Genomic DNA, 115,343 nt, shown 5'->3' on the forward strand with positions numbered 1-115,343 from the left:
TCCGCATCCTCAATGATTGTCTCCAGGGCACCGCCGAGGGCCTGGGCTTCATCCTGGGAGGAACGCCCGAGTTCCTCATGGACACCCGCAAGGGCCTCTACAGCTACGAGGCCCTCCAGTCGCGGCTGGCCCAGAACACCTTCGCCGTGGGCAACCTCGTCGACTACAGCTCTCCCGTGCTCAGGCTGGCCAACCTCACCCCCGAGGACCTCTACGTCCTGCTCACCAAGCTTCGGCACGTCTACTCCACGGGCGATACGTCCACGCAGCGCCTGCCCGATGAGGGGCTCCACAGCTTCATGACCCACTGCTCCGAGCGCATCGGCGAGGCGTACTTCCGCACGCCCCGGAGCACCGTGACAGCCTTCATCAACCTCCTGGCCGTCCTCGAACAGAATCCGACCGCGGACTGGAAGGAGCTGCTCGGAGGCGTGCAACTCGCCGTGGACGTCAACCCCGACCTCGCTCCCCTGACCGAGGCGGAGGCAGGAAGCCTGACGGCCGGAGCAGATGATGAGCTCGCATCCTTCAAGCTCTGACCCGAGCGGCTCCGCGTCAGGCTCCTTTCACCGGTTGCACCCCAAGGTGCAGCGCTGGGTGTGGACCCAAGGGTGGAAGGAGCTGCGCGGCATCCAGGAGGTCGCGATTGCGCCCATCATCGAGGGGACGCAAGACGTCATCCTCTCGGCGTCGACGGCCAGTGGAAAGACGGAGGCCGCCTTCCTGCCCATCTGCAGCCGGCTGGCGGAGGACTCCGGCGGCAGCGTACGCGCCATCTACATCGGCCCGCTCAAGGCGCTCATCAACGACCAGTTCGAGCGACTCGACGGACTCTGCGACGGGTTGGGGATTGCCGTGCATCGCTGGCACGGGGACGTGTCTCAGGGCCACAAGGCGCGGCTGCTCAAGTCCCCGGCGGGCATCCTCCTCATCACCCCCGAGTCGCTCGAAGCGCTCTTCATCCGCCAGGGCTCCGCTCTCGCCAGCCTGTTCTCCTCGTTGGAGCACATCGTCATCGACGAGCTGCATGCCTTCATCGGCACCGAGCGGGGATGCCAGCTCCAGTCGCTCCTGCACCGTGTCGAGCTGACCCTGCGCCGCAACGTGCCTCGCGTGGGCCTCAGCGCCACGCTGGGCGACATGACCCTGGCCGCGGAGTTCCTCCGCCCTGGCGCCGGGGAGAAGGTCCGCCTGTGCAACTCCGACTCCGGCGGCGGAGAGCTGCTCCTCCAGCTCAGGGGCTATCGCAAGCGAACTCCGGATGCCAGGCGGCTGGCCCCTGGAGAGGACGAGGAGTCCTCCGACGGGCTGCCCGAGGATGAGCACGACGTGGGAGCGCACCTCTTCAAGACGCTGAGAGGGACGCACAATCTCGTGTTCGCCAACAGCCGGGCGAACGTCGAGCTCTACGCGGACCTCCTGCGCCGCATGTGCGAACAGGCGCAATTGCCCAACGAGTTCTTCCCCCACCACGGCAACCTCTCCAAGGAGCTGCGCGAGGAGGCGGAGGCCGCGCTCAAGGCGAGGCAGCGGCCCGTCAACCTCGTATGCACCACCACACTAGAGATGGGCATCGACGTGGGCGCCGTGCAGAGCATCGCGCAGGTGGGCGTACCTCCCTCGGTGGCCAGCCTTCGTCAGCGCCTGGGACGCAGCGGACGTAAGGGTGGACCCGCCGTGCTCCGGTTGTATCTCCAGGAGGCGGAGCTGACGAAGACGAGTCCCCTGCCGGACCAACTCCGCATGCGCCTGGTTCAATCGGTCGCCATGCTCGAGCTGCTGCTGACGAACTGGTTCGAGCCTCCCGCCTCGGGCGCCTTCCACTTCTCCACGCTGGTCCAGCAGCTGCTCTCACTCATCGCTCAGCATGGCGGCGTCAAGGCGGGCGAGGCCTTCTCCGCGTTGTGCCAGGCGGGTCCTTTCGCGCGGGTGTCACGCGAGGACTTCGTGCACTTCCTGCGGGGATTGGGACAGCGTGAGCTGCTCTCACAGTCCTCGGATGGGACGCTGCTTCTGGGCCGGGTGGGCGAGCGGATCGTCAACCAGTACAGCTTCTATGCGGCCTTCGCCTCGGTGGAGGAGTTCCGGCTGGTGGCCTCGGGTCGCACGCTGGGCACGATGCCCATCGACCAGCCGCTCTTCGTCGGCACGTACCTCATCTTCGGCGGACGACGGTGGCGCGTGCTCGCCGTGCAGGGCGACGAAAAGGTCGTGGAGTTGGAGCCCGCCCCCGCTGGGCGCGTTCCCATGTTCGAGTCCACTGGTGTCGGCGGCGTGCATGACCGCGTCCGGGAACAGATGCGGGCCGTCTATGCCGGTGACGGCATTCCCCGCTACCTGGATGCGCGTGCGCAAGAGCTGCTGGCGGAGGCTCGGGCGACCTTCCAGCGATGGGGGCTCTCCGAGCGGTCCATCATCACCTCCGGCCGGGAGGTCCATGTCTTCCCGTGGGCCGGTGACGCGGTGGTACACACGCTGGCGCTGTCGCTCCAGGCGCGTGGACTGTCGGTGGAGCCGCTCGGTGCCGTCTTGAGCGTGGAGGCGATGCAGTCGGACGTGGAAGGCGCCCTGCGTGGACTCGTGGCGGAGGGGCCTCCTCGGGCAGAAGCCCTCACGACCCACGTGGCCAACATGGCGCTCGAGAAACATGACGGCTTCGTGCCGGAAGACCTGCTGGCGCGTGACTACGCGGCTCGGTACCTGGATGTCCAGGGTGCGTGGCGCGCGGCGCAGCGGGTGTTGCAATGAAGCCCTTCATGGAGAGGCCTTGTCACCCATGAGTCGTCCTTCCCACGAATCTCAGGCCGCCGACCCGGCTCTCCCTGTGGACGCCGCTGCCATCCAGCACGCCGCCACCCAGGCCTTCGCCACCTGGACGCGAAGCCTGCCCGTGGCGCCCTCCAATCCCACGGACTTCATCCGCTCCGTGGAGCCGAAGGTGCGGAGGGCCTGCCGGCTCTACACAACCATCACCGAGCGGAAGGTCGTGTGGAAAGACGGCCCCACTCGGGGCTCACCGCCTGTCACGGGTTTGAGGCGAAAGGCCGACAGCGTCGACCCCTGGTTGGAGACTCGGGAGAGCCTCCACGAGAGCAGCCTCTCCATCCTTCCCTGTTCAGCGTGCGGGGGCCCAGGCTCGATTCCCTGCTCCAGATGTGGCGGGAGTGGGGACGTCCGTTGCTCGAACTGTAACGGCACACGGAAGGCCTACGGCTACGCTTCGAATGGCTCGCGCCGACTCATGAACTGCAGGTCATGTGATGCGCGGGGCACCGTCTCCTGTAGCGGCTGCAATTCGGGGCGGGTGTCCTGCTCGCCGTGCCTGGGGCATGGTCGTGAGCAGCGCTGGCTCGAGTTCGTCGAGTCGGTCCGCTTCGACCTCCTGGTGATGACGGAGGACGAGACACTGCGTGGCTTGCCGTGGACAACGGTGGGAATGGAGAAAGACGCGAAGCTCCTGGGAGAAATCAGCGCGAACGGTGCGCTGTCACAGGATAAGGTCGCGCCTCATCTCCCCGAGGATTGGCTCCAGGAGCACTGGGGGAAGACCCGAATCGCGCTCAAACTCCAGGAGCGCATCACCAGCCAGCTCTTCCAGGTCTTCGAAGCGCCCGCCGCGCGGGTCTCCTACTCCATCGCGGATGCGCTCCCCACGACGGTTCAGTTCGAGGGGCAGCGGATGCTGGCACCACCCGTCTCCGCGGACCGACAGTTCGCGGCGCGGGCCCGGAAGGTCTTCGCGGCACGGCTGGTCCTCCTCGCGCTGGCGGTGGGGGTTCCGTTCCTCTACCTCATTCGAGGCTCCTACTTCTGGAACGGCTGGCTGGTAGCGCTGTGTGTCTCGCTCGGTGGGTTCGCGATTGTGGCCGAGCACCTGGTCCGGGACTGGACCCTGGGCAGGAAGCGGAAGACTCGCCGCCGGAGCATCGGCCTGGCTGTGTACGCGCTCGCGGCCGGTTTCGTGGCGCAGGCTTCGGAGCCAAGACTCGCTGATGCCCTGCGCCATATCTGGGCGGGACGCCTCGACGCCGCGAACAAGGAACTGCTCGCGCTGGGCAAACCCGAGGACCCCGCTCTTCAGCCAATCTGGTCCGAACTCCATCTCGCCCATGCGCTCCGCGCGGAGACCGTGAAAGAGGTCGTCGAGGATGCCGTTTTGTTGAAGTCAGGCTCTCCGCAGCGGGCGAAGGTCAACCAGCGCCTCCTTGAGCTCACTCGGCGGCAGGTCCTCCAATCCCTCGCACGCAAGGAGCCGGCCTCCGCCCTGGAGGTGCTCTCCATCGCCAGGCCCGCGCTCGAACAGGATTTCTCGAAGGACGTCGGCGTGCTGACCGCGAACATCCTCGAAACGGAGTACGAGGCCTGTTCGACGGAGGCTTGCCGGTGGAAGACCCTAGGCGCCGCGCTTCGCGCCGAGTCCACACCAGGCCGGGAGCAACGCCTCGGACAGGTGCGCGCGACACTCGTGGAGCAGTTGTCGCCAAAGCCGCGTCCCAAGGTGATGACCTTGGAGTGGCTCCTGCATCTCGACAAGACTCGCGCGCTTACCACCGAACTGGGTGAGACTCCGTCCGATGCGGATCTAGGGGAGCGCGCACGACAAGCCGCTACATGGACCCGGGAGGAACGGGAGCGGATTCCCCTCATCGGCGCCGAGCGCGCCGTGGCCATCTCTCTGCTTCAACTGACGACCGGTAGCGACACAAGCCTCCTGACGAAGACGACGGACTCCGTCGCCCTCTACTGCGCGCTGAAGGATGGACGCTGCGCCGGTGCGTACCTGGTGGGCGCGGACAAGAGTTCACGCGTGCTCAACAACTTGAAGCACACGGCGACCACGAAGGAGCTGCTCTCACGTGTCATGGGGCATCCTGTCGAGCTGCCCACGCCACCGCAGCTCCGAGGAGGCAAATCACCCACCCAGACCACCTGGAAGGACGGAGGGGTGACCATCGTGGCGCGGTGGAGCAGTACCTACTTGATGGAGCTGCGCATCGGAGAGGTGAAGCCATGAATCCGAAACCTCCACGGCTGCTCTCCGTCAGCGCGGCACTCATGGGACTGCTCGGCGGCGCGGCACCCTCGGGTCTGCTCGTTCCAGGTATCGAGGTCCAGGTCGCCCAGCCCACCTGGCGACGACGCGATGAAGAGGAAGCGCGTGACGAACTGCTCCTCGTCGTCCCACCCACCAGCGGGCAGATTCTCCTCGCGGGGCATCGCTCGCACCGCTCCCACTCCTCACATCGAAGCCACTACTCCGGGAGCCGAAGCCGGAGCTACGGCGGTGGCTACTCCGCTCCCGCCGCAGAGCCAGAGCCGCCGCCTCCACCGCCCAAGCCCGCGATGGTGTCCTTCGTTGTCTTTCCCGGGGGACGCATCTTCGTCGACGACAAGCCCGCGGGGCAGGACGTGACGTCTCTCATGCGACTGGCGGCGGGCAAACACGTGGTCCGCATCGAGAACCGCTTCCTTGGCACCACCACCGTCGAGGTGGACCTGGTCGCGGGGCAGATGGGCGATGTCACGATTGAGTGGTAGCGATGGGATTGGGAGCAGACACGTGACAACGAAGGAACCCGAAGCCCCGCCACCATTCATCTTCCGCGACGGTGCCATCCAGACCGTCCTCGACCTTCGGGTCTACCGGCTCACGGCGATACAGAAGTCCGCCTATCGCTTCGCGGAGCGATGCACCGCCGTGCTCGGCTCACCCGAGGCAGACAGGCTTCCCGTCCGCTTCGTCTTCGGACCGACCATCATCGAGCAGGATGCGCTGGAGACCGCGCGGCTGTTCTTCCAGGAGCTGCTGGACCAGGAGCTGCGCGAGCAGGTGGGCGACGAGACGCGCGCCCTCCGCGCGCTGATTATCGCCCAGGCCTTCTCGCGCACCGACCTGATTCGCCAGGATTGAGGGCTTCGCACCCCATGTTCCATGACCGCTCCAGGTACCAGTCCTCTCGGGGATACCAACTGGCGCCCTTCCGATTCAGCCCACTGGACGGCTCGCGCTACATCGCCACGAACGACGTGGGCGAATACGTGGTGCTGCCCCGCGAGGAGCTGGTCGAGTTCATCAGCCATGCGCTGCCACCGGACCGGGAGGCCTACAAGTCGCTCAAGTCCAGGCACTTCATGTTCGACGAGTACTCGCGCGTTGCGCTCGAGCTGCTCGCGCTGAAGTATCGGACCCGCGCGGAGCAGCTCGCGTCCTTCACCGGGCTGCACATCTTCGTCGTCACCCTGCGCTGCGACCACTCCTGCCCCTATTGTCAGGTGTCGCGGCAGGCCGAGGGACGCCTCGACTTCGACATGTCGCAAGAGCACGCCGACCAAGCGCTCAACTTCATGTTTCGCAGTCCGTCCCCAGCCCTCAAGATCGAGTTCCAGGGCGGCGAGCCGCTGCTCCACTTCGAGCGCATCCGCTACATCGTCGAGCGCGCCAAGGCTCTGAATCAGGTGCATGGCAGGGACCTCCAGTTCGTCATCGCGAGCAACCTCTCGCGGCTCACGGATGAGGTGCTGGCCTTCTGCCGGGAGCATGGTGTGCTGCTCTCCACGTCCCTGGATGGGCCCGAGGCCCTGCACAACGCCCAGCGACCGGTGCGTGGCGGGGACAGCCATCAACGGACCATCGATGCGATTCGACGGGCGAGGCAGACGCTCGGGCCAGACGCGGTCTCCGCCCTGATGACGACGACCCAGGCGAGCCTGGAGCGCGTCGAGGACATCATCGACGAGTACGTGCGCCAGGGCTTCCACGGCATCTTCCTGAGGAACGTCAGCCCGTATGGGTTCGCCGTCCGCCAACGCGCCTCGCGCCAGTACGGCGTCGAGGCCTGGGTCGAGTTCTACAAGCGAGGGCTCGCGCACATCCTTCGCATCAACGAGCAGGGGTACCCGCTCCAGGAGGAGTTCACCGCCATCCTGCTGCAGAAGCTCTTCTCACCGAGGGGCTCGACGTATGTCGACCTCCAGTCGCCCTCGGGCATCGGAATCGGGGCGCTCGTCTACAACTACGACGGCGCGGTGTATGCCTCCGACGAGGGGCGGATGCTCGCGGAGATGGGCGACTTCTCCTTCCGGCTCGGGCACCTCTCCCGCGACTCCTACGAGTCCATCATGACGTCTGAGACGCTCCTGACCCACTTGAGCGACACGATGCCGGAGGGCGCCCCCATGTGCGGTGACTGCGCGTTCCTCCCTTACTGTGGCGCGGACCCGGTCTTCCACCAGGCGACGCTGGGAGATGCCGTCGGCCATAAGGCGTTCAGCGCCTTCTGTAAGAAGCAGATGGGCGTGCTGCGTCACCTCATTGGGCTGCTCGAGGATGATTCCCGCGCCCGGGACATCCTCCTGGGGTGGCGCTGAGCCATGCCCGCCCTGGACCTCGCATCTACCGGGCTGAAGTCCCTTTCGGAGCGCTCACCCGAGCCATTCATCGGTCGCATCCGCGAGCAGCCAGACCTTCCGGAGTCCGAACGCGGACGGGAGATTCTCCTCGTCCGACGTCCGCTGGCGCACCTTCCTCCGGGCTTCCGGGGGTATCTCCTACTGGATGACGGCTCGGTGAGTCCGGGACTGCGGGACGTCTACGTCCTGGCCCCCGGGCTGCGCTACCTCGCCGAAGGGGACGTGGTCCGCATCCATCCCGAGCGAGGAGCCCTGGCGACGCTGTATCGCCGCGCGTCTCCGTCGAACACGTTCCTGGTGACGGAGCGCTGCGACAACAACTGCCTGATGTGCTCCCAGCCACCTCGCAAGCAGGATGACTCCTGGCTCGTCGATGAGCTGATGGCCACTCTCCCGCTCATCTCCCCGGAGACTCGCGAGCTTGGAATCACGGGCGGCGAGCCGAGCCTGCTCAAGGGACGTCTCCTCGAGCTCCTGGAGCGGATGAAGGGTTACCTGCCCCAGACCTCGGTCCATATCCTGACCAACGGACGCGGCTTCGCGGACGCCGAACTGGCACACGCGGTGGCGAAAGTTCAGCACCCCGACCTCATGCTGGGGATACCGCTCTACTCGGACCTGCCCGAGGAGCATGACTACGTCGTGCAGGCCTTGGGCGCGTTCGATGACACCCTCCGGGGTATCCTCCACCTCAAGCGCGCCCGCGTGCGCGTGGAGCTGCGTTGTGTCGTCCACGCGCAGACGTACTCGCGCCTGCCTCAACTCGCTGACTTCATCACGCGCAACTTGTTGTTCGTCGACCATGTCGCGCTGATGGGGCTGGAGCTGATGGGGTTCGCCAGGACGAACCTCGGAATGCTCTGGGTGGACCCGCTCGACTACCAGGCCCAGCTCACCGCCGCTGTCAGGACGCTGAGCCGCGCGGGGCTCAACACGTCCATCTACAACCACCAGCTCTGCACCTTGCCCGCCGAGCTTCATCCCTTCGCGAGAAAAAGCATCTCCGACTGGAAGAACGTCTACACCGAGGACTGCGAGGGCTGCGTGCGGCGGGATGCCTGCGGCGGGTTCTTCGCTTCAGGCGTCCTGAAGCGAAGCCGAGGCATCCAGCCCTTCCGAGACTGAGTCAGAACGCGGGCAGGTCCGACGCCAGGTGCGCCGACAGGCCGCCATCCATCACCACGGCACTGCCATTCACGTAGCCACTGAAGGGCCCGACGAGGAAGGACACCATCCCCGCCACCTCCTCCGGCGTCCCGAACCGCTTCACGGGGATTCGCTCCAGCAGTCGCGCGCGCACGGCCGGGTCCGCCTTCGCGAGCATCTCCGTGTCGATGTAGCCCGGGCAGAGCGCGTTGCAGGTGATGCCATACGCCCCCCACTCGGCGGCGATAGCCTTCGAGTAGCCCACCACCGCGTGCTTGGTCGCCGCATAGGTGGACGACTGCGCCCCACCAAAGAGCCCCATGATGGACGCGATGTTCACGATGCGCCCGTACCCCTGGGCCTTCATGCGCGGCAGGGCCCACTGACACAGGTTGCGCACGCCCTTCACATTCACGTCGAACAACTGCTCCCACTCGGCGGTGCTCACCTCGTCCACGCGGTGGAACGGCCCACCCACCCCCGCGTTGTTCACGAGCACTCGCGGCACCCCCAGCTTCGCCTCGAGCCGTGAGAGCGCCACCCCCACCGCGCCCTCGTCCGCCAAATCACAGGCCAACGGCCACACACGCCCCCCAGCCGCGGTCAGCCGCTCCTGGAGTCGCGTCAGCGCCGCCTCGTCCCGCGCCAGCAGGACCACCTCGAACCCCTGCCGCGCCAGCTCGGTGGCGATGGCCGCGCCAATCCCGCGACTGGCTCCAGTGACGACCGCGACAGGGGCCTGCTTCGACTGCGTCTCCATCAGAGGACACCTCGGGGAGGGACGAGGCGAACCTCGTCGACCCGTACGTTCAACGGCTTGGTGGAAATCTCCCAGATACACTGCGCCACGTCGTCCACCGAGAGCATGTCCGCGGGACTGAACTCCGGCCGGGACTTCCAGAAGGACGTGTAGACCGCCCCCAGGGACAGGAGCGTCGCCCGGATGCCGAGCGCCTTGCCCTCCTCGTTCAAGACCCCGGTCAGCGCTCGCACCCCGTGCTTGGACGCCGCATAGGCCCCATTCATCGGCAAGGTGAGGTGGTCGCTCACGGACCCGAGGTGGATGAGCCGCCCCCCACCCCGGGGCTTCATCCTCCGGAACGCCTCCCGCGCACACAGGAACGTCCCCGTCAGGTTCACCTCCAGACTCTTGCGCCAGTCCTCGAGCGTCAGCTCGTGGAGCGGAGCGAAGACGCCAAACCCCGAGCAGTTGACCAGCACCGAGATGGGACCGAGCCCCGCCTCCGCCTTGTCGAACATCGACACCACGGAGTCCTCACGCGTGACGTCCACGTGCACCGCGTCCTCGGTCTCCGTCGCCACGTCGTTCGCGGCGCAGAGGACCTTCAGGCCCTCCGCACGCAGCTTGTGCGTGACGGCCCGGCCGATGTCGCCCGTGCCTCCGACGACGATGACATTCCGACCACTCACGTGCCGTGCCCTCTCCTGGACTCACCCTCGCGAGGCGGGGAGTATGTCGGACCGGCACAAGAAAGGGGCCCCCGTGTCACTGCCCCCACGCGTGTCCACCCGCGGCGGGGAGTCAGGCCACCGGCCACACACGCCTTCGGACGAGGGCCCGGACCCGGGAGCCGCCCCTGAAGCGGGCCACTCCCGGGGACAGCCATCCCTCCAGCCCGCTCAGGCCGCGTTGCCGCGCTGGCTCAGCCGGGTGCCTTCTGGCGAGTTGTCGATGTCGACCCCCAGCTCGTCCCGGAACACGTCCAGCAAGTAGGGCAGCACGCCGATGGTGCCCGCTCGCATCCGGTGGTGCAGCGCGAGGTCCTTGTTGGTGAGCCGCCGCTCCGGATGAGGACGCTTCAGCAGCGCGTTGGTCTCACGCTGGACATTCTCCAGCGCGAGGAGCGCCGAGCGCTCCAGCGTCAGATACTCCGCGGTGGCATCCGCGATGGCATCCGCGAGCTCCATGCGCGGCCCCGAGGTGGCGCCCGAGCGCTCACGGACCAGGCCCCTGAGGTGCTCGCGGGTGGTCTCGTACACCGCGTCATGCACGGGCGTGAAGACATCCTGCAAGCGAACCAACGACTCTTCCCGGAAGGTGCTCACACCGCGCTGGGCACGGTCGAACATCTCGATGTAGCGAGCCTCCGCCCAGTTGCGCTGCGTCGCCGTGTGCAGGCGCGTGGGCCTCATCATCTCCCAGTCATGCACCATCCGCTCGCGCATCCGACCCCAGAACCCGTCGGACTCCCCTTCCACCTTGAGCACCGCCGCGCGGATGTGCTCGTAGGCGCGACACATGTAGCTCCACAGGTTGAACTGGAGAGAGTAGAGCTGGAGCCCCAGCTGCCCGTAGTCCACTCCCGGGACGATGTCGTTCGCCCATTCGAAGGGAGTCGGAGGCTCACCGGCCACGGGCCTGCCATCCATCAGCGTCTGGAAATACTCCTCCATCAGGTTCGGAGGCCCGGCGCACACCCCTCGGGTCGACAGGTAGTGGTTGTCGCGGTCCGACACGTAGAGCAGCTCGGCCGAGGAGATGGGCGTGTCGTACGTCATCGGCTCCTCCGGGAGGAAGAGCATGAAGGCCGCCACCATCCGCACGCCGTCCGTCACCCGGTAGATGTTCGACAGGACCGGGTCCAGCGTGCCGTTGGGCACCGGGTCGTTCGCGCGCATCAACATGAAGGAGGGCACCGCGAGCACGGCACACGCCACCGCGTGCAGGTCTCCCATCCGCCAGCGTCCGTCCGGAAGCACGGTGTCGTCGCGCAGGAACGCCCGACGCACCGCGAGCACCGCGTGCATCATCGGCTTCCAGTGCTTCATCATCGACTTGAGCGCCGTCACGTTCATCGGCGCGCTGTTCCGGTAGCGACTGCCCGCGAAGTGGCAGGCCTTGAACTCCGTCTCCACCTTCATGCGCATGGCTTCAGGGAAGACGTTGCTCTCCCCGATGTGCCGCCCCTCCGCGTCGATGGCGGGGTGCGCGATGCGATACACCGGGAGCATCGCCTCCAGGAAGCCCAGCTCCAGGGGGATTCCCGTGAGCTTCCGCATGACGTCGGACGCATCCGGGTTCCACCACATCGGCTCCGTGGGAGCCTCTCGCCGCGCCTCGAACGCCAGGTACTTCCGATGCGTCTCACTGTCGAAAGCGAGCGTCGGGGGCTCGCGCGACACGATGCCCTCGGCCAGCAGCGCCTCGAGCAGCTCCTTCACGCGCTCCCAGGGGTACGGCTCTCCCGGCGTCCACCGCGTGGCGGCCCCCGCCATGAAGGAGTCCTCGAGGCAGAGCTGCTCTCCAAAGGAGTGCAGGTCCAGCTCCTCGATGTAGATCTCCTTGGTGCCGTAATAGATGTGCAGCTCTCGCTGGCCCTCGGATGAGTTCAGGTACTCCTTGATGAAGCGACGCCGCATGGGCACGTACAGCGTCTCATGGGGGTCCAGCGACACCGCGTCCAGACTCACGTGGCAACTCCTCGAAGGCCCTGAATGAAACAGTCGCCAGCAGCCGGTATCCGGTCCGCTGGCGACTGAAGTCAGCTCATCGCTCAGAAGTCGAGAGGGGCAGCGACGATGATGCCGCCGCCACAGCCACGACCACCGATGACGGTGCCATCGTCAGCCTGCATCGGACCTGCACGAACGCGAGTCTTGATCTTCATGGACTGCTCCTTGTGCGTGTGTGAGGACTGGCTTTCCGATTCACGCGAGGAACAAACCTCGCGGACCCGGGATGTGAATTGAAGCCGGATTGTTACTTGCCGTCAAGTTGCACAAGCTTCGTGGATTTCAAATGCAACACGAGCAATGGGCAGGCCTCCCGCATCGTCGCGAGCTATCGAAAGCGAGGATGGCGCGATGCGCCACCTTCCACGTCCCTCATGCAAACAGTCGCCGGCGGGTGAGACACCACCCGCCGACGACTGAAGTCAGCTCACAGCGGTCAGATGTCGAGCGGCGCGGCGATGATGATGCCGCCGCCACAGCCACGGCCACCGGAGGTGGCGATAGGTCCAGCGCGAACGCGGGTCTTGATCTTCATGGACGGCTCCTTGATGTGAGTGAGGACTGGCTTTCCGATTCACGCGAGGGACAGTCCTCACGGACTCGGAGTATCAATTGAAACCGGTCGACAACTTGACGTCAAGTTGCAGCAGCCATTCGGGGGCTCCATGCAATGGCCATGACGAGATGCAGCGCAATCACTGCCTCATTACTGGAATTCCTGCATCATGGACCCAACTCTTGAGACCTGAAAAACAAGTTTATCCAGGCGGCGTCAAGATTGACGATGCCGCAATGCGGCACCTGCGAAACAAAAACAGTCGCCAACAGCCGACACGCGGCCTGCTGGCGACTGAAGTCAGCTCACCGAGGACGGACGACTCGATGGGGCGGCGATGACGATGCCACCACCACAGCCAAGGACAGGGTCGGCACGGACGCGGGTCTTGAGCCTCATGGACTGCATCTGGGTCAGAGAGGACTGACTTTCCGGCTCACGCGAGGAGCAGGCCTCACGGACTCGAAGCATCAATTGAAGCGGGATGATTCCGGGAGGTCAAGTCGCGGCGGTGCTTTGCAGCCCCCCGTCATGGCCTCGACTCCGAGGATGCCACCCATTGGGTGATATCGCGGCGGCGGCGAAACCCTCCGCAATGCCTCCCAAACAAGCGCCCGCCAGAACAGGCCCTCGCGAGGCTGCTTGTTCGCGGCGCGGTCAACGTCTCGCGGCGGGTCGAATGCCGTCGAAGAGGAGCGTGAGCATGCGCTGGCGGAAGGGTTCGCTCCATGCATCCGTGAGCGCTTCCTGGCAGAGCGCGGCGAGCAGGGCGACCAGCTCGGTGGGGAGCAGGTCTCCGCGGACGGTGCCCGCCTTCTGGGCGCGCTCGAGCAGTACGTCGATGGCGGGCCGGAGGCGCGTCAGGGCGTCGCCGACGCGGACCTGGACCCCGGTTTCGGCGAGCCGGGCGAACACGGCCCTGTTCCGGGCGCTGACGGCCATGACGCGGGCGCAGAACTCGAACAGGGCGGTGACCGCGCCCTGGTTTTCGACCATCGCGTCGACCTCCGTGATGAGGCGGTCCAGCAGGTTCATCACCACGGCTTGGAGCAGGTCGGGTTTGGTCGGGAAGTGCCGGAACACGGTGCCAATCGCGACGCCGGCGTGAGCGGCCACGGCCTCGGTCGAGGCGGACGCCCCCTGCTCGGCGAACACGGCCTCGGCCGCCTCCAGGATGCTCGCGCGATTACGGCGGGCGTCCGCACGAACGGCTTTGTCCCCACCACCACCACCGGAAGGCGGCACACCGCTCCGAGCCATCAGTCCTCCATCCTTCCTTGCGAAAATGAGTCGGACTCACTATTTATCCTGAGTCGCACTCATCTTTTAATCGGGAGGTTCGACCATGTCACCCTCGGCGGCCGGCACAGCAGGTCCACTCACCGTCTACCAGCGCATGCAGGAGGCACTCGTCGGGGACGGCGCCACACTCCTCCCCGCCGAGCTGCTGGCCGAGGATGTCGTGGTCGAGACGCCGTTCTCCCCTCCAGGCATGCGACGTCATGAGGGCCGCGAGGCGTGGCTGGCGTTCTACCGGGCCCGGAGCGCGGTCCTGCCGGTGCGGTTCGAGCAGTTCCGCGAGCTGGCCACTCACCAGACCCACGACCCCGAGGTCATCGTCGTCGAGTACGAGCTGGCGGGGACGGTCACCACCACCGGCCTGCGCGCCTCGGCGACCCTCATCGGAGTGCTGCGGGTCCGCGACGGACTGATTCAGCACTGGCGCGAGTACCAGGACATCCTGGCGATCAGCGAGGCGCTGAAACTCACGCCCCAGGACCTCGGCGGAGCTGGCACGCCTGCCCCGTAGCCCTCGGCGCGCGACGCTTCGCCCACGTCAAGCTCCTCGCGCGGCATGAGGCCCACCGCGACACGTGACGGGAACCGCTCCCCGGTCGAGCGCACGCGTGAAGACACCGTCGACTGGCAACGACGGAGCGCGGACCTGAAAACAGAACGGCGGACGGGCTCTCGGCCCGTCCGCCCATTCACGTCACCGTCAATCAGACGAAACGCCTACCAACACACGTACTCTTTCTCGCCATCGAAGTCGCCCAGCTCGATGCCGCACCCACCGGTACGCCACACGTTGGCGGGCTTCGGGGTCACCGGCACCTCGGTGACCGTCGTGGCCGTCGGCCAGAACTTGCGGCAGTAGTTGAGGTCATACACGTTCGCGCCCGTCGAGCAGTCCGAGTCGGTGAGCCAATCGCCGCCCGGGCTCTTGTGCAGATTGACCTTGCCCCACCAGGTGGAGATGCGGCCGAGCTCGGGGCCCGCCTGTCTGCACTGGCAAGCGGGACGGGACTCGGTGCGCGTGATGGCGAGGTCCACGTCGAGGATGTCTCGCACCGAGCCGCGACGGTTCTTGAAATGGAGGCGCACGGTCTTCAGTTCGTCGGCCTGCGCGCCGTTGGCGCATGAGAGCGTGAGCGGAAATTCAGTGTAGGCGAACTCGGGCCCGGAGAAGGCGTCGGCCTCCCTGCCACTGATTGACAGCGTCGTCTCCACGCGCCGCGCACAGGGAACGGTGACGTTCGCAAGCGTGCTGTACTGTGGCGGCGTCTCCCAGGTCGGTGCGCTGTGTTTGACGAGGAAGTTGCGCGACGCCTCCTTTCCGCCGATGCGGAATTTGAGGTCAAAGTTGCCGACGGCCCCCGAGACTTGACGCGCACGAAGCATCTTCACCGAGACCTGGCACGGCGTGACCGCGCCCTCCGTCGCTTCCACGTGCCCGAAGTTCAGGTTTGTCAGCGTGGTGCGCGTACCCAGGTCGACGACGTGCTTCGGATTGCTCGTGTTGCCACCGAACAGCTTCACCTCGGTCGTGGTGAAGAACGTGTCCTGCGTCGGCGGGCACGTGAGGTTGAGGCTGAACTGGCTGGTGCCTTTGTCATTGCGACCGATTCCGAAGAGGAAGTCGATCTCCTCGAGCCTGACGGGGATGGTCTGGCTCATCGTGCCGCCATACGGCACGTTGTAGGTCGCGATGGGACTGGTGTACCACTGGCGAAGGTCTTTCGAGGTTCCCTCGCGGATACCGAACGCATTGCTGAGTGTCGGCTTGGGGATGTCCACCACCGGGAACCCGGGGGGCGACACTTCGCCGAAGAATTGGCCTTTGCGATCAAACGCAGGCGAGTCGCGGTGGGTGAGGCTTTCGAGGAAGAGGTCGAACTTGCACGGAACGGTCGGCGTTCCGGCGGGCGGCGCGCAGGCCGGCGCGGTCCCGAGGTCGGTGGACGTCGCGCAGCGGTTGCCCACGCGGGCCTCGACGGTGAAGTCGGCCTCGTGCTTCACGCGGCCACGCCTGTTCTTGAACTGCATCTTCTGCGTCATCTTCACGGGCGCCCCGCCCGGACAATTGAGGGGCAGCGTAAAGGTGACCGAGCCCTTCTCATCAGGCCCCCAGCGGTCCTCCTCGGTCGCCGCCACGGTCACGTTCACGAACTTCGTCGAGCCGCACGGGACGGGCACGGTGGCGACCGTCTTGTTGATGCCCACCTCGTAGCCGACGGGGAGCTTCTCCGGTGCGATGTACTTGTCCACGAGTTCCACCTTCCCGGCGCCCGCGTCGACGGTGATGTTTCGGACCTCCATGCGGCGGTCAAAGGCAGATGCCGAGGTCGGCTTGAAGCTGATCAGTCGCAATTCGTAGGCACAGTCGGTCGTCCTCCCGTTGCCCGATGCGCATGCGCACGACGAGTTCGTTTCCACCGACGGGATGTCCGACGGCGCGAGGGAGATCACCTCCGGGGGAGTGAGCGGCGTCATGGTATTGGTACTGTCGTCCGCATCGCCCGGGTCGTCGGTCGCCGAGGCACAGTTCGTGCCGTTATCAAGGCAGGTGTAGACGTCGGACTCGGGCGTATCGCAGTCGTCCTGCTGGTCCCAAATACCCGTGGCGCTGGTGCAAAGGGTCGGCCCCTCGTAGCAATACGCATATTCGGTAGGGCACGGCATCGTCGTGCCGTTCGCCGAGGCGCACCTGGCGATGTCGCACTCGGTTGCGCAGTTCACCTCGACACCGCTCGCGGTGTAACAGCGGGCCGGAGGGCAGTTCTGCGACGCATTCGCGCTGCTGGCGCAGTGGACCGCGACGTTGTTGATGTCGCGGCAGGTGACCGCTCCACAGCCAGAGATGCAGTCGACCGCGGCGCCGGACGGGTTGTAGCAAGACACCGCGGGAAGCGTGGACGGAGTCACTGGGGGCGCGGGAGGAATGGTGCCGGTCGAGTTCCAGGCATTGGCGGGCTGATTGTTGATGGCCGCCCAGAAGCGGGTGTCCATCGGGACCACGCCGTTTGCCCACCAGTGCCAGCCACCCTGTCCGTCATGGAACTCGGCCATCCGGAAGCCGGCACCGAACCGCGACGCGCAGAGTGCGTCGGCGGTGGCCCGCGAGCCGAGCACCGACCCGGCGAGCGGCGCCGTCAGCTTCACCTCACCCGCGGCCCAGCCATTGTAGAAGTCCACGACGAGTCCCGCGGGCACGGGGCGACCGTCCTGGCGGAGGCAAAGCATGGGAAGGAGGGTGTCGATGGTGGTGTCACCTGAGTACACGTTGGTGATGTCATCTCCACCCACGAGCGTGAGGTTCGGCCGCTGCTCCAGGAGCCGCCACGTCATCGCGCGCCGATAGTTCGAGGAGAGGCCCTGGGCCTGGCTCCCGGATGTCTCTCCATCGCGCGGCTTGATGGATGACTCCTCCAGCGTGTCTCCACCACAGCCGGAGAGCCCCGCGGTAAGCCCCACGCCCAACAACGCCAGGATGAGTCCCATCCGCCTCGTGGACGAGACGGTTTGCTTCTGACCATTCATGAAGGTGTGTCCTCTGTGCCCGGGAGTCACACGCACTTCGCGGTGTTCTCGGATACTCTTGAAAATGCCCGAGGCTCGGGAGGTCGCGCGCTTTCTTCGCCGACCCTTGCGTTCAAGAGGCGTCCACGTCGCCGTGGCAGGCATCAGGCCGTCCGGCGGGCTATCATCACGCACCCACGTAAAAGCCCCGTGGCACCTTGCTGGCGCCACGGGGCTCGCGCTTCCTTGATGTTGCCGGGCGACTGACTAGCGCAGGGGCTCGATGACGTAGATGAGCGTCACCTTCGCCTGCACCGTCTGCTCTTCCGGCTGGATGGGCGTGGTCCCTCGGGCATCCGCGGACTCCGCCATCGCGAAGCGCGCCGGGTACATCTGCGGCGGCTCCGTCACCGTGCTCGCGTCCACCACCGCGCCCAGCTTCACGTTCAGCGCCGCCGCCAGCACCTCGGCGGACTTGCGCGCGCGCGCCACCGCCTGCCGCAGCGCCTCACCCTGGACCGCGTCCTGCTTCGCCAGCCCGAAGCGCACCTGGTCCACCCGGTTCGCCCCCGCCGCCAGCGCCTGGTCCAGCAAGCTCCCCACCCGCGAGAGCTCCGTGAGGTGCACGCTCACCAGGTTGCTCACCCGGTACCCCTTGAGCTTCGGCTCCGTCTCGTTCGGCGCCGGGGGCCCGTAGTCCGGGTACACCGAGTAGTTGCGCGTCTGGATTTCCTTCCGCGCGATGCCCGCCGACGTCAGCGCCGCAATCACCTTCTCCATCTTCTTCGCGTTCTGCTCCCCCGCAGCCTTCGCGGTGGCCGCCAGCGTCTCCACCGCCAGGTCGATGAAGGCCTCGTCCGGCTGCGCCTTCACCTCGCCCGTGCCCTCCACGCGCAGGGTGCGCACGGCCGGGTCCAACGGCGGGCGCGGCGCGGACAGCGGCTGAGGCTGAGCGGAGGCCCCCAGCGCGGTGAGCAGCATGGCGGTGAGCAACATGGAACGGATGGGTCGAGCGTGAAGCATGGCGCCTCCTGGGGCGGGATTCCGGTACGGCGGGTGTCGTGATGACGCTGCCTTACTCCTCAGGACGGGGCCTGCCACCCAACATTCACGCCCCTTCACGGCACCCGCCCTTCACGGGAGGGCGGAGCGCACCCCGCCCTCCCGCGAGCGCGGACCTCACGGACTCGCGGCGTCCCCTGCCTCGTACCCGGGGGCCGGGGGCTTCGGCGTCTTCTCGCCGCGCCCGGTGACTTCCCGCACCTTCGTCGTCGCCTTGCGGCGCGCGGCCCTCAGCGCGTCACGGCCAATGTCCATCACCGCCGACACCGCGCCCGCCACCAGATTGGCCGGCGGCGTGTCCGGAGCCATCGGGTGCGGCCGGGTGGGGGCCGCCTGCTTGGCGCTCTCCAGCAACCCACCGAGCTCCCGCAGCTCCTGCGGCCGGAAGGCCTTCTTCACCTCAGGGAAGAGCGTGCCCTCCTCCTCGAGCACGTGCGCGCGCACGTTCTCCATCAACACGTACACCTTCGCGTCGAAGCGCTCCGCCTCCGCGGGCAGCTCATCCAGCTCCGACAGCACCCACTTCACCACGTGGTGCTCCTCCAGCGAGCGCAGCACCTCCTCCTTCATCGACTCCGAGCGCGTGCGCACCGCCGGGTAGAACACCTGCTCCTCGATGGCGGCGTGCACCGACAGTTCGAGCACCATCTGCTCCACCAGCTTGCGCTTGAGCTTGTGGGCATTGGCGCCCGCCTTCTCGAACCTGCGGAAGAGCTGCTCCACCGTCTTGTGGTCCGTCTTCAGCAACGCGATGGCATCCATGCTTGATTGCCTCCCTGGGGTTCTGGGGGCCGCGCATCCCCTCCATGGAGCGCAAGGCTCCAGGCGCGACATGTCCTGGATGGTGGGGATGACGTCGTCCCGATGCCGAAGCGACGGGAGAATGGCCCGCTCCCCCGCGACCCCGACAGGCGACCCTGGAGACCGCTCCCCCTGAGAACCGGAGGGATACATCCGGGTTCGCGCGAGCCCACCCTGGAGGCCTCGCCCCCCTGACAGGGAAGCACCGTGCTCAACAAGGGAAACGGATGCTCCTGGGTGACCCTTGGCCAGGCTCCGGTGTCCTGGCGGCCGTCGGGGAGGCGACGTGCCGACCGCCCCCCGGTCCAATCCCACGCGGAACCACCTCTGCTCAATCTCCGTCTCGGCGCCAAGGGTGGTGGGCCCGCTGCATTCGCGGGACGGGAAGAGGGGAACGCAGTGAACACCGTGATGAATGATGCTCAGCGCGTGCGCGTAGCCCGGATTGCGACGGAGGCCGAGGACATCTTGTCGTACGAGCTGGTCCCGGAAGAAGGTGGCGAGCTGCCGGCTTTCGAGCCCGGCGCCCACCTGGACGTGCGCGTTCCCGGCAAGGACTCCGCGCTGCGCTCGTACTCACTCTGCAACGACGCGGAAGAGACGCACCGGTACGTCATCGCCGTGCAGAAGGATGCGCGGGGCCGCGGCGGCTCGCGCGCCATGCACGAGCGCGTGCGGGAAGGTGACGTCCTGGTGGTCAGCACGCCGCGCAATGACTTTCCCTTGATGTTCGCGCGCAGCTACCTGCTGGTGGCGGGTGGCATCGGCATCACCCCGCTGCTGTCCATGGCGCGACAGCTCCAGCGCACCGGGGCGAACTACGTCTTGTACTACTGCGTCCGCGCTCCCGAGCGCGCCGCGTTCCGCGAGCTCCTGTCCTCCGCGCCGTTCGCGGACCGGGTGCGCTTCCACTTCGACGGGGGAGACCCGAACAAGGGGCTCGACGTGTCGGGGCTGCTGTCCACGCGCGGGCCGGGCACGCGGCTGTACTGCTGCGGCCCCACGGGCTTGATGAAGGCCGTGCGCGAGGCCTCCACGCGCCACCGCTGGCCCTGGGAGAAGGTCCACTTCGAGTCCTTCGGCGCCGAAGGCAACAGCGTCGCCCAGGGCAAGGAGGACACCGACTTCGAGGTGACCATCCGCAGCACGGGTCAGGTGCTCAGCGTGCCCAAGGGCCAGTCGGTGCTCAACGTGCTGCGCCGCAATGGCCTGCGCGTGCCCAGCGACTGCGAGGCCGGCTCCTGTGGCACCTGCGTCACCCGCGTCTGCGAGGGACAGCCCGAGCACCGCGACACCTTCTTCCAGCAGGAGCCCGCCGGCGATGAGCGCATGCTCATCTGCGTGTCGCGCGCTCGCTCCAAGCGGCTGGTGCTGGATTTGTGACCAGGCGGGCTCGGGCCACCTCGGCCCGAACCAGCGCCCGCAGAGCCTCCGGGTCGAAGGGCTTCTCCACGCGCGGGTTCTCCACCCGCTCCAGGAAGGTGCGCGCCGTCGGAGTGAAGGCCCCTCCGGTGATGAACACCACCCGCTCCGCCACGGCTGGCGCCGTGCGCACGAGCGCCTCGTAGAGGTCCATCCCCGTCATCTCCGGCATCATCAGGTCACACAGCACCACGTCGTAGCGCTGGGGCTCGGGGGCCACCAGTCGCTCCAGCGCCTGCCGCGCGCTCACCACCACGTCCACGTCGTTCTCTCGCGCCAGCGTGCGACGGATGGCACCGCTCACCAGGGCGTCGTCGTCCACCACCAGCACCCGCCCCCGGACCGGCGGCGAGTTCTCGGCTCGGACGGGCTCCGTCGTCACCGATGGCGTCCCGACACGAGCACCAGCGTCGAGAGGAGGGCTCGTCGGCGCCCGGGCCAGCGACTCCGGGGCCGTGATGGGAGCACGTGCCTCGGGGCTCGCGCCACTCTCGGCGGAGAAGGGAGACACGGGGCCCGGGAGTCGTGCGGAGCCCGCGTCCATCACGAGGCCCGCCGCCGTGCCACGCGGAGCTGGAAAGCCCACGGGCTCGGACACCGGCGGGTAGCCCGTGGGTGAGGTATCGCGCTCCGTCGCCTGCCTGGCTCCGTGCGGTGACTCCCAGATGGTCGGGGAGCTCGTCGGTGAGGACGGGCGCTCCATCGCGGACCGCATGCCCTGCGATGACTCGGGCACCGTCGGGTAGCCCGTGGGCGAGGACGCGCGCTCCATCGCCGACCGCATGCCCTGTGACGACTCAGGCACCACCGGGTAGCCCGTGGGCGAGGCCGTGCGCTCCAGCGCCGACCGCATGCCCTGTGACGACTCGGGCACCACCGGATAGCCCGTGGGCGAGACCGTGCGCTCCAGCGCGGACCGCATGCCCTGCGATGACTCGGGCACCACCGGGTAGCCCGTGGGCGAGGCCGTGCGCTCCGTCGCGGACCGCATGCCCTGTGATGACTCGGGCACCACCGGGTAGCCCGTGGGCGAGGCCGTGCGCTCCGTCGCGGACCGCATGCCCTGTGATGACTCGGGCACCACCGGATAGCCCGTGGGTGAGGGCGTGCGCTCCAGCGCGGACAGCGTGTTCTGTGACGACTCGGGCACCACTGGATAGCCCGTGGGTGAGGACGTGCGCTCCCTCGTGGACCACGTGCCCTGTGCCGACTCGGACACCGTCGGATGGCCCTTGGGTGAGGGCTCGCGCTCCGTCACCGGCCTCGGCTCGGACACCGTGGCGTAGCCCGTGGGTGACGAGGGACGCTCCGTCACGGGACGCGCGAGCGGAGCGGACTCGGGGACTGTCGGGTGGCCCAGGGGAGACGAGGGACGCTCCGTCACGGACCGCGCCCCGGGCACCGTCGGGTAACCCGTGGGCGATGACGGACGCTCCCGCGCGGACCTCGACTCCGACTCCGCCGCGCGCTCACCCGAGCCTCGGACCGCGGCCCACCCGCTCCCCGACACCTGCCCTCGTGCATCCGACAACGAGTCCCGCGACCGCCCCCGCGCCTCCGAGCTCAAGGCCGCGCCCACTTCCCTCGCGCGACGCAACGTCACCCGGAACACCGAGCCGCGGCCGAGCTCACTCTCCACGGAGATGGTGCCGCCCATCGCCGTCACGTACGCATGGCACAACGACAACCCCAGCCCCGTGCCCACGCCCACCGGCTTCGTCGTGTAGAACGGGTCGAAGATGCGCCCGAGCGACTCCGGTGAAATCCCGCTCCCCGTGTCGCGCACCTCCGCCACCACCCACCCGTCCGGCCCACCGCGCGTCACCAGGCGCACCTCGTTCTCCTCCGCCCGGCCCTCCGGCAACGCCTGCGCCGAGTTGATGAGCAGGTTCAGGAACACCTGCGCCAACCGCGCCTCGTTCCCCTCCACCCACGTCACGTCCCCGTAGTCGCGCACCACCTTCGCGCGCGGGCGCAGCTCGCCCATCGCTATCTTCACCGCCGAGTCGAGCACCGCCCCCAGCTCCACCGGCCCCTGCTTCTCGTCGTCCGGCCGCGAGAAGGTCTTCAAGTCCCGGACGATGCGGCGCACCCGGTCCGCGCCATGCAACGCCTCGCGCAGCGCCTGCCCCACCTCGCGCAGTCGTGTCCCCGCGTCCCGCGCCTCTCCCAGCTCACGCGCGAGCGCGTCCGACTCCTCGCTCGCGTGCTCCAGGTTCGACACGATGTACGCCAGCGGGTTGTTGATTTCGTGCCCCACGCCCGCCGCGAGCTGCCCCACCGCCGCCATCCTCCCCGCCTGGACGAGCTGCGCCTGCGTCTGCCGCAGCGTGCGCACGTTCGCCTCCAGCTCCTCGTTCGCCCGCGCCAGCTCCCGCGTGCGCTCCTGCACGCGCGCCTCCAACCACCGCTCACGCGCCTTCAGCTGCCCCACTCGCAGCAGGTACACGCTGACGCCCAACATCCCCAGCCCCAGCACGAACAACACCCAGAAGTCCGTGCGCTGCCACAGGCTCGGCTCCAGCAGCACGTCCAGCGACACCGGCTCCGTCCAGCCCCCGTCCCGGCCCTCCGCCTGCACCTCGAAGCGATAACGCCCGGGCCGCAGCCCCGTGTACGTCGCCCGGCGAATCTCCGCGCGCACCCAGCCGTCGTCGTGCCCCACCAGCCGGTAGCGGAACGGCAACCGCACCGCGTCCCCGGGCGTGAAGGCCGTGAAGCGGATGTCCAGCCGCGAGCCATCCGGCCGCAGCTCCACCGGGCCCGTCACCGGCACCAGCTCGCCCTGCACGCGCACTTCCTCGATGCGCACCTCGGGAGGCTGCCGGCTCGCGCGCACCCGCACCGGGTCCACGACGATGGCGCCCTGGATGGTGGTGAACCACAGCCGCCCATCCTTGCCCCGCCACCCCGACGGCTGCGTGTTCCCGTTGCACTCCGCGGTGCGCATGCCGTCCGTCTGGTCGAACCCCATCACCGCCAGCCGCGAGCGGCGTCCCTCCGCCACCTCCTCCAGCTCACGCAGCGACACCCGGGACACGCCCTTGTTGCTGCTCATCCACAGGTGGCCATCTCCGTCCGGGACGATGCTGAACACCGCGTCGTCGTAGAGCCCGTGTTGCGACACCGAGTAGCGCGTCCACGCGCCCCCCTTCCACCGCCCCAGCCCCGTCTCCGTGCCCACCCACACCGTGCCGTCCGCGTCCGCCAGCAGCGCCAGCACCACCTCGCCGGGCAGCCCGTCCTTCAGCGTGAAGCGGTGCAGGCCCTTGCCCTCCTCGAAGCGCCACAGCCCTCCTTCGGAGCCCAGCCACACCGCGCCGGAGGCGTCCTCGGCCATGACGATGATGGGCTCCGTCGACAGCCCCTGCCGCTCGCCGAACACCGTGACGTCGCCGCCCCGCACCCGCGCCAGCCCCTCGCGCGTGCCGAACCACTGCGTCCCGCGCGAGTCCACCAGGATGGACGTCACCACGTGGTCCGGCAGCCCCTGCACGCGCGACGACTTCGCGAAGCGCTGCCCGTCGTAGCGGAACGCCCCCGCCTTGGAGCCCACCCACAGCGTGCCGTCCGGCGCCTCGTGCAGCGCGGTGATGACCGGGTCCGTGCCTCCCTCGAAGTCCTCCATGCGGTGGATGCGCCCGTCGCGCAGGTAGAACAACCCGCCGCCCACCGTGCCCAGCCACACCGTGCCCCGCTTGTCCTGCAGCACCGTGCTGACCGTCTCGTTGCTCAGGCCCTCCGGGGCGCCGTACGTGGCGAACGGGCCGTCGCGCAGGCGGAACAACCCCGAATAGGTGCCCACCCACAGCGCCCCGTCCCGGTCCTCGAGCAGCGACAGCACCTCCGCGTCCGCGAGCCCCGCGCCGTGCAGCGGTGAGCTGAAGCCGTCGACTTCGCGCCGCACCAGCCCGCCCCGCCGCGTGCCCACCCATAGGTTGCCCTGGCTGTCCGCCAGGAGCGCGGTGACAGTGGCCGGCAGCCCCTCCGTCGCCGTGAAGCGCGTGGCCACCACGCCATTCCACGAGACGAGCCCTGTCTCCGTCCCCATCCACAGCGTGCCGGCGACGTCCTGGAAGAGCGCCGTGACTTCCGGGCGCTCGTCGGGGCCCGGGACGGGAAAGGGCGTCTGCCGCACCTGCCCACCCTCCAGCAACGCCAGGCCCGCCTTGGTGCCCACCCACAGCCGGTTGTCACCACCCGCTCGCGCCAACGCGGTGACGAAGGAGCCCGGCAGACCGTCGGCTTCCGTGTACTGGCGCGCCACGCCCTCGCCCAGCGGCACCTGCCAGAGCCCACCGGAGGTGCCCACCCACAGGGCCCCCTCGCCCACCAGCAGCTCCTCCACCCGCACGCCCTCCAGCGGCGCGGAGGCACCGGGGGCGCGCTCGAAGCGGCCATCCACGTAGGCCACCAGCCCCTGGTCCGTGCCCACCCACAGCACGCCGGAGGCATCCTCCGCGAGCGCCTTGATGGTGTGGTTGCGCAGCTCCGGCGTGTTGCGCTTGTCGAAGACGACGAAGCGCGCGCCGTCGAAGCGCACCAGGCCTTCCCACGTGCCCAGCCACACGTAGCCGTCCCGCGTCTGCGCCAGCGCCAGCAGGCTGTTCTGGGGAAGCCCGTCGTCGCTGCGCCACGAGTCCTGGCTGTACTGGGAGACCCATCGCTGGGGATCCAAGGCGAGGCCCGGCCGCGCCAGGACGAACCCGGCCAGCAGGACGAACCCCACGAACCCGCGCCAGATTGCGCGGAGCCGATGCCTCGAAATGCCCATGACGGCCCCAGTGTCCGGCAGAATCGACCGGGAGGCCAAACCTCGGGCGTTCACCCACAGTGGAACGTTGGCCGTTAACGGCCTCGGCGACAGCGGCGGGGGACCACCTGCCCCCCCACGACATCCAAACTTCCCCCCGCCGCTGTCGCCTCGTACGCCACCACCGCCGGCACCCGAGAGCCGTGCTCCCGGATGACCGGGGTCATGGCCCAAGCGCTCCTCGCTTCGAGACCCCGGTGGTGGGTGGGGTCTCGCCGCATCGCGCTGAACCCAAGATGGGAGCCACCCCTGTCTCGCGCCACTGCGGGAAGAAGACAGCAGTCACGTCCCACGGTCGCCCCAGGGCACCCCCTGGGCGGTTGTCCTCCCGCCCGGCGCCGAGCCGTGAAACAACCCGAACCCGCCTGCTCTCGCGGTGGCTTTCCGGACGAAGTCCAGGTGGCGGACGAAGGTGCATGACACCCCGAGGTCGCCGAACGTCTATGCTCCGCGCGCCGAAGAGCGAGGGTGGATGAGCGACGGGGCGTTGTTCTCGACGGACACGGTGAGCACCGAGGCGCGGTACCAGTGGCACCTGTGGGCCGCGGACGTGCTGGATGTGGCGACGTCGGCCCTGGTCGGCTGGGCCGCCCTGCGCGCGATGGAGCACGAGCGGACGCCGGTGGCGATGGTGCTGGCCATGGTCCTCTCCTGGCTCGCGTGGTCCGCGGTGGGCGGTATCTGGGGGCGGACGCTGTGGCGGCAGCTCCTGGGCGTGCGGCTGGTGCGCAACGCGGGGGCGCCGGGCGCTCAACGCGGCCTGGTCCGGGCCTTCACCACGCCCGTCGACCTGTTGGTGGCGCCCGTGCTGCAACGCCGGCCCTTCGACACGATGCTCGGCCTCTACGCGGAGCCGGTGACGGCGGGTGCGGGGGCCCGGCTGAGGGGAATGGCCCCGCAGCTTCCCTGGCTGGCGCTGCTGGCGGGCGCGGTGTGGCTGCTCGTCACTCCCACGCGCGCGGAGATGCTCAAGTACCTGGGGAGCACGTTGACGGGCTGGCACTGCTGCCACAGCACGCGGGACGTGACGTGGGAGTGCCGCACGTCACTGAACCGCGCGGTGCGCGAGGCGAACTCCGGCCGCGAGGACGTGCGCGCCGTCGTGGCGGACTGTCCCGTGGCCTCGGAGCGACTCGCGAAGCCGTGAGCCGGAGCGACAGGGGTCAGCGCAGCGTGGTGATGAGCTGTCCCTCGTCGCAGAACACGCCCACCTTGCCGGGCTCGACGAAGTGCTCGGCGTGGGTGGCGAAGTTCTTCACGGCCCGCTCCTTGTTGGGGGGCAGGATGCCCAGCATGCCCCGCTGACGGCGGTCCTTCACCACGGAGCAGTTGGTCCAGACGAAGTCGTCGAGGTTGCGGACCGCCACGCCGCTTCCACCAAACGGGCCAATGCCGCCCGCCTTCCTCACCGCGCCCGTGAGGAGCTTGGGCGCGGCAATCATCGGGGGAGCGGGCTTCGACGGCTCGGCGGCGGCCTCGGGCTCGGCGGGGGTTTCGTCGGGGAAGGACTCCAGTTCGGCGCCGACCTCTGGCAGCGCGATGAAGCGCGGGCCCGTGGCCGCCCTGGCGGACTCGTCGAGGCTCAGCCGGACCATCCGCGCCTTGATGCGGTCCCTGGGGGTGGCGCCCGCCCATGACACCGTGGCGCGCCCGAGCAACACGCGCTGCATGTTCTTCGCGGGGCCCACGACATTGAACTTCTGGCGCATCCGCAGGGGAACAGCCTGGGGGCCCCTGACGGCATAGCCGCCGTTCTCCTCCACCACCGCGAGCGCCACCTCGGGCGAGACATAGGTGACGCCCTTCTCGGGCTTGGGAGCCACGGCGACGGGCTCGGGAGCCGGCTTGGGAGCAGTCGGCTTCGGCGTGGGCGTGCGCTTGGGTGGCAAGGGCTCCCGGGTCGCCACCACCTCTGGTTCCGGCCTCGGTGCCGGCTTGTCGACAGGAGGCGGGGTCGGACGCGTCTCGGCGGTGGTCGGCGGAGCGGGCTTCTTGTCCGAGGTGGGAGGCGGCGGTTTCGCGGCGACGGGCGGAGGAGGCGTGGGGGCGTCCGGGCCGCCCTGACCCTTGACGAAGTGGGCCGTCGTCACCGCGGTGCCGACCATCAACAGCAGCACCGTGAGCGCGATGACGAGCATCGTCCCCGTCTTCCGGGAGGACGCGGGCTTCGCGGCCACAGCGGTGTTGACGGATTGGGAAACGGACGCCGTCGACACCGGAGCCATGGGGCCCGACGAGGCCGCCTGGACCACCGGGCCCGACGACGGGGCGCCGCTCGCGGCCATCGCCACCCCACCCGCGACGCCTCCGGAGCCGGGACGCAGCGTGGTGGCATCGGTGCCCATCGCGTCCTCGGCGGAGGGAACATCCTGCCGGGCCATGCCGGCCACGCGACGCTCATTCGAGGGAGCGGGCGGCTCCGTCGGCGCGCGCATCATCGTCGGCTCGAAGCCCGACTGCGCGGTGTTCTCCGGAGTGCCCTGGGGCCCGGTGCCGAACGCTCCCGTGCCGGTGCCACCGGCCAGGACGGGCATCGGCGCGGGCGTGCGGTGGTGGCTCCCGGACGACGTCACCTTGGAGATGAGCTGTCGCTGCGCGGCGAAGGCCTCCGGACACAGCGCGCGGACGAAGTGGCCCACTTCCTCGGCGCCCACCGCGGCGCCCGAGCGCACCAGCTCCCCGTTGAGCGCCCGCGCCAGTTCGTCCGAGCGCGAGTAGCGTTCATCCGGACGGGCGGCCAGCGCGCGACGCACGACGGCTTCCAGCGCCTCGTCCACGTCCCCGCGCAGCCCCTTCATCGACGGCACGGTGGGCTGCGACATGGCCGCCATCATCTCGCCCACCGTCCCGTGGGGGATGAGCGAGCGGCCGGCCAGCATCTCCCACAGCACCACGCCGCACGAGTAGATGTCGCTGCGGTGGTCCAGCGCCTCCGCGCGCACCTGCTCCGGCGACATGTAGCCCAGCTTCCCCATCACCGTGGCGGGCAGGGTGTACTTGCTGCGCGCCGCGGACTTGGCCAGGCCGAAGTCGATGACCTTGACCTCACCCTCGTACGACACCATGACGTTGTGGGGTGACACGTCGCGGTGGACGATGCCCAGGGGCGAGCCATCCGGCCCCACCTTGCGGTGCGCGTAGCCCAGGCCCTCCGCCATGCGCTGGCCCAGGAACAGCGCCACCGGCACCGGCACCTGCGCGCCCTGCAACCGCGCCTGCTCCAGCAGGTACGCCAGGTCCACGCCGGCCACGTACTCCAGCGCCATGTAGTACGTCCCGTCCGCCTCCCCCATGTCGTACACCTGGGCGATGGACGAGTGGACCAGGTGCACCAGCACCTTGGCCTCGTGGTGGAAGCGGTCCAGGAACTGCCGGTCCTTCAGCAGCGTCGGGAGGATGGTCTTGACGATGCACGGCTTCTCGAAGCCGGCCGCGCCGCTGATCTTCGCCAGGAACACCTCGCCCATGCCGCCCTGGCCCAGGGGATGGACGAGCTCGTAGCGCCCGAGGAAACGGGAGGACTCTGTAGGTGCGGTGCTCATGGCTTCTCCTGGCAGCGAAGCACCCGGACACACACGGAATCAAGCTGTCGAGGGCCCTTCTCGCATCTGTCAGACACCGTACGCGCTCGGAACATCAACCCGCCTGCCCTGGCCGGGGTGTCAGACCGGTGAGGCACAACTGTCAGTGAACCTCCTGTCTTCCAGTACGTCCAGCGCCCGGCCGCGTTGAACCCGTGGACGAAGGACTCCCGCGTCCTCCTCCTCCGAGGTGGGCGGTGAGCGCGGGTTTCAGGACAACCGGCGCCTGGGGTGGCCCGGGCCGAAAGCCAGTTTGAGACAGGCGGGCCACACAGGATGTGAACCCGCGCACCTCCCGTCGCCGCGCCCCCGGTCGGGCCGTTGCCGCGACGCGAAGCGATGCGCTCCCTGGGAACAGGTGGGGCCGTCCGGCCGGAAGCCCTCCGGCCGGGCCTCGCAGTGTCGCCCGGGTGGTGACGAAAGGAAGTGCCTCATGACGCGCTGGGGATTCATCGGGTTCTTGGCGGTCGCGGGCTGTCTGCCGGACGAGTCATCTCACCGGGATGCCCAGCTGACCGCCTGTCCCGGCATCACCGCGGGCATGTTGCCGGGCGAACCTCACGGGAAGGCGACAGCGGGGCTCGACTCTGGCGACGAGGACGGCCGTGAGCGCGTCATCATCCGCTACCGGCGCGAGGACGGGGTGACGGCGGCCCAGGTGCACCAGCTCGTCGGGCAGGTGACGGCGACCTTCCGGAACGTGCCGGCCGTGGCCGCGCGCGTGACGCCCGAGGAGCGGCTGGCCCTGGCGTTGGACCCCCGCGTGGAGAGCATCGAACCGGACCAGAAGCTGTACGCCCTGGGGACCTCCGCGCCGACGGCCCTGGCGCTGGCGACCACCCTGGCTGGCACGCGGGAGTACGTCGGAGAGCTGCGCCGGGTGCAGGCGCTGGAGGTGTGGGACCAGGATGGGGACGGGCTGCCGGACCCCGGGGCGGTGACGGGCGCGGGCGTGAAGGTGTGCGTCATCGACAGCGGCCTGGATTTGGACCACCCGGAGCTGCGCGACGCGGTGGTGGCGGCGCGGGACTTCCTGGATGGGGACGACGCGCCCAGCGACCGGGACGAGGAGCGGTGGGGCTCCGGCCACGGCACGCACGTGGCGGGCATCATCGCGGCGCGGCCGGGGCTGGGGGGACGCGGCGGGCCGGTGCTGGACGAGCGCGGACTGATGGGCGTGGCGCCCGGTGCGCAGCTCATCATCGCCCGGGTGCTGAACCTCGAGGGAAGCACCCACATGAGCCTGGTGATGAAGGCGCTGGAGTACTGCCAGGCCGAAGGCGCGAAGGTGGCCTCGCTGTCGCTGGGCGGCAGTCTGGGCAGCCTCAACACGGAGGAAGGCTTCAAGGCGGCGCTGGACGGCGGGATGCTGGTGGTGGCGGCGGCGGGCAACGAGGGGCAGGGCTTGATGTCCTATCCCGCCTCGGACCCGTCCGTGCTGGGGGTGGGCGCCCTGGACAACACGGACCGGCGCGCGGTGTTCTCCTCCTACGGTGAGGGCCTGGCGCTGATGGCTCCCGGCGTGGACGTGCTGTCCACCTTCCCTCAAGGCCGGGGCTCGTTCGCCGCGCTGGAGGTGGGCAACTCCCGGCCCATGTCGCGCTCGCTGCTGTACGCGCCGACCGGTGACACCTGGGGCTCGCTGGTGGACTGCGGCATGGGTGAATCGGTGGCCTCGTGCGGAGAGGACGGCAGTTGCCGAGGCTTCGTCGCGTATGTGCACCCGAGCGCCTACGTGCGGCCCGACCGGGCCATCGTCAACGTGATGCGGCAGGGCGCGCGCGCGGTCATCTTCGCCAGCGAGCTGATGGAGGGAGGCGCGGAAATCCTCTCCGTGCCGCAGCGCGGAACCTGGGTGCCGTCCGTCACCATCACCCAGGCGGCGAGCACGGTGATGGAGCGACAGCTCGGCGCCACCGCGAAGCTCAGCCTTCGCCCGGCGGACTACGCGTACATGTCCGGCACTTCCATGGCCACGCCGTATGTCAGCGGCATCGCCGCGCTGCTGTTCAGCGCGCGCCCCTCCGCCACGCCCGCCGAGGTGAAGGCGGCGCTCCTGAGCAGCGCGAAGGACCTGGGCGACAGCGGTTACGACGAGCAGTACGGCCACGGCCTGGTGCAGGCCCGGCGGGCGCTGGAGGCCCTCGTCGGCCCGGTGCCCTGAAGCCCCGCGTGCCCGCCCCTCCCTCCGGGGAGGGAAGGCCAGCGGGCCGACGTGTCCACCGCCCCGTCGATGAGAGGACGGGCGAGGGACATCAGACCCGGGAACATTGCCGGGATGGGGCGTGAACTCCACGTTGCCTTTCGGACGCTCGGAAAGGAGTCCGACATGAAGGCATTCGTGCGTATCGCGGGATGTGTGGCGGCGCTGTGGGGATGCGCCGTGTGGGCCCAGGAGGACTACCGCCCCAGCGCGGAGCGGGCCCCTGGAAACCTGGAGCCGGTGCAGGTCGATGAGCCCAAGAAGGAGTCGTCGAAGCACGCCGACACCGGCCTGTACGCGCAGCTCGGCGGCGGCGCGGAGGGCTACACCGGGCAGCTGGCGCCCCGGCTCGACGCGGGCTTCACGTACGGCGGCGCCATTGGCTACCGGCCCCTGGGCTTCCTCGGCGTGGAGCTGGGCTACAACGGCAGCGTCAACAACGTGGACATCGACGGGAACGGCCGGGCAGGAAGTCTGGGCGAGGGCGCGGACGTGGTGCGCAACGGAGGCCAGGCGCTCGTCATCGGCAACTTCACCGACGCCCAGTTGCAGCCCTACGCGGTGACGGGCATCGGCATCGACGACTACAACATCCGGCACGACGCGGTGGGCCGCGAGTTCGGCTTCAATGACGACACCAGCGGCTATGTGCCCGCGGGCCTGGGCCTGCGCTACCAGTTTGGCAAGCTCATCACCGCCGACGCGCGCGTGAGCTACAACTTCCTCTTCGACCAGGACTTCGCGCCCACGTCCGCGACGCCCAACGCCCTGGACGGCCGCTACATGGGGATGCTCCAGATTGGCGGCACCTACTAATCGAAGCCCGGCACGAAGAAGGCGCCCGGACCTGGGTGGGTCCGGGCGCCTCGTGCTTCGTGCCGCCACCGGGCCCTCGCTTCAGGAGGGCCGGTCAATCCCGATGCGCGCGGCGGACCACGTGCCCTGGAGCCACCGGGGCAGCTGGCTCTCGATTTTGTCCGCCTCCTGCTCCGTCACCTGCTCGCGCAGCGCCGCGAAGACGCCGTGCAACACGAGCCGCACGTTCTCCGGCTCGGCGTTCAGGTGGTTGGCCACCTGGAGGTAGAAGTCGTCGCGGTCCACCTTCCCGCGCACGCTGTCCGGGTGGCGGGGGCACGCATCCACGAGCCCCCGCAGGTCCTCGGGGAGCTGCTCGCGCAGCTGCCGCATCAGCCCGTCGGACAAAAGCTCCGACAGCCCGCGGAACACCGCCTCCGCCGCCTGCTCCGCCTCGAAGTCCGGGAGCTGCGCGGATACCGCGTCCATGAAGGACTTCCGGTCCGTGCCCACCCCCAGCCCCGACCACGACTGCGTCGTTTCCTGCTTCTGAATCGACATGCGCGTCTCCTCTCGCGCCTTCACCGTGGGGGCGCGGCGAGTGTCCGGCAGCAGGCAACAGGCCTGCTTCCCGGCCGCTCGGTCCGCGTCAGGCCTTGCGCCGTGCATTCCCAAGCATGGGATTCCCGTTCGCTCCTGGGACATCCAACCGACCCCGCGCAGCGCGGTATGTCTGCCTTTGATTCGACCGATGAACTGGACTCATGGCACCTCACCGCGAGTCCCTGCAGCCGGCGACAAGGCGTCCGGAACCACACGGAACTCCGGGGGATTTGCAAAAAACCCGGCACATCGCGTGCGAGAGGAATGGGTGGAATGAAATCCCGTCGCAATTGTACTGGGGGCGCGACGTAGGTCGTCTGTGCGGCGACCAGGCCGCCTTCTCTTTCCCCCACGAATTGAGGATTTTCATGTATCGCATCGCCGTTGCCGCCCTGTTCCTTGCTGCCACTGGTTGCGCCACCACGGGAGGCGCCGGGAGCCGCGAGGGCAACGCCACCGTCGCCGGTGTCATCCGTCTGCCGGAGAGCGGGCTCGCGCAGGCGGGCAACCCGTGTGACCAGCTCCGCGTCGTCGTCGCTCACGCGGCCACGCCCACGGATGCCCTGGGCAGGGCCATGGTGAAGTCCAGCCGTGGCAACCGCTGCTCCTTCACCATCTCCGGCATCCCCAGCAACACCGACCTGCAGGTCAGCACGGTGCCGGACGCCAGCCTGAAGTGCGACAACGGGTCGGTGCCCACCATCACCCCGGAGCCGTCCACCATCAAGATGGCGAACTACGGCACGGGCACGAAGGACTTCACGCTGAGCTGCGGCGCCTGAGTTCGGTTTGACGTCCGGAACCCTCCGCTCCCAACTCGAGCGGAGGGGCCGGGCAGCCCTCGGGACGTCCAGGAATTCCGGATTGCTTCGCGCTCTGAGGGGCGCGAGACTTCTGGGAGACCGCCCGCAGAGCGGCACGAGGTACCGGAGTGGACCGGGCCGCGATGGATGCGAAGAAGGACGACCCGGTGAAGATTCCAAGCAGTTGGCGCGCCGCCACGCTTGCCCTGAGCCTGGGCGGGCTGGGGTGGGCGTGTGAGTCGGAAGAACCGTTCCCCACGCTCGACGAGCTGGACCAGCTTCGCAGCCTGCACTCGCTGTCGAGCCACCCGCGCCTGGACGCCACCAACAAGGTGGACGGCCTGCCGGTGGCCCAGGAGCTGGGACATGACTTGTTCAGGGACACGGGCCTGTCTCGCTGCGGCACGGTGTCCTGCGACAGCTGCCACTCCGGCGATGGTCGCACGGTGGACACGGCGACGGCGGAGGGCTGCGGCGGACAGCGCACGGAGCGCAACCCGCCCACGGTGTTGAACGTGCGGCACAACCGCTGGTTCATGTGGGACGGGCGGGCGGACTCGCTCTGGTCGCAGGCGATTCTGCCGCTGACGAATCCGGTGGAGATGGACTCGGACGCGGAGGTGGTGCGGGCGAGGCTCCAGGCGGAGGAGTCCTACCGGACGCGCTACCAGACGCTGTTCGGCGTGGAGCCCTCGGGCGTGGCCGCGCCGGTGCTGATGGCCAACGTGGGCAAGCTGATGGCGGCGTACGAGCGGGTACTGATGCAGGTGGACGCGCCCTTCGATACGGACGTGAAGCGCTTCATCGCCGCGGCGGAGGCCGGCTCGGCGGAGGGCGACCCGGCGTACCTGGGGCTGAAGACCTTCGTGCGCAAGGGGCAGTGCATCGTCTGCCACAAGGGGCCTTCACTGACGGACGAGCTGTTCCACAACGTGGGCCTGGAGGACCGGGGCCCCGGCGCGGGCGGACAGTGGGCGGTGCTCAACGCGCTGCTGGACTGGGAGTTCAACGCCTCGAGCAGGCACAGCGACGACCCGAACGGCGCGGACGCGCTGCGGCTGCGCACGCTGCGCTCCCAGGCGAAGCAGGAGGAGCTGGAGGGCGCGTTCCGCACGCCGTCGCTGCGCAACGTGGCGCTGACAGCGCCGTACATGCACACGGGCGCGCAGGCCTCGCTGGAGGAGGTCGTCGACTTCTACAACGACGGCGGCAACCCGGAGGGCTCCTTCACGGGCAAGCGCACCGTCACCATCGTCCCGCTGGAGCTGACGGACGCGGAGAAGCGCGCGCTGGTGGAGCTGCTCAAGTCGCTGACGGGCACCCCGCGCTGACCGGCGCACCGACGGGCTCCCGCGCCTTGTGAGGACGGAAGGACGGGAGCCCGCGAGCGAGCAGCGACTTCAGCGCACCAGGTGGAAGTCGGTCTGCCGCTTCCAGGCCCAGTGCACGCGGCCTTCCGCGTCGATGGTGATGTCCTCTTCCTGGGCGGAGCGCACGCGCTGGTTGTTCCACTCGGGCACGGGGCTCGTCGCCTGGAGCTCAATCGAGTACCACATGTTCGCCATGACCTTGTGGTCGCCGTTGCCGGGCACGCCCTCCTGCCGGTCCCACAGGCCCACCATGGCGCCCGCGCCGTGGCCGTGCAGGCCAATGGGGTGCGAGTAGATGGTGCCGTCGATGCCCTCGGACGTCATGCGCTGACGGGAGCTCTTGAGGACCTCGTTGCCGGTGCGGCCAGGGCGCAGCTCCTCGAAGACGATGTCCTGGAGGCGGTTGGACGTCTTGAGCGCGGCCTTCAGGCCCGCGGGCACGTCCGTCTCACCCTCGCGCAGCACGTAGCCCATGTGCTGGGTGTCGGTGTTGAGCCGCAGCGCGGTGACGCCGTAGTCGCAGTGGAGCACGTCGCCGCGCTGGATGACGGGGTCCTCGCCGAGCTGCTCCTCGGTGACGCCCTGGCGCTGCACGTCCACGGACGGCTGGAACCAGGTGTCCAGGCCCAGGTCCGCCAGGCGCTGGCGCATCCACCACTCCACGTCGGAGATGCGGGTGACGCCGGGGGTGACGACCTGGTTGGAGAAGGCCGTCTCGATGATGTTCCAGGCGAGCTTCGTCTCGTCCTCGTAGAAGCGGACTTCATCGGGGATGCGCCACGCGATGAGGTCCACGGGCAGGCCCTCCGCGGGCTTGAAGCGCTTCACCCAGTCGGGGCCGAGCGCCTGGGCCATGCCCTCGTACTCGCCATGGGAGAGGCCGTCGGCGAAGGCGAACGTGCGGGAGATGTCGAGCGCGATGCTCTGGGGCTTTCGCTCCTCCAGCACCTGCTTGAGCACCAGCCACTGGTCCGGGCCCCACAGCTCCGCCTGACGCAGGCCCTCGCCGCCGTGGCTCACCTGCTGCTGGGCGCGACGCGGAACATAGACGCCGCCCTGCGGTCCACCGCCGAGCGCCAGTCGCTCCACGCCCTTCTCCGGGCCCAGGTCATGGAACACGTAGATGGTGCGGCGGCGCGCGGCGAACGTGGTTGGAGACACGAGCGCCTTGAAGACGGGGTCCTCGTTGTACTCGCGCATGGGGACGACCCACATCTCGATGCCGTACTTGCGCATGAGCTGGGGAAGCGCCGTGTCCATGCGCTCGCGCAGCCAGGCCTGCTGACGGTCGGCCTGCTCACGCAGGGTGCCGAAGGGGCGCTCCGGCACGGAGGCCTTCGCCGTCGCGACGGCGGTGGCGTCCGGAGACTGCGAGGAGACGGAGGCACATGCGGTGCTCAGCATGAGCGGTGCGAGGAGACGGAGGCGGGTTCGCATGGCCGCGCAGTCTGGCACGCACGGACAGGGGCGTCTCGGCCGTGTGGTGCGCCGAGGGCCGGGGGCTTCGTGTCTTGCGAGGCTTTCCGCGCGGCGGTGCTCAGCCAGTCACAGGAGGTTTCGCGCGGGGGGCGGGCTGGCGCGATGCGCCAGGGCGCGCGCGGGCCGAGTCAGGGAGCGCCGGCACACGCCTGCTGGTCGGCGCCACAGGCCGCGTCGATGCGCGAGGTGTCCACGGGCTGCTGGCACTCGCTGTCGAGCGACGCGGTCAGCACCTCCGTCCGGATGCGCATGCACCGCACGCAGCCAGTCCTGGCGCCCGTGGCGTCCTCCAGCTCCGGCTCCACCTGCCGGTAGCGCTCGAGGACCTGGGCCATGCAGACCGCTTCGTCCACCGAGGCCCCCTCGCACCGCGCCGCGTGGGAGCACTGCACCGTGGCGGCGCGTTCGGCCCACTCGTCATAGGTGATTTGCGAGGGGTCCTCGCCGCCACATCCCAGCCACGCCACGGACATCGCGAACAGGAGCCACCGCATGGCCACATCTCACCGGGAATCGGCCGGCCTGTCACCCGCGGGACGGGGCGGCCTCAGCGCCGCGTGAGTCCCTCGGCGCGGCACTGCTGGGCGTCACAGCCCTCGACGACGCACGGCGCACACTCGAGCATTCCTCCACAGCCGTCCGGCACCGCGCCGCACGTGGCCTCCCGCGTCTCGCACGTCACCGGGACGCAGCCGGTCGGCAGGTACTGCTCGCTCGTTTCGAGCATGCCCGCCACCTCGTTGGCGCCGCCCACGAGCAGCACCGAGCCGTCCCGCAGCGTCAGCGCGCCCGGCAGGCCGCGAGGCTCCGTCAGCGCGGGAGCGGAGGCCCACTGCCCCGTCATCGGGTCGAAGCGCTCCACCGACGCGAGCGCGCCCGCCATGGGATGCTCGCCGCCCAGCACGAGCACCTGGCCCTCGGGCGTCACCACCGCGGCATGGTGCTCGCGAGCCACCGACGGCGCCGCCACCAGCGTCCACAGGCCCGTCAGCGCGTCGTAGACCTCGGCCGTGCTCGACGCGCGCGCGGTGCCACCGCCCACCACCAGCACGCGTCCGTCCGGCAGCAGCGTCACCGAGTGCCCCTGTCGATGCGTCCCCGCCGCGCCCCCCGCGAAGCCCGCCTTCTCCCAGCGCCCGGTGGCCACGTCGTACAGCTCCGCCTGAAGGCCGCTCACGAAGAGCGCCTTGCCCTGGGCCAGCATCACTGCCGTGCCGGCGCCGCCCCGCACGAAGCCCGGCGGCGTCGCGGGAGCCCACGTGCCCGTCATCGGGTCGAACAGCTCCGCGGAGCGCAACGGCCTGCGGTCCGCGTCGGTGCCACCCGCCACGAGCACGCGGCCATCGGGGAGCAGCAGCGCGGAGGGATCATTCCGGGCCTCGAACATGGGCGCCACCTGCGTCCAGAGGCCCGACGCCGGCGCGTACACCTCCGCGTCCGCGAGCGCGCCCGGCGCCACCACCTGCGTGCCACCCGTCACCAGCACGCGGCCATCCAGGAGCCGCACCACCGCGTGGTTGCGACGCGCCTTGTGCATGGAGCCCGTCAGGCTCCACATCCCCGTCTCCGGCTCGAACACCTCGCAGCTCGACAGGGTGCGCTGTCCGTCATGGCCTCCAGCGGCCAGCACGCGCCCGTCCTCCAGCGGAACGAGGGGCAGCAGCTTGCGCGGCGTCACCAGCCTCAGGGGCTCGACGCCCGTGTCCAACGTGCCCCCGTCCGCGCGCGGACCGGAGTTGCACGAGAACACGAGCGCGAAGAACGCCACGCCGAGAAAGGATGTCTGGACACGTCGCATGGGACCCACTCGCCTCGCTGGTCGAAGAGAGCCCGTGTACCCTGACGGTCTGACATTCCTGGGATGTCCGACCTGAATGATTCCGGACGCTTGCCCCGCGTGCCGGGTCGGAAATCCCCCACTCGCGAGGAGCCCGCACTCGCGACGTGGGAGCGCGAGTCACAAGGGTGCTCAGTGGCGCACGGAGTCCTCGTCCGACGGGGCGGAGACGTTCACCGGCTCCGCGTCCATGCCATTGGAGTGGCGGGGAGGCAGCGCACCGCCGTCGTCATCCACCTCCAGCGTCAGCAGGGGGTGGTCGGCGCGGGACAGGTACACGTCTTCGTCGCTGACGTGGTCCACGTCGCGGTACTCCACCAGGTAGTCGTGGCGGGGGATGGGCACCATGCCCTGCTCCAGCTCGAAGTGGATATCGCCGACGGCGGCGACGCGTCCCACCTTGCGTCCGTCCGCGGTCCTCACCGTCATTCCCTCGCGCACCTCGCCGGACTGAATCATCACGACCTCCTCGCGGCTGCACCTCTGTCAGCAAGAACCTGCGGGCCCGGCGCGCGTGACGACAGTCCGACGGGGCAGGCAGGGCAGCGTCCGTCTTCCTGGTGGGGGCGAAGGGAGGCGATGGGGCGGGTGGGGAGGCTCGCGCGGAGTGGAGTGCCTAACATTCGCGACAGGAGGTGCCGCATGTTGCTGGAACTGTCCGCGGTGGAAGCCCGCGAGCTGAAGCAGGCGCTGGACACGGCGTTGCTCGAGCTGCTCACCGAGATTTCCCACACGGACCAGCGCGCGTACCGCGACCTGCTGCGTGAGCGGTATGACCGGCTGGAGCAGCTCAACCGGCGCCTGGAGTTGTCGCTGGAGGGCAGTCAGGTCTACGCCTGAAGTGGGGCCGCGCGCATCGGCCGGGCGGACGAGGCGAGGGAGCAAGGCGCCGGAGCGGCGGCTCGTGAGGCGGGCGCGCGCGGAAGTGGGCGTGGTGCGCGGACGCGAGCGGGCGCACCTTCTTCCGCGAGCACGAGGGAGGCCGCGCCATGATTCCGGAGAACATCATCCAGTACCTGGAAGGTCACAACGTTCCCTTCGACCGCAGGCCGCACCTGCGAGCCATCACCGCGCAGGCGCTCGCGGTGTCACTGCATGTCAGCGGCTTCCAGGTGGCCAAGTCGGTCATCCTCCGCTCGGATGACTCGCTGTGGATTTGCGTGGTGAGCGCGCCGGACACGGTGAACCTGGACCGCGTCGCGGCGGTGACGGGCGCGAAGAACCTGCGGCTCGCCGAGGAGTCCGAGTTCGCCCCGCTCTTTCCCGAGTGTGAGGTCGGCGCGGAGCCGCCGTTTGGAAGGCTCTATGGAATCCCGGTGGTGGTGGACGAGCACCTGCGCCACGCGGAGCACCTGTTGTTCCGCGCGGGCTCCCACGCCGAGGCCCTGGAGTTGCGCTTCGCGGACTTCGAGAACGTGGAGGCCCCGCTCACCGGAATCATCGTCCATGACCGCCAGCGCGAGCAGTTGAGCATCGAGAACGACAGCTTCTCGCTGCAGCCCTGATGGGCGTGCCCTCATGAATTCCTGACGCGTTGCGCGCGCCAGAACCATCCGGAACACAACATCTACCCATGCCGACAGCGAGGCAACGCCTCTCACCGGCGTAGCCTTGGGCTGGTATCCGACTCGCACGACAACCACTGGGTCGGTGGTCGCTCGTGACGAGCGTGTGCGGGTCGTCCGTCAAGCCGGCGAAGACCCCTGCTCGCGCCCCACGCACTGCCCGAAGTAAGGCTTGAGGGCCACGCGCAATGCCGGCGGCACCCAGAAGGAGCTGCCGTGCGCATTCTGCAAGTCATCCATGGTTATCCCATGCGGTTCAACGCGGGCTCTGAGGTGTATACCCAGGCTCTCGCACACGCATTGGCGGGCCGCCATGAAGTTCGAGTGTTCACGCGCCAGGAGAACCCCTTCGCGCCAGACTACGTGATGTCGAGCGAGTCGGACCCCGATGACCCGCGCATCCGGCTCCACCTCGTCAACATGCCCAACAGCCGAGACCGCTACCAGCACGCGGGGGTCGACCAGCGTTTCCAGGAGGTCGTCGAGGACTTCAGGCCCCACGTCATCCATGTGGGTCACCTCAACCACCTTTCCACCTCGCTCATTCAGGTCGCAGCCACCCAGCAGGTTCCCATCGTCTACACCCTGCATGACTACTGGCTGATGTGCCCTCGTGGGCAGTTCATGCAGATGCATCCCAAAGACCCCTCGAACCTTTGGGCGTCATGCGATGGGCAGGAGGACCGGAAGTGCGCCGCGCGGTGCTATTCCCGCTACATCTCGGGCGCACCCGAAGAGCAGGAAGAGGACCTTCACTATTGGGAGGGCTGGGTACACCGCCGCATGGAGCATGTGCGGAAGCGAGTCTCTGACGTTGCCCGCTTCATCGCGCCTTCCCGCTATCTGCTCTCGCGATTCCGCGACGAGTTCGGCATTCCGGCCTCGAAGCTCACCTACCTTGACTATGGCTTCGACCATTCGCGTCTTCGGAATCGCCAGAGGAGGGCTGAGCCAGATTTCGTCCTGGGCTACATCGGCACGCACATCCCAGCCAAGGGCATCCACCAACTGCTCGAAGCCTTTGGTCGGCTCCAGGGCAGCGTCCGGCTGCGCATCTGGGGCCGACCACGCGGAGCGAACACAGGGGCGCTCCAAGCCATCGCCCGCTCGCTCCCAGGAGACCTGTCCTCTCGGGTGGAATGGCGTCCCGAGTACCGCAATGCGGACATCGTGAGCGATGTCTTCAACCACGTGGATGCCATCGTGGTGCCTTCCATCTGGGTGGAGAACTCTCCGCTCGTCATCCACGAAGCTCTCCAAGCTCGTGTCCCGGTCGTCACCGCGGACACCGGTGGCATGCGTGAGTACGTCCAGGATGGATTGAATGGGTTGCTCTTTTCGCATCGAGACCCCGCATCACTCGCACGGGCCTTGCAACGCATGGTCGATGAGCCCGACCTGGCGCATCGTCTTGGGGCGCGAGGGTACCTTCAGTCCCAGCACGGCGATGTGCCCGACATGCGGGAACACGCCCAGGAAATTGAAGCCCTGTACGCGGGCGTCATCCGGCAACAGCGTGCGGCACGAACTCCCACGCGGCCGGGTCCCTGGAGAATCACCTTCGACACCAACCCGGACGACTGCAACCTCCACTGCATCATGTGCGAAGAGCACTCGCCCTACAGCCAAACCCAACAAGAACGCGAACGGGCGGGCACTCCAAAACGGCGCATGCCCATCGACCTGCTTCGCCGCATCCTGGAGGACAGCAGGGACACCCCACTGCGTGAAGTCATTCCGTCCACCATGGGGGAGCCTTTGCTGTACGCGCACTTCGACGACCTCATCGACTCGTGCATGGAGCACGGCGTCTTGCTGAACCTCACTACCAATGGAACCTTCCCCCGGAGGGGCGCTCGTGAGTGGGCGCGGCGGCTGGTCCCCATCACCTCCGATGTGAAGATTTCGTGGAATGGAGCCTCGAAGCGGACCCAGGAAGCGGTGATGCCGGGGGTTCGTTGGGAGCGAGTGTTGGAGAACGTCCGGGCCTTCATCGCCGTCCGGGATGAACATGTCCGCAACGGAGGGCATTCGTGCCGGGTGACGCTCCAGCTCACCTTCCTCGAAACCAACGTAGGGGAACTGGCCGACATCGTTCGACTTGCGGCCAGCCTGGGGGTCAATCGCGTGAAGGGGCATCATCTGTGGGCCCACTTCGAGCAACTCAAGCCCCTTTCGCTCCGTCGAAGCCCGGACTCCATCTCACGGTGGAATGAAGCCGTTCGCGACGCCATCAACGCGGCCCGAGAGAATCCCCTGCCGGATGGCAGTACGGTGCTCCTGGAGAACTTCCACAGGCTCGACCCCGCGGCCGTCGTGGACCTCGCGCCAGGAGCACGCTGCCCCTTCCTGGGGAAAGAAGCCTGGGTGAGCGCGCTCGGTCGCTTCGACCCTTGCTGTGCCCCAGACAAGGAGCGAAGGACGCTCGGCGCATTCGGCGATTTGCATCAAGCCACGCTGCACGACATCTGGTCCGGGAGCGCCTACGAGCGACTGCTGGCCACCTATCAGGACCATGCTCTGTGCAAAGGGTGCAACATGCGCCAACCCGCCGAGGCGGCGCGATGAGCGACTGGACACGGACCCGCGTCGCGCCAGAGCGAACCCATCACATCCAGGACAATCTGCCGCTCTACTCGGTCCGCTTCACGGAAGTGCTCTCCTTCCATGCACCAGGGCTCGCCGCGGTGCGCGATGAGACTGGCGCGTTCCACATCGACCTCACCGGACGCGCGACCTATGCACATCGCTTCCAGCGCACGTTTGGCTTCTACGAAGGACGGGCCGCTGTCGAGTCTCCCGAGGGCGCCTTCCATGTTCGCGTGGATGGCTCCGCGCTGACGGAAGCGCGCTATTCCTGGTGCGGAAACTTCCAGGAAGGTCGCTGCACGGTGAGGGAGCGCCAGGGACGCTATTTCCACTTCGACGAAGAATCCCGCCCTGTCTATCGCGAGCGGTACGGCTACGCCGGAGACTTCCGCGAGGGTTTCGCGGTCGTCCGAGAGGACTCTGGCCTGCATCTGCACATTGACCGGGATGGCCGACCGTTGAACGGCCACAGGTTCGAGGACCTGGATGTGTTCCACAAGGGTTTCGCGCGGGCGAGGGACCTTCGTGGGTGGCACCATGTGGACAGGGCCGGCGAGCCTCTCTATGCCACTCGCTTCGTGGCGGTGGAGCCCTTTTACAATGGGCAATCCCGGGTGATTCGAGGGGATGGCTCGCTGGCGGTCATCAACGAGCGAGGGGACGTCGTCCTGGAGCTGCACCAGGCACAGCCCCTTCGCTCGACGTCAACCGGGTGAGCTGCGCCAGGCACCTATTCCGAAGCCCGCGCACGCCCCGTCTTCGCGTCGAACCGCCGCAGCTTCGAGGCATCGAAGCGCAGGGACACGGGGGTGCCCGAGGCGGCGCGGAAGTCACCGGGTGCACGGGCCACGAGCTGCTCACCCGCCACGTCCACCGTCACCCAGCTCTCCGCGCCCATGGGCTCCACCAGATACACGAGCCCCGTCAGCGCCCCCGGTGACTCGTCGCCCTGAGCCGTCACCACCAGGTGCTCGGGGCGAAGTCCCAGCACCACGTCCTCGGCCGCGAGGCCCAGTGTCCCGGGCTTCACCTGGTTGATGCGCGGAGAGCCGAAGAAGCCCGCCACGAACAGGTTCGCGGGCGCGTCATACAGCTCGCGCGGCGGAGCCACCTGCTGCACCTCGCCCTGGCTCATCACCACCACCCGGTCCGACAGCGTCATCGCCTCCGACTGGTCATGCGTGACGTAGATGAACGTGGCCTGGAGTCGCTCGTGCAGCTTCTTGATTTCACCACGCATCTGCGTGCGCAGCGCGGCGTCCAGATTGGACAGCGGCTCGTCGAACAGGAACACCTTCGGCCGTCGCACGAGCGCGCGTCCCAGGGCCACGCGTTGCCGCTGCCCACCGGACAGCTCCTTCGGCCGTCGCGACAGCAGCGCCTCCAACCCGAGCACCGAGGCCACCTCGCGCACCCGCGCCTCGATGTCCGCGCGCGACAGCCCGGCGACCTCCAGCGGGAAGGCCAGGTTGCGAGCCACGTCCAGGTGTGGATAGAGCGCGTAGCTCTGGAACACCATGGCGATGTCGCGCTCCTTCGGCGACATGCCGTTGACCACCTCGCCATCGATGCGCAGCGTGCCGCCGGACAGCTCCTCCAGTCCGGCAATCAGGTTGAGCGTGGTGGACTTGCCACAGCCGGACGGGCCGACGAGGGACACGAACTCACCGTCCGCGATGTGCAGCGTCACGCCCTTCACCGCGGCCACGCCCCCTCGATACACCTTGCGCACGTCCTCCAGGGACACCGTCGCCACGCGACTAGCCCTCCCCGGTGCCCGAGCCTCGGGCCCATCGCGCGCGGCGTCTCTTCATCGAAGCTGTCTCTCGGATGCGCATGGAGGCAGCCAAGCCCCTCGTCACCGGGCACGGCAAGCGCGATGTCGCGCCGCCGTGCACCCGCTGACAGCCCGCGCCTACAGCGCCAGCGTCATGCCGCCGTCGATGACGAAGGCGGAGCCCGTCAGATAGGGATGGTCGTCGCAGGCGAGCATCAGCGCGGCGTCCGCGACCTCCGCCGCCGTGGCGAGCCGCTGCTGTCCATGCACGTTGACGCGAGCCCAGGCGGCCGCCGCTTCCTGGAACTGCTCCTCCGGCATGTTCTCCGCGCCCATCTGCCGCCGGACCAGCGGTGTGTCCACCGTGCCCGGGCAGAGCGCGTTCACCCGGATGCCCTGCGTGCCGTACTCCAGCGCCGCCGCCTGGATGATGCCCACCAGCGCGCGCTTGCTCGCGGTGTACGCCGAACTGCCCTTGCGCGTGGCGAACGCCTGCACCGAGGACGTCACCACGATGCTCCCGCCTCCCCCACTCAGCATGTGAGGGATTTGCGCCCGCATCGCCGCGAAGACGCCGCGCACGTTGGTGTCCGAGAGGTCATTCCACTCCTCCAGGGAGATGTCGTGCAGCCCCTTGGCCATGCTGATGCCCGCGTTGTTGAACGCGACATGCAGCCCGCCGTAGTGCTGGACCACCGTGTCCACGAACGTCCGCACCGCGTCCGCATCTCTCACGTCGACCTTGTAGTAGGTGGCCTCACCGCCCGCCTGACGGATGAGCTGCTCCACCTCCTGGCCCAGGTTCTCCCGGCGACCGCAGAAGGCCACCTTGCCGCCCTCGGCCGCGAAGGCGATGGCCGCTGCCCGGCCGATTCCGGACGTCGCGCCGGTGACGAGCACCACCTTGTTCTCGAAGCGCCTCCTGCCAGTCACGGGCGCCACGCCCACCGGCGAGCCACACGCCACATCCGCCGCGAGCACCGCCGTACTCCCCAGCGCCGCCGTCAGAAACGTCCTCCGCTCCAACCGCACGGAGTCCTTCGAATCCCGCGTCGTCATCGTCACCTCTCAAGGAAAATCCTGGTGAGGCCCTCACGAGTAGCAACGCTGGACTGTTTGGATAATCCACATTAACCAGCACAGGTCATGCATCCAGGCTTCACAATGAAGAAGGACCAGCTCGACGGCGTGATGACGCTGTTGAGCGTCGCGCGGCTGCGCAGCTTTCGCGCGGCGGCGACGGAGCTGGGAATCTCTCCCTCCGCGGTGAGCCAGATTGTGCGCGCGCTGGAGGCTCGCGCGGGCGTGGCGTTGCTGACGCGCACGACTCGCAGTGTCGGGCTCACCGAGGCGGGCAGGAGCTTCCTCGAACGGGCCACACCCGCCGTCGACGAGCTGCTCGCCGCCTTCGACTCCGCGCGCTCGCTGGGCGGCAAGGCCAGCGGCCTGCTCCGACTCAACATCCCTCGCGCCGTCATTCCTCACGTCATCGAGCCCATCCTCGCGGGCTTCTGTGCCGCCCATCCGGACGTGCGGATTGAAATCCACGCGGCGGACCACCTGAGCCGCATCGTCGACGAGGGCTTCGACGCGGGCGTCCGGCTGGGCGAGCTCGTCGAAGCGGACATGGTGACGGTGCGCCTGACGCCGCCCTTCGGCTTCGCGGTGTTCGGCGCCCCCGCCTACTTCGAGCGCCATGGGCGCCCTCGCAAGCCCGAGGACCTGCGCGCGCACACGTGCATCAACTACCGCTCCGGCGACGGCTCGCTGTACCGCTGGCAGTTCCAGCGCAAGGGACAGCCGCTGGAAATCGCCGTGCAGGGCACCGTCATCGTCAATGACTCCGCGCTCAACTTGAACGCAGCGGTGAAGGGACTCGGGCTCGCCTATGCGGCCCAGCCGCTCGCGGCCGAGCACCTCCGGGCAGGTCGCCTCGAACGCGTCCTCGCATCGTTCTGCCCCGACACGCCGGGCCTCTTCCTCTACTTCCCCAGTCGCCTCCAGGCGATGCCGAAGCTGCGTGCCTTCATCGACTACTCACGCAAGCACCTGAAGGTCTCCGCACCTTGAGGCGGGCGGTGCCCCACGCATGACGCACCGCGCCCTGGGGCCACCCCAAACCACACATACTCACAGTCAAGACCATACGGCCCGCGCAGGGGCCCGTGGTAGCGTCCACGGACATCATCCAGCGCGAGGACCGCTGCGTGCGGGCCGCGCGCCCTGACGAACGGGGGAAACAGTCATGGCATCCGACACCATCACACTCATCAAGGGCCAGGGGCCCCTTCCGCTGCCGGAGAAGCCGCACCTGCGCCTCGCCAGCGGCAACTTCTGGGCCGAGGAGGTGGAGGCCAAGGGGGGCCGCGAGAAGCAGCTCACCGCGGGCCTCTTCATCATCGACACCCGCACGTCTCCCTCGAAGCAGGACCATGTGCGTGTCCATGCGTCCCAGGTGGTGGAAGTGGACGGGGCTTCGCTGGAGATCCTCGAGGTCAGCGGCGCCGAGGGCAAGGAGCCCGCCATCCACCTCAAGGTCCGCTGAGTGCCACACGCATAGTGCGGGCGCGACGCAACTCTGGCGCCGCCGCCGCGACAATCCAGACATCCACTGACGCCCTTGGGGGGCGACAGTCCATCTTCAGATTCCGCTGTTCCGAGGGGGAGCATCCATGAGCTTCAAGATTGGGAATGAAGGGTCCCGCGTCACCCAGCCCGTCCCGCAGGCCACCGAGACGGTCCGGCCGCAGGCGAAGACGCAGGAAGTCCGTGAGCAGCAGCCCGCATGGGCGAGCGCCCGGACCCAGGACGGCATGCTGCCGCCCAGCCGCCGTGAGCAGTTCGCCACCGCGCTCGGCCAGACGAGCCAGGCGAGCGGCGCGGAGAGCCCCAAGACGAAGGACCCGAAGGCGCTCGACACCAACGTCACCTACGGCCCGGTGAAGAACGGCAGCGTCTTCGAGGCGGGCACCGACGGCACCAAGGCGCACTGGAACGACGTGCAGCAGGGGCAGATTGGTGACTGCTACCTGATGACCTCCATGGGCGCGATTGCGCGCGCCAACCCGGCGCTCATCGAGAACATGGTCAAGGGCCCGGACGCGTCCGGCAACTACAACGTCACCTTCCAGGACAAGGGCAAGCCGGTGACCATCACCGTCACCCCGGACCTGCCGCTCAACTCCGGTGGCAACCCGGCCTACGCCGCGACGCCGCAGGAGAACGGCAAGGCGGAGCTGTGGCCGGCCCTCGTGGAGAAGGCCTATGCCCAGTGGAAGGGCGGCTACCCCAACATCGTCCACGGCAACAGCGCCAACGCGATGGAGGCGATGACGGGCAAGAAGAGCAGCAGCCTCGACGTCGGCGGCGCCACGCTGGCGGACCTGGAGAAGCGGCTGAACGCGGGCGAGGCCATCACCGCGGGCACGCACGACGACATCAAGCTCTTCGGCCTCATCGACCTGCCGGACGGCACCGACAAGCCGCTCTACAAGAACGGCACGCTGGTGGCGGACCACGAGTACTTCGTCTCGGGTGTGGACACCAAGGCGGGCACGGTGACGCTGCGCAACCCGTGGGGCGCCGGCACGCCGGACGTCGTCCTCACGGAGGCGCAGTTCCGTGAGTCCTTCCAGTACGCCAACAGCAACCCGACGAAGTGATTCGACGGGCGCCGGGCACGCGCGGGTGGACCGGACTGGCACTGGCCTTGGGGCTGGTGCTGTCCGGGTGCGCGCGTGAGACGCCCGCGGTGGCGCCCTCCCCGGCGGAGCAGCCCGGCACCATTACCCTGACGAAGAATCACGGCCCGCTCCAGGTGACGCCGCACCTGAGTCTGGCCACGGGCAACTTCTGGCCCGAGGACACCGATGCGGGCGCGCGTGAGCCCACCGCCGCCCTCTTCATCTACGACTCGCGAGTCGTTCCGCCAGAGCAGCAGCACGTGCGCGTGCGCGCGGGCCAGAGGGTGGAAGTGGCGGGCGAGGTGTTCGAGGTCTCCGAGGTCATCGACCGTGGAGACGAGCAACTGCTGCGCCTGCGACTGCGTCCGCGTCAGCCCTAGACGGAGCGAGCGGGAAGCGCTGGGACGTCACGGGGCTTCAGCATCCCCGCGGCCACGCGCACGGTGAAGGCTCGCGGCGCGAAGCGGGGCATGTTGGCCTGGAACCAGTTGCGCCAGCCGGCGATGAGCGAGGGCCTGCCCTGCTCCAGGCCTCGGAGCCCCGCGAGGGCCACCTGCTCGGCGGTGGCGGTCGGCCCCACCGCGACCTGGCGCGTGCCCACCACGTCGAAGAAGGACGTCTCCACGGGCCCTGGGCACAGCGCGAGCACGCGCACGCCCCGCTCGCGGTTCTCCGCCCAGAGCGCCTCGGTGAAGGACAGGACGAACGCCTTCGTCGCGCCGTAGATGGCCATGTACGGCAGGGGCTGGTAGCCGGCGATGGAGGCCACGTTGAGCACGCCTCCGAGTCCTCGGGCGACCATGTCCGGCAGGAACAGATGGGTGGCATCCACGAGCGCGGTGACGTTGAGCATCACCTGCTCATGCTGTCGGGCCAGGGGGACGGCCTCGAAGGCGCCGTGGGTGGCGAAGCCGGCGTTGTTGATGAGCAGGTCCACGTGCAGGCCGCGCTCGCGACACTGGCCATGGAGCTGGCGTGCGGCGCCCTCGTGACTGAGGTCCATGCTCAGCACCTCCACCTGGACGGCGTGTTGCTTCATCAACTCGGCGGCCAGGACGCGCAGCTTGTCCTCCGAGCGGGCCACGAGGACCAGGTTCATCTTCCGCGCCGCGAGCAGGCGGGCGAAGGCCTCGCCGATACCAGAGGACGCGCCGGTGATGAGCGCCCGGCGGCCCTCGTAGGGGAAGGGACCCGAGGTGGGCGCGGGGGAGACAGCAAGGGGTGTCGAAGCGATGTGCATGGGTCCAGAATGTGAGCTAGGACTCACGTTCGCAACTCGCGTCGGTGCTCACATTCGTGGAGGAGGAATCATGCCGCGCCGTCCCCCTGTTTCCCGTCGGAGGAAGCCCCATCAGGACCGGGCGCAGGCCACGTGTGAGGCCATCCTCACGGCGGCGGCTCGCGTTCTCGTCAAGAATGGCTATGAGGCCGCGAGCACCAACCGCATCGCCCGCGAGGCGGGGGTGAGCATCGGTTCGCTCTACCAATACTTCCCGAGCAAGGAGGGATTGGTGATGGCGGTGATGGAGCGGCATCGCACGCGCTCGCTCGCGGGCTTCGAGGCGGAGCTGGTGCGACTCGCGAGCCAGCCATTGCCCCAGGCGATTCGGGCGCTGGTCCGCCAGTTGCTGACCACGAAGTTGGAGAACCCCCGGCTGCACCAGGTGCTGCACGAACTGGCGCCGAGGATGCGGCAGTTGGGGCAGGTGGACCCGCACGAGCAGCGGCTGTTCCGCCTGGTGCGAGCCTTCCTCGCGCCAAGGGCCGAGGAGCTGCGTCCCAAGGACCTGGACATGGCGGTCTTCGTCCTGGTGCACTCGGTGGAGACGCTCTGCATCAAGGCGGTGGCGGACCGTCCCGACTATCTGACCAATGAGGCGTTCCTCGACGAGCTGTGCGCGTTGATGCAGGGCTATCTCCAGCCGGCGGGAGCGTCCTCTCGGACCACGCCGAAGAAGATGACGGGACGGGGGCGAAGCTCGGCCTCGCGCGAAATCTCCGCGCGGCCGTGAATATCCTCCGGGCGCATGCGTCGGTCGCGCACCCCCGATTGTTGGAGCCGCCTCGCATGCGAACCCTCCTCGCTGGCCTCGTCCTCGCCTGCCTCATCGTGCCCTTCTCTGGTGAAGCGGCGACCCTGCGCTGTGGCAACAAGCTCATCTCGGATGGCGCCTCTCAGTCCGATGCGCTCATGAAGTGCGGGGAGCCCATGAGCAAGCACACGCGGGAGGAGTCGACGTCCACGCGGAACAGGGTGCGCGAAGGCAAGGAGGAGTCCTCCACCACGCAGACCGTGACGGTCCAGGTGGAGGAATGGACATACAACTTCGGGCCCAACCGGCTGATGCAGGTGGCCGTCTTCACCGACGGCAAGCTGACCGACGTGCGCAGCGCGGGCTACGGCAAGTAGGCCCGCCGCGGGCCCATAAGAAACGCGTCGCCCCGAATCGAGAGGACCAGGGTGCCCCTCGCCTCGGGTTGCACGCCCTGAAACATCGGGCGCGGAACGCTTCGCCTCCTTGCATCGCCGTCCGTCCTCACCGAGCATCGGTCCGTGTCTCCACTCCCCTCCGCGTCGTCACGCGGCTCGCACTCCTCGCTGGTGGGTCGGCGGTGAGCGCGGACGCCAGTCCTCCACCGAACCGCGTCCTGGCAGACCTCTTCGTGCGCACGCGCGCCCAGGAGGCCGCGCTCGTCCTCGGCGCGGCGCTCTGCACCGCCTTGTTCGCGCAGGTCGCCATCTCGGTGCCGGGCTCACCGGTGCCCATCACGGGGCAGACGCTCGCCGTCGTCCTCACAGCCGCCGCGCTCGGGCCTGGACGTGGCGTGGCCGCGCAGCTCGCCTATCTCTTGTTGGGGGCGGTGGGGTTGCCCTTCTACGCGAAGGCGGCCAGCGGCTGGGGGGCGCTCGTCGGTCCGACGGGCGGCTATCTGGTGGGCTTCCTGCCCGCGGCCTTCCTCGTGGGGCTCGCGGCGCGTCGAGCCTACGACCGGCGCCCGAGGACAGCGGTGCCCCTCTTCCTCGGGGGACAGCTCGTCATCCTGGTCATCGGCGTGTGCTGGCTCCATGTGGTGGCCTCGCTCGACTTCGCCACGGCCTTCCACAAGGGCTTCGTGCCGTTCATCCCTGGGGGACTGCTCAAGGCCGCCCTCGCCGGTCTGGTCTCGTCTCTCGCCTGGCGACTCGTCCGCGCTCGCGAGGCCTGACCTCATTCTCGCCGGCGAGGCAATGCGCTCACGGGTGCGGACCACGCGAGGAGATACCTGACATGCCATTGGGTGGGTTCGGGAGTGCGTCCTGATGGCAAGCAAGGCGGTGCTCGCAGCGTGTCAATCCCATCAACCTATAGCTCTGGCTTCATGGGCGACCCACGTTGCGCCGCGAGACTGAAAGACTCAACGTGGCGGAAGCCCCGGGCGCCTCGACCCTGCCAGCGCCCGGTGAGTGACGGCTCAGGCGACGCGGGGGAAATCCACCTCGGTGCCGGCCACCACGTTGAGGTAGTTGGTGAGCACGTTCTGCGCGACGGCGGCCACCACCTCCACCAGCTCCGCGTCGCTCAGCCCCACCTTGCGTGCCTGCGCGAGTTGCGGGCCCACGTCCGCTGCTCGTGTGCGAGCGATGGCGACGGCGAGGTCCAGGATGGCCTGCTCGCGGGGGTCCGCCGAACGACCGGTGCGAAAGCCCGTCAGCTCATCCGCCTTCACTCCGTGCCCCTTCGCCAGCGCCGTGTGCGCGGAGAGGCAGTAGGTGCAACGGTTCAGCTCCGCCACCGCGATGGCGATGGCCTCCTGCGTGCGCGGCGACAGCTTCGCGCCGCCCATGGCGTTGAAGTAGCCCGCCACGGCATCGAGCGCCGCGGGGGAGTGGGCGAAGGTGGAGAACATCTTTGGGACCATCCCGAACTTCGCCTTCAGGGCGGCGAGCGTGGGCTCGGCGGCTGCAGGCGTATTCGCGGGGCCAACAGGGGCAATGAGGGGCGTCGTCATGGGGTGCTCCTGGGGACAACGGGTTGTGTGGCAGGTCGATTGGTTTCGACTCGATACCAAATGCACCCGCCCTCATTGCTTGTCAAGTCGGTATCGACACGATACCTTTGTGCCCATGGCCGCCGACCGCCTCTACGTGTTGCTCGAGCGACTCGGGAACCTGCTCCGTACGGAGGAACGGGCAGCGGGGCTGCCACACGGGCTTCAGCCGGTGCACCTGCAGGCGCTGCGGTATCTGCAGTCGTGCAACCGCTACAGCAACACGCCCGCGGCGCTGACGGAGTACCTGGGGCTCACCAAGGGCACCGTGTCCCAGACGCTCCTGCTGCTGGAGGAGAAGGGGCTGTTGCGAAAGCAGGCGGATACGGAGGACCGGCGCGTCATTCATCTCCTATTGACGGAAGCCGGCCGCGCGGTGCTGAAGCAGGCCCTGCCACCCGAGCTCTTCAAGCGGGCCCTCTCGGGGCTGCCCGGTGATGGCGCGGCGCTCGATGAGTCCCTCACGGAACTGTTGCGGGCGTTGCAGGCCGCGAATGCCCAGCGCAGCTTCGGCGCGTGCGGCACCTGCAAGCACTTCCAGCGAGAAGGCTCGGGGCGCTTCCGCTGCGGCCTGACGCAGGACCCGCTGTCGCGCGAGGACAGCCAGTTGCTCTGCCGGGAGCACGAGGGCATCACCCCAGGGCACTGACGCCCGGCGCGAACCGCGTGCGCTGCTCGGCCGGAGGGAGGCGTGTCGCTCCGAGTTGATAGGGTCGAAGTGCCCATGCGCACTCTTGCCCTGATGTTGAGCGCAGTCCTGTTGACCACGAGCTGCGCTTCCCAGTCCTCCTCATCCCAGAGAGAGTTGGACGCGTTCCATGCACGTCGCACAGCGCTGAACGGGCCTCCACCCGCCTCGATGGGCCTGGGCTCGGACGCCGTGCGGCGTCGCGAGAGTGGAACAGATTCGAACACCGTGTCAGGAGCCGTGGGTGGTGGGCAGCAGAACGCCGCACTGACACGACAAGCGGTCCTGGCCGCCGTCGACGAAGTGCGGAGCTCCACGGAAGACACGGCCCGAGCCATCTCCAGGCTCGCCACGAGCACGCGAGAGCTGGGTGGGCATGGCAGGCACTTCATCCGCTACTTCGACCACGGGGCAAGACAGTTGCCCTGGCTTCGTGGGGCACTCGGGAGCATCACTTCTCTCACGGCTGAATCCAGCTTGGTGGGAGACGCGGACATGGAGCTTGGCATCCTCCGGATGACGGGCCCTCGGCTCCAGGCCGCGTTGTCCGGCACGATGCTGCTTGCCACCTGGCTCGACTTCCTGAACCTCGTGAGCGTCGTGCTCCAGCAATGCCCTTACTACAGCGTGGAGCAGTTGCTCGTGGACATGGACCGCGTGTGGAACCTGCTGGAGCCAGCCTTGGGCGCTCTCGCCTCGCGGGAGCAGGCGCGCGTGGAGGCCACGGCGACAGCCATGCCCGTGCTGATGGGGCAACTGACCCATGAGTTCCACTCCATTCGCGAGGGTGCGCGGATGGCGATGGAGCGTACAGGGCAAGTGGTGGCGACGGCGCAGTTCATCGAGATGCTCGCGCTCGTCTCCGCGCTGAAGATGTCACTTCCCAGGCTACCGCCCGCTGCGCCCGTCGCGCTGGGAGCGCGACTGGTGATGGGCCCTGGCGGAATCATGGCCGGCCAACAACTCGTCGTCTCCGCCGAGTGGGTGGAGATGATGCGAAGGCTCGTCCAGGCGGGAGTCATCTCCGCGCCCGTCGTGAGCGCGGCGGTCCGCACCAGCGCGGGACACGTGTGGATGGCGCAGACGAACCAGGAACTGCCCAAGGGCGTGCGTGAGGCACTGGGAGACTCACCCGAGGTGCGCGGCATGCACGTGACGAACAGGACCGGGGCCGGCATGTCCGAGGCGCCGAAACATCACGTCCTGCCGCAAGAGCACCGGGAGTGGTTCGAGAAGCGCGGCTTCACGGGAGACATGAACATCGACCAGTTCTGCGTGAGACTGGAGCGCTCCCATCACGAGGCCATTCACGGCGGTGGTAATTGGAAACTGGGTCGCATCTGGCCGGGTGAATGGAACAGGCTGGTCATGAAAACCCTGTTCGATGCGGAAACAAGAACTCGTCGACTGTTGACTCGAAACGAAATCCTGAAGCTCGTCGCGAAGGACATGCGGGACTATAGAATCTCGATGAACTTCACTCCAGGGAGGGGCAGATGAGCGGCGGAGCAGCATGGCGGGGCGACGTGAAGGCGCGCCTCTATGAGCGAGTCCGTGCGAAGGGCTACGACACCCTGACCGCCTTCGCCGAGGCACGCCCAGCCATTCCCCTTCACGAACTGGCCGATGAACTGGGACAGGAGGACGTTGCCGCCGTGCAGATTCTCAGCGGGCTGCTCGGCGAAGCAGAGCAGCGCAAGCAGGTCACTCGTTTCGTGCGCGATGTCCTCGCGCGAGAACTCGCCGAAGCCTTCCCAGACGGTTGGCCCGGGGTGCTGGACGACGCGAATCGATTCGAGGCGGCCATGGCACTGGGCCGATGGTCCGCCTACAGCCCTCTGACTCATGAAGAGCGTGTCCGGCAGGCCAGTGATGCGCTCCTCGCCAATCCCCCACCCGCCGGTTGGCGCCCGCTCAGCCACGACGACGAACTCCTCCGCACCCTCCTCCCAGACGACACCGCCTGACAGGCCCACGGCGGAGACACCGCCGCGGGCCCCACACGGTCTACACAGTCTTCACCAGCGCCCTGCCCGCCGCCCGCCCCGAGAAGATGCACCCGCCGAGGAACGTGCCCTCCAGCGCCCGGTACCCGTGCACCCCTCCTCCACCGAACCCGGCCACCTCGCCGGCCGCATAGAGGCCGGGAATCACCTGTCCCTGCGTCCCGAACACCCGGCCGGACAGGTCCGTCTCGAACCCTCCCAGCGTCTTGCGCGTCAGCACATTCAACTTCACGCCGATGAGCGGCCCCGCCTTCGGGTCCAGGATGCGGTGCAGCTTCGCCGTGCGCACCAACTGGTCCCCGCGATACCCCCGCGCCTGTCGAATCGCCGCAATCTGCAAATCCTTCCCGAACGGGTTGTCCAACTGCCTGTCCCGCGCGAGCACCTCACGCTCCACCGTCGCGAAGTCGAGCACCGGCGTCTCCGTCTTCGCGTTCATCCCCTCCACCAACGTCCGCAAGTCGTTCGCCACGACAAAGTCCGCGCCGTGCTCCTTGAACGCCTCCACCGGCCCCATCGCCTTCTTGCCCACGGCCCGGTTGAGCACGCCCTTCCAATCCTTCCCCGTGAGGTCCGGGTTCTGCTCGGAGCCCGAGAGCGCGAACTCCTTCTTCAAAATCCACTGGTTCAACACGAACCACGAATACTCATGTCCTGTCTTCAGGATGTGCTCGAGCGTCCCCAGCGTGTCGAAGCCCGGGAACAACGGTGGCGGCAGCCGCTTGCCCGTCGCGTCCAGCCACAGCGAGCTGGGCCCCGGAAGAATCCGGATGCCGTGCCGAGGCCAGATGGGGTTCCAGTTCCTCAACCCCTCCGTGTAATGCCACATGCGGTCGCGGTTGATGAGCCGTCCACCCGCCGCCTCCGTAATCGCAATCATCCGACCATCCACATGCGCCGGCACACCCTGCACCATGAACTTCGGCACGGGCCCCATGCGCTCCGGCCAGCTCTTGCGCACCAGCTCGTGGTTGCCGCCAATGCCTCCCGACGTGACAACCACCGCCGAGCCCCGCAGCTCGAAGTCCCCCGCCGTCTCCCGTGAGCTGCTCACCCCACGCTCCACGTCCGAGGGCACCAGCTTCATCCCTCGCACCCCCACCACCGCCCCCGCCTCGACGAGCAGCTCGTCCACCCGGTGCCGGAACAGGAACGTCAGCGTCCCCTTCTCCCGCGCCGCCTGCGCGCGCCGGACAAAAGGCGCGAGCACTCCCGGCCCCGTGCCCCACGTCACATGGAAGCGAGGCACGGAGTTGCCGTGCCCCACCGCGCCGTAGCCACCGCGCTCGGCCCAGCCCACCACGGGGAACCAGCGCATGCCCTGCGCATGCAGCCACGGGCGCATCTCCGTCGCCGCGAAGTCGACGAAGGCCTCCGCCCACTTCCGGGGCCAGTGGTCCTCCTCGCGGTCGAACCCCGCGGTGCCCATCCAGTCCTCGAGCGCGAGCGCATGCGAGTCCTTGATGCCCATCCGCCGCTGCTCCGGCGAGTCCACCAGGAACAACCCACCGAAGGACCAGAACGCCTGTCCCCCCAGGTTCTGCTCACCCTCCTGGTCCACCACCGTGACGCGCTTGCCCGCGTCCGCGAGCTCCGTCGCCGCGACGAGCCCCGCGAGCCCACCGCCCACGACGATGACATCCGTCTGCTGTCCCATCCGGAGCCTCCAGTCCCAAAACCCAAGGGAGGCCGGATGATAGCCTCAGTCGTCGACCTGGACCCGCACCCTCGCCAGCTCCGCGAACTGCCGCACCACGCAGTCCCCCTCGCTCCCGTCCTCCCAGGCGAGCATGGCGAACTCCGCCGGCGCATCCAACGCGATGATGGGGTGGTGCCACACGCCCCGGTGGTAGTTCACGCCCTCCCCCGGTCCACAGACGAAGGCCTCCAACTTCTCCACGTCCGGCCCACCCTCTGGCGCGCTCGGGGCGACACACACCAGGTACCGCTCGCACCGCATGGGAAGGAACGCCTGGCTCGAATACGGATGATGCTCCAGCAGCTTCACCGTGAAGGGCAGCCCCTGGGGCACCGAGCGGAACACCGCGAGGTTCGGCTTCGCCGAGTCCCGCGCATTCTCCAGCCTCGCGGACCAGTCGAACCGCACCGCCGTCCCCTGATTCGCCAGCGCACCCGGCGCGAGCCCCGCGGAGACCACATCGCCAAACGGTGCGAAGCCTTCTGGCGACAACCGCCGCGCGACGATGACTCGGGACACATGCTCACTCATGGCTGAAGCATAACGTCGGGGGATGACGCGCCCAAGGCGGCCCGGCCCGGCGCGAGTGCCATGGGACTGTCATGGTCAACAGCGCATCCCCAACGCCACGGGTCCTCCCCATGGCGACAAGCGCTTCATGTCCCGTTTACATCGCCATGGCATCTTCCACGGACTCAGAGCCGTCATGCCGAGGGCTCCCCACACCCCCATGCGAATCCTCCTCACCGCACTCGTCCTCTTGAGCGCACCCGTCCTCGCTCAACCCCCGTCCCCACCCAAGCCCGAGTCCGTCCCCAAACCCACCAGCTTCTTCCGCCAGCTCCAGGAGACACGCTCCTTCAACAGCGGCCGTCCCGTGGGCGCCACTGTCACTCCGGATGAGCAGACGCTGTTCTTCCTGCGCAACTCCGCCACCTCCAACGCGCTCTCCCTCCATGCGTTCGACGTGGCCACCGGCCAGTCGCGAGAGCTGCTCACGCCCGAGAGCCTCCTGCGAGGCGCCGAGGAGACCCTCACGCCCGAGGAGAAGGCGCGCCGGGAGCGCATGCGGATGAGCTCGCGCGGGTTCTCCAACTACACCCTGTCCGATGACGGCAAGAAGCTCCTCATGGGGCTGTCCGGCAAGCTGTTCCTCGTGGAGCGAGCGTCCGGAAAGGTGACCGAGCTCAAGACGGGACCGGGCGTCATCGACCCGCGACTGTCCTCGGATGGCACCCAGGTGGCCTACGTCCGCGAGCACGACGTGTACCGCCTGGACCTGGCCACCAACACCGAGCGCCGCGTCACCAAGGGCGGCACTGCGGAGAAGACACACGGGCTGGCGGAGTTCATCGCCCAGGAGGAGATGTATCGCTTCTCTGGCTACTGGTGGAGCCCGGACGCCAAGGCCCTGGCCTACACGGAGTCGGACACAAGCGGCGTGGAGAAGCTCTCCATCGCGGACACCGGCAACCCCGCGCAGGGCGCGCAGCAGCTCTCCTACCCTCGCGCCGGCAAGGCCAACGCCAGGGTGCGGCTGGGCGTCATCCCCGTCACCGGCGGAAAGACGACGTGGGTGAACTGGGACGCGGAGAAGTACCCCTACCTCGCCACCGTGCGCTGGCCCGCGAAGGGCCCGCTGACCCTGCTGGTGCAGAACCGCCACCAGACGGAGGAGGTGCTGCTCGCCGTGGACGTGAAGACCGGGCGCACCACGCCCCTGCTCGTGGAGAAGGACGACGCCTGGCTGGAGCTGGACCAGACCTTCCCCCACTGGCTGGAAGACGGCAGCGGCTTTCTCTGGGGCACCGAGCGCAACGGCGCACCCGAGCTGGAGCTGCGCGACGCCACCGGCAAGCTCGTGCGCTCGCTCGTCCCGCCTGACGCGGGCTTCGGCGGACTGGTGGGCTACGTGGAGAAGGAGGAGACCGTCTACTTCGTCGGAGGGACGAACTCCGCGGAGCGCTACGTGTGGCGCGCGCGAAAGGGAGACAAGCCGACCCGCGTCACCACGGGAGGCCCGGCGCTGGAGTCGGCCCGCCTCTCCCCCCGGGGAGGGCTGCTCGTCGTGACGTCGGAGGGCCCCAAGAGCATGCGGAGCACCGTGGTGCTCAAGGCGGACGGCACGCGCGTGGGCGAGCTGCCCTCCATCGCGAAGGAGCCTCCCTTCCAGCCCCGGCTGGAAGTGCGTCAGGTGGGCAAGGAGCGCTTCCCGACGTCCCTGGTGCGTCCGCGCGACGCGAAGCCCGGGGTGAAGCTGCCCGTCATCGTGGAAATCTACGCGGGCCCCGGCACCGCCATGGTCCGCCAGAGCATGGCGTCGCACCTCACCGCGCAGTGGATGGCGGACCAGGGCTTCCTCGTGGTGCGGCTCGACGGACGCGGCGCCTCGCCGACGGCCGACGCGAAGCTGCGCAAGCCGAAGTACGACTTCCCCAAGGTGCTGATGGATGAACAGGTGGCGGCGCTGCGCGCGCTCGCGGCGGAGGTCCCCGAGCTGGACTTGAACCGCGTGGGCATCACCGGAGGCAGCCACGGCGGCTACATGTCCGCGCTCGCCGTGCTCACCCGGCCCGACGTCTTCAAGGCCGCGGTGGCGGTGTCGGCGGTGACGGACTGGCGGGACTACGACACGCACCTGACGGAGCGATTCCTCGGCCTGCCCGACGAGCACCCGGACGCGTATGCCCAGAGCTCACTGCTCACCCACGTGAAGGCGGGCCAGCCCATGGGCAAGCTCCTCGTCATTCACGGCACCGCGGACGACAACGTCTTCTTCTTCCACGCCCTCAAGCTGTCGGACGCGTTGTTCCGGGCGGGCCAGTCCCACGAGTTCCTGCCGCTCTCCGGCATGACGCACATGGTGTACTCCGACCCGCAGGTGACGGAGCGCTTGTGGGAGCACACCATGCGCTACTTCAAACAGCACCTCTGACGGACAGGACGGAGGCCCTGGACTCGGCCTCCGTCCCCAACACCGTCAGCGCACCGGCGGCGGAAGCACCTTGAGCTGCGGCTTCACGACCTTCAGGTCACCCACCACCACGATGGTCATCGACTCACGCGTGAGCGTCTTCGTGGCCATCTGCTTCACCTGCTCCGGGGTGACGGACATCACCGTCTGCACGTAGTCGCGCAGGTACGAGTCCGGCAGTCCGTGCAGGTCCACGAAGCGCAGCTTGTTGATGATGCCGTTGCGCGACGAGTTCTGGAGCAGGAAGACACCCGCCAGGTAGTTCTGCACCTCGCGCAGCTCGTCGGCGGAGGGCGGCGTCTTGCGCAGCGTGTCCACCTCCTTGAGCACCTCCTTCAGCGACTCCCCGGTGACGGCCGTCGTCACGTCCGCGTTCTGCACCCAGGACGCATCCCCCACGTGCACGGAGATTTCGCTGTAGGGCGAGTACGAATAGCCCTTCTTCTCGCGGATGTTCGCGGTGATGCGCGAGCTGAAGTAGCCGCCGAGCAGCGTGTTCATCACCTCCTGCTGGACGTAGTCGGGGCTGGCGGGCGGCAGCGCCTTCACCGCGACGCGCACCGTGGACTGCACCGAGCCGGGCCGGTCCAGGTACTGCACCGACTTCGCCACCTGCTGCGTCGGCGGGTTCTGGACGCGCGCGGGGCCCGGCTTCCAGCCAGTGAACGCCTCGCGCACCGCCTTCTCCACCGAGGCCGCGTCGAACCGGCCGACGATGTACAGCCGCGAGCGGGCCGCGCCGACGTTCGCGTCGTAGTGCGCGCGCACACCCTCTCGCGTGTAGCCCTTCAGCATCGCCTCCGTCGGGAAGAGGCGGCCGTAGGGATGGTCGCCATAGACGGACTGCGCCAGCAGCTCGTCGGCGAGCACCTGCGGCTGGCTCCGGTAGATGGCCACGTCACGCAGCAGGTTCGCCTTCACCCGCTCCACCTCCGTCGGAGGGAAGGCCGGGTTCTGGATGACGTCCGCGATGAGCGACACCGCCTGGGGCGCCGACTCGGAGAGCACCTCGATGCCGACGAACGTCTGGTCCGGCGTGGTGCCGACGTTGAGCTGTCCACCCAGCCCGGCGGCCGTCTGCGCCACCTGCTCGGCGGAGCGGGTGGTGGTGCCCTCCACCAGCAGCTTGCCCGTCAGGTCCGCGAGCCAGACCTCATTGGACTTCTCGTGGATGTTGCCGGTGTCGATGGCGAGCTGGATGGCGACCTTCGGCATGTCGCCATAGGGCAGCAGGGAGACCTCCAGCCCGTTGTCGAGCTTGAACTCCGTGCGGACGGGGACCTTGAAAGGCTTGGGCGCCGCGGGAGCCGGTGGGGCCTCCTTGGCGGGAGCGGCGACGATGGCGGGCGCGTTGAGAAGCCCGAACACCATCAGCGCGGGAGCGACGAGACGGCTGCGAAGTGAGCGCGTGTTCATGGGTCGCATGTCCTCAGCGGGCCTGGGCCTTGGTGGGGGCGGGAGTCACCGTGAGCACCGTGCGGTTCTCACGGCGCAGGTACTCACGCGCGGTCTTCTGGATGAGCTCCGGTGACACCTTCATCAGCTCGTCCTCCAGCCGGTTGATGCGCTCCGGGTCGTCGAAGAAGAGCGCGAAGGAGGCCAGCAGGTCCGCGCGGCCGAAGCCGAGGAACGACTCCACGTGCTCGTACAGCCGCGAGCGCGCCTTCACCCGCGCACGCGCCAGCGTCGCCGCGTCGATGGGCTTGTCCTGCAGCTGCGCCACCACGCCGTCAATCTCCTTCAGAATCGCTTCCGGCGACGTGCTCGCGTCATGGAACAGATACGCGGTCCACTGCATGGGCCCGTTGTAGTTCCACTGGTTGCCCAGCTCGTTCACCCCACCCTGCAGCTCACCCGCCAGGCCCTTCTTCTGCACGAGCTGCTGGTAGAGCGCGCTGTCGTTGCCCTTCAGGAGCACCTCGTCCACCAGCGCCATGGCGTAGTACTCGGGCGTGCCCACCGCGGGCATGTGGTAGCCCACCGCGAGCGCCGGACGCTCGGCCAGCTTGTCCGGCTTGTCGTGGCGCTTCTCCTTCTCCTGGCGAGGCTCGGAGATGTCCGGCTTCTGGGGCTGCGCCACCGTGGGCAGCGGTCCGAAATACTTCTTCACCCAGCCCTTCACCTGCTCCGGCTCGAAGTCGCCCACCACCACCAGCACGGCGTTGCTCGGGGCGTAGTACGTCTTGAAGAACGACTTCACGTCGTCCAGCGTGGCGGCCTCCAAATCCTTCAGGTCGCCGTAGAAGTTGTGCGCGTTGTACCAGTTGGTGTTCGCCACCTGCGGCATGTCCAGCCACGGAAAGCCGCCATAGGGCTGGTTGAGGACGTTGACCTTCACCTCGTTCGACACCACGCCCTGCTGGTTCTTGAGGTTCTCCTGCGTCACCTCCAGGCCGCGCATCCGGTCGGCCTCCGCCCAGAGCATCGTCTCCAGCGCGTTGGAGGGGACAATCTCGAAGTAGTTGGTGAAATCGAAGCGCGTGGAGCCGTTGAGCACCCCGCCGTTCTTCTGGATGAGCCGGATGAACTCCATCTTCCCGAGGTTGGTCGAGCCCTGGAACATCATGTGCTCGAACAGGTGCGCGAAGCCGGTGCGGTTCTTCGGCTCGATGCGAAAGCCGATGTTGTAATAGACGCCAATCGCCGTCTTGGGCGCCGTGGTGTCTCGCGAGAGGACCACCTTCAAACCGTTATCGAGCTTGAAGTAGTCCACCGGCACCTGGAGCTTCGGCGTCTCGGCGGGAGCCGGGGCCGGGGCCGCCACCGCGGGAGCCTCGGCGGGGGCGGGTGGGGCTTCGGGCTTCTGGGCTTCGTGTGATGCCGCGCACCCGAGGAACGCGGCGGCTGTTACCGCTCCGAACACTCTTCTCATCGACCCCTCCCAGGGACCTGGCCATGCGTCGAAGGACGCCGACCCTTACGGCGAGCTGTGACCATCGATTGCGAGGACGTGCTGGCGACTTCTAGGCCACCATGAAGGGGGCCGCGCAGTAGGAGCAGACGACCTTGTCTCCTGGAAGAACATTGTCCGCGCCCACCGGGGCATCACACGAGGGACACCTGCTGCCGACACTCTGCGCCCGCTCCAGCGCGTCCCGGTGGACGTACTCGCGCGACTCCGCCAGGTAGACGAGGTCCACCTCGTGACGGGCGATGAGCGCGGTGAGCAGCGCATCCGCCTCGTCCTCGGACACCTTGAGGTGAAGGGCCGCGTCGCTCGCGCGGAGCCGGATTTGTGCTCGGATGAAGCCACGCAGTTGCTCCCGGCGCCGCGCCGTCCGGGACGGCGCCATGCCTTTCTTCCACAGGAAGACCCCCACACCCACGAACACGACCGCCAGCGCCAGAACCAACCACCCGTCCGAGGCTTTCTTCCCTTCATCCGGCGAAACGATTCCCACCACGCCCACCGCCAGCCCCATCACCCCGAACACCGCGCCAGCGACCCCCACCCACGCGACCACCAGGCCCACGGCCCTTGCCAGCCAGTCGAGGACGCCCGGAGCACCAGGGCTCACGGCGGCGGGCGGCGGGGACACGGCTGTCAGCGGGGAGTCGTGACGGCGAGGAGTGTTCATGGAGTCTCACGGGCTGCGGGCGGGAGCCCCGCATCCTAGAGGCCGCTACGGCGTCGGTGTCCCGGGAAAATCCGCCCCACCGCGCCCGGCCACACTCCGGGCACGGCGAGGTTCTCACTCGGCGAAAGCCAACCTTCAGCCCTTGGGCTCCTGCGGGCACGACGGGCACATGGGCGGGCAGTCCTGGGGGCACCACGTCGGCTCGCCCGCGGAGCAGATGAAGTCACCGCAGGGAGGCGTGTTGGGGCAGTCGCTGGGGCAGGACCACGCATCCTCACCGACGCCGCAGATGCCATTCCCACACCCGGGACTGCCGCAGTCGCTGGGACACGACCACATCGTCTCGCCGTTGTTGCAGGACCCATCTCCGCAGAAGGGTGACGCGGTGCAGTCGGCGGGACACGACGAGGTCGTCTCGCCGTTGTTGCAGAAGCCGTCGCCGCACGCAGGCAGCGTCGCGCAGTCCTCGGGACACGTGGAGCTGCTCTCCCCGTTGGCGGTGTCGCAGAAGTGGTCGCCACAGATGTAGGCGCAGACCTCGCACGACGGCCAGCTGCCCCCGCACGGACACTGCTCCAACCCGGCCTCCACCTGTCCCGGCTCCACCACGCGGGAGTCGGGCGACGACTCGCCACACGCGGTGAAGAGCCCCAGCGACAGGCTTGCCACGACGACCAACAGACGAGACTTCATGGGCGACTCCTTGGAAAAGGGGGTGTCCAGGGTAACCCAGAATATTGTCTCAATAACAAACACAGACGATGCGTGATTGCGCAGGACGTCATGGACGCGAGTTCCCCGTGGGGCACGCGACTGGCACCCGGACACATCGACAGGGTCTCCCCTCACCCGGCAGCGTCATTCGACGTTTCTTCTCTCGGACGGAGTGACAGGTCCACGTGCCGTGTGTTACCCCGAAAGACCACCTCGTTGGTGTTCAAACGGTACGTCTGGTTACCAACATCAACCCATCCAGGGCCGTTTCCGTGGAGCCATCGCGGAGGGTCCTGCCATGCCCAAAAAGCGAGGAACCGCGTGAGCGCTACATCCAACGCGGTGCGGCCCCTGTCCCTGGGACAGCGATACCGTGCCTATACCCACAGGAACCTGGACGAGCTGACGGCGAGGGCACGCCTGTCGTCGGACGAGCGGCTCGCCGTGCAGGCGGTGGCCCAGGTGCTCCCCTTTCGCGTCAACACGTACGTGGTGGACGAGCTCATCGACTGGTCCGCCGCGCCGGACGACCCCATCTACCGGCTCGTGTTTCCTCGGGCGGACATGCTGCCCGCATCCGACGTCTCGCGCATCGTCGACCTGATGCGTTCGGGGGCGCCCGCGCTGGAGCTGGCGGGTGTGGTGCGCGACATCCGCGCGAGCCTCAATCCGCATCCCGCCGGGCAGATGCAGCTCAACGTGCCCAAGCTCGCCAACGAGGAGCCGCTGCCGGGGCTCCAGCACAAGTATCAGGAGACGGTGCTCTTCTTCCCCAAGCAGGGGCAGACGTGTCACGCCTACTGCACGTATTGCTTCCGCTGGGCGCAGTTCGTGGGGGACGCGGATTTGAAGTTCGCCTCGCGAGACATCGCCCCCATGGTCGACTACGTGCGCGAGCACCCGGAGGTCACCAACGTGTTGTTCACCGGGGGCGACCCCATGGTGATGAGCGAGGCGGTGCTGGCGCGCTACATCGAGCCGCTCCTGGACATCGAGCACCTGGAGGCCATCCGCATCGGCACCAAGGCGCTGGCGTACTGGCCGCAGCGCTTCGTCACGGACCCGGACGCGGACGACACGCTGCGCCTGTTCGAGAAGGTGGTCGCCTCCGGCAAGAGCCTGGCGTTCATGGCGCACTTCTCCCATCCCAACGAGATGGTGCCGGATATCGTCCAGGAGGCGGTGCGCCGCATCCGCTCCACGGGCGCGGTCATCCGCACCCAGGCGCCGCTGATTCGCACCATCAACGATGACGCGGCGACATGGGAGCGCATGTGGCGCACGCACCTGCGCCACGGCATGGTGCCGTATTACATGTTCATCGAGCGGGACACGGGACCGCAGGACTACTTCGCCGTCCCGCTCGCCTCCGCCTACGACATCTTCCGGAGCGCCTACCGGCAGGTGTCCGGCCTTGCGCGCACGGTGCGTGGCCCGTCGATGTCCGCCACGCCCGGCAAGGTGTGCGTGGATGGCGTGACGGAAATCGGGGGCGAGAAGGTCTTCATGCTGCACTTCATCCAGGCCCGGGAAGCGGAGTGGGTCGGCAAGCCCTTCTTCGCGAAGTACGACGAGAAGGCGACGTGGCTGTTTGATTTGAAGCCCGCCCTGGGTGCCACGCACTTCCCCTGGGAGCAACCCGCTATCCCCCCAGGATGAGGATGGCCATGCCGAGGATGAGCACGGCAATCATCCCGGACTTCAAGAGGACGTTGGCCTCGCGGAAGAAGAGGGCAGACAGGATGAAGCCCACGATGAGGCTCGTCCTGCGCAGCACGGACAGGTGCGTCACCATCGCCTGCGGCTCGGTGATGGCGACGAAGTAGATGAGCTCGGCCGCCACCCAGGAGCACCCCACCAGCGGAATGCCCCAGCTCCAGGTGAGGCCCAGGCCCAATCCGCCGTTGCGCAGCATGTACGGCACGAAGACGAGCGCGGACAGGAGGCAGCGCTGGAACGCGGAGCTGGCTTGCAGCTCCAGCACGGGCAGGCCGAGCCGCGAGACGAGGAACTTGTCATACACGGTGGTCGCCGCCGACAGCGCGGTGGCGGACAACATCCACCACACGGAGCGGTTCTTCGCCAGCACCAGCCCCTCCTTCCGGCCGACGATGGAGAGCACGTAGTACGAGCAGACGGTGAGCATCAGCCCGAGGAACTGCACGGGCGTCAGCAGCTCGCGGAACATCAGGAAGCCGCCCGCCAGCGTCCACAGCGGACCGGAGGCGCGCACCGCTCCGGCGATGGAGATGGGCAGCTCGCGGACCGCGTAGTACGCGAGAATCCACGACGCCGTCATCGCCACGCCCTTGGGCAACAGCCACGCCTGCTCCCGCCACGTCAATCCAAACGGCTCGACGTGAATGGGCAGCGCGCCCGGAATCAACACCGGCACCCAGCACAGCGCGCCAAAGAGAGAGGACCACATGACGACGGGGATGACGCTGTTGCCCGTCATCGCCTTCTTCGTCCAGACATCATAGAGGCCGAGCATCACACCCGCGCCCAGGCCATACGCAATCCACATGGTTGAGGGTCTTCGAGGCAAAGAGGTGCCCGCTCGGGCCCACGGCTTGGCGAGGCCCGAGTCGGGAGCACGGCGGAGCAACGACAAAGCCCCGCCGGCGAGAAAGTCTTCCCGTCAGCCTTCGAGCGAGCGGAAGGCGTCCAACGTCTGACGCAGGTGCTCCGGAGACTTCGTGCCCGTCAGCACGTAGCCGGAGAAGCGCTGCCCGAGGATGTGAGTCAATGACTCGCGCATGGACAGCCGCGCGTCCCTCCCCTCCTCCTGGAGCAACTGGCCCATGGCGAAGGGGCGGTTGACCAGGACCTGGAGCCCGTGTCGGGCCGCCAGCTCGAACGCCGGCTCCAACGTCCGGTGGAGCAGGTTGTAGGGGAACTGAAGGAAGGAATAGACGCCCGCGGCACAGGCCGCCTCGGCGCCAGCCCAATCACTCACACTGGCGCCCACGCGGGAGACCCCGAGCGTCCCCGCGTACTCGAGCACGCGCAGCACCTCGGGCGAGCCCACGTTGGCGGCCGTCGCCTTGTGGACCTGGAGCAGGTCGATGTGCCCGAGCAGCCGCGCGCTCTCGTCCAGGCTCCGGCGAAGCGCGTCCGGCGAGTGGTCCGTGAAGGACGTGTTCCGCACCGCGTCCCAATGTTCACCCAGCTTGGTGGCCACGAAGACGGAGCTCCGCGCGGAGCCGAGCCCCGACAGGAACGCACCAAAGCGCTTCTCGCTCGAGCCATACGCGGGCGCGGTGTCGAAGCAGCGGACCCCCAGTTCGAGGGCGGTGTCGAGCAGCCGTCTACCGTCGGCTTCCGACGGAGGCGGTTCGGCGCGGTAGCCCCACCTGCGTCCGAGCGAGAGCAGTCCGAGCCCCAGCTCCACGGGCCGTGTCCCACTCATGACTTCACCTTGGGGTGATAGAACGCCTGCGGCTTCACGTCCTCGGCGCGGAAGCCACCGTTGCCCAGGATGACCTGTCCCACGCCCAGCACCAGGCCTCGCGCCGTGCCCGAGCCCTTCAACACGGCCGCGCGCACGTCCGGGTCCGGGTCGCTGAAGGCCGCGCCCGCCGCGAGCTGACAGGTGTCCACGGTGATGGCCCCGAGCACCTGCGTCCCGGAGCCAAGCACGCTCTCTCCGAACACGGACACGCCACCCAGATACCGTCCCCCGTCGCCCACGGTGATACGGGCGCCAGCGCGATTGGCCTTCGCGGTGAAGCCGCCCTCGCCAAACTGGTTGCCGTCACCGACGAGGATGCTGCCCGTCTCGGCGGCCAGCAGCGTGCCCGTGTGGAGGATGTTCCGGCTGCCCAACTGGAACTCCGCCGAGGCCGCGCAGGTCAGCGTGACACACGGATGAATGACATTGCCCTCGCCGATGCGCAGGTGCCGCGAGATGAGCACGGAGAACGGGTCATAGATGACGTTCCCCGTGTCCGCGAGCGCGAGGACCTCCTCCACGGTGAGCAGTCCCGCCGAGCGCCGGGGCGCATCCAGGGCCGCGAGCAGGTCAAGCCGCATGGGTGGCCTCCCGCACGACGGACGCGAGGCTCGCGTGTAGCACGTCACACGGGCGCTTGGCGATGAGCCCATCCTCCAGTCGCTCGTAGAGCCGCGCCGTCAGCACGTCCGTGAGGAACGGCGCCTCCGTCATCTTCCCCGGCAGGATGCAGATGTGGCCGGGCACCGGCTCGTGGATGGCGATGTTGAGCGAGCGCGCGGAGCCCGCATCGGGCGCGAAGTCCACCTTGGTGCAGGCCACGTCGCTGTGCGGCCCCGCGTTGCGCCAGCCCGGCACCAGCCGCTCCAGCGCGCGGTGGAGGTTGTCCGCCCGCTCGGGCACCACGTGGTAGTCGGGATTGGCGCACAGGAGCGCGTCTTCGTTGAGTCCCACGACGCTGTAGTCACCGTGGTGCATCATCGCCGCCTCGTGCGGGTCCACGTAGAACAGCCCGTGCCCGCCCAGACGCGGCACCACCACCAGGTGGCTCTTCCAGTAGCGAATGGGCAGCTCCAGCCCGAAGAACTGGCGGAACAAATCTCGCGCCCCGAAGCCCGTCGAGTAGACGAACAGCCGCGACTCGATGTGCAGCGTCTCCCCCTCGGCGGTGATGACGGTGGCCTCCGAGCCGCTCACGCGCTCCAGCCGCGAGCCGGTGAGAACCTCCGCGCCGCCCTGCTGCGCGGACGTGTACAGCTTGCGATACAGCATCCGCGTGTTGATGCTGACGTCGGCGACTTCGAACACCGCGGACGCGCGAGACAGGTCCGCCGACGAGAAGCGCGCCTGGGCCTGCGCGTGCGTCAGCGGACGATGGCTGACGCCCGCCTCCTCCCAGCGCGAGACGAGCTCCTGGAGCCGGTCCGCGTCCCGCACCAGCACGAGCGGCGGCCGGTCCGCATCCTCCACGGCCTCCGGCGCGAAGGCTCGAATCTGCTCGTGCCCGTAGATGCACCGCCGCGCCACCTGGATGGCCGCCTGCCGGTCCTTCACCGAGCCGGCGTGATAGCTGCCCCGGTGCAACCAGCCCTCGTTCCGGGTGGACGGCCCACTGGCCAGCGTCGGTTGCTTCTCCAATAACAACAACCGCAGTCCGAGCCGCGCCAGCTTGTGGCTCGCCATCAGCCCCGTCACGCCTCCGCCCACCAGCACCACGTCATACCGACGGATGTTTCGCATCACGTAGCTCTCCCTATGTCCTGTCACACCGTCACGCGCCCTCCGTGACGAAGAATTTTCACAATCGTGACTTTCACGATTAGCTCGATTTGCTACTATTGACGCTTTGCGTCTGACTTAGGAAGGACGCGGCGGGTGTGGCGCCTGGGAGGCGTGAAGCACCATCCCGGGTGGGCTCGCGCGGAAGTCCCCGAGCGAAGGGCACCGAAGCAAACCCACGAGGGGCGTTCTCCTGGAAAATCATCAGGAGGCTGCAACCGTGCGACGGATGTTCAGGCTGCTGTGCTGTGTGGGCGTGCTGGCGGCGTGTGGTGGCTCGGAGACGGACGAGGACTTCGAGCAGGAGAGCGACCCGGGCACGCGGCTGGCGAGCGTGAAGCTGGCGGACGGCCAGGCGGTGACGTTCTACGAGGTGCCCGACTACGGCATCGTCACGGTGGTGAAGGGCCCGCGAGGCACGCCGATGCCGGACGCGGCGGCCTTCGACGGCATGCCCATCCCGGACATCTACCGCAAGTTGTCGGGGGGCCAGGAGCCGCCCGCCGCGCTGGTGGAGGCCGCCCGCCGCGTGCCGTCCGCCCTGGCGCAGACGCCCGTGCGCGAGGCGATGGCGCCCGAGGGCAAGGCGCAGACCTCCCTGGGGCCTTCAGGAGACGGCGTGAGTCAGCTGGCCGTGCCGGACACCGCCTGGTGGTCCGCCAACTTCTGCCAGGGCCTCAACACCGAGTACGACGAACTCTGGTGCCCGCTGGGCGTCTACAGCTGGGCGCATACCGGCTGGGGGCCCGTGCAGAAGTACTACCAGGCCTGCGCCACGACGGGTGAGGCCACGGGCTCGCTGTGGATGGACAAGTGGGCGAGCGGCGCGTGGCAGCGCCTGCAGACCGCCACGCTGCCCAAGTGGTGGTGGACGTGCGTGTGGGGCGTGGGCGCGGCGCAGTACCGCTCCGGCCTGGACGCGACGGCCAACGCGCTCTTCGTGGCGCGCTACCGCTACGCCATCCCCAACATCATCGGCAGCGCAGGGGACCTCCCGGCCGACCGCAGCTACCCGAACTTCGCCGACAACATCCAGGGCATCACCCACAACTCCACGCACTGGTTCCTGACGCGAAACACCACCAACTTCTGGAAGGACGAGGCCACGAACGGAATCATCGCGAAGCAGGCGATGACGGCCATCAACGACGACCCGCCGGAGCGCTTCCACATGCCGACGCCCTGGTACAACGCGGGCTTCCGGCACTACGGCGACCTGGTGCACGTCAATGGCTACCTCTACATCGCCATGGATGGACCGAGCCAGGGCGGCGCCGTGGGCGTCTTCAACACGAGCATGCAGTACATCGGCTACGCGTCGCTGCCGAACTGGTCTGGTGGCGTGGCGTTCCTCGCGTACAACCCGCGTGACGGGCTGTTCTACGCGGCGACGAACGCCTTCGGGGCGACCTCGCTGCGCGGGTATTCCATTGGCCTGTCTGGGACCACCGTCACCGTCACCCACAAGCGCACGCTGACGCTGTCGAGCAGCATCCCCGTGGGCGCCTGGATTCAGGGCGGCAAGATTTCCGCGCGAGGCAACCTGTACATCAGCGTGGGCGGCGGCGGACAGACGTCCGGCATCTACATGGTCGACGTGGTGAACGGCTTCGTGCAGACGTATTACTACGTGCCCTACGGCTCCTCGGACGAGTTCGAGGGCCTGGACCTGTGGGATTTGGACGCGGACCAGCGCATCGGCGCACGCGGACAGATTCACATGCAGAAGATCAACATCGACCTGCCGGGCTTCGCCGACGACTACTGGCTGTCGCACTACCGCGTCGACGACCCGAGCAAGCTGTAGCAAGGGGAATGGACGACCTCGAGCACGCAGGAGCCCGAGGTTTCAATCCACCCCGCACGGCGAGGGCCCGCGGCTCGACCCCTGAGCCAACGGCCCGCCCATAATGAAACACGGGCCCCGCGCGCCGTCGCCCCCCTTTTCACCTGGAAAAGGCTGGCAGAGGCAGGAACCATGTTCAGCCGCCTTCATCTACCGCGTGACGACGCTCCGCAGCCCCGTTCGTGTCTCGAACTCCTGGGCTAGTTGAGCCATCTCCGCCGAGTCATCGCAGCCCAGAACGAATGAGAAGGTGGGCTGAATGGGGTGGCGGTAGAGCAGCAGCGCGGCGTCTCCTCGCTCATACAGTGCGCAGTGCTCGACAGGAGGGATACGCTCGAAGCCCTTTTCCACGGCCAGCGCGCTCACCACGCCCGAACGGAAGGCGGCGGCGGCATCTGCATCGTCTGGTGATGAGAACTTCCTCCGGAAGGGCAACTGTGGCAGGCGAAGCTCCTTGAATGCCTCGCAATAGAGGAATTCTTCCAGTCCCCAATACATCGGGTGACTACCTCCTTGAGGATAGTTCTCCTCCAACAACCTATTGACAACCAAGCAATCATCGAGCCCGTGAGGGCTCGAGCGGTCAAAGAACCAGTCCCAGCTATTGAACCCCTTGTCTCTGGCGAAATAGACATAGCGGCCATTCTTCAACCAAGGGAGGCTGTAGGCACCGAGCACCCCCTCGATGGAGAAAGAAGCCTCGGCAAGCTCAAGGTCGCCCATGCTTGCCCCCATTATCTCCAGGAAACGACGATAGACGCCCGGAAGGGCGCCCGCGTGCTTCTCCAGAACTTCGATGTCGAACATATCCGCAGGGACAATCTCTTGGGAGAATCCGGGGCGATACTTTTCGACAAAATCAACAAACTCCCTCATGGCCCATCCTTGAATTAGGGGCACTGTTTTTCACAGTACATGGCAGGAAGTCGCTTCTGGCATTCCGCGCATGACGGTACGTTTTCTCCATTACTGAATGTCTGCTCGCGCTCTTCTGGTTCGGAAAGTCTCTTCGTCTCCAAGTCCTCTATCCGAACCGTGAACTTTACCGTAGGCCCTCTATCCGGCTTGAATCCTTCGACGAGCGGGTAGTACAGCCGCTCGATGAGTTGCCGAGGACCATGCCCACCATTCCTCTCCATGATCTGCTTGGCGGCACACATCCATTTCTCCTCCGGCACTCCAGAGTTGACGGGATGACCGGCGCACTCAAATCCCGCTGACTTCACGGCCTTTACGAATCCCGGAGGCGCGTGCCCCGAACAGGCAGCTATCTTCTTGCCCTTGCACTCGCAGACCATGACACCAATCATGTACCCCTTCATGAAGGTTCTTCCGTCTCCGCTAAATCTCAGCACGGCATTCGCTTTGAAGAATTCGTCAAGCGAATTGAGTTGCCCCTCTAGCGCTGAAATCTCTGCCGGCAGCGCAGCGAACTCTTCTCTCTGTCTGGGGTTTAGCCCCTTCCCCTTTCGCCTGTTCTCCTCAGTGTCCTTTGCCGCCAACTGAGCCTGATTCTTTTCTTTTTGATTCTTCTCCTTGGCGACCTTGCTCCGCTGGAGAATTTGCTGTTTCTGGGCATCGAGAGCCTGCTGCACTTCCTCAAACAGGGCGGCAATGGCGGTCTGCGTCTCCTCGCCCGCTTCCAGCGGATGAGTCTTCCCGCAGAGCGAGCACGGAATGTCGTCGCCGTAGATAACGGTCATGGTTCCAGAAGCCTGGATGATGCCCGTCATGGTGGCCGCATTCGCGGGACTGCCAGAGGGGCCGCAGTTGTTGAGCATGGGGTCGCCCAGCAACTGCACATTCCTTCCTTCGATTTTGACGTTCATCGAGCCGGGGCCGATGAACTTCGTGGGACCGTGGGTATTGCTGGAGATGAGCCCACCTCCTGTCCCCTTGCTGGCCATGTCCCCCTTGCTGCCGAAGCTGGCGCCTGCGATGGCGACGGAGTGCCCATTGATGGTGACTGTCTTCGAGTACCCCTGAGGCGAGGCTCCGCTGTCGCCGATGTTGGGCAACGGGGTGGGCACGAAGGGAGCCGGCGGACCGGGCATCTTGCAGACGTTGGGCAGCGTGGCTGCCGCGACCCCCGAGCTTCCCTTGGTGACGGGCGTTCTCGGGGAGTTGACTGTTACCTTGGTCATGGTTTCGCACCTTCTCCACTTCCGGACAGAGGCCTCTCCAGCAGTGCGGCGGCGCGCAACCCGGCTTCCGAGCTCCCCCAGAGTAGTGCACGGGGGCCGCTCGCGTACCGCCGCTGCCAGGACTGCGCGCAAAGGACGAGGTTCAGCGCTCCAGTGGCAGCCCCCACCTCGCCGCAGTTGCTCACGGGTGTGCGAATAACGGAGGCGTCGCGGAAAACAGCCCCCAGTCGCAGGGCGACGAAACCCCACTCCTCGGAGCGGTAGCGCTCGCCGTTGAGGTCGCCGTGGACGCACGCCACCATCTCACCCGTGCCCTTCAGCGGCGCGAGCGCTTCATTCACGGCTGCGGTCAGCCCATCACCGAGGTTGAGGTCATTGGTGTGGATGAGCCGCGTCTCCCGGGCCGTGGCGACGGCGCGCACCGTGGCATGTGGCACCAGCCCCCACCGTCGTGCATCCGGTGCGGCCATCACCGCGACAAAGGCAGCTGCTTCGCCAGGCGCGAAGCCCGTGCGAGCCCCCGCCTCGAGCCACTGTTTGCGCTCGCGCAGCCAGGTCAGCGTCTGGACATCATGGTAGCTGTCGATGCCCCCCACAATCACCAACGGGCAGCGCGCAGTGCGGCCCACCCGTGTCACCGCCTCACGCAACACCTCCAGCGCCGAGGCATGGCCCGTCAGCCGGGGCTCCACCCGCGGGCGCAGGTGCCCACCCCCGACAGCCGCGAGCGCGGCGACGACTCGCGAGGCATCCGCCGCCCTCCAGCCCGGGCGCTCCTCTGGGAGGCCCACCAGCACCGGCACTTCGACATTCACCGGCGGAAGCGCAGGCGCCAGCCTGGCGAGGACTTCTTCCAACGCCGCTGCCCCCATTACAGCCATGCGTGCGGCACTGCTCCATTCCTGTGAGTTCAAGAGTCCGTCCCTCGCGATGAACGAAGCGGGCTGGTGCCCCAACTCCGGCATCTGGAGGCGCCGCACGCGGCTGATGCCCGCACGCACAGCCGCCGCGACGCTCTCCGCGGTCGTCCCCACGGGCGCACGCGCTCCCGACGCCACGAGTACAGCCTCTGCCCCCATGTCAGTCCGCCCTCTCGATAATGGCCGTGAAGTCGAGGCGGTCGGTGTCCTGTGGGCCGACCCTCAACCCTGTCTGGAAAACCATGCGCACCTTCTTCAGCTCGGGCTCAACGACGACCAAGCCCAGGGTGGCCTCGTGAAAGCGGCGGAAGGCGCCGAAGTAAGTGGTGAAGCCGAAGCGCAGACGCGGCAGCGTGAAGTGGAGCGAGCCTCGCGGCGTAAGATGCACAAGGGCCACCTTCTCTCCGCCGACGAGGCGGCGCGAAGGCCGCTGGTCGACGGGGGCACAGAGAGCGGAGCGCTCGTCGAAGTCTCGCGGCAGCAGTGGATGTCGCGTCTTCCGCCAGGCTTCGTCGAAGGTGCCTGTCAGCTCAAGGCGCGGCGACCAGTGACTGGCAATGGGGCCGAATCCGGCCGGGCCCATTTCCGCCGGAGTTCCCCGCAAGTACTCGATGCGATGGGCGGGCTGATCCACCCGGTGAGACGCTCTGCTGGCCACCCCGCGGCCCACGGGGTTGCGTAGGTCGCTGACATGCTTGCGCGCGTCCGAGTCGCGTGTGTCGGTGCCTCCCCATGCCCACTCGTAGAGAATGGGCTGGCTGATGAACGGCTTGGGGGACGAGGGTTTCACGCCCGTCCGGCCTCGCGTGTAGAAGCGCTCCCCGTGGACCACCAGCATCTTGTCCACGTCGTGGATGCGGGCGGCCACCTCGACGCTGGGCGAAGGCCGCCCCCCTGGTGCGTGTGCACAAGCATTGATGAGGACGTCGGTGTGAGGCTTGGGCGGGACGAGTTCGGCCTCGTAACGCAGGCTGGAGCAGCCAGGTTCTCCCCAATAGATGGGCTCCCGCAGAAGAGGCTCCTGATCGTCCACAGGGAGCAGGCCGCCCGCGTCGTCGACATCAAAAGTCGCCTTGAGTGCGATGACCCAGAGGTGGTGGCCGTCCTTGTCGCGGACCCACGTCCGCTCGGCCGCGTATGGTGTCTTGTTCTGAAGTGCCCACATGGTTGATGACGAGGTGTGGCCAGAGAAGAGGAGCGGCGTGGAATCCGTCGTCAGCGCAAGCCGCTGTCGAAGGATTGCATGCGGATTCGGGAGCTGGCGGCCCTGGCCTTGGCCATCTCCGCGCGCTGAACATGCGTGAAGGCCCGTGTCCGCACCATCAACGTGCCCCGACTTCGCAGTGCAAGCTCGCGTGCCAGGGCGTGGCGGCGCCTCATGGGACTGGTTTCCAGTGCCTCCACGAGGGCGGTGCCGCTAAAGGGCTGGCCGTGAAGGTACCGCGTGCCCTTTACGAATCGCCTCTTTTCATCTCTCCACCAGCCCTTGATAGCGGCCACGTTCGGCCATGGCAGGTCGTCCTCGGGCTTGGGCTCCAGGTCCGCGTCCAGATCCTCCTGGAACTCTGCCAACGGTGCAGCCCCTTCGGGCCTCTCCCCAGCAGGGAGGGCGTAGGGGCCCTCCAGCCGCAAGCCCGTCATGGCCGAGAAGGACTCCCCCGCCAGTCGCGCCATGTAGGGCACTTCCATGTACGAAAGGCATACCTCCATGGCCGACACCCTGCCACTGAATCCCAGAGCCCAGAGGACGTGGGGACGGAGGTCCTCCGCGTCGAGCAGCGCCAGCAGCAAGGGAACATCCGACTCATTGCCTCCCATGGCGAAGAGCACCATGGCTTCGGGGCTGTGTTCGTCGTGAGCGCGCACGGCGGCGCGGCATGCCTCCCATGCCTGCCTCACGCCGATAGTCAGTCCTGCGCCCATCGCTGCCGCACGAATGCCAGGGTGGGAGGAGTCCAGCAACATGGGAAGCAGCTTTCGCGCCGCATCTTCCGGTAAGGGCATTGCGGCACGCAGGGCAGCGACCCTCACCCGTTGCTCGTCATGTGCGAAATAATGCGCCAGCACCTCGGGTGGTGCCTCCCGGCGGAACGAAAGCATCTCCAACACCTCGGCCCGCGGGGCGGCGTCTTCCCGCGTCAGCAAGTCAAGCAGGCGCGCACCCAGCCCGGGGGCCTCGCTGAGTTCCAGTGCTCGTCGAATGGCGGTGCGCGCTTCGGGCTCGGCTCCACGCAGTCGCCGCAGGATCTCATCCACCTCGCCAAGGGCAAGCAGAGAGTAGGCCGCCGCGGAGACCCGGAAGGGGTCTTCTGCATCGAGGGCCGGGCGCAGCACGGAATCGGCAGAGGTGGCCGCGCCAATGACAAGCCCATCCAGATGCGCGAGGAGGAGTTCCTCCAACCTCGCAGTCTCAATCAAGGTGAAGTCCGGAGCGCCCAGCGACTTCTCCCATTGCAGCCATCTAAACTCAGCCTCGTCAAGATGCTCCTCCAGCACGTCTACCAACAACATGTGGTGCCCTCCCCTGGATTCCGCGAGCGTAGCAGCAAGGGCTGACCTGGACGTGCGAAGGATTTCATGCTGCTCTTGCGGCCGGCACATGAGAGTCATTCCTTCGAGTGCATTGGCGATTCTGACCACGGATTGGGAAACCCGTGGACGGAATAGCGAGTACGGAACCTCGCATGACCATTCGCCGTCAGCTTGTGAACAATGCCCGGCGGTGGCGTGGGGTGGTTGATGCAGTGTCCTTCAGCAGCATCACCCCTCGGAGAAGGTCTGCTTGGCAATCATTCACCGGCACAGGCTGGCTGCAGAACCTCACTGCGGCCGCCACCCTCGAGGATTTCGACTTCCCCTCGAAGTTTGCTCGCTCGGTCGCCCTTGGGTTCTCCGAGGAGAACCTTCAAATGAGGGGATAGCTCAGCCCCGCACGGCGAGGGCCCGCGGCTCGACCCCTGAGCCAACGGCCCGCCCATAATGAAACACGGGCCCCGCGCGCCGTCGCCCCCCGGACACCCTTCGTTCGGGGGGCTGGTGATACAGCGACAGCGGCGACAAGGCTGCCGGCGCCGCATGGAGCGGGTTTGTCGCATCGGAGTGGCTGTCCATGAAGTGCGTCGGATTCAGAGTGTTCGTGAAGGGGCTGGCCCTGGGGTCTCTGCTGTGGATGACGGCATGCAACGTGCCCATCGAAGCGGAAGAAGAGACAGGGGAGTTCGTGTCTCAAGAAGAGTCATCCCTGGAGTCACCGCTGGTTCCCGGCGTTCCGTGTGCCGACGGAACCATGGAGCAGATTTTCTCGGGAGGCATGGCGGGGTGCGCGGGCAAGGTCACCTGGGGCAGCCGCGCCTCGCTCTGCGCGCCTGGCTTCCGCCCCGCGAGCGCGCGGGAATGGGACACGCTGTTCCTTGGACTCGCGCCCGCGCACAACTACTGGACCAATGATGACCTGCGCTACAGCGGCGTGTCGGGGACCTGTAGCGTCTCGTACGTGACGGGCACCGCCTGTCCCGCCGGTCAGCCCATGCGCGTGTGTACGGCCGCCGGCACCGACGCGGAAGGCAATACCTGCAACTGGACCGGGTGCGGCTTGCTGGCGAACACGCCCAACAGGTTCTTCGGAGGCTGCGCGGGCAACACCACGGCGGGCACGCTCTGCGTTCCTCGGGGATGCGCGGATGGTTCCGTCGAGCAGACGTTCTCCAACGGCATGGTGGGGTGTGCCGGGAGTACGAACTGGGCGGGTCGCGCCGCGCTGTGCGCCCCCGGGTACCGGGTGGCCACCTCCGCCGAGTGGGTCGGCCTCCATGGCACGAGCGTGCCCACGCACCACTACTGGACCAACGACGACCTCAAGTACACCGGCTCGGCGGCGGCGTGCTACGTGAGCGCGACGGTGGGGAGCGCGTGCCCCGCCGGACAGCCGATGCGCGTGTGCCGGTCCACGGGCACCGACGCCGAAGGCAACACGTGCAACTGGGTCAACTGCGGGTACGGCGCGCTTCCTCCGCCCAACCAATACTTTGGCGGCTGCGCGGGCAACCCCACGGCGGGTGCGCTCTGCGTGCCGACGCGGGGCTGCGCCGATGGCTCCGTCGAGCAGGTCCTCACGAGCAACCTCGTGGGCTGTTCGGGCGTGGTGACGTGGCCCAATCGCAATCAACTGTGCGCCCCGGGCTGGACGGCGAGCACCGCGAGCACCTGGACCAGTCAGCATGGCCTCGCGGCCCCTCGGTACAACTACTGGACCAGCGACAACCTGCGCTATCTGGGCACGGGCTCGTCCGCTTGCGCGGTGTCGACCACGTCCGGCACGGCCTGCAACGCGAACCAGCCCATGCGCTTGTGCACGCCGGCTGGGACGGATGCCCTGGGCAACCAGTGCAACTGGACACACTGCGGCTACCAGACCAACACCCCCGACCACTACTTCGGCGGCTGCAACGGCAACACGACGGCCGGAACGCTGTGCCGGCTGTGACCCACGACTCCGTGTAGCGGATTGAAACGGACCGGCGCGGCGGCGCCCCTCCCGTCGCCGCCGCTGCGTCAGTCCCCCGGGCGCGAAGTCAACCTCGCGCCCGGGTCCTGAACGTCAGGGCTACTTCACACCGACGGCGGTCCAGCTCTCCTTCACCTTCGCCACCTCGGTGGAGTCCGCGCCGTAGAGGTCCGTGGCCGCCTGGATGGTGGCGGTGCGGGCCTGGGCGAACGTGGTGCTCGGCGTCATGTAGTGGGCCAGGGCGCGGTAGTAAATCTTCAGGCCCTTGTCCATGCCGACGCCGTCCTTCACCTCGAGCTTGGACGTGCGGTTCGTCCCGCCGTTGGCCAGCAGGTAGAAGGCGTTGTTGGCGATACCGCTGGAGCCGTGCACCTCCGTCTGCTTCGGGTAGTCCTTGTAGTTGTCGATGGAGTACCCGTCCTTCGTGGGGTCGTCCATGTAGCGCAGGCCGTCCGTGTCGTCGCCGTTGGTCGGCGTCCAGGCCGTCTCGCCCACCGTCCAGTTGAACTTCACCGCGGAGTTCTTCGTGGACGCGTACCACTCCACGCCGGCGCCCATGATGTCGCTCATGGCCTCGTTCAGACCACCGGACTCGCCGCGGTAGACCAGACCGGCGGTGCGCTCGGTGAGGCCGTGGGCGATTTCATGGCCCGCGATATCCAGCGCGGTGAGCGGACCGGAGTCCACGCCGTCGCCGTCGCCGTAGCTCATCTTCTCGCCGTCCCAGTACGCGTTGACGTAGTTCTCGCTCACGTGCACGTAGTTGACGAGCTTCTCGCCCTTGCCGTCGATGGAGTCGCGGCCGAGCACGTCCTTGAGGAAGTCGTACGTCATCGCCGCGCCGTAGTGCGCGTCCACGGCGGCCTGGTTGCGCTTCGGGTCCGTCGCCTCGCCCCAGACGTTGTTGTCGTCCTTGAAGGGCGTGGTGCCGCTGGCCTCTTCCTGGTTCTTCGCGTCGTACGTCGACACGCCCTTGCCGCGCGTGGTGTCTTCCAGCGAGTACGTCCCGTCCGCGTTCTGCTTCGTCTTCAGGTCCACCTTGCCGCTGTAGAGCGAGGTGTCATCCGCCGTGCCGGGCGCGGGCGGCTCGGTGGGGGGCTCCGTGGGCGGCTGGGTGGCCTTGGGCGAAATCGACAGGCCCCAGTTGTTGAGCTTGCCCTTGTCGCCCTTCGCGTTGTCCTTCACCGTCAGCGTCCACTCGCCCTTGGCCGTCTCGCCGGCGAAGACGCTCAGGTCGAAGTCACCCTTCACGTTGTCGGTGCTGCCACCGGTGCGGTTGTGCACCGCGGCGCTCTTGCCAGAGGGGCTCGTCAGCGTGACGGTCAGGTCGCCCTTGTACGTGTGGCTGATGTCCAGCGACAGCTTGAGCTTGTCGACGGTGACGTCGTCGGCCACCTTCACCTTGGAGGTGACGGTGCTGTTGTCCTTGATGGCCGCGTTCGGCGAGGTGGAGACCTTCACGTCCGCGGGCGGCGTGGCGGCGGCGCCCTTGGTGCCCTTGGTGGCCGCGGCGTCACCCGTGCCGTGCGTGGCGCAGGGGCAGTTCTTGAAGCCGTCGATGGTGTTGAACTTCTCGTAAATCTTGCCGGTGTTCGCGTCGACCAGGTAGTTCATCCGGCGCGGGTTGTCGGTGCCATTCACATTGGCGACCTCGACGCGGTACGCGGAGCGGTACTCACCGGACGGGTCCTTGTAGATGACGCGCTCGGAGTTCGGCTGACGGTCCGGCTTGCCCGCGAAGTCCTTCAGCGCGATGTCCAGCACCTGCGCGTGGGACAGCTGGGGCTTCTGCGTGCCCAGGCCGGCGGGAATCGTGGACTGGTCACCGGTGACGCTGCTCACCTTGCCGTCCTTGCCGAGGTGAGACACCACCTGCTCGGCATACACCTTCACGCCCTCGTGCTGCCGGTCCAGGCGCACGTGCGTCATCCCCAGCTCGTCGCGCTCCACGTTCTTCGGGACGAAGGCCGGGTACTGGATGCCGCCCCGGAGCCCCTGCGTCGCGGGCTTGCTGGTGGCCGGGGTGAGGTGCTCCAGCGAAGTCTGGATGGCGGACTGCGCCTCCTTGCTCTCCAGCGACAGGCGGCCCACGGGAGCCGGCAGCGGCTTCAGCGTCTGCTCGGCGCGCGCCAGGTCGGTGGTCTTCGCCGCGGGACCGAAGCCGTCCTTGATGACGTTCGGAGCCGTCCGGGTCTTCGCGGTGTTCTTCGGCTGAGCCTCAGCGGAAATGGTGGGGAGGACCGTCGGCTTCGAACCATCAGTGCGGCGAATGCTCATGGGTCTCAGAACTCCGTACGAGGTGGCTAAAGAGTTATCGCCAGAATGTATCAGGAAGTTCCCTGCTGATTTCCACTCCACCCCCTGGAGCCATGTGTCTGAATATTTCAGTCCGCGAGCCAGCGCGCGGAGGAGACCTTGTCTCCAAATCCCCAGGAATTGAGATTCACTTCTCGGAGTGAACCGTCTCCGATGAGGTCCTGAGTCTTGCCGCTGTAGTTGGAGTCGGCGTGGAGCCGCACGCGGTGTCCGGGCGGGAGGCACCAGCGCACGGCGGAGACCTTGTCGTTGAGCCCGTCGATGTCGTGGAAACGGGCCCAGTTCTTCGCGCCCCGGTCCGCGAAATCGAAGATGAACCCCCGGTCGCTGAAGTCGGAGTCGTCGTAGAAATCGACGAAGGCGCTCGCGAGGTTCGCGCCACACCCGTCGTTCGCCCAGATGTTCCGGAATTCCACCATCTTCACGGAGCCCGAGGGGCCGTCATCGGCGTGCTCGGTGGCGTAGAGGATGAGCTTGCGGTCCGCGCCCACGAAGACTCCGCCGGCCGCGTCGAGGTTGCACTGCCGCGCGCCGTCGTTGCTGCAATACAGGTGTTTCGCCGCGACGTGCTCCAGGCGCAGGTGGCCGTCCAGACTCACCCGGTAGAGGTGGGCGTAGTCGTCGCTGACGGGGCCCCAGCGCAGGCCGCCGAGCAGCGTGCCCACCAGGTAGAGCTGACCGTTCTGACAGTCGGTGACGAAGTTGAGGTTCTGGAAGGGGCCCCAGGTATCGGAGGCCAGCTCCTCGCGTGCCCACTGGTCCACGCGCGTCCACGCGTTCGTCGGCGAGCGGAGGTCCGTGGAGGTGGAGAGGAAGACCTCGAGCACCTTCGCGTCGTACTGGCCGAGCAGCAGCAGGTAGCGCCGGTCGGACAGGCGCGTCAGCGAGGCCGTCCCCGCGTTCGCGGAGGCGCCGGGGATGAAGGCGAAGGGCTCGGGGGACAGGCCCTGGTTGAAGTCATACAGCGCGACGCGGCCGGCGCCAGGGCCCTGCTCCATGGGGAGCGCGAGGATGTTGCCCACCGCCTGCATGCCTCCGCCGTGGGCGTAGCCATTGAGCACGGGGAGCGCCGTCACCGCGCGGTCCTCGAGCGGTGGCGCAGTGTCCTCGGGTTGGGAGATGGAGGGGGACAGGCGGTTGGAGCGAAGGCGCAGTCCTTCACCGTTGCGCGAGGGGAGGTGGACGACGTGGCCCACGTTGCCGTTGGTGTTGCCGTCTCGCTTGGACACCACGAGGTAGCGCCCGGAGCCGAGTGACAGGCGTTGAATTCCCTGCCAGTGATTGTCACCGGGATAGGCCACGTTGAAGTTGAACGAGCCGGGGCGGAAGCCAAGCACCTCGCCATGGTCCCTGAGTTCATTGAAGCGCGCGGGCACGTCGGGGACGCAGAGGTTGCAGTCCGGGCTTCCCCAGACACAGGAGGTATCTCCCTGGAGGGGAATGAGCGAAGCGGACGTGGTGGTGACAGTGGGCGCGGAGGTGGCGTGCTCCGGGCCGCAGCCGGTGAGGCTCGCGAGTGACAGGGTTGTGGCCAGTGCGCGGGCCCACGTCTGGGAAAAGGTGCGGGGATGAAGGGGCATGGTCTCCTCGGGAAAAATGACGCGGGCGGCTCGGAAGCAACGGAGCGTATGGACCTGGTACGTCCAGGAGCATGGCTTGACCCGAGGGTGTCGTGCCATGCGACGCTTCTTCTTCGCGCTCCCCCCGGCGCGACAGGCCCGTCCCCCACCTGGAGTTCCCCCTCATGGCCTCGAAGGCGTACGCCGCCATCATGAATGTGTCGCAGTTGTTGTTGGACAAGGGCTTCGAGCCCCAGAACGTCTCGGAGGCGCTTGGACAAGTGGGTGTCGCGCTCGACGTCGACCGTGTCTATATCTTCGAGAACAGCAAGGCCGCCGATGGGAAGCTCTTGTGCAGTCAGCGATACGAGTGGACCGCGGCCTCGACCTCCGCGCAGCTCGACAACCCCGAGCTACAGAACGTGCCGTATGACGAGGTGCTGCCGTCCTGGGTGCCGCCGCTGTCCTCGGGCCAGGTGGTGAAGGGCCATCCCCGCGACTTCGCGTCCCCCGCGCGCGAGTTGCTGGAGAGCCAGGACATCCGCTCGCTGCTGGTGTGTCCCATCACGCTGGGCGGCGAGTGGTGGGGCTTCGTGGGCTTCGACGACTGCCGGACGGAGCGCGCGTGGCCCACGGCCGAGAGCGCGGTGCTTCAGGCCCTGTCCAATGCGCTGGCCGGCTCGCTGAGACATGCGCGACTTCGCAGCGCGCTCAGCGGCGTGCAGACACAGCTTCGCGCCATCATCGAGCGCTGCGCGAGCACGACGTCCTGAGGTGGAGACGCCCGGGAAGACGCGCTAGGCGCTGAGCCTCCTTCACGTCTTCCTTCGACAGGGACATGTCTGGAGGGCCCACCTCACAGCGGGCCTGCTCGAGTCAGGCCCGCTGAGCGCACTGCCTCTCTACCACTGCGCGGGGTCGGCGTCGGCGAAGGTGGTCCCCACGCCAATCTCGTCGAACCAGATGCTCCGTGTCCCCTGGCTGCCTTGCATGTATCCGTTGTCGTACCAGCCATTGGCATACAGCCCGACCCGGAACTGGAAGTAGCGGTCGTCCGCTATCGTCGTGTTCAGGTTGTACTGCTCCAGGACCTTCGTCCCGTCGAACCACAGCTTGTAGAAGCCCGTCCCGTCCGTGGCCCACTTCGCCTGAATCACAATCTTGTGCCACTCCCCCGCCGTCACCGTGGCCAGATTGCCGAACGTCACCGTCTTCTGATTGCAGATGGTGCCCTGCTTCACCCGAGTGAAGAGCTGGTTGCCCGAAATCCACACCATGCTCGACGGCATGTAATCGTCGCAGCCCGTGTCGGAGAAGTCCGCGATGAACTGCGCGATGTTGTACGACTGCGGCTGGAACTGCCAATCCGCCTGCAGCCGGAACGCGAAGCCGTAGAAGCCCGTGTCCCCTCGGCGGTACACGTTGCTTCGCATCACCTCCGAGTGGTACCGGCCGCCGTAGGCCGCATCGTAGATCTGCGTCATCTTGAGGCCCGTCGGCCCCTCGTAGGTGACGTTCGTCACCTCGTTCACCGAACCTCGGTGCTCCCGGCTGATGGAGTTCCAGCCAGACAACGTGCCCGTGTTGCGGAAGAGGGACGCCGCCTCGGCGACCAGCCCAAACGCCAACAACGTGGCACCGGCAACAACACCCAGTCTCTTGGTTTTCATTGTGCTCGGGGGTGAGGGGTTCGGGGCCCGCCCACGGCCTGACCCCGAAGTCCTCTTAACCAGGAAAACAAGACAGTGCATGCCGAGGTGAAGGGGACGTTTCCTTTCGAGCGCTCGGGCGCCGAAGCGCGGCGCGGGCCCCACCGGGTGGCGGCATTTATCCAGGCCGACTGGTGGTTTCGTCGAGGGACGTGGGGGCCAGGTGGCGAGGTGCCGAGCGAGGGGGCGAGGTGCCGCTCGGTGGTGGGATGCCGCGGGTTCGCGTCTTGGGAGGGGCGGAGCGGCGGGGCCCGCACTATGGTGAGGAGCGATGAGCGAATCGGGCAGTCAGGTGGCGGCGAAGCTGGCCATCGAGGTGAAGGACCTCCACAAGTCCTTCGGTGACAACGCGGCGCTGCGCGGGGCGAATCTCGTCGTGCCCGAGGGCACCACCTGCGTGCTGATGGGCGTGTCCGGCTCCGGCAAGTCCGTGCTGATGAAGCACCTGATGGGGCTGATGAAGCCGGACCGGGGGTCGGTGAAGGTCAACGGCGAGGAAGTGGCCGAGTTGGACGAGAAGGCGCTGAACCAGCTGCGCCGCCAGCAGGGCGTCCTCTTCCAGGCCAATGCCCTGTTCGACTCGTTCAACGTCTACGACAACGTGGCCTTTCCGCTGCGCGAGCGGACGCAGATGTCCGAGGACGAGATTCGCCAGACGGTGGACAAGACGCTCGCCATGGTGGGGCTGTCCCACGCCACGACGCGCTTTCCGGGCGAGCTCTCCGGCGGCATGCAGAAGCGCGTGGGCTTCGCGCGCGCCGCCATCCTCCAGCCGAAAATCCTCCTCTACGACGACCCCACGGCCGGTCTGGACCCGCTCACCACGGCCTCCGTCAACGAAATCATCTTCACCGGCAAGCAGCAGCTCGGCGCCACCTCGCTGGTGATTACGCCGGACGTGGCCTCTGCCTTCGGCATGGCGGACCACCTGGCGCTGATGCACGAGGGCCGCGTCGTCGAGTACGGCCCGCCCGACTCCTTCCGCGAATCCCAACACCCCGCCGTGAAAGCGTTCCTCAACAACTACCTCCGACGCCGCTCCCAGCGCGTCCGCGCCGCCGAGGGCTGAAGTCCCCTCGGACGGCGCGCGTCGCGAATCAGGGCGTGCAGTAGCGCACGGCGTCCAGCGAGCTGCCTTCCTGCGTGGACGTCATGTAGAGCGCGCCCATGCGACGGGGCTCCAGCTTCTCCATCAGGACCCACTGCGCATAGGCGTGCAGTGGCAACCGCTCGGGACCAGGACTCCTGTCCGCGGGCGCGTGTCCCTCGTCTTGCGTCCACAGCCGCCCCTGGGTTCCGAGCATGGAGCCATCCGAGGGCGCCGAGGTGTCCTTGGACACGGCAAGCCAGGCCAGTCGCAACGCGCCCTCGTCCACGAAGGCATTGAAATAGGCGATCTCCGGCGCGATAGCGGCCTCCGCGAGGAACTCTGGAACTCCGCCTCCGAACAGATTTCGCACGACCTGAATCTCGTGGCGCCAGTCCGGTGGATTGCGATTTCGCAGGACCAGCACGGGTGACTCCAGGGGGCCACCGCGTGTGGCGCCCAGGTCCACCAACACGGGCATCGACCCGTTGTTGGTCGTGAAGGTGCGCTCGTCTCCGAGGAGCTCCAGGTTCGAATCGAAGCGCCGCAGTCGCACGGTATCGCCCATGGCCGGCGGCAACTGCTCCGTCGTGACCACCACCACGTCACCATTGCGCAGCCAGGGAATGCTCTCGGCATGTGAATTGGAATCCGCGGGGAGCGTGAAGAGTGCCTTGGGAGCCGTGAGCACCTGTCCGTGCACATCCGTCACTGTTCCCAGCAATTGAGCTGGCAGGTCGGGCCCAGGACTCGAGCGCCAGACCACCATCAGCCGCTCCCCGTCCTGCGACATGGCCATCCGGGCGCTCCCGGAATCGAGCGGCCTGTCCAAGACCAGGGAGTCCACCGCGCCGCCCTCGGGCTGCGATTGCGGCGCGCCCGAGCTGTCGAGCGGCACGAGGTATGCCCGAAGCGGTGGGCCTGAGGTCCTCGACCCCGTGGCGTAATACAGCGCGGGCCCATCCTTCGTGTCTACGAGTCGAACGTCGTAGGAGGCTCCCGGCGGCTCGCCAGTGCGAGCCCATGGACTCGGGACCGTTGAGGAACCCTGAAGCACCAGCTTCGAGTCCAACCGCAGGATACGAACCTCATCGAGCGACTCGGTCACCGCCACGAGGACTCCGCTGTCCGTTCGGAGGCTCGCGACAGTGGCCCCGTTCAGCGGCTGAGTGAGGCGTGTCACGCGAGACCAGCTCGGAGGGTCCGTCACTCCATCACAGTCATTGTCGAGCCCGTCGCAGCGCGTCTCCGCCGCTTCGTAGTCCGCACCGTACGAGCGCGCCGTACACTCCGGTTCGTAGGCCCCATCCACCCACGCCCGAGTCGCCCCCGCGCAGACGCCCTGTTGCTTCTCACAGGCGCTCGGCTCCGCTCCTCCGTCCTCCACCGTCCCCGAGTCCGGCACCGGCTCGTCCTTCGCGCCCGAGGACTCGCACCCCGACGCCACCACCACCAGCAGGAGCCCCACTCCCGCCTGAAGCCACTTTGCTGTCATGACTCATACAGTGGCACGGAGCATCCCTTCGCGGCCAACAACAGTCGAGTCCCGACAAGCATCATCGAGAGGAGCGCGACAGACTCCTCACGAGGAACAATCTCACTGACGGTGCGGCGAACCCAGACAGGGTCCGGGCTCGTCCGCTTCACGGCGTGCAGTAGCGCACGGCATCCAACGAGACACCGTCCGTGGTGGCCGTCATGTACAGGGCTCCCATGCGCCGGGGCTCGAGCTTCTCCATCAGGACCCACTGCGAAGAGCCGTGCAGCGGCAGGGGTTCGGACTCCGCGAACCGCTCCACCTGAGAGTGCCCCTCGTCCAGCGTCCCCAGGCGCCCACTCCACCCGATATTGATGTTCCCTCCCGGCGACGGCGCACTGAAATCCTTGAACGAGGAGAGCCATGCCAGCCGCAGCACCCCTTCATCCGCGAACGCACCGAACCAGGCGACATGGGGCTTAGGAGTTGTAACCCAGTCCTCCGGGACTCCTCCGTGGAAGAGGTTCTGGACCACCTGAATCCTGCGAATCCAATCGGGTGCGCCAGCCATGCGCATCACCAGGACGGGCGACTCCAGGGGTCCTCCCCGCGCGGCCCCCAGGTCCACCAGCAAGGGAGTCGCCGGGAAATATGCAGACGTTTCAAATGACCGCTCCTCACCTATCGGGTCCAGGTTCGCGTCGAAGCGGCGCAGTCGCACGGCCTCCCCCAGATTCCCATGCCGCACATCCACCATGGCGGCGAGCACCTCTCCATTGCGCAGCCAGATGACACTCCCGAGTCGTGGGCTGATGTTCGCCACCTTCTTGAAGAGCACCTTGGGCGCGGAGAGCACGTGACCCTCGACATCTGTCACCGTCCCCATCACCTCCATCGACGAGGTCTGCGCGGAACCCGCGATCCAGAGAATCACCAGCCGGTCACCCGAGGGAGAAGTCGCCACACGCGTGGACTCCTGGTCGAGCGGCCTGTCGAGGAGCGGGTACTCCACCAGTCCACCCTCGGGCAGCGGTATCGGCGCGCCCAGGTCATCGAGCGGAACGAGATAGGCACGGAGCGGTGCCCCCGCGTTGCGCGCCACGGTGGAGTAGTACAGCGCGAGTCCATTCGCGGTGCGCATGAGCTGAGTGCGCTGGAGCGCCTCAGGGGTTCCTCCCGTCCGCACCCACGGCATCGGCACGCGGGTCGTGGCCTGGAGGACCAGCTTCGAATCCAGCCGCAGGATGCGGACATCATCGGGGCTGCCCACGGCCATGAAAACGCCATGCTCTGTCTGGAGGCTCGACGCGTACCCCGCGAACAACCCCGCCTCCAGGCTCGTGACGCGAGACCGGACCTCGGGGTCCGTCACGCCATCACAGTCATTGTCGAGCCCATCGCAGCGCGTCTCGGCGGCTTCGAAGTCGGTGCCGTACGAGCGCCCGGTACACTCCTGCTCATAGGCGCCGTCCACCCACGCGCGCCTGGCTCCCGCGCAGACGCCCTGTTGCTTCTCACAGGCCAGCGGGTCCACGCCTGCGTCCGAGCCAGCATCCTCACCACCCGGCCCCCCGTCCTCCACCGTCCCCGAGTCCGGCACCGGCGCGTCCTTTGCGCCCGAGGACTCACACCCCGACGACGCCACCACCAGCAGGAGTCCCACTCCCGCCGAAAGCCACTTTGCTGTCATGTCTCATACCGTGGCACGGAATCGCCATCCGCGACCCCTAACAAATGTTTCTCACCAGAACCCCCGCGAGGAGCGAGCGAACCTGCCTCGCGGGGAATGAACTCACGGCCCCTTCAACAAACCCAGATAGAGCCCATGAGGTTCACGGCGTGCAGTAGCGCACCGAGTCCAGGTAGCTGCCGTCCAGCGTGGTCGTCATGTACATGGCCCCCACGCGGCGGGGCGCGAGCTTCTCCATCAGGACCCACTGCGCATACCGATGCAGTGGCAGGTATTCGGAGCCCGGAGACCGGTCCACCGCGGCCTGCCCCTCGTCCAAGGTCCATAGCCGCCCATTCCACCCGAGATAGTCAACACCTCCCGGCGGCGGCGCCTGATGGTCCTTGAACTCAGCAATCCATCCCAGGCGGAGCACTCCTTCGTCCGCGAGGGCGCCGTACCAGAGCACCTCAGCCGGGGAGGGGGCTTCCGCCCACGTCTCCGGTACCCCTCCACCGAAGAGATTCTGGACCACCTGAATCACGCGCGCCGTCCCCACTCGCAGGATGAGCACGGGCGACGCCAGGGGCCCACCGCGCGCGGAGCCCAGGTCCACCAGCAAGGGCATCGCCGCATAGGGGGTTTCAAAGGAGCGCTCGTCGCCCACCGGGTCCAGGTTGGCATCGAAGCGACGCAGGCGCACCGTGTCGCCCGCGAGCCCCGACTTCTCATCACTCATGGCGACCAGAATCTCCCCATTGCGCAGCCACAGGACATTCGCCAGCTTCTGCGTGACGTCCCCCACGCTCGTGAAGAGCACCTTGGGCGCCGTGAGCACCTGCCCCTGCGCATCCGTCACCGTCCCCATCACCTGTATCGGCGGGGACTGCGCGGAACCCGCGCGCCAGATGACCACCACCCGGCCATCCGCGACGGACGTCGCCGCACGAGTGCTCCCACTGTCGAACTCCCTGTCGAGCAGTGGGTACTCCACCAACCCTCCCTCGGGCAGCGGTGTCGGCGCGCCCCGGGCGTCGAGTGGAACAAGGTAAGCCCGGAGGGGTGCCGACCCATTGCGCGCCACGGTGGCGTAGTGCAGCGCCAAGCCCGTCTGCGTGCGCACGAGCTGCGCGTTCTGGAGACTCCCTTCAGGGGCTTCCGTCCGAATCCACGGCATCGACACGCTCGCCGTCCCCTGGATGGCCAGCTCCGAGTTCAACCTCAGGATGAGGACCCTGTTGCTGTCACCAATGCTCACGAACACGCCGCTGTCCGTCTTCAGACTGGAGACGCGCCCGAACGCCGTCTCCAGACTCGTGACGCGCGACCAACTCGGAGGGTCCGTCACGCCATCGCAATCGTTGTCGAGTCCATCGCAGCGCGTCTCGGACACGTCTTCATAGTCCGCGCCATACGAGCGCCCGGTACACACCGCCTCATAGGCACCGTCCACCCACGCCCGCCTGGCCCCCGCGCAGACGCCGCGCGTCTTCTCACATGCCAGCGGCTCCACACCGCCATCCGACTCGGGGGTGCCAGCGTCTGGCTCGGGAGTGCCACCATCCCCTCCCCCGCCACCATCCAGTCCACCGTCGGTGAAGGTCTCTCCTCCATCCTCGCGGTGGCCACCATCTCCCCCTCCGTCCTCCACCACGCCCGGCCCAGAGTCCCGCTTCCCTTCATCCTTCGAACTCGAGGAGCCACACGCCGCCGCCATCACCAGCAGCAGGAGCCCCATCCCCGCATGAACATGCTTTGCTTGCATGCCGCACAGGATGGCACAGCCAACTCCTGGCGTCCCAAGACCCAGACACGCGCCCCGCGGAATCCTTTCCTCACGCAACTATTCCACGAGGCGCCGTCAGCATTCCTTCCCATCCACGTCCTGTGCGCGGCCTTCCACACAACGCGTCCGTCTTTGAAGCCCCGCGAGGAGCCCGACAGTCTCCTCGCGGGGGGCCCTCGGACTGCTAGCGATTGAGGCCGATGCGCGGACCCGAGCCCGGCGGCACGCAGGTGTAGGTCACCTCCTGGCCCGCCGTCTTCGCGTAGTTGCGCAGCGTCGCGTCCGTCACGTTCGCCGCCGTCCCGTCATCCGGCGTGAAGGCATTCGCGGCCGGACTGAAGAGGAAGCCCTTCACACGCCCCCCCAGCGCCACCCTGGCCACCAGGTCGCACTCCGTCACCGCTCCCCCCAGGACCTTCGAGGTGAACGGCGTGCGCGCGCGCTGCAACAGCAGGTCGATGCGCGGACCCACGCTCGCGGAGTTCGTGTTCGTCAACGTCACCTGCTGACCGACAATCGGCGCCAGGTCCGTGTCGAACGCGAGCAACAACTGCTCCACATCCCGCCGCGTCGCATCCGGGTTGTTCAACGGGAAGCCCACGCCGATGCTCGGGATGAACACGATGGCCGACAGGAACCGCGCCGCGGTGTCCACCGCGCCGTCATGCACGAAGCCAAAGCCTCGCACCTGGTCCCCCGTCCATCCACTGTCCCGCGCCAGGAAGAAGGGCGTCGTCGGATTCCCGAACATGCCGACCTTCTGATACATGTTCCGCAGGTGCGGAATCTTCACAATCTGCGGGATGTTCTCGAAGCTCACCCGACCATCCGTCCCGAAGAAGCCCTGGGACGCGTCGATGCGGTGACACCCCTCGCACGTGAAGCCCAACCCCTCTCCAAACGGAATGCCGTCCGCGCGACGCGAGCCCGAGTAGAAGTTCAGGCCCCGCTGCTGCGCCGCCGTCAATGAGTTGTCCAGGTTGCGTACCGGGTTCGGAGGCAACTGCACTTGCAGCTGGAAGTCGGTGAAGCGCTGCATCTCCGCCACCGTGGGCATGCTCGCCCGGCCCAGCAGCCCCTCGAACGCGACGATGAAGTTCATGAACGAGAGGTTCGGGTCCAGCTGCCCCACGCCGAAGAAGCCGTTGGAGCGGTCCCCTCGCCAGTGCATGGCTCCGGAGTTGACCATGCCGCGCAGGGTCTGCGTCGTCATGGGGCCCTTCATCGGGTGGAAGTCCTCCACGTTGCCCGAGCCGTTGATGTGCGGCTTCAAGAGCTCCGCCGCCCCCAGCAGGCGCCCCGGAATCGTGTTCTCCACCACGTCCTCATCCGGGTTGCCCAAGTCCCAGGCGAGGTCGTCCATGTCGCCGAAGATGTGGCAGCTCGCACACGAGGCCTCGCCGTTGGCGGAGAGCGTCGTGGCGTCGTAGAGCACCGGCCGCCCCTGCACCACCGCCGCGGGCTCCGGGTTGGCCAGCACCTGCTTGCCCAGCTCCGCGCGCGTGGCCAGGTCGACGACCTTCACCGCGTTGTCGAAGCGGGTCATCACATAGAGCCGGTTGCGCTCCTCATCCAGAATCAGGCCGCTGGGCCCACCACCGCTGACCGGGATGTACGCCGCGCTGTTCAACGTCGGGTTGAAGCTGTCCGCCTCCAGGGCCTGCGTGTCGAACACGCCCACCTTGCTGGAGCTGTACGCGGCCACGTAGAGCTTCCGGCCATCACGGCTCACCACCATGTCCAACGGCATGGAGAGGCTGTGCGCCTTCGCCGCCGGGTCGAACCCGGGCTCGTTCGCCAGCTTCGAATAGTCCAGGTGCTTGTTCAGGTGCCGGGGCAACACGCTGCCCCCGAGGATGGCGGTGATGCGCGTCTCCGCCAGGTGGCCCTGCACCGTGGTGCCGCCGTAGTTGCCGGGGCCCTCGAAGCGGACGTGGTTGAAGGCCTCCGTGTTGGACACGTACACCGTGCCCGTCACCGGGTTGGTCACCATGTTGAACAGCGTGGTGCCCACGTGCGGATAGGCCGCCTTCTGGCCCAGCGTGTTCGCGTCGAGCGCGAAGACGTCCTGGTCCGGCAGCCGGAAGCGCACCGCGTTGTTCCAGTTGCGCCCCAACTCGTCCTGCCACTGGCTGGACTGGTTGTTGTACTTCACGATGAGCGCCACCTCGGGCGCGGGCACGCCCTGGTGGTTGGTGGCCGGGCCCGGGCTGCCGCCAGGGTAGATGGAGCCATTCACCAGACAGGGCAGATAGGGATTGAAGCCCTCGCACACCGCCTCCTCCATGATGGAGGTCGTCTGGTTGCCAGACTTGAACACGGCCGCGTACACCGTCTGCCCATCCGGGCTCACCGTCAGCGCGCGAGGCGTGTCACCGAACAGGTTGAGGATGCGCACCGGCGTGCCACCCAATGTCGTGCCCAGGTTCGCCGGGTCGAAGACCCAGACGTCCGCGCGCCCCACGCCCGGCGTGGTGAGCTGTGGATCTCCCGCACCCGGCACACCCGCAATCGAGGCGTGCGTGCGGTGCTGTCCACGGTGCGCCGTGGTGATGAACGCCCGGCCCCCCGTACCCGCGAAGACGATATCTCTCGGCTCGTCACCCACCAGCAGCGTGCGCACCACGCGCGGCGTCCCCGAGAGAGACACGACGCTGACACTGTCCGACAGGTGGTTGACCACCCAGACCTCGCTGTTGCCTCGCGGCGCCACCGCCACGGGCTCCAGTCCCACGGGAACCTTCGCCTGCAGCGCGAGCCCGGAGGCCCCCACCGTGAAGATGGACAGGCTGTTGTCCGGCGTGTTCACCGCGAACAGCCGCGTGCCATCCGGTGACAGCGCGAGCGGACGCACATGGCCACTCTCGAAGGCGATGAAGGACGGAGCCGCCGCGTGCGCCGGGGTGAAGGCCGGCGACATGACGGCGAGCAGCGACAGCGCCGCCAGCAAGGACTTCTGGATGCTTCTGAGTCTCGGGGGAGTCATGGGGAGGCCAGACCTCTGGGTATGACGAGGGGGACGACGCACACGCCGACCAAGGCGCGGCGGGGCATCTGCCGACGGAGGGGTGAAGCCAGAATGTGAGCGGGGTGGAAAAGCGTGGAGCCTTTGAACCGCTACGCTTGAGGCGGTCTACAGACAGACATGATGCGACGCGTCACGAGGAGGGCACACGATGCGAGGGCAAGCATCCTCACCTCCGACATGGCAGGATTCCCAGGAAGACAAGGTACTGGGGGAGGCGCCTTGGGTGCTTGCTCCGTTCCGCCAATTCCTTTGACCAAAGGCGACAACATGAGCTCTCCGGCGACCATGTTGACGAGCTGGGCGCTGGCGCTCCACCGCACGCTGGAGCTGCGTGGCGTGGACTCGCATGCGCTGTTCGTGCAGGCGGGACTGAACCCGGGGCTGCTGGGAGACGCCAACGCGCGCTATCCGCAGGCGGGGATGACTCGACTGTGGCGACTGGCGGTGGAGCGCTCGGGAGAGCCGGCCATTGGACTGGCGATGGCGCGGCAGGTGAGCCCCACCACGTTCCATGCGGTGGGCTACCGGCTCAATGCCTCCAGCACGCTGCGCGAGGCCTTCGAGCGACTGGTGCACGCGGTGGCGCTGGTCTCCGACGCGCTCCGGCCGGCCTTCACCCGGGACGGGGACTGCTATCAGGTGATCCTCTACGACGGGGGCGAGGGGCCGCACCTGTGCGAGGAGGAGACGGACGCGGTGGCGTACCTGCTCGTGCGCTTCTGCCGGGTGGTGTACGGCAAGGAGCTGTCACCGCGCGAGGTGCTGCTGCGCCGTCCGGAGCCCTCGGACCTGACGCCCTACGCGAAGCTGTTCCGCTGCAAGGTGACGTTTGGAGCGAACGCGGACGTGCTGGTGTACGAGCGGCCACCGTTCGAGGTGACGTTGCCGGGAGCGAACCCGGAGCTGGCGCGCATCAATGATGAGCTCATCACCCGGCACCTGGCCCGGCAGGCGGGGCAGGACGTGGTGGCTCGGGTGCGCGCGGTGCTGCTGGAGTTGTTGCCCCAGGGAGAGCCGTCGCAAGAGAAGGTGGCGGAGCGGCTGCATATGAGCGCGCGCAGTCTTCAGCGGCGACTGGTGGACTCGGGCTCGGGGTTTCGCGAGCTGCTCGCGGAGACTCGCCGGACGCTGGCCCTGTCGTATCTCTCCGAGCCGGGGCGTTCGGTGAGTGAGATTGCGTATCTGTTGGGCTTCTCTGATGTGAGTACGTTCACCCGCGCGTTCCGGCGGTGGACGGGACAACCTCCGAGCCGGTTCGGGATGCCTGCTCGGGCGCGCTCGGGTTCGTGAGAAGGACTCATTCGACGAAGGCGCCCTCCGTCGCGCGCAGCGCGGCGAAGAGGTCCCGCTGAACCTCGCGAAGCTCCTTCGGGATGCCACGGGCCATCGGCGCGAGGAGCCAGAGGGGTGGCCCCGCGTCGAGCTCCCTCTCGAACTGGAGCCGGGCGTCTCCGTGCGTGAGGAAGGCCGGGAGCGCGGCCCGTCCCAGGCCAGCGGAGCACGCATCGCGCATGGCCAGCAGTGAGCTGCACGTCACGGCACCCGGTACGTCCTTGGGGACCTCGCGCCACCAGCTCATCGAGGCCCTGGCGCGCAGCTCAACGCTCGGCTGCAGCCAATCCGGCGCTCCGCCGCGAGCGCGATAGACTCCGACCTTCAACCGTCCAAGCCGTCGTCCGCGCAGCGCCCCGCTCGGGTTTTGACCGGGACGCAGCGCGAGGTCCACCTGACCCGGCAGCAGCTCCAGTTCGTCGTCACTCACGAGCACCTCTACCGCCTGCACGGGCCTGGCCTTCGCGAGCGCGAGGAACAAGAGCGGGGCCAGCACGTCGCTCGTCGTGATGACCACGGTTCGTTCCCGGCCCCGTCTCTCCGCCCCTACGAAGTCCTCGATGTCCCTCGCGGCCACGCGCATCGTCGCGGCCCGCTCCGCGATTCGCAGCGTCAGCGCGCTCGGCACCAGGCGCGCGCCCCTCGCGAACAGAGCCGTGCCGAGGCGTGCCTCCAGCGCCGCGACCCGCCTCGACACCGAAGAATGTCGGAGCGACAACTCGCGTCCGGCGGCCTCGACGCTGCCAGTGCGAACCAGCGCCTCGATGGTCTGAAGCTCGTCCCAGGAGATGTGCATTCTCGCACATCTTCTGTGCGTCCATCCGGAGGTGTCAAACGAGCCGGGCCGGGCTAACTCCTTCACCGCGCATCCCAGCGCGGGAGGAGACGAACATGGGCAGACACCGGGACACAGGGCCCGCCCCTTTCAGGGCAAGGACGTCGATGCGCTCCTCCCGCTCAACGCCGACGCCTCGCTTCTCGCCGACGCTGACGAGGCCGCCGTCGTGAAGCTCTCACGTCGCACGTTCGTCGCCGGAAGTGCCGTGGCCCTCTCCGGTTGTCACACCGATAGGAACCTGCCCATGCCGCGCCTCGAACACCGCACGCTCGCATCGCTGCCTCGCACCACGCTTTCGTGGCTCTCGCTCCGGGACCACTTCGTCGCGACGGTGGGACCCCACTCCGGCCAGGGTCGACCGCTGGGGCCGCTGCTCGTCCTCGCGGATGCGACATTCGCCCCGAAATCGCGGTTCCCGCTTCACCCGCACGAGGAGATGGAGATCCTCAGCATCGTCGTGGACGGGACGCTCTCGCATCACGGAGACCAGGCGCACGGCGCGACAATGGGACCAAGGACCGCGCAGTTGATCTCCGCGCGGAGCGGGATGATGCACGCCGAAGGAAACGACACAGACCGGCCGACGCGGATGCTCCAGTTGTGGTTCCGGCCACACACCTACGGCGGCCCCCCTGCCTACTACTCGCGCCAGCTCTCGGATGACGGGCGTCAGCTCATCGCGGGCGACGAAGGGATGCCTCTGCGCGCCGACGTGCGGGTCTGGTGGCTCCCGCTCGTCGCGGGCAGGCCCGAGCGGCTGACGCTCGACCGCGCCCGTAACGGATACCTGCTCGCGACGACGGGACCGCTCCGGGTGGAGGCGCTCCAAGGAGGCTCGGGTGTGGACCTGGCGCTCGGCGAAGGCGCCGTGCTCGGCGAGGGCGCCGTCACCGTGACAGCGGACACCGCGAGTTCGGCGCTCTGGATTGACCTTCCTTGAGGCGCTGGCTCCGAGGTCTCGTGGTGGCCCTCCATCAACGAGGCCTGGGCATGAGTGCTCGGCCTGCATGCGGAAGTGGGTGGACTCGGGCTCAGCGGGTTGGCAGCTCGCGGAACGTGAGGCCGTCGAGTTCCAGGCGGAGCACGGCGTCTTTGAACCGCTCCGTGCCCACAATCACCGTGGCGTAGTTTCCCACCCGGAACAGGTCCAGCGCTGGCGGCAAGGATGCCGCGTCCAGGATGGGCTCATCCGGCAGCCGGAAATAGACCCGGCCACAGGTTGCGCACGGTGGAGACACCTCCGGAGGAATACAGTCCGGGTGCAGCCGGCCATGCGGCTCGAGTTGGAGCTCCAGCAGCTCGGGTGGGTCCTTCTGCCGGAACCGCAGCTCCGTCCGACAGCCCAACAACCCCTTTACTCCTTCCGCCTGGAGACGCTCCAGCGCGTCCCGGCGAACCACCCAAAGCATGTCCCCCTGGGACGTGAACGGACCGAACTTCCCGGAGGCAGAGCCCACCAACGGGCCGAAGAGTGTTCCGGGAGGCAACATAGCCTGCGGCGGGGCCAGTGGCCGCACCAACTCACGCAGACGCTCGAACTCAGGATAGGGCTCGGAGCGGGCCTTCTCGAACTCGCTGCACTCAGGCAACTCCGACAGGTCCACGGAGGGATATTGGTGCCCTGAACTCGCCCACGTGGCACCGCACGTGTGGCACCGCACCCCGGGCAGCCCCCACTTGTGCGCGGCGTCGAAGCCAGCTGTGACCGCTGCCCTGTCTTCGCGCAGCCGAAAGTACCGGGTCATGTGTCGCAGGCTCTCACGCGCCAGGGCGGGAATAGTAGGGCTGAATGGGACCGCCCATCAGGTCGAACCGGTAAATCAACTCTCCCGCGAACTTGAACATCTCCATGGGGCTGGCGTTCTCGTTGTTCGCCCTGAACTCACGCCACGCCTCGTTCCAAGCTCCTCCTCGCCCCGTGCCCGTGCCGTCATGGATCCGCCGATGGACGGAGAGCGGAATGGGCATCGTGTAGTGATGGATTTTCAGGCCCTGCCGTTCGAACCACGCGGCCAGGTCATTCGCCTGCGGAAAGATGTGGTGCTTCTCCCAACGCCCCGCCGTGAGCTGGCGTGACGGAGGGATGACTCGGTCCGGAGCACCGTTCCAGTTGGGGAACGTCATGATGGAACCCGGAGGGAGCTTCTGCGCTCCGCCCCAGTTTCTCCGAGGACCACTGCCCGGTGCCGCCGCTGCAGCGGGTGGTCTCGACGGAGGAAAGCGCGCCAGCTCCACGGCTACCGGCGTGTCCTCGCAGCGATAGAAGCCGCAGGTGTCACCCAGGCACAGCAGGGTTACACACTGGTCCTCCTCTGGTGCCTGACACTCCAGCTCGGCCTCGTCCCAGGCCTGCTGCACGGGTGGCTTTTCAACCGTGGAACAGCCCACCCAGGACACCGCGACCAACGCAAGCCATTGGACGTAAGGGATTCGCATGGGCCAAGCCCATCACGTCCGCGCCATCACCGGGAAGCGATTGGCTCCCGCGGGCAGCGAGAGGTTGCGCACGAAGAGGTCCGCCTCCATGTCCTCGCCAATCACTTCCGCCCCAGGCCACCACCGCTCGGGCGTGAAGCCGAACTGGACCGCCTTCACGGGCTCGTCCACCAATCGTGACAAATGCGGACGCAAATCGAAGCCCTCGCGCGCGAACACATCCTCGATGTAGAGCGTGCCGTCCTCGACGCCCGCGAAGACCCACGCGTCCTCGCTCAGCTTGCGCAAGGGCCGCGCGAAGTTCGCCGCCGCGTACCAGGTCGCGATGTGTCCGTGCCGGCGCGCACCGAAGCGCTCCGTCACCGGGACGCCCTCCTCCGCCAACGCGACGAGCCTCGCCCGCACCGACGCCTCGGACACATCCAACACCGGCGCGGGCTCCCCCCTCGGCGTCACCTCCAACGTGACGCCGAACAACGTCTGCTCCCGGGGCTCGAAGCCAAAGCGCGGATAGAAGTCGAGCACCTTCTTGTTCGCGAACAGCACCACCGGCGCGTCCCCACACGCCTCCATCGCCGCCTCCATCGCCACCCGCGCCAGGCCCTGCCCCCGACGCTCGGGCACACACCCCACCGCGCCCAATTGATAGCCGACCACCTCGCGCCCCTCCACGCGCAGGCACATCCGCATCACGGAGGCATTCGCCACCACCCGGCCCTCGTCCACCACGCTGAACGCGCGGTAGTCGTCCGTCCACTCGCCCCAGGCGCACCAGCGGCGGAAGTCCACCGTGCGGAACACCTGGGGCACGTACTCACAGAAGGAGGCTTGCAGCGCGGAGGCACGGTGGTCGATGGCCACCACCCGAGGAACTTTCGACATGGGACGCATGAACATCACAAACGCCCGCCTGTTGGGAAATTCCCCGGAGGCGCCGCGTTTTTCGGGGACGCACGTGCCTTCCGCGAGAACGCACGCCGTGGCCGCTCGCGTGCGATAGGCAACACGCCCGGGGGCACGAGACCCGCGTGCGATTTCAACCGCTGGGAATCGCTGACAGGACTGCGGATGGCGCGGCGGCTGCACAGGGCCGCCCTCGCCAACCCCACACAAGGAGCCGTCACATGTGCACCGACTTCCTCGTCGTCGCCTCGGACAAGAGCGTCGTCAATGGCCGCAGCATGGAGTTCGGCGTCGACCTCGACTCGAAGCTCCTGGTCCGAGCCCCCGGTGAGAAGTTCGTCTCCCCTTCCCCCAAGGGACTCAACGGCCTGACGTGGACGACCACCTACGGCTACGTCGGCCTCACCGCCAAGGGCAGCCTCCCCATCATGGTCGACGGGCTCAACACCGCCGGCCTGTCCACCGGCAGCCTGTGGCTGCCCGAGTCCCGCTACCCCAAGGTCACCGACAACGCCAAGGCCCTCACCCTGGCGCAATTCCCCGGCTGGGTGCTCGGCAACTTCGCCACCGTGGCGGAGGTGAAGTCCGCCCTCCAGGAAGGCGAGGCCCAGGTCTGGGAGAGCGACTGGCTGGCCCAATACCTGCCCCTGCACTTCCCCATCCACGACGCTCAGGGCAACAGCCTGGTCGTCGAGTTCCTCGACGGCGAGATGCACCTGCACGACAACCCCGTCGCCGTGCTCACCAACGCGCCGCCCTTCCCCGTCCAACTCCAGAACCTGCGCGACTACGTGGGCCTGTCCCCCTGGGACGCGAAGCGGGTGGAGCTGGGCTCGGAGACCTTCGCCCAGCCCGGCCACGGCAGCGGCCTGCGCGGCCTGCCCGGGGACCCGATGCCACCTTCCCGCTTCGTGCGGGCCGCGTACCTCAAGCAGTTCGCGCGGCCCGTCGCCAACGCCACCGAGGCCACCAGCCTCGCCTTCCACCTGCTCAACACCGTCGACATCCCTCGCGGCACGGTCCGCTCGCTCGATGAGAAATCCCTCAAGGAAGAGGACGACTACACCCAGTGGACCGTGGTCAAGGACCTCACCCACACCGTCCTCAACGTGCGCTTCTACGAGGACCTGCTCATCTACTCGGTGAACCTCAAGACGCTCGACTTCAAGGGCGCCAACGGCAAGACCTTCGCCGTGCCGACGAGCCCCGCATCCATCGACATCACTTCCAAGCTGACGACCTGAGCCGCGGACACCGCACGAGTCCCAAGCTTCGAGAAACACCCCGCGACAGGCCCGTCCCCGTGATTTCCGGGGGCGGGCTGTTTCGTGTCAGGATTGAATGTGCAACCGGTGCACGCGTCGATGCGCCACTCCGCCGGGCTTCCCCAGCGCGGACCCATTCCCATCCTAGGAGCAAACCTCATGAAGCGGCTCATCCAGGGACTGTCCCTGACGTCTCTGTGTCTCTCGCTGGTGGCCTGTGGCGCGAGCAAGTTCTACACGCTCCCCGTCGCGGCGAACGATGCCTCGGCGACCAAGACGTCCATCGGAGTCTGCGCCCTGGAGAGTGGCCTCGAGTCGCATTCCGTGGACAACACGGCCATCGCCGTCACCTACGATGCGACCTCCACGATGTACTACCGTTACAATGGTAACGACGCGTACACCTTCCAGGTCTCCGTGGACGACAAGCAGGTTCCTCCGGCGGAGCTGGAGACCAAGCTCACCACGGTGCGCAAGAAGGGCGAGGAGCTGTACCTCTGCGCCCAGGACCGCATCAACCCGCGCTTCGTCGCCGCCCCCGCCCATGAGCCGTCCCAGACGAACGTCACCATCAACCTGAACGCCCCTGGCGCGAACTCGGCGGACACCGTGTCGGCCGGCGCGTCGGTGTCGACGAACACGAACACGGCCTCGGCCACGACGACGTCCTCCTCCGCGTCGGTGAACCTGAGCGAGGGAACCTGCGCCCGCGCCGTGGACTGCTATGCGCGGCTGGCCAAGACGGTCTGCGAGGGCGCGCAGGACTGCAGCTTCAAGGTGGAGATCTCCGGCAACGACGAGACGGGCTGCCGTGACGCGCTGCTCCGCGTCCCGGACCTGCTCCAGCCGTTCAAGATGATTCGCCCCAACCTCTCCGCGCCGGCCGTCTGCCGCGCCGAGTAGTCCCCAAAGACAACCCGCCTCCGGCGCCGTGCCGGAGCGCGGGCGACAGCGGCCTCCGGTTTCCCAACCCGTGAGGCACGCGGAGTGGACTACCTTGGGCCCCCTCGCCGTGAGCCGAGGCGGGACGGGGTGGTGCCATGAGAGCGACACGCGGACATGTGCTGCTGGGGCTTCTGGTGCTGGTGGGGCTGACGGCCGCGGGCATCGCCGGAGTGACGCTGCGTTATCGGGCCCCTCCGGCTCCCGCCCTGGCGTGGCTCGTGGGAGGGCTGCTGCTCGCGACGTGGAGCGCTCGGGCTTTCTGGAAGCGCGACGCCGACGGCGCGGCCAGGCTGCTCTTGTTCTGTTTCGGGATGCCCGCGGTCGTGCTGGGCATCTGGATGGTGGCCTCCTCGAATTTCAGCGGGCTTCCTCCGTGGCTCGCGCTGGGCTGCGCGGCGGTGACCACGTTCATCGGGGTCCGGATGTGGAAGGACTGGCGGCGGGCGGAGGTATTGCCCAACGTGCTGCTCGAATGGGCGCCGGCCGAGGACGTCCTCGAGGTCGACGGCGTGCACTTCGCCGTGAGACTGGCCGCGACGGAAGAGGGGTCCGCGCCGCTGGAGCTGCACCTGATGGCGCAGGGGTGCGTGGACGCGGAGCGGGCGCTGACGCTGAAGCTGTCCGGGCCTCCCGAGTCGCGGCTGCGCTATCCGCGAGAGACGACGGTCCACCTGGAGGCGGGAGAAGTGGGCCTGCTCATCGTGCCGCTCTTCCCGGTCCCCGGGGCCCCGGCGCCCGGCAAGCTCTCCCTGCAGCCCAGCGCCCGAGGTCCCTCGGCGCCACGCCTGCGTCACTGGCGCGCGCGGCGCTACGAGGGGCCCCTCCATCCCGCGATGAGAGTCCTGGGCCTGTTCGCGGGCATCCTCGCCTGGGGTGGCGGGATGCACGTCGAGGTGGCGGGGGTATCGGAAGGGAAGCCTCCGCCACCCCAACTCCCCGAGGCGCGCTGGAAGGTGCTGTGGCGGCCGGGCGCGGAGGAGATTCAGCAAGCCCGCGCCGCGGCCTGAGCGACAGGCTTCAGTGGATGCGCAGGGCGAGCTTGCCCAGGTGGTGCTTGCCCACGGCCTCGTGCGCGCGGCTGACCTCATCCAGCCGGTAGACCTTCGAGACCTCGACGTGGAAGGGGCCGGACTCGATGAGGCTGTTGAGGCGGCCGAGCACCTTGGGGTTCGCCTCGCCATTGTAGGCGGTCGCCTTGACGCCCTCGGGGCCCTTGGGCGCGGGCTCGACGCCATTGGGGAACGCGATGTGGCCGCCCTTCTTCACGACGGCCTTGAGCAGCTCGTTCACCTTGTCTCCCCCCGCGAGCACCAGCGCCGCGTCGAGGCCGTCCGGAGCGAAGTCCCGCACCGCCTTCGCGACGTCGTCGGAGCGGCCATCCACGGCCTTGTCCGCGCCCAGCTTCTTCATCAACTCCACGCCGTCCGCGCCGGAGGCCACCGCGAGCACCTTGGCTCCGAGCCGCTTCGCCAGTTGCACCGCGAGGTGGCCCACGCCGCCGCTCGCGCCGTACACCAGCAGCGTGGTGCCCTGCCCAACCTTGAGGGTGTCCTCCACGCCTTGGAGGGCCGTGATTCCGTCCGCCGCGAGCACGCCCGCCTGCTCCGCGCTCAGCCCCTTGGGCACGGGCGCGGTGTCCGCGGCCCTCACCGCGGTGTATTCCGCGTAGAAGCCTCCCTTCTCGTTCAGGAAGCCGAAGGCGTAGACCTTGTCGCCGACCTTGAGGTTCTTGACGCCTTCGCCCAGGGCCACGACGGTGCCCGCGCCATCCGTGCCAAGCACGTATGGGAAGGAGGCCTTGCTGCCCGGCTTGTAGCCTTCCATCTCGCCCGCGCGCTCGGCGGGGTCCCACTGGCCGATGCCGGCGGTCTCCACCTGGATGAGCACCTCGCCGAGGCCTACCTGGGGAACGGGGACGGTCTTGGTGCCGAGAACTTCCGGTCCGCCGAAGCGGTCGATGGCGGCGGCCTTCATCTGAGAGGGAACGGAGGTCTTCATGGAAATGACTCCTCGCGGGCGGAGGTCCCGCGCCGGACAGGGTTCCTCCGCAGGCTGGTCATGGGTGGGAGGAATTGCAGAGGAAGCGACGAAGCCCCAAGCCAGGGCCCGCCCTCACGCCCGCCACCCTGGCGCGGGAGGACACCAGGCTGGCGTACAGTCGCGCGGCGGATTTTCCCCGAAGATTCCGGAGGTGGAGATGTCGTCGCGAACGAAGCTGCGCTCGCTGCTCGTCGGTGGTGTCCTGCTTCTGTCCTCCACCGCTGGCAGCGCGAGCGCTCCGAGCGTGTCGCTGGGAGGTGTCGAGCTGCGCGTCTTCGACCGGCAGAAGGGCTCCATCGTCACGGTGGAGGAGGCCTCGGACCCGTATGGGATGAACGTGGACGCGCTGCTGCTGGTGAAGGTGCAGGGCAAGTACGAGGGGGACAAGCCGCTGAAGCTGAAGCTCGTGGTGAGCGCGCCGAAGGAGGAGTCGGAGGCGGGTGAGCGGCGCGCGTGGAAGGTGACGCAGACGCGCGAACTGCACGTGCTCGCGGAGGGCGGCGTCACCGTGGTGCCATTCCTGATGCCCTACGAGTGCTCCTCCACCGTGAAGGTGGTCGCCACGCTGTCGGGCCCGGGCATCAATGGGAGCAAGAAGCTGGACACCGCGTTTCCGTGCGCGGAGTGAGTTGCCTCCACGCGCCGCCCACCCGGAGGCATGCGCCCTTCAGGGTCGGTTTTGCGAGGGGTATCCAAGACAACCCCTCGGATTGCGGCGTGTCAGACCGAACCGGTAGCTTGCATGCATGCCGGACATCCGACTGCCCGCCGAAGCGAAGTTCAAGACTGAGCTGGAAGCCCTCGCCGCCCATGACGACAAGCCCCGTCCTCCTGGATGGGCGCTGTCGCCTCGCGCCGTGGAGACATACATCCTCGGCGGGTCCAAGCCCGTCGGCGGCGTGACGATTACGCCCAAGTACGTCGGCGACAAGGGACTCATCCAGGTCTGCATCGCCACCCTCGCCTCGGACCGCGCGCTGATGCTCGTGGGCGAGCCCGGCACCGCGAAGAGCTGGCTGTCCGAGCACCTGTCCGCCGCCGTCAGCGGCACCTCCGCCCTCATCGTCCAGGGCACCGCCGGGACCAGCGAGGACCACCTCAAGTACTCGTGGAACTACGCGCTGCTGCTCGCGCAGGGCCCCACGCCCGAGGCCCTGGTCCCCTCCCCCGTCCTGCGCGCCATGCGCTCCGGCAAGTTCGCCCGCTTCGAGGAAGTCACCCGCACGTCCCCGGAGATTCAGGACGCCCTCATCTCCATCCTCTCGGAGAAGCAGGTCTCCATCCCGGAGCTGGGCGAGGTGGTCAGCGCCCAGCGCGGCTTCAACCTCATCGCCACCGCGAACACGCGGGACAGGGGCGTCAACGAGATGAGCGCCGCCCTCAAGCGCCGCTTCAACTTCGTCACCGTCCCCGTGGTCGAGGACCTGGAACAGGAAATACAGATTGTGACGAAGCGCGAGGCGGAGCTGCGCAATGACTACCAGGTCGGAGTGCCGCCTCCGGAGGAGCTGTCGCGAATCCTGCTGACGCTCTTCCAGGAGCTGCGCAAGGGCGTGACGAAGGACGGCAAGACGAAGGTCCGCACCCCGGGCGCCGTGCTGTCCACCGCGGAGGCCATCAGCGTGCTGTTCAACAGCTCCATCCTCGCGGAGCAGTTCGGCGGCGGGAAGGTCACCCCCCACGAGCTGGCCGCGTCACTGGTGGGCGCCGTGGTGAAGGAGCAGGAGGACGACGTGAAGGCCCTGCGCGAATACATGGAGACCGTCGCCAAGGGCCGCACCGGCGCGTGGAAGGACCTGTACTCCGCCAGCAAGAAGCTCCTGAGGGGCTGATGGACCTGGACCTGCTCTCCCGGGTGCATCTGTTCCCGGTGCGCCACCACTCGCCGCGCACCACGGCGGTGCTCGGACGCTGGCTGGAGCGCGTGAAGCCGGAGGTCGTTCTCATCGAGGGGCCTTGTGATGCCTCCGACCTGATTGACGTGCTGTGTGACGCGGAGACGAAGCCGCCCATCGCTCTGCTCGGCTACCGCACGGATGACACGCCCGGCTCCGCGCTGTGGCCCTTCGCGGACTACTCCCCCGAATACGCCGCCCTGCGTTGGGCGAAGGTGAATCGCGCCCGCGCGCTGTTCATCGACATCCCTGTCGGCGTCAGCCTCGGCATGGACCGCCATGACGAGACGGCCGGTGTCGAGAGCGAGGAGGTCCCGGAGGGCGAGCGTCACGAGCACTTCCATGACGAAGAGCCGCTCACGGAGCGGTTCGCCCGCGAGCAGGGCTACCGCTCCTTCGAGGAGCTGTGGGAGGCGCTGTTCGAGGCGCCCGACTGGACGCCCGAGGGTTTCCGCCCCGTGCTGCTCGCCTGGGCGGACGTGCTCAACGCGGGGCCTCGCCAGGACTACCACCGCTGGCGCGATGCGTTCATGGCGCGCAAGGTGCTGGAGGTGGTAGCGAGCGGTGTCGCGCCGGAGAAGGTCGCCGTGGTGGCGGGCGCCGCGCACATCGCGGCCTTCCTGGCTCGGGACGTGGAGCCCACGCTGGAGGCGAAGCTGCCCAAGGCGGTGCCCTGCGCGGTGACGGTGATTCCGTACAGCTTCCCCCGGCTGTCCGAGCAGCTCGGCTACGGCGCAGGCAATCGGGCGCCGCACTTCTACCAGAAGGCCCACGAGGCCCAGTGTGACTTCCGGCGCGCGACGCTGGAGGTGCTCATCGACTTCGCCGCGCACCTGCGCATGCGCGGCTTCACCGCGTCGCTGTCGGACGTGCTGGAGGCCTACCGGCTGGCGATGACGTTGGCGGATCTGCGCGAGAAGAGCGCTCCGGGACTGGACGAACTTCGCGAGGCCACCGTGGCCACGCTGTGCCGGGGAGACGCGACGCATGTCGACGCGTTCCTGTGGAAGAGCGTCGTCGGTCATCAAGTGGGACGGGTGGCCAGTCGCATCGGCAAGAACTCGCTCCAGGCGGAGTTCTGGCGGGAGCTGGGCACGCGCCGGCTGCCGAGCACCGACAGCGCGGAGACCTTCACGCTGCGCCTCAACAACACGGTGGAGGTCGGCTCCTCGGTGTTCCTCCACCGCCTGCGCGTGGCGGGGATTCCCTATGCGACGCTCGCGGCCACGGGACAGCAGCGCGCCTCGCCGCAAGAGGCTGGTGGACAAGCCGCGCTGACGCGGGTTCGAGAGTCGTGGCAGGCGCAGTGGACGCCGTCCACGGACGTGGCGCTGGTGGAGAAAATCGTCCTCGGCGACTCGCTGGAAGCCGTGACGACCCGCGTCCTCCAGGAGCAACTGGACGCGGCGAAGACCACGGGCGCCGCCGCGGACGTCCTGTTGGAGTCGGTGATTACCGGCTGCCCGCAGACGATGGCCGCGGCCCTGCGCGCCTGTGACACGCACGCGGCCACGGACGTGGACCTGCCCTCGCTCGCCTCGGCGGCGCGCGCGCTGTCCGGACTGGTGGCCTATGGCACCTCGCGCGCGCACACGGACGTGGGCGACGAGGCGGTGGCGGTGCTCTGCCAGAAGACGTACTCCCGCGCGCTGCTGCGCGTGCGCGAGTCCTGCGCCTGCGCACCGGACGCCCTGCCTTCCGTGGTGGAGGCGCTGCGCACCCTGCACGAGGTGGCGCTGGCCCAGCCGCTCGCGGACAAGGCCGGCTGGCTCGCGGAGGCCCGAGAGCTGATGGACAGCACCACCGTGCACCCGGCGACGTCGGGCCTGGCCACGGGCCTCTTGTATCTGGCGCACGAACTGAGCGAGGCGGAGGTGGCGCTCATCGTCGGACTGCGGCTGTCGCTGGCGGTGGCTCCCGAGGAAGGCGCGTCCTGGCTGGAGGGCTTCCTGGGCGTCAACGCGCTGGTGCTGGTGAAGAACCGCGAGGTGGTGAAGGCCCTGGACGACTTCCTGACCAGCATCGACCCCGAGCGCTTCCGTCAGACCCTGCCGGTATTGAGAAGGGCACTGGGCGTGCTGGGTACCACCGAGCGCCGCTACCTCATGGAGAACGTGGTGGCGGTGCGGCAGCTCGGAGAAAAGGGCCGGGCCGTGAAGACGGTGCTCGAAGAGAAGGACACAGCGAAGCTCAAGGACATGAGCGCCGAGCTGGGCAAGGTGCTCGACGACCTGGACGACCTGCTATGAGCGTGGACCCCAAGGAACTGGCGGAGAAGGACCGGGATGCCCTGCTGCGCTGGCGGCTCGCGCTCGGCCCGACGGCGGAGAAGACGGGAGCCTGTCCCTCGCTGCGGGCCCTGAGCACCCAGGCGGGCTCGGTGGGCGTGGGCGGCGGAGACCTGGAGGCGTTGGATGACGCGCTCTCCTTCGTCTACGGGGAAAAGCGCGCGAGCTCGTCCGGCTCGCGCCCCTACATCCCCGAGTGGCTGGGCGCGCTGCGGACTTTCTTCCGCGACGACGTGATTGCGCTCGTCCAGAAGGATGCCATCGAGAAGAAGGGGCTCACCCAGCTCCTCTTCGAGCCGGAGACGCTGCCCTTCCTCGACAAGAACGTGGAGCTGGTGACGACGCTGGTCAGCGCGCGCGGGCTCATCCCCGATGAGGCGAAGGCGATTGCCCGGCAGATTGTCCGCGAGGTGGTGGAGGAGCTGCGCAAGAAGCTGGAGTCCTCCATCCGCACGGCCGTGTTCGGCGCCCTGCGCAGGGACAGGACGAGCCCGCTGCCGATTGCGCGCAACATCGACTGGAAGCGGACCATCCGGCAGAACCTGAAGGGCTGGGACGCGGAGCACAAGCGACTGGTGCCCGAGCGCTTCTACTTCTGGCCCAACCAGCGCAAGCATCATGAGTGGGATGTGACGCTGGTGGTGGACCAGTCCGGTTCCATGGCGCAGAGCGTGGTGTACAGCTCCGTCATGGCGGCCATCTTCGCGTCACTGGATGTGCTGCGCACGCGCCTCATCCTGTTCGACACGGAGGTGGTGGACATGACGCCCCTGCTTACGGACCCCGTGGAGGTGCTGTTCACCGCGCAGCTCGGCGGCGGAACGGACATCAACCGCGCGGTGGCCTATGCGCAGGCGAACCATGTGCAACGGCCGGAGAAGACCCTCTTCCTGCTGATTACCGACCTCTATGAAGGCGGTGACGCGGAGGAGCTGGTGGCGCGGCTGCGTCAGTTGGTGGACTCGCGGGCGAAGGTGCTGTGCCTGTTGTCGCTGTCGGACGGAGGCAAGCCCACGTACGACCACGCCATGGCGGAGAGGCTCACCGCGCTGGGCATTCCCTGCTTCGGGTGTACGCCCAAACGACTGGTGGATGTGGTGGAGCGGGTGATGCGCAACCAGGACCTGACGCCGCTGCTGACCGCCGACAAGGAGACGCACCATGGCTGAGCCTCGCAAGGTGGCTGCCAGCAGCGGAGGGTTGACGGAAATCATCGGGGACCCCTCGGAGGTGGCGAAGGGCACTCGCATCTTCGACGACAAGCAAATCACCCACCTGTCCCGCTTCGAGAACCGGCTGTTCGCGGATGCGCTGGGCTCCGGGGCGTCGCCCTACAAAGTGTCGCTGGTGTTCGGTGACGGGCGTGAGGTGAAGGGGAAGTGCTCCTGCGTGGCCGCGCGCTCGCGCCCCTTCTGCAAGCACGCGGCGGCGCTGCTGGTGGCGTGGGCTCGCGCGCCGGAAGCCTTCGTCACCACCGATACGGCCCCGGCGGGCGCGGGAGGCCCGGCGAAGAAGAGCGTGAAGAAGGGCAAGACGGAGACGGGCGAGCTGATGAAGGCGGGCGTGGCGCAGGTGTCCACGCTGGTGCGGGAGCTGGGTCTGTCGGGCGTGACGTCCCTGTCCGAGGACCGCGCCGAGCAGGTGCGCGCCCTGGGTGAGTCGCTGCGCGCCAATGGCCTGCGCCGGCTGGCGGCGCGCACGGTGGAGGTGGCGGCCCTGCTGGAGCAGGCGGCGGCGCGGACGGGCACGTTCGAGCCCCCCGTCTTCACCGACCTGGTGGCGGACATGCTGCTCACCGCGCGCAAGGTGGAGAAGCACCTGGGCGGTGAGCCCCTGGAGGACCGCTACGTCGAGGAGCTGATTGGCAAGACGTGGACGAAGAAGGACCGGGCTCCCATCGAGGGGCTGACGCTGGTGGAGTACTCCTTCACCACGCGCACCACGCCCGACAACTTCCTCGTCCGGGAGAGTCGCTTCCTGGAGCTGGGCTCCGGAGCCCACTACACGGAGAAGCAGATCCTCCCCGCCTTCCTCAAGACGGTGGAGCCCAAGAAGAGCCACGCGGGCGTGGTGCTGGAGGAGGCCAAGGGTGGGCAGTACCCGGGCTTCCCGCCTCGGCGGCTGGACCTGGAGGACGCGAAGTCGACGCATCCGCAGGACGACTCGGCGCTGCGGCTGTTGGTGAAGATGGCGCTGCCGGACGTGGGGGCGGCGCTGGCGGCCTTCCAGGAGCACCGCAAGGACGTCTTCGCGCCGGAGCTGCTCCCCGTGGCGCTGCGGGTGCAGACGCTCCTGGCGAGCGGGCAGCGCTCACAGTTGGTGGACTCGGGAGACCGGGGGCTGTTCCTCCCGGCGGACTCGCGGCTGGAGGAGCCCTTCGCCGCGGCGCTGGAAGGGGCCACGTTGAAGGTGGTGCTGGGGGACGTGGGGCTGGAGGCGGCGCTCCCCACGCTGTTCCCGCTCGCGGTGGTGGTGGAGACACCGGAGGGGCTGGAGCTGCGCGGACTGGGGCTGCGGGAGGCAACGGAGGAGCCCACGCGGCGTCGGCGGCGTCGGGCGAAGCCGGAGGCGCCGGTGGCGGTGCCTCGCAGCGGGTGGGCGGACGCGGCGCGCGAAGCGGGGGCGTCTCGCGCGGCCATCGCCCTGGCCGAGGTGCGGGATGAGCTGGCGGAGAAGTTCTCCAACGGGCTGTCCTCGCTGTCTCCGCGCGCGGTGGAGCCGCTGGTGGCCCGGCTGAGGGAGCTGGGGTTGGAGAAGCCCGGAGCGCTGCTGGAGGCGCTGGCGCAGCGGCCCGACGCGGCGGAGCGGTTGGATGACTTCGTCAAGGTGTACCAGGTGCTCGGCATCGCCCTGGTGCGGCTGGCGGGGGCGGCGCAGGTCCAGGGGGACACGTTGGAGCCGGTGCCCACGCACCCGAGCATCCACATCCGGAAGCCCGCGGCGCCGCTGCCTCCGGGTGAGGCGCTGTTGAAGCGGGCTCGCGGAGAGCTGTCTCGTTACGAGGCCGCGGCCCATGCGGCGCACTACTACGCGAGCCTGGACGCGGACTCGCTGCTGGAGTCCCTGTATCCCGCGTGGAGCGACGGCGCGGCGAGCACCTTCGTGGCCCGGGCGGTGGCGGTACGCCCGAAGGAGCGCGTGCTGGAGGTGGTGAAGCAGGCCCTGTCCGAACATCACAGCCGGATGGTGCGCCGCACCGCCATCCAGGTGCTGGGGCAGTTGGAGGTCCATGCGGCGCGAGTGCTGCTGGACGGCATGACACGCAAGGGCCACGACGCGGGCCTGCGGCTCCATGCACGCGAGGTGTTGAACGACGTGCAGGCCCGGGAGACGGGGCCCGCGTCCATCGCGGCGCTCGCGAAGGTGCGACAGGGGAGGATTCGGCCGCTCGCGCAGCGGGCGCTGTCGGAGCCGACTCGGGAAGCGCGGCTGGCGGCGGTGGACCAGCTCGAGGGGTTGGGGCTCACGCAGGCGTGGCCGGTGCTGCGGCAGGTGTTCTACGGAGACCCGTCGAACGAGGTGCGGAGACGCGCGGCCATGGCCCTGGCGTGGCTGGGGGACTCGGAGGTGCTGGACAAGTACGTGCACAGCGTGGAGGCGCGCGACACGGACGACGAGGAGGCCAAGACGGCGGTGTACGCGCTGGGGGTGCTGGGTGACGTGCGCGGCGCGGAGACACTCCTGGCGGCGTTCGTCGACGGGTGGAAGCCGGGCGTCGTGTCCGACTCGCTGAAGACCTTCGGGCTGGCGATGCTGGAGCCGGCCGTCCGATTGGCGGAGACGCGGCCGGAGGCGATGGAGCGACAAGCGCTGCGCAACCTGTTCGAGCGCTTCCCGGCGGAGGCGCTCTCGAAGGTGCTGCTGGCCCACGTGGAGGCGGCGCGCGCGCACCCCGAGCGGCTCACGCGCTTCGGGACGTACCTGAAGCTCGCGAACGAGAACATCCACGGCGCGGGCAAGGTGGTGGCGGCGGCACTGCTCGACATCCCCGATGCGGCCGGGGACAAGACGCTCTCACGCGCGGCGAAGAAGTCGCTCGGGGTGAAGACCTAGCCGCGACGCCGTGCAGGCCAACACCGCGCCGGGGCGCGCACTCAGTCCCCGGCGCGAACACCGCACAGCCCCAACTCACCCCACGCGTGACGACACGTGCGGTCTCACCAGCGACTCCAGGAAGGAGCCGAGCGCGGCGTTGACGAGCGCGGGCTCCTCCACCGTGGAGGAGTGCCCCCCGCGCGGAAGCCGCGTCAGCCGCGAGCCCGGAATCAACTGGTGGAGCCGTTCGGCCTTCGCCGGAACAGTGGCCACGTCCTCTTCCCCCACGACGATGAGCGTGGGCACGCGGATGTTCGGCACCTCGTGTGACACCGCGTTGCGACGGATGACACCGTTCACCGCGCGCCAGATGTCCCGACGGTTCTCCAGCAGCCGCGCCCGCCACAGCGCCCGCTCCTCCGCGCGGTTCGGGTCCGTCAGGAACGTCCGGCCAAACATGATGCGCATCACCGGGTCCACCACCGGCCGCAACCCCGCCATCCGAGCGATGAGGTTGAGCAACGTGTAGCGCGGCACGTTGGCCAGCGGCTCGGCGTCCGCCGACGTATCCAGCAGGCTGAGCGAGCGCACCAACTCCGGCCGGCGCGCCGCGATGCGCATCCCGATGAAGCCTCCCATGGACAGGCCGACGAAGTGACACGGCCCCAGGTCCAGCTTCTCCATCAGCCCCACCGCGTCCAGGTACAGCGTCTCCATGTCGATGGTGCTCGCCTCGGGCACCGCGCTGCGCCCCTGCCCCCGGTGGTCATACGCGATGCAGCGATAGCGACTCCGCAGCGCATCCACCTGCGGGTCGAACAGCCGCGAGCTCCACAACAACCCATGGCTGAACAGGATGGGCTCACCCGAGCCACCCGTATCCTCGTAGTGCAACTCGGTTCCATTCACGGTCAACATCGGCATGGCGGTTCCCTCCCCACGTCCCGCAGGATAGGCCAGCTCGTGACGCGACACGGCACCCGTCTTGCCGCGGTGCGCCGGCTGTCGACTCGCGGACGCCGTGGGAGAACGGACGTGCCCGGGTTACCAGAGCCCCTGGGCCTGGAGCAGGGCCCCCATCTGTCCGGGGGCGGCGGCGCTGGCGGTGAAGAGCCGCTCGGCGGCCTCCGGCGACGGGTCCTCCCAGGTCAGCAGGCCCGTGTCCTCCTCGCGACGACACACCACCAGGCTCGCGCGCACGTGCTCCGCGGACTCGAAGGCGAGCAGGTCCATCAGCACGGGACTCTGGCTGGTGAAGAAGCTCTGCCGCCCCTTGAGCGGCTCCACGCTGGCCCGCACGAGCTGGGGGTGGAGGGAGTGGGCCACCTCATCCACGACGACCACCGCGCGCGCCCGGGCCAGGTAGTGCTGGAGGGCGAGCAGGCGCTTCTGGCCATGACCCAGCTGACGCGCGGAGACCCGCGTGTCTCCGGGGCCTAGGAAGTCCAGCTCCAGGCCCCCGAGCGTGAGGGATTCGTACTTGCCCTCGGGCGACGCCTCCAGGGGAACGAGGCTGGCCTCCGCGGAGGTGAAGCCGAGCAACCGCGACGCGTCGCGAAGGAAGGGGACGGCGTCCGACGGGACGACATACCGCGCGGAGCCCCACTGCGCCGCCGCCAGCCGCCGCAGCCCGTCCAGCAGCGCCTCCGACGCGAGCCCCGTGCCCGTGGCGAGCACACCCTCCGCCCGCCGGGAGAGGCGCAGCTCCACCTGGTAGAGCTGCTCGAAGTAGGCGAGCCCCTCGTCGAAGCGGCTCAGCCCCGCCAGGGCGGACACCTCGCGGGCCATGGCCAGCAGCGGCTCCACCGTGGCCGTGCCCTCGCCCGTCTTCTCCACCCAGGCGATGCCTCCGGACATGAGGACCAGCCACAGCCGGCCGGCGACCTCGGGAGCCAGTCGCTCCTGGACGACGAGCGAGGTGTCACCCTCGCGCGAGACGGTGACCTGGAGCCCCTCGCGACGGATGACCAGCGGCCACGCCATGTCGCGCGGCGACACGACGATGTCCATGGACAGCCCGGAGCCCGCGGGCCCGTCCTGGGGCATCACGGGCACGTTCCGAACCCGCACCGTGATTCGGCCGGTGTCCGCGCTCAGCGCGTACTCCAGTTCGAAGGGCTCCAGGGCCATGGCCGTGAAGTCCGAGCTGGCGACGGCCGCGAGGAGGTCCAGGAGCAAGGTCTTCCCCGTGCCGTTGCGGCCCAGCAGCACGTTGAAGGACGGACTGAACGACAGCCGCGTGCCGGGGTTCACGGAGCGGAACTGGTGGACCTGGAGCCACTGGAGCTTGAGCATCGTCCACCAGCCTCCCCCTCGGACACGCCAGGGTCAACCCTGCCTGTGACACAAAACGCTACTCTCGGAGAAGTCAATCAACACCCATTGTGAACAATTCTTGAGACAGTCAGGCTGCTGGTGCAACGCATTGACGGAGGTCACTCATGTCCCCGCAGCCGCGCCTGATTCGTTTCACTTCGAGGATTTCATTGCTCGCGCTCCTGGCCGCCCTGGGTGCCGTCACCTGGAGCACGCCAGCCCAGGCGCGGACGCCAGGGGGCGTCATCGGCGTCGGGTATTACGACCATCAAGGCCCGCCGCCCTGGGTCGATACGGCTTGCAAGTACACGGCGGTCTACAAACCTTGTCATTGCCCGCCCCCTACCGTCGCCAACTTCGACTCCGCCATGGGCTGTTCCAACGAGAGCCAGGCGTGGGCTGACAGGGACGCGCTGAACTCCTGTACCAACCTCTGTGCGAGGGCGGCCAAGGACTCGCCGGGGGCCGGCAACGGCAACAACAACGGCGGTGTCGCGGGACGTCCAGGGGGCTCGACGAATGGCGGCATCTCGCTCGGCGGCGCCGGCACCCTGGCGGCCCGGGAATCGGGGGGCTATGTGGGGTACGTCCCCTTCAGCCTGGAGCCCATCGGACACGCCGAGCAGAAGGAGCATCTGGCCGAGGCGCTCGTGGAGGCCACCTCCGTCCCCTGGGTCTTCCTCGAAGGGATGGGCGAGTCCATCCAGTGGGAGGACCCGAAGGGCGCGGCGGCCTTCGTCCAGGCCTACTGGAGCGACCGCGGCGCGCCCAACCCCATTGGCCACTGCAAGCACTCCCTTCAGGTCTCCTGTCCTCTCCAGGATGTGAAGCTCGGTGACAGCCTTCAGGTCTGCTCGGGGGAGAGCGACGAGGACGCCCAGAAAATCGCCGAGACGAGCTGCGCGCCGCTGCGCTACGACGCGCTGAGCCGCTCCTGGAAGACCTGGGGCCTCTTCGGCTACCACCACGAGGGCTCGTACCGCGCGCCGACCGCGACGGTCCTCGCCGTGGGTCCCCAGCAGTTCCTCGGCTTCGTGCCCTCCAGCATGGAGGCCATGGGCCCCTCCGAGGACTGGAGCAAGCTGGCGGACGAGCTGCTGGAGCGCACGGAGGGCACCAGCGTGTGGCTCGCCGGACCGCCGGAGTTCTACTCCGCCAAGGAGTAGCGACCCACCGGCCGCGCCCGCTCCGCGGCTCGCACGAGGGGCGGAGTGACGGCCCGCCCAACCCGGGAGGACGGCCCAGTCCCGCCATCCCCGGGAGCCCGGCTTGTCACGACAGGGCGCGACAGGCAGGCTCAGGGCACTTCCGACATGCGCCCTGCTCGTCCCGCCCTGCTCGCCCTCGTCCTCCTCGCATTGCTTGGCACGGCCGCGGGAGTCACCTACGCGCTGCGCCCCCCGGCCTCCACACCGGCCACCGCGAGCGCCTCCCCTCCCACCGCGCCCAAGCCCGTGGCCCAGGCCACGCCACCGCCCGCCGAAGTGAAGGACGGGCACCCGCCGCGCGGCGTCTACGCCGGCGCCGAGGCGTGCGGCGAGTGCCACGAGGACGAGCACGCCGAATGGAGCAAGGGCTGGCACTCGCGCGCGCTGTCCCCCGCGACGTCGAAGTTCGTGGTGGGCGACTACCGCAAGAACACGCACTTCAAGGGAGACTCCAGCGAGGCGTGGATGCGTCGCGACGGTGAGCACCACTTCATGCGCACGAAGGGCGCGGACGGGCAGCTCGCGGAGTTCCCGGTGCAGTGGGTGGTGGGCGGCAAGCGCATGCAGGACCCCGTCACGGTGCTCGCAGACGGTCGCTGGCAGGTGCTGCCCGTCTACTACCACGTCACCGGCAAGGGCGAGTGGGTGGACTACTCGGAGACGAAGCAGGGCGCGCTCACGCCGGACCACCCGTTCTTCTGGGCCAACTTCCGTCGCAGCGCGCAGCACGCGTGTCTGGACTGTCACGTCACCGGACTCGACGCGCGCCACGACCGCGCCACCCACACGTGGACCACGCGCTTCACCGACGCGGGCGTCGCGTGCGAGAGCTGCCACGGGCCCGGCGCCAGGCACGCCGACACGCAGGACCCCAAGGACATCGTCCAGCCGTCGAAGCTGTCCTCGGAGCTGGGCTTCGCGGTGTGCGCGCAGTGCCATGGCCCGCGCCGTCCCCTCTTCCCCATCCTCGACCTGGCGCACCGCTTCCAGCCGGGCCAGAAGTATGAGGACTTCTACCAACCCATCGTCCTCTTCGTGGGCAACGAGCGCTCCGGCGACTACTTCACCGACGGCCGCCCCAGCACCTCCAGCTTCGAGTACCAGGCC

At 68.0% G+C, this 115,343-nt stretch carries 93 protein-coding genes (2 of these 93 running past the window's edge); 46 read left to right on the top strand and 47 right to left on the bottom strand.

All coding sequences use genetic code 11. The features are described from left to right. The 7 genes from HUA78_RS22795 to hxsC form a co-directional block, all read left to right on the top strand. On the top strand, positions 1–539 hold the 3' portion of the coding sequence (locus HUA78_RS22795) for an ATP-binding protein (protein WP_141645638.1). Its footprint begins 802 nt before the window's first position; the window shows 539 of its 1,341 coding nt (coding positions 803–1,341); the start codon falls outside the window, past its left edge; its stop codon occupies positions 537–539. Positions 540–573: 34 nt separating this feature from the next. Beyond that, positions 574–2,748: a DEAD/DEAH box helicase gene (locus HUA78_RS22800; protein WP_217442562.1), complete on the top strand. Its 2,175-nt coding sequence runs from the start codon at positions 574–576 to the stop codon at positions 2,746–2,748. Between the two features lie 493 nt (positions 2,749–3,241). After that, positions 3,242–5,014, top strand: a complete 1,773-nt coding sequence (locus tag HUA78_RS22805) for a hypothetical protein (protein WP_141645639.1) — start codon at positions 3,242–3,244, stop codon at positions 5,012–5,014. Continuing rightward, complete coding sequence (locus HUA78_RS45965; protein WP_217439491.1) at positions 5,011–5,538, top strand: hypothetical protein; 528 nt, start codon at positions 5,011–5,013, stop codon at positions 5,536–5,538. Before HUA78_RS22805 ends, HUA78_RS45965 begins: the two co-directional genes overlap by 4 nt. 22 nt (positions 5,539–5,560) lie before the next feature. Continuing rightward, positions 5,561–5,911, top strand: coding sequence for a His-Xaa-Ser system protein HxsD (hxsD, locus tag HUA78_RS22815; protein WP_246137458.1), 351 nt, complete (start codon positions 5,561–5,563; stop codon positions 5,909–5,911). A 14-nt stretch (positions 5,912–5,925) separates the two neighbouring features. Further along, positions 5,926–7,368, top strand: coding sequence for a His-Xaa-Ser system radical SAM maturase HxsB (hxsB, locus tag HUA78_RS22820; protein ID WP_141645641.1), 1,443 nt, complete (start codon positions 5,926–5,928; stop codon positions 7,366–7,368). Positions 7,369–7,371: 3 nt separating this feature from the next. Then, on the top strand, positions 7,372–8,535 hold the full coding sequence (gene hxsC, locus HUA78_RS22825) for a His-Xaa-Ser system radical SAM maturase HxsC (RefSeq protein ID WP_174458255.1): 1,164 nt from the start codon (positions 7,372–7,374) through the stop codon (positions 8,533–8,535). Position 8,536: 1 nt separating this feature from the next. Here hxsC and HUA78_RS22830 read toward each other — a convergent pair whose 3' ends face one another. The 4 genes from HUA78_RS22830 to HUA78_RS22845 all read right to left on the bottom strand — a co-directional run bounded on the left by HUA78_RS22830 (position 8,537) and on the right by HUA78_RS22845 (position 13,846). After that, complete coding sequence (locus HUA78_RS22830; protein WP_174458254.1) at positions 8,537–9,316, bottom strand: SDR family NAD(P)-dependent oxidoreductase; 780 nt, start codon at positions 9,314–9,316, stop codon at positions 8,537–8,539. Then, complete coding sequence (locus HUA78_RS22835; RefSeq protein WP_174458253.1) at positions 9,316–9,987, bottom strand: SDR family oxidoreductase; 672 nt, start codon at positions 9,985–9,987, stop codon at positions 9,316–9,318. Before HUA78_RS22835 ends, HUA78_RS22830 begins: the two co-directional genes overlap by 1 nt. 210 nt (positions 9,988–10,197) lie before the next feature. Further along, complete coding sequence (locus HUA78_RS22840) at positions 10,198–11,988, bottom strand: hypothetical protein (protein WP_174458252.1); 1,791 nt, start codon at positions 11,986–11,988, stop codon at positions 10,198–10,200. A 1,255-nt stretch (positions 11,989–13,243) separates the two neighbouring features. After that, the gene (locus HUA78_RS22845; RefSeq protein ID WP_174458251.1) at positions 13,244–13,846 is read right to left on the bottom strand and encodes a TetR/AcrR family transcriptional regulator; all 603 of its coding nucleotides are present in this window, start codon (positions 13,844–13,846) and stop codon (positions 13,244–13,246) included. A gap of 85 nt (positions 13,847–13,931) precedes the next feature. Between HUA78_RS22845 and HUA78_RS22850 the strand changes: the two genes are divergently transcribed. Then, complete coding sequence (locus HUA78_RS22850) at positions 13,932–14,396, top strand: nuclear transport factor 2 family protein (protein WP_174458250.1); 465 nt, start codon at positions 13,932–13,934, stop codon at positions 14,394–14,396. Between the two features lie 206 nt (positions 14,397–14,602). Here HUA78_RS22850 and HUA78_RS22855 read toward each other — a convergent pair whose 3' ends face one another. The 3 genes from HUA78_RS22855 to HUA78_RS22865 all read right to left on the bottom strand — a co-directional run bounded on the left by HUA78_RS22855 (position 14,603) and on the right by HUA78_RS22865 (position 19,210). Further along, positions 14,603–17,062, bottom strand: coding sequence for a hypothetical protein (locus tag HUA78_RS22855; RefSeq protein WP_174477143.1), 2,460 nt, complete (start codon positions 17,060–17,062; stop codon positions 14,603–14,605). A 591-nt stretch (positions 17,063–17,653) separates the two neighbouring features. Continuing rightward, the gene (locus HUA78_RS22860) at positions 17,654–18,409 is read right to left on the bottom strand and encodes an SIMPL domain-containing protein (RefSeq protein ID WP_174460540.1); all 756 of its coding nucleotides are present in this window, start codon (positions 18,407–18,409) and stop codon (positions 17,654–17,656) included. A 156-nt stretch (positions 18,410–18,565) separates the two neighbouring features. Beyond that, positions 18,566–19,210, bottom strand: coding sequence for a hemerythrin domain-containing protein (locus tag HUA78_RS22865; protein WP_141645650.1), 645 nt, complete (start codon positions 19,208–19,210; stop codon positions 18,566–18,568). 450 nt (positions 19,211–19,660) lie between these two features. Between HUA78_RS22865 and HUA78_RS22870 the strand changes: the two genes are divergently transcribed. Then, positions 19,661–20,632: a PDR/VanB family oxidoreductase gene (locus HUA78_RS22870; protein WP_174458270.1), complete on the top strand. Its 972-nt coding sequence runs from the start codon at positions 19,661–19,663 to the stop codon at positions 20,630–20,632. Here HUA78_RS22870 and HUA78_RS22875 read toward each other — a convergent pair. Continuing rightward, positions 20,583–25,445, bottom strand: a complete 4,863-nt coding sequence (locus tag HUA78_RS22875; RefSeq protein ID WP_254614105.1) for a two-component regulator propeller domain-containing protein — start codon at positions 25,443–25,445, stop codon at positions 20,583–20,585. The two genes, HUA78_RS22870 and HUA78_RS22875, sit on opposite strands and share 50 nt — an antisense overlap. A 511-nt stretch (positions 25,446–25,956) precedes the next feature. Here HUA78_RS22875 and HUA78_RS22880 point away from each other — a divergent pair. Further along, positions 25,957–26,631, top strand: a complete 675-nt coding sequence (locus tag HUA78_RS22880) for a hypothetical protein (RefSeq protein WP_174477144.1) — start codon at positions 25,957–25,959, stop codon at positions 26,629–26,631. A gap of 16 nt (positions 26,632–26,647) precedes the next feature. Here HUA78_RS22880 and HUA78_RS22885 read toward each other — a convergent pair whose 3' ends face one another. Beyond that, entirely contained in the window at positions 26,648–29,026 is a 2,379-nt protein-coding gene (locus HUA78_RS22885; RefSeq protein WP_174468269.1) for a serine/threonine-protein kinase, read from the bottom strand. Between the two features lie 472 nt (positions 29,027–29,498). Between HUA78_RS22885 and HUA78_RS22890 the strand changes: the two genes are divergently transcribed. Further along, positions 29,499–31,229: a S8 family serine peptidase gene (locus tag HUA78_RS22890; protein WP_174458244.1), complete on the top strand. Its 1,731-nt coding sequence runs from the start codon at positions 29,499–29,501 to the stop codon at positions 31,227–31,229. A 165-nt stretch (positions 31,230–31,394) separates the two neighbouring features. Beyond that, a complete protein-coding gene (locus HUA78_RS22895) occupies positions 31,395–32,084 on the top strand; it encodes a hypothetical protein (RefSeq protein WP_254623846.1) in 690 nt (229 codons plus the stop codon). Between the two features lie 81 nt (positions 32,085–32,165). Here the strand turns inward: HUA78_RS22895 and HUA78_RS22900 are convergent, their stop codons facing one another. Next, a complete protein-coding gene (locus HUA78_RS22900) occupies positions 32,166–32,624 on the bottom strand; it encodes a DUF2267 domain-containing protein (RefSeq protein ID WP_174458242.1) in 459 nt (152 codons plus the stop codon). Positions 32,625–33,034: 410 nt separating this feature from the next. Here HUA78_RS22900 and HUA78_RS22905 point away from each other — a divergent pair, with 410 nt between their 5' ends. Then, positions 33,035–33,448: a hypothetical protein gene (locus HUA78_RS22905; protein ID WP_174458241.1), complete on the top strand. Its 414-nt coding sequence runs from the start codon at positions 33,035–33,037 to the stop codon at positions 33,446–33,448. 164 nt (positions 33,449–33,612) lie between these two features. Next, positions 33,613–34,800: a cytochrome-c peroxidase gene (locus tag HUA78_RS22910; protein ID WP_174461173.1), complete on the top strand. Its 1,188-nt coding sequence runs from the start codon at positions 33,613–33,615 to the stop codon at positions 34,798–34,800. Positions 34,801–34,869: 69 nt separating this feature from the next. Here the strand turns inward: HUA78_RS22910 and HUA78_RS22915 are convergent, their stop codons facing one another. The 4 genes from HUA78_RS22915 to HUA78_RS22930 all read right to left on the bottom strand — a co-directional run bounded on the left by HUA78_RS22915 (position 34,870) and on the right by HUA78_RS22930 (position 38,614). Next, positions 34,870–36,276, bottom strand: coding sequence for a M24 family metallopeptidase (locus HUA78_RS22915; protein WP_174460535.1), 1,407 nt, complete (start codon positions 36,274–36,276; stop codon positions 34,870–34,872). 170 nt (positions 36,277–36,446) lie between these two features. Continuing rightward, on the bottom strand, positions 36,447–36,812 hold the full coding sequence (locus tag HUA78_RS22920; RefSeq protein WP_174477145.1) for a hypothetical protein: 366 nt from the start codon (positions 36,810–36,812) through the stop codon (positions 36,447–36,449). 53 nt (positions 36,813–36,865) lie between these two features. Continuing rightward, the gene (locus HUA78_RS22925) at positions 36,866–38,116 is read right to left on the bottom strand and encodes a kelch repeat-containing protein (RefSeq protein ID WP_174477146.1); all 1,251 of its coding nucleotides are present in this window, start codon (positions 38,114–38,116) and stop codon (positions 36,866–36,868) included. A 171-nt stretch (positions 38,117–38,287) separates the two neighbouring features. Beyond that, positions 38,288–38,614, bottom strand: coding sequence for a DUF2171 domain-containing protein (locus HUA78_RS22930; protein ID WP_174458237.1), 327 nt, complete (start codon positions 38,612–38,614; stop codon positions 38,288–38,290). Positions 38,615–38,797: 183 nt separating this feature from the next. Here HUA78_RS22930 and HUA78_RS22935 point away from each other — a divergent pair, with 183 nt between their 5' ends. From HUA78_RS22935 to HUA78_RS22950, 4 genes are all read left to right on the top strand, one after another. Further along, a complete protein-coding gene (locus HUA78_RS22935) occupies positions 38,798–38,995 on the top strand; it encodes a hypothetical protein (RefSeq protein WP_141646753.1) in 198 nt (65 codons plus the stop codon). Positions 38,996–39,144: 149 nt separating this feature from the next. Continuing rightward, on the top strand, positions 39,145–39,660 hold the full coding sequence (locus HUA78_RS22940) for an aminoacyl-tRNA deacylase (protein ID WP_174477147.1): 516 nt from the start codon (positions 39,145–39,147) through the stop codon (positions 39,658–39,660). 276 nt (positions 39,661–39,936) lie between these two features. After that, on the top strand, positions 39,937–42,288 hold the full coding sequence (locus tag HUA78_RS22945) for a glycosyltransferase (protein WP_174458236.1): 2,352 nt from the start codon (positions 39,937–39,939) through the stop codon (positions 42,286–42,288). Next, positions 42,285–43,025, top strand: a complete 741-nt coding sequence (locus HUA78_RS22950) for a WG repeat-containing protein (protein WP_141646756.1) — start codon at positions 42,285–42,287, stop codon at positions 43,023–43,025. The genes HUA78_RS22945 and HUA78_RS22950 overlap by 4 nt, the downstream gene beginning before the upstream one ends. Positions 43,026–43,039: 14 nt before the next feature. Here HUA78_RS22950 and HUA78_RS22955 read toward each other — a convergent pair whose 3' ends face one another. Next, a complete protein-coding gene (locus HUA78_RS22955) occupies positions 43,040–44,065 on the bottom strand; it encodes an ABC transporter ATP-binding protein (protein ID WP_174477148.1) in 1,026 nt (341 codons plus the stop codon). 159 nt (positions 44,066–44,224) lie between these two features. After that, positions 44,225–45,145 carry an SDR family NAD(P)-dependent oxidoreductase gene (locus HUA78_RS22960; RefSeq protein WP_174458234.1) on the bottom strand — a complete coding sequence of 307 codons (921 nt, stop codon included), beginning with the start codon at positions 45,143–45,145 and terminating at the stop codon, positions 44,225–44,227. A gap of 87 nt (positions 45,146–45,232) precedes the next feature. Between HUA78_RS22960 and HUA78_RS22965 the strand changes: the two genes are divergently transcribed. The 4 genes from HUA78_RS22965 (at position 45,233) to HUA78_RS22980 (ending at position 48,149) form a co-directional block, all read left to right on the top strand. After that, complete coding sequence (locus HUA78_RS22965; protein WP_174460529.1) at positions 45,233–46,156, top strand: LysR family transcriptional regulator; 924 nt, start codon at positions 45,233–45,235, stop codon at positions 46,154–46,156. 175 nt (positions 46,157–46,331) lie between these two features. Beyond that, positions 46,332–46,631 (top strand): hypothetical protein, encoded by a 300-nt coding sequence (locus HUA78_RS22970; protein ID WP_141646760.1) that lies wholly within the window; start codon positions 46,332–46,334, stop codon positions 46,629–46,631. Between the two features lie 127 nt (positions 46,632–46,758). Then, positions 46,759–47,748: a C2 family cysteine protease gene (locus HUA78_RS22975; RefSeq protein WP_174458232.1), complete on the top strand. Its 990-nt coding sequence runs from the start codon at positions 46,759–46,761 to the stop codon at positions 47,746–47,748. Further along, positions 47,745–48,149, top strand: coding sequence for a hypothetical protein (locus tag HUA78_RS22980; RefSeq protein ID WP_174458231.1), 405 nt, complete (start codon positions 47,745–47,747; stop codon positions 48,147–48,149). Before HUA78_RS22975 ends, HUA78_RS22980 begins: the two co-directional genes overlap by 4 nt. Here the strand turns inward: HUA78_RS22980 and HUA78_RS22985 are convergent. After that, the gene (locus tag HUA78_RS22985) at positions 48,146–49,009 is read right to left on the bottom strand and encodes an SDR family oxidoreductase (protein WP_174477149.1); all 864 of its coding nucleotides are present in this window, start codon (positions 49,007–49,009) and stop codon (positions 48,146–48,148) included. The genes HUA78_RS22980 and HUA78_RS22985 overlap by 4 nt on opposite strands. A 70-nt stretch (positions 49,010–49,079) precedes the next feature. On the opposite strand from HUA78_RS22985, the gene HUA78_RS22990 reads away from it, so the two are divergent. The 3 genes from HUA78_RS22990 to HUA78_RS23000 all read left to right on the top strand — a co-directional run bounded on the left by HUA78_RS22990 (position 49,080) and on the right by HUA78_RS23000 (position 50,976). Next, a complete protein-coding gene (locus tag HUA78_RS22990) occupies positions 49,080–49,781 on the top strand; it encodes a TetR/AcrR family transcriptional regulator (protein WP_174458229.1) in 702 nt (233 codons plus the stop codon). A gap of 56 nt (positions 49,782–49,837) precedes the next feature. Then, entirely contained in the window at positions 49,838–50,179 is a 342-nt protein-coding gene (locus HUA78_RS22995; RefSeq protein WP_141646765.1) for a DUF2845 domain-containing protein, read from the top strand. Between the two features lie 203 nt (positions 50,180–50,382). After that, on the top strand, positions 50,383–50,976 hold the full coding sequence (locus HUA78_RS23000) for a biotin transporter BioY (protein WP_174458228.1): 594 nt from the start codon (positions 50,383–50,385) through the stop codon (positions 50,974–50,976). A 246-nt stretch (positions 50,977–51,222) separates the two neighbouring features. Here the strand turns inward: HUA78_RS23000 and HUA78_RS23005 are convergent, their stop codons facing one another. Continuing rightward, entirely contained in the window at positions 51,223–51,759 is a 537-nt protein-coding gene (locus HUA78_RS23005; protein ID WP_174477150.1) for a carboxymuconolactone decarboxylase family protein, read from the bottom strand. Between the two features lie 115 nt (positions 51,760–51,874). Here HUA78_RS23005 and HUA78_RS23010 point away from each other — a divergent pair, with 115 nt between their 5' ends. The 3 genes from HUA78_RS23010 to HUA78_RS23020 all read left to right on the top strand — a co-directional run bounded on the left by HUA78_RS23010 (position 51,875) and on the right by HUA78_RS23020 (position 54,453). Then, positions 51,875–52,447, top strand: a complete 573-nt coding sequence (locus HUA78_RS23010) for a MarR family winged helix-turn-helix transcriptional regulator (RefSeq protein WP_141646768.1) — start codon at positions 51,875–51,877, stop codon at positions 52,445–52,447. A 267-nt stretch (positions 52,448–52,714) separates the two neighbouring features. Beyond that, positions 52,715–53,986: a DUF2380 domain-containing protein gene (locus HUA78_RS23015; RefSeq protein ID WP_371745642.1), complete on the top strand. Its 1,272-nt coding sequence runs from the start codon at positions 52,715–52,717 to the stop codon at positions 53,984–53,986. Then, positions 53,983–54,453: an NUDIX hydrolase gene (locus HUA78_RS23020; RefSeq protein WP_174458224.1), complete on the top strand. Its 471-nt coding sequence runs from the start codon at positions 53,983–53,985 to the stop codon at positions 54,451–54,453. The genes HUA78_RS23015 and HUA78_RS23020 overlap by 4 nt, the downstream gene beginning before the upstream one ends. 40 nt (positions 54,454–54,493) lie before the next feature. On the opposite strand, the gene HUA78_RS23025 is transcribed toward HUA78_RS23020, so the two are convergent. Together HUA78_RS23025 and HUA78_RS23030 are read right to left on the bottom strand one after the other, a co-directional pair. Next, positions 54,494–56,149 (bottom strand): FAD-binding dehydrogenase, encoded by a 1,656-nt coding sequence (locus HUA78_RS23025; RefSeq protein WP_174460520.1) that lies wholly within the window; start codon positions 56,147–56,149, stop codon positions 54,494–54,496. Positions 56,150–56,194: 45 nt separating this feature from the next. Further along, entirely contained in the window at positions 56,195–56,722 is a 528-nt protein-coding gene (locus tag HUA78_RS23030) for an ureidoglycolate lyase (RefSeq protein WP_174477152.1), read from the bottom strand. 199 nt (positions 56,723–56,921) lie between these two features. Here HUA78_RS23030 and HUA78_RS23035 point away from each other — a divergent pair, with 199 nt between their 5' ends. Next, positions 56,922–59,126 carry a DPP IV N-terminal domain-containing protein gene (locus HUA78_RS23035; RefSeq protein WP_174477153.1) on the top strand — a complete coding sequence of 735 codons (2,205 nt, stop codon included), beginning with the start codon at positions 56,922–56,924 and terminating at the stop codon, positions 59,124–59,126. 45 nt (positions 59,127–59,171) lie between these two features. Here HUA78_RS23035 and HUA78_RS23040 read toward each other — a convergent pair whose 3' ends face one another. The 4 genes from HUA78_RS23040 to HUA78_RS23055 form a co-directional block, all read right to left on the bottom strand. Continuing rightward, positions 59,172–60,581, bottom strand: a complete 1,410-nt coding sequence (locus HUA78_RS23040) for a pitrilysin family protein (protein ID WP_174477154.1) — start codon at positions 60,579–60,581, stop codon at positions 59,172–59,174. Positions 60,582–60,594: 13 nt separating this feature from the next. Beyond that, on the bottom strand, positions 60,595–62,037 hold the full coding sequence (locus tag HUA78_RS23045; protein WP_174477155.1) for a pitrilysin family protein: 1,443 nt from the start codon (positions 62,035–62,037) through the stop codon (positions 60,595–60,597). Positions 62,038–62,128: 91 nt separating this feature from the next. Continuing rightward, positions 62,129–62,743 (bottom strand): hypothetical protein, encoded by a 615-nt coding sequence (locus HUA78_RS23050; RefSeq protein WP_254623847.1) that lies wholly within the window; start codon positions 62,741–62,743, stop codon positions 62,129–62,131. A 135-nt stretch (positions 62,744–62,878) separates the two neighbouring features. Then, a complete protein-coding gene (locus HUA78_RS23055) occupies positions 62,879–63,436 on the bottom strand; it encodes a tenascin-X (RefSeq protein WP_174477156.1) in 558 nt (185 codons plus the stop codon). Between the two features lie 342 nt (positions 63,437–63,778). Between HUA78_RS23055 and HUA78_RS23060 the strand changes: the two genes are divergently transcribed. Next, on the top strand, positions 63,779–65,116 hold the full coding sequence (locus HUA78_RS23060; protein WP_174458217.1) for a KamA family radical SAM protein: 1,338 nt from the start codon (positions 63,779–63,781) through the stop codon (positions 65,114–65,116). On the opposite strand, the gene HUA78_RS23065 is transcribed toward HUA78_RS23060, so the two are convergent. From HUA78_RS23065 to HUA78_RS23080, 4 genes are all read right to left on the bottom strand, one after another. Next, positions 65,100–65,984, bottom strand: a complete 885-nt coding sequence (locus HUA78_RS23065) for a DMT family transporter (RefSeq protein ID WP_141643065.1) — start codon at positions 65,982–65,984, stop codon at positions 65,100–65,102. The genes HUA78_RS23060 and HUA78_RS23065 overlap by 17 nt on opposite strands. Before the next feature lie 114 nt (positions 65,985–66,098). Continuing rightward, positions 66,099–66,869, bottom strand: a complete 771-nt coding sequence (locus tag HUA78_RS23070) for an aldo/keto reductase (RefSeq protein WP_174477157.1) — start codon at positions 66,867–66,869, stop codon at positions 66,099–66,101. Continuing rightward, positions 66,866–67,492, bottom strand: coding sequence for an AraC family transcriptional regulator (locus tag HUA78_RS23075; RefSeq protein ID WP_174477158.1), 627 nt, complete (start codon positions 67,490–67,492; stop codon positions 66,866–66,868). The genes HUA78_RS23070 and HUA78_RS23075 overlap by 4 nt, the downstream gene beginning before the upstream one ends. Next, on the bottom strand, positions 67,482–68,651 hold the full coding sequence (locus HUA78_RS23080; protein ID WP_217439487.1) for an FAD-binding oxidoreductase: 1,170 nt from the start codon (positions 68,649–68,651) through the stop codon (positions 67,482–67,484). The genes HUA78_RS23075 and HUA78_RS23080 overlap by 11 nt, the downstream gene beginning before the upstream one ends. A 259-nt stretch (positions 68,652–68,910) precedes the next feature. Between HUA78_RS23080 and HUA78_RS23085 the strand changes: the two genes are divergently transcribed. Then, complete coding sequence (locus HUA78_RS23085) at positions 68,911–70,497, top strand: hypothetical protein (RefSeq protein ID WP_174477159.1); 1,587 nt, start codon at positions 68,911–68,913, stop codon at positions 70,495–70,497. A gap of 189 nt (positions 70,498–70,686) precedes the next feature. Here the strand turns inward: HUA78_RS23085 and HUA78_RS46590 are convergent, their stop codons facing one another. The 5 genes from HUA78_RS46590 to HUA78_RS23110 are packed head-to-tail and all read right to left on the bottom strand — an operon-like array spanning position 70,687 to position 76,111. Continuing rightward, entirely contained in the window at positions 70,687–71,412 is a 726-nt protein-coding gene (locus HUA78_RS46590; protein ID WP_254623848.1) for a hypothetical protein, read from the bottom strand. Positions 71,413–71,426: 14 nt separating this feature from the next. Then, positions 71,427–72,680, bottom strand: coding sequence for a PAAR-like domain-containing protein (locus HUA78_RS23095; RefSeq protein WP_174477160.1), 1,254 nt, complete (start codon positions 72,678–72,680; stop codon positions 71,427–71,429). Next, positions 72,677–73,714, bottom strand: coding sequence for a hypothetical protein (locus HUA78_RS23100; RefSeq protein WP_371745643.1), 1,038 nt, complete (start codon positions 73,712–73,714; stop codon positions 72,677–72,679). Before HUA78_RS23100 ends, HUA78_RS23095 begins: the two co-directional genes overlap by 4 nt. Before the next feature lie 46 nt (positions 73,715–73,760). Then, the gene (locus tag HUA78_RS23105) at positions 73,761–74,765 is read right to left on the bottom strand and encodes a DUF2169 domain-containing protein (protein WP_174477161.1); all 1,005 of its coding nucleotides are present in this window, start codon (positions 74,763–74,765) and stop codon (positions 73,761–73,763) included. Positions 74,766–74,815: 50 nt separating this feature from the next. Continuing rightward, a complete protein-coding gene (locus HUA78_RS23110; protein ID WP_174477162.1) occupies positions 74,816–76,111 on the bottom strand; it encodes a TIGR02270 family protein in 1,296 nt (431 codons plus the stop codon). A 598-nt stretch (positions 76,112–76,709) separates the two neighbouring features. Here HUA78_RS23110 and HUA78_RS23115 point away from each other — a divergent pair. Next, positions 76,710–78,083 carry a hypothetical protein gene (locus tag HUA78_RS23115; RefSeq protein ID WP_174467174.1) on the top strand — a complete coding sequence of 458 codons (1,374 nt, stop codon included), beginning with the start codon at positions 76,710–76,712 and terminating at the stop codon, positions 78,081–78,083. A gap of 120 nt (positions 78,084–78,203) precedes the next feature. Here the strand turns inward: HUA78_RS23115 and HUA78_RS23120 are convergent, their stop codons facing one another. Both HUA78_RS23120 and HUA78_RS23125 read right to left on the bottom strand, forming a co-directional pair. Continuing rightward, entirely contained in the window at positions 78,204–80,381 is a 2,178-nt protein-coding gene (locus HUA78_RS23120; RefSeq protein ID WP_174460515.1) for a M4 family metallopeptidase, read from the bottom strand. A gap of 107 nt (positions 80,382–80,488) precedes the next feature. Continuing rightward, entirely contained in the window at positions 80,489–82,000 is a 1,512-nt protein-coding gene (locus HUA78_RS23125; protein ID WP_174467173.1) for a hypothetical protein, read from the bottom strand. Between the two features lie 164 nt (positions 82,001–82,164). Between HUA78_RS23125 and HUA78_RS23130 the strand changes: the two genes are divergently transcribed. Beyond that, the gene (locus tag HUA78_RS23130; protein WP_141643054.1) at positions 82,165–82,752 is read left to right on the top strand and encodes a GAF domain-containing protein; all 588 of its coding nucleotides are present in this window, start codon (positions 82,165–82,167) and stop codon (positions 82,750–82,752) included. A gap of 129 nt (positions 82,753–82,881) precedes the next feature. Here HUA78_RS23130 and HUA78_RS23135 read toward each other — a convergent pair whose 3' ends face one another. Continuing rightward, on the bottom strand, positions 82,882–83,649 hold the full coding sequence (locus HUA78_RS23135) for a polysaccharide lyase (protein ID WP_141643053.1): 768 nt from the start codon (positions 83,647–83,649) through the stop codon (positions 82,882–82,884). A 310-nt stretch (positions 83,650–83,959) separates the two neighbouring features. Here HUA78_RS23135 and HUA78_RS23140 point away from each other — a divergent pair, with 310 nt between their 5' ends. After that, on the top strand, positions 83,960–84,757 hold the full coding sequence (locus HUA78_RS23140; protein WP_174458207.1) for an ABC transporter ATP-binding protein: 798 nt from the start codon (positions 83,960–83,962) through the stop codon (positions 84,755–84,757). 28 nt (positions 84,758–84,785) lie between these two features. Here the strand turns inward: HUA78_RS23140 and HUA78_RS23145 are convergent, their stop codons facing one another. The 4 genes from HUA78_RS23145 to HUA78_RS23160 form a co-directional block, all read right to left on the bottom strand. After that, positions 84,786–86,270 carry a putative metal-binding motif-containing protein gene (locus HUA78_RS23145; RefSeq protein WP_174477163.1) on the bottom strand — a complete coding sequence of 495 codons (1,485 nt, stop codon included), beginning with the start codon at positions 86,268–86,270 and terminating at the stop codon, positions 84,786–84,788. A 148-nt stretch (positions 86,271–86,418) separates the two neighbouring features. Continuing rightward, complete coding sequence (locus tag HUA78_RS23150) at positions 86,419–87,942, bottom strand: putative metal-binding motif-containing protein (protein WP_174477164.1); 1,524 nt, start codon at positions 87,940–87,942, stop codon at positions 86,419–86,421. A 142-nt stretch (positions 87,943–88,084) separates the two neighbouring features. Then, the gene (locus HUA78_RS23155; RefSeq protein ID WP_174458204.1) at positions 88,085–89,686 is read right to left on the bottom strand and encodes a putative metal-binding motif-containing protein; all 1,602 of its coding nucleotides are present in this window, start codon (positions 89,684–89,686) and stop codon (positions 88,085–88,087) included. Positions 89,687–89,891: 205 nt separating this feature from the next. Beyond that, a complete protein-coding gene (locus HUA78_RS23160) occupies positions 89,892–92,693 on the bottom strand; it encodes a hypothetical protein (protein ID WP_174477165.1) in 2,802 nt (933 codons plus the stop codon). A 327-nt stretch (positions 92,694–93,020) separates the two neighbouring features. On the opposite strand from HUA78_RS23160, the gene HUA78_RS23165 reads away from it, so the two are divergent. After that, positions 93,021–94,025, top strand: a complete 1,005-nt coding sequence (locus HUA78_RS23165) for an AraC family transcriptional regulator (RefSeq protein ID WP_217442563.1) — start codon at positions 93,021–93,023, stop codon at positions 94,023–94,025. A gap of 7 nt (positions 94,026–94,032) precedes the next feature. On the opposite strand, the gene HUA78_RS23170 is transcribed toward HUA78_RS23165, so the two are convergent. Next, complete coding sequence (locus HUA78_RS23170) at positions 94,033–94,863, bottom strand: LysR family transcriptional regulator (protein ID WP_174477166.1); 831 nt, start codon at positions 94,861–94,863, stop codon at positions 94,033–94,035. 286 nt (positions 94,864–95,149) lie between these two features. Here HUA78_RS23170 and HUA78_RS23175 point away from each other — a divergent pair, with 286 nt between their 5' ends. Continuing rightward, positions 95,150–95,845, top strand: coding sequence for a pirin family protein (locus HUA78_RS23175; protein ID WP_254623849.1), 696 nt, complete (start codon positions 95,150–95,152; stop codon positions 95,843–95,845). Positions 95,846–95,936: 91 nt separating this feature from the next. On the opposite strand, the gene HUA78_RS23180 is transcribed toward HUA78_RS23175, so the two are convergent. Genes HUA78_RS23180 through HUA78_RS23190 form a run of 3 tightly spaced genes read right to left on the bottom strand, consistent with a single transcriptional unit; the run spans position 95,937 to position 98,223 of the window. Next, complete coding sequence (locus tag HUA78_RS23180; protein WP_174477167.1) at positions 95,937–96,650, bottom strand: double-CXXCG motif protein; 714 nt, start codon at positions 96,648–96,650, stop codon at positions 95,937–95,939. A 13-nt stretch (positions 96,651–96,663) separates the two neighbouring features. After that, complete coding sequence (locus HUA78_RS23185; protein WP_174477168.1) at positions 96,664–97,341, bottom strand: TIGR02269 family lipoprotein; 678 nt, start codon at positions 97,339–97,341, stop codon at positions 96,664–96,666. 12 nt (positions 97,342–97,353) lie between these two features. Beyond that, the gene (locus tag HUA78_RS23190) at positions 97,354–98,223 is read right to left on the bottom strand and encodes a GNAT family N-acetyltransferase (protein WP_174466856.1); all 870 of its coding nucleotides are present in this window, start codon (positions 98,221–98,223) and stop codon (positions 97,354–97,356) included. 242 nt (positions 98,224–98,465) lie between these two features. Here HUA78_RS23190 and HUA78_RS23195 point away from each other — a divergent pair, with 242 nt between their 5' ends. The 3 genes from HUA78_RS23195 (at position 98,466) to HUA78_RS23205 (ending at position 101,461) form a co-directional block, all read left to right on the top strand. After that, on the top strand, positions 98,466–99,488 hold the full coding sequence (locus tag HUA78_RS23195; RefSeq protein ID WP_141643043.1) for a linear amide C-N hydrolase: 1,023 nt from the start codon (positions 98,466–98,468) through the stop codon (positions 99,486–99,488). Between the two features lie 180 nt (positions 99,489–99,668). After that, complete coding sequence (locus tag HUA78_RS23200; RefSeq protein WP_254623850.1) at positions 99,669–100,412, top strand: hypothetical protein; 744 nt, start codon at positions 99,669–99,671, stop codon at positions 100,410–100,412. A gap of 137 nt (positions 100,413–100,549) precedes the next feature. Then, positions 100,550–101,461 (top strand): hypothetical protein, encoded by a 912-nt coding sequence (locus tag HUA78_RS23205; protein ID WP_174466855.1) that lies wholly within the window; start codon positions 100,550–100,552, stop codon positions 101,459–101,461. 10 nt (positions 101,462–101,471) lie between these two features. Here the strand turns inward: HUA78_RS23205 and HUA78_RS23210 are convergent, their stop codons facing one another. Next, entirely contained in the window at positions 101,472–102,452 is a 981-nt protein-coding gene (locus tag HUA78_RS23210) for an NADP-dependent oxidoreductase (RefSeq protein WP_174477169.1), read from the bottom strand. Positions 102,453–102,651: 199 nt separating this feature from the next. On the opposite strand from HUA78_RS23210, the gene HUA78_RS23215 reads away from it, so the two are divergent. From HUA78_RS23215 to HUA78_RS23235, 5 genes are all read left to right on the top strand, one after another. Next, positions 102,652–103,122: a hypothetical protein gene (locus HUA78_RS23215; protein ID WP_174477170.1), complete on the top strand. Its 471-nt coding sequence runs from the start codon at positions 102,652–102,654 to the stop codon at positions 103,120–103,122. A gap of 118 nt (positions 103,123–103,240) precedes the next feature. Further along, complete coding sequence (locus HUA78_RS23220; protein ID WP_141643040.1) at positions 103,241–104,326, top strand: AAA family ATPase; 1,086 nt, start codon at positions 103,241–103,243, stop codon at positions 104,324–104,326. Continuing rightward, positions 104,326–106,638: a DUF5682 family protein gene (locus tag HUA78_RS23225; RefSeq protein ID WP_174477171.1), complete on the top strand. Its 2,313-nt coding sequence runs from the start codon at positions 104,326–104,328 to the stop codon at positions 106,636–106,638. The genes HUA78_RS23220 and HUA78_RS23225 overlap by 1 nt, the downstream gene beginning before the upstream one ends. After that, positions 106,635–107,846 carry a VWA domain-containing protein gene (locus HUA78_RS23230; RefSeq protein WP_174477172.1) on the top strand — a complete coding sequence of 404 codons (1,212 nt, stop codon included), beginning with the start codon at positions 106,635–106,637 and terminating at the stop codon, positions 107,844–107,846. The genes HUA78_RS23225 and HUA78_RS23230 overlap by 4 nt, the downstream gene beginning before the upstream one ends. Further along, positions 107,839–110,730 carry a HEAT repeat domain-containing protein gene (locus HUA78_RS23235; protein WP_174466851.1) on the top strand — a complete coding sequence of 964 codons (2,892 nt, stop codon included), beginning with the start codon at positions 107,839–107,841 and terminating at the stop codon, positions 110,728–110,730. Before HUA78_RS23230 ends, HUA78_RS23235 begins: the two co-directional genes overlap by 8 nt. Before the next feature lie 75 nt (positions 110,731–110,805). On the opposite strand, the gene HUA78_RS23240 is transcribed toward HUA78_RS23235, so the two are convergent. Then, the gene (locus HUA78_RS23240) at positions 110,806–111,636 is read right to left on the bottom strand and encodes an alpha/beta fold hydrolase (protein ID WP_174477173.1); all 831 of its coding nucleotides are present in this window, start codon (positions 111,634–111,636) and stop codon (positions 110,806–110,808) included. 120 nt (positions 111,637–111,756) lie between these two features. After that, positions 111,757–113,007 (bottom strand): AAA family ATPase, encoded by a 1,251-nt coding sequence (locus tag HUA78_RS23245; protein ID WP_174460505.1) that lies wholly within the window; start codon positions 113,005–113,007, stop codon positions 111,757–111,759. A gap of 146 nt (positions 113,008–113,153) precedes the next feature. Between HUA78_RS23245 and HUA78_RS23250 the strand changes: the two genes are divergently transcribed. Next, positions 113,154–114,194, top strand: coding sequence for a hypothetical protein (locus HUA78_RS23250; RefSeq protein WP_174466849.1), 1,041 nt, complete (start codon positions 113,154–113,156; stop codon positions 114,192–114,194). 147 nt (positions 114,195–114,341) lie between these two features. Then, positions 114,342–115,343, top strand: partial view of a HEAT repeat domain-containing protein gene (locus HUA78_RS23255; protein WP_174458190.1) — the start only. The gene runs 1,050 nt beyond the window's last position; the window shows 1,002 of its 2,052 coding nt (coding positions 1–1,002); it begins with the start codon at positions 114,342–114,344; its stop codon lies beyond the right edge, outside the window.

The sequence above is a fragment of the Myxococcus sp. CA033 genome (genome assembly GCF_013336625.1).
Lineage (GTDB): Bacteria > Myxococcota > Myxococcia > Myxococcales > Myxococcaceae > Myxococcus > Myxococcus llanfairpwllgwyngyllgogerychwyrndrobwllllantysiliogogogochensis.

Excerpts from the sequence above, each read along its gene's own strand:
- HUA78_RS22805 (WP_141645639.1), top strand. The coding sequence starts at position 3,242 with ATGAACTGCAGGTCATGTGATGCGCGGGGCACCGTCTCCTGTAGCGGC.
- HUA78_RS45965 (WP_217439491.1), top strand. The coding sequence starts at position 5,011 with ATGAATCCGAAACCTCCACGGCTGCTCTCCGTCAGCGCGGCACTCATG.
- hxsB (WP_141645641.1), top strand. The coding sequence starts at position 5,926 with ATGTTCCATGACCGCTCCAGGTACCAGTCCTCTCGGGGATACCAACTG.
- hxsC (WP_174458255.1), top strand. The coding sequence starts at position 7,372 with ATGCCCGCCCTGGACCTCGCATCTACCGGGCTGAAGTCCCTTTCGGAG.
- HUA78_RS22830 (WP_174458254.1), bottom strand. The coding sequence starts at position 9,316 with ATGGAGACGCAGTCGAAGCAGGCCCCTGTCGCGGTCGTCACTGGAGCC.
- HUA78_RS22845 (WP_174458251.1), bottom strand. The coding sequence starts at position 13,846 with ATGGCTCGGAGCGGTGTGCCGCCTTCCGGTGGTGGTGGTGGGGACAAA.
- HUA78_RS22850 (WP_174458250.1), top strand. The coding sequence starts at position 13,932 with ATGTCACCCTCGGCGGCCGGCACAGCAGGTCCACTCACCGTCTACCAG.
- HUA78_RS22860 (WP_174460540.1), bottom strand. The coding sequence starts at position 18,409 with ATGCTTCACGCTCGACCCATCCGTTCCATGTTGCTCACCGCCATGCTG.
- HUA78_RS22865 (WP_141645650.1), bottom strand. The coding sequence starts at position 19,210 with ATGGATGCCATCGCGTTGCTGAAGACGGACCACAAGACGGTGGAGCAG.
- HUA78_RS22870 (WP_174458270.1), top strand. The coding sequence starts at position 19,661 with ATGAATGATGCTCAGCGCGTGCGCGTAGCCCGGATTGCGACGGAGGCC.
- HUA78_RS22875 (WP_254614105.1), bottom strand. The coding sequence starts at position 25,445 with ATGGGCATTTCGAGGCATCGGCTCCGCGCAATCTGGCGCGGGTTCGTG.
- HUA78_RS22880 (WP_174477144.1), top strand. The coding sequence starts at position 25,957 with ATGAGCGACGGGGCGTTGTTCTCGACGGACACGGTGAGCACCGAGGCG.
- HUA78_RS22885 (WP_174468269.1), bottom strand. The coding sequence starts at position 29,026 with ATGAGCACCGCACCTACAGAGTCCTCCCGTTTCCTCGGGCGCTACGAG.
- HUA78_RS22890 (WP_174458244.1), top strand. The coding sequence starts at position 29,499 with ATGACGCGCTGGGGATTCATCGGGTTCTTGGCGGTCGCGGGCTGTCTG.
- HUA78_RS22895 (WP_254623846.1), top strand. The coding sequence starts at position 31,395 with ATGAAGGCATTCGTGCGTATCGCGGGATGTGTGGCGGCGCTGTGGGGA.
- HUA78_RS22900 (WP_174458242.1), bottom strand. The coding sequence starts at position 32,624 with ATGTCGATTCAGAAGCAGGAAACGACGCAGTCGTGGTCGGGGCTGGGG.
- HUA78_RS22905 (WP_174458241.1), top strand. The coding sequence starts at position 33,035 with ATGTATCGCATCGCCGTTGCCGCCCTGTTCCTTGCTGCCACTGGTTGC.
- HUA78_RS22910 (WP_174461173.1), top strand. The coding sequence starts at position 33,613 with ATGGATGCGAAGAAGGACGACCCGGTGAAGATTCCAAGCAGTTGGCGC.
- HUA78_RS22915 (WP_174460535.1), bottom strand. The coding sequence starts at position 36,276 with ATGCGAACCCGCCTCCGTCTCCTCGCACCGCTCATGCTGAGCACCGCA.
- HUA78_RS22920 (WP_174477145.1), bottom strand. The coding sequence starts at position 36,812 with ATGCGGTGGCTCCTGTTCGCGATGTCCGTGGCGTGGCTGGGATGTGGC.
- HUA78_RS22925 (WP_174477146.1), bottom strand. The coding sequence starts at position 38,116 with ATGCGACGTGTCCAGACATCCTTTCTCGGCGTGGCGTTCTTCGCGCTC.
- HUA78_RS22930 (WP_174458237.1), bottom strand. The coding sequence starts at position 38,614 with ATGATTCAGTCCGGCGAGGTGCGCGAGGGAATGACGGTGAGGACCGCG.
- HUA78_RS22935 (WP_141646753.1), top strand. The coding sequence starts at position 38,798 with ATGTTGCTGGAACTGTCCGCGGTGGAAGCCCGCGAGCTGAAGCAGGCG.
- HUA78_RS22940 (WP_174477147.1), top strand. The coding sequence starts at position 39,145 with ATGATTCCGGAGAACATCATCCAGTACCTGGAAGGTCACAACGTTCCC.
- HUA78_RS22950 (WP_141646756.1), top strand. The coding sequence starts at position 42,285 with ATGAGCGACTGGACACGGACCCGCGTCGCGCCAGAGCGAACCCATCAC.
- HUA78_RS22960 (WP_174458234.1), bottom strand. The coding sequence starts at position 45,145 with ATGACGACGCGGGATTCGAAGGACTCCGTGCGGTTGGAGCGGAGGACG.
- HUA78_RS22965 (WP_174460529.1), top strand. The coding sequence starts at position 45,233 with ATGCATCCAGGCTTCACAATGAAGAAGGACCAGCTCGACGGCGTGATG.
- HUA78_RS22970 (WP_141646760.1), top strand. The coding sequence starts at position 46,332 with ATGGCATCCGACACCATCACACTCATCAAGGGCCAGGGGCCCCTTCCG.
- HUA78_RS22975 (WP_174458232.1), top strand. The coding sequence starts at position 46,759 with ATGAGCTTCAAGATTGGGAATGAAGGGTCCCGCGTCACCCAGCCCGTC.
- HUA78_RS22985 (WP_174477149.1), bottom strand. The coding sequence starts at position 49,009 with ATGCACATCGCTTCGACACCCCTTGCTGTCTCCCCCGCGCCCACCTCG.
- HUA78_RS22990 (WP_174458229.1), top strand. The coding sequence starts at position 49,080 with ATGCCGCGCCGTCCCCCTGTTTCCCGTCGGAGGAAGCCCCATCAGGAC.
- HUA78_RS22995 (WP_141646765.1), top strand. The coding sequence starts at position 49,838 with ATGCGAACCCTCCTCGCTGGCCTCGTCCTCGCCTGCCTCATCGTGCCC.
- HUA78_RS23005 (WP_174477150.1), bottom strand. The coding sequence starts at position 51,759 with ATGACGACGCCCCTCATTGCCCCTGTTGGCCCCGCGAATACGCCTGCA.
- HUA78_RS23010 (WP_141646768.1), top strand. The coding sequence starts at position 51,875 with ATGGCCGCCGACCGCCTCTACGTGTTGCTCGAGCGACTCGGGAACCTG.
- HUA78_RS23020 (WP_174458224.1), top strand. The coding sequence starts at position 53,983 with ATGAGCGGCGGAGCAGCATGGCGGGGCGACGTGAAGGCGCGCCTCTAT.
- HUA78_RS23025 (WP_174460520.1), bottom strand. The coding sequence starts at position 56,149 with ATGGGACAGCAGACGGATGTCATCGTCGTGGGCGGTGGGCTCGCGGGG.
- HUA78_RS23030 (WP_174477152.1), bottom strand. The coding sequence starts at position 56,722 with ATGAGTGAGCATGTGTCCCGAGTCATCGTCGCGCGGCGGTTGTCGCCA.
- HUA78_RS23035 (WP_174477153.1), top strand. The coding sequence starts at position 56,922 with ATGCGAATCCTCCTCACCGCACTCGTCCTCTTGAGCGCACCCGTCCTC.
- HUA78_RS23040 (WP_174477154.1), bottom strand. The coding sequence starts at position 60,581 with ATGAACACGCGCTCACTTCGCAGCCGTCTCGTCGCTCCCGCGCTGATG.
- HUA78_RS23045 (WP_174477155.1), bottom strand. The coding sequence starts at position 62,037 with ATGAGAAGAGTGTTCGGAGCGGTAACAGCCGCCGCGTTCCTCGGGTGC.
- HUA78_RS23050 (WP_254623847.1), bottom strand. The coding sequence starts at position 62,743 with ATGAACACTCCTCGCCGTCACGACTCCCCGCTGACAGCCGTGTCCCCG.
- HUA78_RS23055 (WP_174477156.1), bottom strand. The coding sequence starts at position 63,436 with ATGAAGTCTCGTCTGTTGGTCGTCGTGGCAAGCCTGTCGCTGGGGCTC.
- HUA78_RS23065 (WP_141643065.1), bottom strand. The coding sequence starts at position 65,984 with ATGTGGATTGCGTATGGCCTGGGCGCGGGTGTGATGCTCGGCCTCTAT.
- HUA78_RS23070 (WP_174477157.1), bottom strand. The coding sequence starts at position 66,869 with ATGAGTGGGACACGGCCCGTGGAGCTGGGGCTCGGACTGCTCTCGCTC.
- HUA78_RS23075 (WP_174477158.1), bottom strand. The coding sequence starts at position 67,492 with ATGCGGCTTGACCTGCTCGCGGCCCTGGATGCGCCCCGGCGCTCGGCG.
- HUA78_RS23080 (WP_217439487.1), bottom strand. The coding sequence starts at position 68,651 with ATGCGAAACATCCGTCGGTATGACGTGGTGCTGGTGGGCGGAGGCGTG.
- HUA78_RS46590 (WP_254623848.1), bottom strand. The coding sequence starts at position 71,412 with ATGAGGGAGTTTGTTGATTTTGTCGAAAAGTATCGCCCCGGATTCTCC.
- HUA78_RS23095 (WP_174477160.1), bottom strand. The coding sequence starts at position 72,680 with ATGACCAAGGTAACAGTCAACTCCCCGAGAACGCCCGTCACCAAGGGA.
- HUA78_RS23105 (WP_174477161.1), bottom strand. The coding sequence starts at position 74,765 with ATGTGGGCACTTCAGAACAAGACACCATACGCGGCCGAGCGGACGTGG.
- HUA78_RS23110 (WP_174477162.1), bottom strand. The coding sequence starts at position 76,111 with ATGTTGTTGGTAGACGTGCTGGAGGAGCATCTTGACGAGGCTGAGTTT.
- HUA78_RS23115 (WP_174467174.1), top strand. The coding sequence starts at position 76,710 with ATGAAGTGCGTCGGATTCAGAGTGTTCGTGAAGGGGCTGGCCCTGGGG.
- HUA78_RS23120 (WP_174460515.1), bottom strand. The coding sequence starts at position 80,381 with ATGAGCATTCGCCGCACTGATGGTTCGAAGCCGACGGTCCTCCCCACC.
- HUA78_RS23125 (WP_174467173.1), bottom strand. The coding sequence starts at position 82,000 with ATGCCCCTTCATCCCCGCACCTTTTCCCAGACGTGGGCCCGCGCACTG.
- HUA78_RS23130 (WP_141643054.1), top strand. The coding sequence starts at position 82,165 with ATGGCCTCGAAGGCGTACGCCGCCATCATGAATGTGTCGCAGTTGTTG.
- HUA78_RS23135 (WP_141643053.1), bottom strand. The coding sequence starts at position 83,649 with ATGAAAACCAAGAGACTGGGTGTTGTTGCCGGTGCCACGTTGTTGGCG.
- HUA78_RS23140 (WP_174458207.1), top strand. The coding sequence starts at position 83,960 with ATGAGCGAATCGGGCAGTCAGGTGGCGGCGAAGCTGGCCATCGAGGTG.
- HUA78_RS23145 (WP_174477163.1), bottom strand. The coding sequence starts at position 86,270 with ATGACAGCAAAGTGGCTTCAGGCGGGAGTGGGGCTCCTGCTGGTGGTG.
- HUA78_RS23150 (WP_174477164.1), bottom strand. The coding sequence starts at position 87,942 with ATGACAGCAAAGTGGCTTTCGGCGGGAGTGGGACTCCTGCTGGTGGTG.
- HUA78_RS23155 (WP_174458204.1), bottom strand. The coding sequence starts at position 89,686 with ATGCAAGCAAAGCATGTTCATGCGGGGATGGGGCTCCTGCTGCTGGTG.
- HUA78_RS23160 (WP_174477165.1), bottom strand. The coding sequence starts at position 92,693 with ATGACTCCCCCGAGACTCAGAAGCATCCAGAAGTCCTTGCTGGCGGCG.
- HUA78_RS23165 (WP_217442563.1), top strand. The coding sequence starts at position 93,021 with ATGTTGACGAGCTGGGCGCTGGCGCTCCACCGCACGCTGGAGCTGCGT.
- HUA78_RS23170 (WP_174477166.1), bottom strand. The coding sequence starts at position 94,863 with ATGCACATCTCCTGGGACGAGCTTCAGACCATCGAGGCGCTGGTTCGC.
- HUA78_RS23175 (WP_254623849.1), top strand. The coding sequence starts at position 95,150 with ATGCCGCGCCTCGAACACCGCACGCTCGCATCGCTGCCTCGCACCACG.
- HUA78_RS23180 (WP_174477167.1), bottom strand. The coding sequence starts at position 96,650 with ATGACCCGGTACTTTCGGCTGCGCGAAGACAGGGCAGCGGTCACAGCT.
- HUA78_RS23185 (WP_174477168.1), bottom strand. The coding sequence starts at position 97,341 with ATGCGAATCCCTTACGTCCAATGGCTTGCGTTGGTCGCGGTGTCCTGG.
- HUA78_RS23190 (WP_174466856.1), bottom strand. The coding sequence starts at position 98,223 with ATGTCGAAAGTTCCTCGGGTGGTGGCCATCGACCACCGTGCCTCCGCG.
- HUA78_RS23195 (WP_141643043.1), top strand. The coding sequence starts at position 98,466 with ATGTGCACCGACTTCCTCGTCGTCGCCTCGGACAAGAGCGTCGTCAAT.
- HUA78_RS23200 (WP_254623850.1), top strand. The coding sequence starts at position 99,669 with ATGAAGCGGCTCATCCAGGGACTGTCCCTGACGTCTCTGTGTCTCTCG.
- HUA78_RS23205 (WP_174466855.1), top strand. The coding sequence starts at position 100,550 with ATGAGAGCGACACGCGGACATGTGCTGCTGGGGCTTCTGGTGCTGGTG.
- HUA78_RS23210 (WP_174477169.1), bottom strand. The coding sequence starts at position 102,452 with ATGAAGACCTCCGTTCCCTCTCAGATGAAGGCCGCCGCCATCGACCGC.
- HUA78_RS23215 (WP_174477170.1), top strand. The coding sequence starts at position 102,652 with ATGTCGTCGCGAACGAAGCTGCGCTCGCTGCTCGTCGGTGGTGTCCTG.
- HUA78_RS23220 (WP_141643040.1), top strand. The coding sequence starts at position 103,241 with ATGCCGGACATCCGACTGCCCGCCGAAGCGAAGTTCAAGACTGAGCTG.
- HUA78_RS23225 (WP_174477171.1), top strand. The coding sequence starts at position 104,326 with ATGGACCTGGACCTGCTCTCCCGGGTGCATCTGTTCCCGGTGCGCCAC.
- HUA78_RS23230 (WP_174477172.1), top strand. The coding sequence starts at position 106,635 with ATGAGCGTGGACCCCAAGGAACTGGCGGAGAAGGACCGGGATGCCCTG.
- HUA78_RS23235 (WP_174466851.1), top strand. The coding sequence starts at position 107,839 with ATGGCTGAGCCTCGCAAGGTGGCTGCCAGCAGCGGAGGGTTGACGGAA.
- HUA78_RS23240 (WP_174477173.1), bottom strand. The coding sequence starts at position 111,636 with ATGCCGATGTTGACCGTGAATGGAACCGAGTTGCACTACGAGGATACG.
- HUA78_RS23245 (WP_174460505.1), bottom strand. The coding sequence starts at position 113,007 with ATGCTCAAGCTCCAGTGGCTCCAGGTCCACCAGTTCCGCTCCGTGAAC.
- HUA78_RS23250 (WP_174466849.1), top strand. The coding sequence starts at position 113,154 with ATGTCCCCGCAGCCGCGCCTGATTCGTTTCACTTCGAGGATTTCATTG.